The organism is Tenacibaculum sp. UWU-22 (assembly GCF_041021355.1).
GTDB lineage: Bacteria > Bacteroidota > Bacteroidia > Flavobacteriales > Flavobacteriaceae > Polaribacter.
This window is the reverse complement of sequence record NZ_JBFNGP010000005.1, coordinates 1-115,343: the sequence shown is the minus strand read 5'-3', so window position 1 is coordinate 115,343 and position 115,343 is coordinate 1. Positions and strand designations below refer to the sequence as shown.

At 31.9% G+C, this 115,343-nt stretch carries 99 protein-coding genes, 5 tRNA genes, 1 other RNA gene and 1 riboswitch (1 of these 106 running past the window's edge); of the genes, 56 read left to right on the top strand and 49 right to left on the bottom strand.

From position 1 onward, the window contains the following. Nucleotides 1–192, top strand: partial view of a transposase gene (locus AB2B44_RS09280; RefSeq protein WP_369049401.1) — the 3' portion only. Its footprint begins 33 nt before the window's first position; the window shows 192 of its 225 coding nt (coding positions 34–225); its start codon lies beyond the left edge, outside the window; the stop codon is at nt 190–192. 117 nt (nt 193–309) lie between these two features. Here the strand turns inward: AB2B44_RS09280 and fucU are convergent, their stop codons facing one another. Genes fucU through rhaD form a run of 4 tightly spaced genes read right to left on the bottom strand, consistent with a single transcriptional unit; the run spans nt 310 to nt 4,718 of the window. Next, complete coding sequence (gene fucU / locus AB2B44_RS09275; RefSeq protein ID WP_369049296.1) at nt 310–744, bottom strand: L-fucose mutarotase; 435 nt, start codon at nt 742–744, stop codon at nt 310–312. Continuing rightward, entirely contained in the window at nt 738–2,078 is a 1,341-nt protein-coding gene (locus AB2B44_RS09270; RefSeq protein WP_369049295.1) for an FGGY family carbohydrate kinase, read from the bottom strand. The genes fucU and AB2B44_RS09270 overlap by 7 nt, the downstream gene beginning before the upstream one ends. 26 nt (nt 2,079–2,104) lie before the next feature. Continuing rightward, the gene (locus tag AB2B44_RS09265) at nt 2,105–3,892 is read right to left on the bottom strand and encodes an L-fucose isomerase (RefSeq protein ID WP_369049294.1); all 1,788 of its coding nucleotides are present in this window, start codon (nt 3,890–3,892) and stop codon (nt 2,105–2,107) included. A 22-nt stretch (nt 3,893–3,914) separates the two neighbouring features. Then, nucleotides 3,915–4,718, bottom strand: coding sequence for a rhamnulose-1-phosphate aldolase (gene rhaD / locus AB2B44_RS09260; protein ID WP_369049293.1), 804 nt, complete (start codon nt 4,716–4,718; stop codon nt 3,915–3,917). Nucleotides 4,719–4,817: 99 nt separating this feature from the next. Between rhaD and AB2B44_RS09255 the strand changes: the two genes are divergently transcribed. The 5 genes from AB2B44_RS09255 (at nt 4,818) to AB2B44_RS09235 (ending at nt 10,857) form a co-directional block, all read left to right on the top strand. Continuing rightward, nucleotides 4,818–5,717 carry a helix-turn-helix domain-containing protein gene (locus tag AB2B44_RS09255; RefSeq protein ID WP_369049292.1) on the top strand — a complete coding sequence of 300 codons (900 nt, stop codon included), beginning with the start codon at nt 4,818–4,820 and terminating at the stop codon, nt 5,715–5,717. 226 nt (nt 5,718–5,943) lie between these two features. After that, the gene (aldA, locus tag AB2B44_RS09250; RefSeq protein WP_369049291.1) at nt 5,944–7,383 is read left to right on the top strand and encodes an aldehyde dehydrogenase; all 1,440 of its coding nucleotides are present in this window, start codon (nt 5,944–5,946) and stop codon (nt 7,381–7,383) included. A 129-nt stretch (nt 7,384–7,512) separates the two neighbouring features. Further along, nucleotides 7,513–8,814 (top strand): L-fucose:H+ symporter permease, encoded by a 1,302-nt coding sequence (gene fucP, locus AB2B44_RS09245; RefSeq protein ID WP_369049290.1) that lies wholly within the window; start codon nt 7,513–7,515, stop codon nt 8,812–8,814. A gap of 185 nt (nt 8,815–8,999) precedes the next feature. After that, nucleotides 9,000–10,166: an alpha-hydroxy-acid oxidizing protein gene (locus AB2B44_RS09240; protein ID WP_369049289.1), complete on the top strand. Its 1,167-nt coding sequence runs from the start codon at nt 9,000–9,002 to the stop codon at nt 10,164–10,166. A 346-nt stretch (nt 10,167–10,512) separates the two neighbouring features. Then, nucleotides 10,513–10,857, top strand: a complete 345-nt coding sequence (locus AB2B44_RS09235; RefSeq protein WP_369049400.1) for a transposase — start codon at nt 10,513–10,515, stop codon at nt 10,855–10,857. 79 nt (nt 10,858–10,936) lie between these two features. Here the strand turns inward: AB2B44_RS09235 and AB2B44_RS09230 are convergent. The 4 genes from AB2B44_RS09230 to AB2B44_RS09215 all read right to left on the bottom strand — a co-directional run bounded on the left by AB2B44_RS09230 (nt 10,937) and on the right by AB2B44_RS09215 (nt 13,389). Continuing rightward, a tRNA-Arg gene (locus AB2B44_RS09230) sits at nt 10,937–11,010 on the bottom strand. Between the two features lie 35 nt (nt 11,011–11,045). Beyond that, a tRNA-Pro gene (locus AB2B44_RS09225) sits at nt 11,046–11,120 on the bottom strand. A gap of 13 nt (nt 11,121–11,133) precedes the next feature. Further along, a tRNA-Ser gene (locus tag AB2B44_RS09220) sits at nt 11,134–11,215 on the bottom strand. A 107-nt stretch (nt 11,216–11,322) separates the two neighbouring features. Continuing rightward, nucleotides 11,323–13,389: an HD family phosphohydrolase gene (locus AB2B44_RS09215; protein ID WP_369049288.1), complete on the bottom strand. Its 2,067-nt coding sequence runs from the start codon at nt 13,387–13,389 to the stop codon at nt 11,323–11,325. A 178-nt stretch (nt 13,390–13,567) separates the two neighbouring features. On the opposite strand from AB2B44_RS09215, the gene AB2B44_RS09210 reads away from it, so the two are divergent. Both AB2B44_RS09210 and AB2B44_RS09205 read left to right on the top strand, forming a co-directional pair. Further along, a complete protein-coding gene (locus tag AB2B44_RS09210; RefSeq protein ID WP_369049287.1) occupies nt 13,568–14,743 on the top strand; it encodes an acetyl-CoA C-acyltransferase in 1,176 nt (391 codons plus the stop codon). Nucleotides 14,744–14,765: 22 nt separating this feature from the next. Then, nucleotides 14,766–15,536 carry an NlpC/P60 family protein gene (locus AB2B44_RS09205; RefSeq protein ID WP_369049286.1) on the top strand — a complete coding sequence of 257 codons (771 nt, stop codon included), beginning with the start codon at nt 14,766–14,768 and terminating at the stop codon, nt 15,534–15,536. Between the two features lie 101 nt (nt 15,537–15,637). Here AB2B44_RS09205 and AB2B44_RS09200 read toward each other — a convergent pair whose 3' ends face one another. Next, complete coding sequence (locus AB2B44_RS09200; protein WP_369049285.1) at nt 15,638–18,193, bottom strand: ATP-dependent Clp protease ATP-binding subunit; 2,556 nt, start codon at nt 18,191–18,193, stop codon at nt 15,638–15,640. Nucleotides 18,194–18,537: 344 nt separating this feature from the next. Between AB2B44_RS09200 and gyrA the strand changes: the two genes are divergently transcribed. Then, a complete protein-coding gene (gyrA, locus tag AB2B44_RS09195) occupies nt 18,538–21,048 on the top strand; it encodes a DNA gyrase subunit A (protein ID WP_369049284.1) in 2,511 nt (836 codons plus the stop codon). Nucleotides 21,049–21,078: 30 nt separating this feature from the next. Continuing rightward, on the top strand, nt 21,079–22,314 hold the full coding sequence (locus AB2B44_RS09190; protein WP_369049283.1) for a tetratricopeptide repeat protein: 1,236 nt from the start codon (nt 21,079–21,081) through the stop codon (nt 22,312–22,314). A 134-nt stretch (nt 22,315–22,448) separates the two neighbouring features. On the opposite strand, the gene AB2B44_RS09185 is transcribed toward AB2B44_RS09190, so the two are convergent. Beyond that, entirely contained in the window at nt 22,449–23,288 is an 840-nt protein-coding gene (locus AB2B44_RS09185) for a thioredoxin family protein (RefSeq protein ID WP_369049282.1), read from the bottom strand. Nucleotides 23,289–23,507: 219 nt separating this feature from the next. Here AB2B44_RS09185 and AB2B44_RS09180 point away from each other — a divergent pair, with 219 nt between their 5' ends. Together AB2B44_RS09180 and AB2B44_RS09175 are read left to right on the top strand one after the other, a co-directional pair. Next, nucleotides 23,508–25,136 (top strand): acyl-CoA carboxylase subunit beta, encoded by a 1,629-nt coding sequence (locus tag AB2B44_RS09180; RefSeq protein WP_369049281.1) that lies wholly within the window; start codon nt 23,508–23,510, stop codon nt 25,134–25,136. A gap of 40 nt (nt 25,137–25,176) precedes the next feature. Then, the gene (locus AB2B44_RS09175) at nt 25,177–25,893 is read left to right on the top strand and encodes a YebC/PmpR family DNA-binding transcriptional regulator (RefSeq protein WP_369049280.1); all 717 of its coding nucleotides are present in this window, start codon (nt 25,177–25,179) and stop codon (nt 25,891–25,893) included. 66 nt (nt 25,894–25,959) lie between these two features. Here AB2B44_RS09175 and AB2B44_RS09170 read toward each other — a convergent pair whose 3' ends face one another. From AB2B44_RS09170 to AB2B44_RS09155, 4 genes are all read right to left on the bottom strand, one after another. After that, a complete protein-coding gene (locus AB2B44_RS09170; protein WP_369049279.1) occupies nt 25,960–26,322 on the bottom strand; it encodes a methylglyoxal synthase in 363 nt (120 codons plus the stop codon). Nucleotides 26,323–26,578: 256 nt separating this feature from the next. Then, complete coding sequence (gene gap, locus AB2B44_RS09165) at nt 26,579–27,577, bottom strand: type I glyceraldehyde-3-phosphate dehydrogenase (protein ID WP_369049399.1); 999 nt, start codon at nt 27,575–27,577, stop codon at nt 26,579–26,581. A gap of 19 nt (nt 27,578–27,596) precedes the next feature. Further along, on the bottom strand, nt 27,597–28,580 hold the full coding sequence (gene pfkA, locus AB2B44_RS09160) for a 6-phosphofructokinase (protein WP_369049278.1): 984 nt from the start codon (nt 28,578–28,580) through the stop codon (nt 27,597–27,599). Nucleotides 28,581–28,822: 242 nt separating this feature from the next. Then, on the bottom strand, nt 28,823–33,235 hold the full coding sequence (locus tag AB2B44_RS09155; RefSeq protein WP_369049277.1) for a translocation/assembly module TamB domain-containing protein: 4,413 nt from the start codon (nt 33,233–33,235) through the stop codon (nt 28,823–28,825). Between the two features lie 182 nt (nt 33,236–33,417). On the opposite strand from AB2B44_RS09155, the gene tsaD reads away from it, so the two are divergent. The 4 genes from tsaD to AB2B44_RS09135 all read left to right on the top strand — a co-directional run bounded on the left by tsaD (nt 33,418) and on the right by AB2B44_RS09135 (nt 36,817). Continuing rightward, entirely contained in the window at nt 33,418–34,443 is a 1,026-nt protein-coding gene (tsaD, locus tag AB2B44_RS09150; protein ID WP_369049276.1) for a tRNA (adenosine(37)-N6)-threonylcarbamoyltransferase complex transferase subunit TsaD, read from the top strand. Between the two features lie 766 nt (nt 34,444–35,209). Continuing rightward, complete coding sequence (locus tag AB2B44_RS09145; RefSeq protein ID WP_369049275.1) at nt 35,210–36,070, top strand: SPFH domain-containing protein; 861 nt, start codon at nt 35,210–35,212, stop codon at nt 36,068–36,070. Between the two features lie 40 nt (nt 36,071–36,110). Further along, a complete protein-coding gene (locus tag AB2B44_RS09140) occupies nt 36,111–36,605 on the top strand; it encodes a hypothetical protein (protein ID WP_369049274.1) in 495 nt (164 codons plus the stop codon). Between the two features lie 47 nt (nt 36,606–36,652). Beyond that, the gene (locus AB2B44_RS09135) at nt 36,653–36,817 is read left to right on the top strand and encodes an Arc family DNA-binding protein (RefSeq protein ID WP_369049273.1); all 165 of its coding nucleotides are present in this window, start codon (nt 36,653–36,655) and stop codon (nt 36,815–36,817) included. 39 nt (nt 36,818–36,856) lie between these two features. Here AB2B44_RS09135 and AB2B44_RS09130 read toward each other — a convergent pair whose 3' ends face one another. From AB2B44_RS09130 to AB2B44_RS09110, 5 genes are all read right to left on the bottom strand, one after another. After that, the gene (locus AB2B44_RS09130; RefSeq protein ID WP_369049272.1) at nt 36,857–37,042 is read right to left on the bottom strand and encodes a Lacal_2735 family protein; all 186 of its coding nucleotides are present in this window, start codon (nt 37,040–37,042) and stop codon (nt 36,857–36,859) included. 128 nt (nt 37,043–37,170) lie between these two features. After that, a complete protein-coding gene (locus AB2B44_RS09125) occupies nt 37,171–37,878 on the bottom strand; it encodes a DUF4197 domain-containing protein (RefSeq protein ID WP_369049271.1) in 708 nt (235 codons plus the stop codon). A 42-nt stretch (nt 37,879–37,920) separates the two neighbouring features. Continuing rightward, on the bottom strand, nt 37,921–38,094 hold the full coding sequence (locus AB2B44_RS09120; protein ID WP_369049398.1) for a DUF5522 domain-containing protein: 174 nt from the start codon (nt 38,092–38,094) through the stop codon (nt 37,921–37,923). 200 nt (nt 38,095–38,294) lie between these two features. Then, nucleotides 38,295–38,828 carry a DUF4136 domain-containing protein gene (locus tag AB2B44_RS09115; RefSeq protein ID WP_369049270.1) on the bottom strand — a complete coding sequence of 178 codons (534 nt, stop codon included), beginning with the start codon at nt 38,826–38,828 and terminating at the stop codon, nt 38,295–38,297. A gap of 19 nt (nt 38,829–38,847) precedes the next feature. Further along, nucleotides 38,848–40,842, bottom strand: a complete 1,995-nt coding sequence (locus AB2B44_RS09110) for a urocanate hydratase (protein WP_369049269.1) — start codon at nt 40,840–40,842, stop codon at nt 38,848–38,850. Nucleotides 40,843–41,462: 620 nt separating this feature from the next. Here AB2B44_RS09110 and AB2B44_RS09105 point away from each other — a divergent pair. Together AB2B44_RS09105 and AB2B44_RS09100 are read left to right on the top strand one after the other, a co-directional pair. Beyond that, the gene (locus tag AB2B44_RS09105; protein WP_369049268.1) at nt 41,463–44,960 is read left to right on the top strand and encodes a methylmalonyl-CoA mutase family protein; all 3,498 of its coding nucleotides are present in this window, start codon (nt 41,463–41,465) and stop codon (nt 44,958–44,960) included. A gap of 32 nt (nt 44,961–44,992) precedes the next feature. Continuing rightward, nucleotides 44,993–45,520 carry a hypothetical protein gene (locus AB2B44_RS09100; RefSeq protein ID WP_369049267.1) on the top strand — a complete coding sequence of 176 codons (528 nt, stop codon included), beginning with the start codon at nt 44,993–44,995 and terminating at the stop codon, nt 45,518–45,520. A 71-nt stretch (nt 45,521–45,591) separates the two neighbouring features. On the opposite strand, the gene AB2B44_RS09095 is transcribed toward AB2B44_RS09100, so the two are convergent. From AB2B44_RS09095 to AB2B44_RS09050, 10 genes are all read right to left on the bottom strand, one after another. Continuing rightward, complete coding sequence (locus AB2B44_RS09095; protein ID WP_369049266.1) at nt 45,592–46,623, bottom strand: transporter; 1,032 nt, start codon at nt 46,621–46,623, stop codon at nt 45,592–45,594. 60 nt (nt 46,624–46,683) lie between these two features. Further along, the gene (locus AB2B44_RS09090) at nt 46,684–47,058 is read right to left on the bottom strand and encodes a hypothetical protein (protein ID WP_369049265.1); all 375 of its coding nucleotides are present in this window, start codon (nt 47,056–47,058) and stop codon (nt 46,684–46,686) included. A 97-nt stretch (nt 47,059–47,155) separates the two neighbouring features. After that, a complete protein-coding gene (gene trpA, locus AB2B44_RS09085; protein WP_369049264.1) occupies nt 47,156–47,920 on the bottom strand; it encodes a tryptophan synthase subunit alpha in 765 nt (254 codons plus the stop codon). Nucleotides 47,921–47,949: 29 nt separating this feature from the next. Then, on the bottom strand, nt 47,950–49,128 hold the full coding sequence (trpB, locus tag AB2B44_RS09080; protein WP_369049263.1) for a tryptophan synthase subunit beta: 1,179 nt from the start codon (nt 49,126–49,128) through the stop codon (nt 47,950–47,952). A 4-nt stretch (nt 49,129–49,132) separates the two neighbouring features. Next, nucleotides 49,133–49,777 carry a phosphoribosylanthranilate isomerase gene (locus AB2B44_RS09075; protein ID WP_369049262.1) on the bottom strand — a complete coding sequence of 215 codons (645 nt, stop codon included), beginning with the start codon at nt 49,775–49,777 and terminating at the stop codon, nt 49,133–49,135. Between the two features lie 90 nt (nt 49,778–49,867). After that, on the bottom strand, nt 49,868–50,656 hold the full coding sequence (trpC, locus tag AB2B44_RS09070) for an indole-3-glycerol phosphate synthase TrpC (protein WP_369049261.1): 789 nt from the start codon (nt 50,654–50,656) through the stop codon (nt 49,868–49,870). A gap of 13 nt (nt 50,657–50,669) precedes the next feature. Then, on the bottom strand, nt 50,670–51,659 hold the full coding sequence (gene trpD, locus AB2B44_RS09065; RefSeq protein ID WP_369049260.1) for an anthranilate phosphoribosyltransferase: 990 nt from the start codon (nt 51,657–51,659) through the stop codon (nt 50,670–50,672). Nucleotides 51,660–51,725: 66 nt separating this feature from the next. Continuing rightward, the gene (locus tag AB2B44_RS09060; protein ID WP_369049259.1) at nt 51,726–52,307 is read right to left on the bottom strand and encodes an aminodeoxychorismate/anthranilate synthase component II; all 582 of its coding nucleotides are present in this window, start codon (nt 52,305–52,307) and stop codon (nt 51,726–51,728) included. Between the two features lie 82 nt (nt 52,308–52,389). Beyond that, nucleotides 52,390–53,781 (bottom strand): anthranilate synthase component I family protein, encoded by a 1,392-nt coding sequence (locus AB2B44_RS09055; RefSeq protein ID WP_369049258.1) that lies wholly within the window; start codon nt 53,779–53,781, stop codon nt 52,390–52,392. A gap of 238 nt (nt 53,782–54,019) precedes the next feature. Beyond that, complete coding sequence (locus AB2B44_RS09050; RefSeq protein ID WP_369049257.1) at nt 54,020–54,532, bottom strand: hypothetical protein; 513 nt, start codon at nt 54,530–54,532, stop codon at nt 54,020–54,022. Between the two features lie 357 nt (nt 54,533–54,889). On the opposite strand from AB2B44_RS09050, the gene asnB reads away from it, so the two are divergent. Beyond that, nucleotides 54,890–56,554 (top strand): asparagine synthase B, encoded by a 1,665-nt coding sequence (asnB, locus tag AB2B44_RS09045; protein WP_369049256.1) that lies wholly within the window; start codon nt 54,890–54,892, stop codon nt 56,552–56,554. A gap of 343 nt (nt 56,555–56,897) precedes the next feature. After that, complete coding sequence (gyrB, locus tag AB2B44_RS09040; protein WP_369049255.1) at nt 56,898–58,835, top strand: DNA topoisomerase (ATP-hydrolyzing) subunit B; 1,938 nt, start codon at nt 56,898–56,900, stop codon at nt 58,833–58,835. A 113-nt stretch (nt 58,836–58,948) separates the two neighbouring features. Here the strand turns inward: gyrB and sucC are convergent, their stop codons facing one another. Then, entirely contained in the window at nt 58,949–60,145 is a 1,197-nt protein-coding gene (sucC, locus tag AB2B44_RS09035; protein ID WP_369049254.1) for an ADP-forming succinate--CoA ligase subunit beta, read from the bottom strand. A 152-nt stretch (nt 60,146–60,297) separates the two neighbouring features. Between sucC and AB2B44_RS09030 the strand changes: the two genes are divergently transcribed. The 3 genes from AB2B44_RS09030 to AB2B44_RS09020 all read left to right on the top strand — a co-directional run bounded on the left by AB2B44_RS09030 (nt 60,298) and on the right by AB2B44_RS09020 (nt 64,296). Continuing rightward, nucleotides 60,298–62,781 (top strand): DUF5916 domain-containing protein, encoded by a 2,484-nt coding sequence (locus AB2B44_RS09030; protein WP_369049253.1) that lies wholly within the window; start codon nt 60,298–60,300, stop codon nt 62,779–62,781. A gap of 68 nt (nt 62,782–62,849) precedes the next feature. Then, on the top strand, nt 62,850–63,512 hold the full coding sequence (locus AB2B44_RS09025; protein WP_369049252.1) for an ABC transporter ATP-binding protein: 663 nt from the start codon (nt 62,850–62,852) through the stop codon (nt 63,510–63,512). 19 nt (nt 63,513–63,531) lie between these two features. Continuing rightward, nucleotides 63,532–64,296, top strand: coding sequence for a TIGR02757 family protein (locus AB2B44_RS09020; RefSeq protein WP_369049397.1), 765 nt, complete (start codon nt 63,532–63,534; stop codon nt 64,294–64,296). 52 nt (nt 64,297–64,348) lie between these two features. Here AB2B44_RS09020 and rimO read toward each other — a convergent pair whose 3' ends face one another. Then, nucleotides 64,349–65,659: a 30S ribosomal protein S12 methylthiotransferase RimO gene (rimO, locus tag AB2B44_RS09015; protein ID WP_369049251.1), complete on the bottom strand. Its 1,311-nt coding sequence runs from the start codon at nt 65,657–65,659 to the stop codon at nt 64,349–64,351. 277 nt (nt 65,660–65,936) lie between these two features. Here rimO and AB2B44_RS09010 point away from each other — a divergent pair, with 277 nt between their 5' ends. Further along, nucleotides 65,937–67,025, top strand: coding sequence for a M42 family metallopeptidase (locus tag AB2B44_RS09010; protein ID WP_369049250.1), 1,089 nt, complete (start codon nt 65,937–65,939; stop codon nt 67,023–67,025). 33 nt (nt 67,026–67,058) lie between these two features. Here the strand turns inward: AB2B44_RS09010 and AB2B44_RS09005 are convergent, their stop codons facing one another. Further along, entirely contained in the window at nt 67,059–67,433 is a 375-nt protein-coding gene (locus AB2B44_RS09005; RefSeq protein WP_369049249.1) for a DUF6768 family protein, read from the bottom strand. A gap of 114 nt (nt 67,434–67,547) precedes the next feature. On the opposite strand from AB2B44_RS09005, the gene rlmD reads away from it, so the two are divergent. The 8 genes from rlmD to AB2B44_RS08965 all read left to right on the top strand — a co-directional run bounded on the left by rlmD (nt 67,548) and on the right by AB2B44_RS08965 (nt 74,350). Continuing rightward, entirely contained in the window at nt 67,548–69,023 is a 1,476-nt protein-coding gene (gene rlmD, locus AB2B44_RS09000; protein WP_369049248.1) for a 23S rRNA (uracil(1939)-C(5))-methyltransferase RlmD, read from the top strand. A gap of 78 nt (nt 69,024–69,101) precedes the next feature. Next, a complete protein-coding gene (locus AB2B44_RS08995; RefSeq protein ID WP_369049247.1) occupies nt 69,102–69,581 on the top strand; it encodes a DUF6452 family protein in 480 nt (159 codons plus the stop codon). Beyond that, a complete protein-coding gene (locus AB2B44_RS08990; protein ID WP_369049246.1) occupies nt 69,547–70,257 on the top strand; it encodes a DUF6048 family protein in 711 nt (236 codons plus the stop codon). The genes AB2B44_RS08995 and AB2B44_RS08990 overlap by 35 nt, the downstream gene beginning before the upstream one ends. Before the next feature lie 68 nt (nt 70,258–70,325). Beyond that, nucleotides 70,326–71,273, top strand: coding sequence for an isopenicillin N synthase family dioxygenase (locus AB2B44_RS08985; protein WP_369049245.1), 948 nt, complete (start codon nt 70,326–70,328; stop codon nt 71,271–71,273). Between the two features lie 2 nt (nt 71,274–71,275). Beyond that, nucleotides 71,276–71,599, top strand: a complete 324-nt coding sequence (locus AB2B44_RS08980) for a translation initiation factor (protein WP_369049244.1) — start codon at nt 71,276–71,278, stop codon at nt 71,597–71,599. Between the two features lie 72 nt (nt 71,600–71,671). Then, on the top strand, nt 71,672–72,619 hold the full coding sequence (locus AB2B44_RS08975; RefSeq protein WP_369049243.1) for a DUF1835 domain-containing protein: 948 nt from the start codon (nt 71,672–71,674) through the stop codon (nt 72,617–72,619). Further along, nucleotides 72,620–73,489, top strand: coding sequence for a nucleoside phosphorylase (locus AB2B44_RS08970; protein WP_369049242.1), 870 nt, complete (start codon nt 72,620–72,622; stop codon nt 73,487–73,489). It begins immediately after the preceding gene. Beyond that, nucleotides 73,490–74,350, top strand: coding sequence for a substrate-binding domain-containing protein (locus AB2B44_RS08965; RefSeq protein WP_369049241.1), 861 nt, complete (start codon nt 73,490–73,492; stop codon nt 74,348–74,350). 268 nt (nt 74,351–74,618) lie between these two features. Here AB2B44_RS08965 and AB2B44_RS08960 read toward each other — a convergent pair whose 3' ends face one another. Beyond that, nucleotides 74,619–75,284, bottom strand: coding sequence for a uracil-DNA glycosylase (locus tag AB2B44_RS08960; RefSeq protein ID WP_369049240.1), 666 nt, complete (start codon nt 75,282–75,284; stop codon nt 74,619–74,621). Nucleotides 75,285–75,321: 37 nt separating this feature from the next. On the opposite strand from AB2B44_RS08960, the gene AB2B44_RS08955 reads away from it, so the two are divergent. Further along, nucleotides 75,322–77,529 carry a DNA mismatch repair protein MutS gene (locus tag AB2B44_RS08955; protein WP_369049239.1) on the top strand — a complete coding sequence of 736 codons (2,208 nt, stop codon included), beginning with the start codon at nt 75,322–75,324 and terminating at the stop codon, nt 77,527–77,529. A 4-nt stretch (nt 77,530–77,533) separates the two neighbouring features. Here the strand turns inward: AB2B44_RS08955 and AB2B44_RS08950 are convergent, their stop codons facing one another. Next, the gene (locus AB2B44_RS08950) at nt 77,534–77,758 is read right to left on the bottom strand and encodes a hypothetical protein (protein ID WP_369049238.1); all 225 of its coding nucleotides are present in this window, start codon (nt 77,756–77,758) and stop codon (nt 77,534–77,536) included. Beyond that, entirely contained in the window at nt 77,745–79,124 is a 1,380-nt protein-coding gene (locus tag AB2B44_RS08945) for an MATE family efflux transporter (protein ID WP_369049396.1), read from the bottom strand. The genes AB2B44_RS08950 and AB2B44_RS08945 overlap by 14 nt, the downstream gene beginning before the upstream one ends. 108 nt (nt 79,125–79,232) lie before the next feature. Between AB2B44_RS08945 and tpx the strand changes: the two genes are divergently transcribed. The 6 genes from tpx (at nt 79,233) to ribB (ending at nt 86,026) form a co-directional block, all read left to right on the top strand. Further along, entirely contained in the window at nt 79,233–79,730 is a 498-nt protein-coding gene (gene tpx / locus AB2B44_RS08940; protein WP_369049237.1) for a thiol peroxidase, read from the top strand. Nucleotides 79,731–79,733: 3 nt separating this feature from the next. Beyond that, the gene (locus AB2B44_RS08935; RefSeq protein ID WP_369049236.1) at nt 79,734–80,105 is read left to right on the top strand and encodes a diacylglycerol kinase family protein; all 372 of its coding nucleotides are present in this window, start codon (nt 79,734–79,736) and stop codon (nt 80,103–80,105) included. Between the two features lie 110 nt (nt 80,106–80,215). Then, nucleotides 80,216–82,639 (top strand): DNA translocase FtsK 4TM domain-containing protein, encoded by a 2,424-nt coding sequence (locus AB2B44_RS08930; protein WP_369049235.1) that lies wholly within the window; start codon nt 80,216–80,218, stop codon nt 82,637–82,639. A 38-nt stretch (nt 82,640–82,677) separates the two neighbouring features. After that, on the top strand, nt 82,678–83,331 hold the full coding sequence (locus tag AB2B44_RS08925; protein ID WP_369049234.1) for an outer membrane lipoprotein carrier protein LolA: 654 nt from the start codon (nt 82,678–82,680) through the stop codon (nt 83,329–83,331). 65 nt (nt 83,332–83,396) lie between these two features. After that, nucleotides 83,397–84,881: an LptF/LptG family permease gene (locus tag AB2B44_RS08920; protein WP_369049233.1), complete on the top strand. Its 1,485-nt coding sequence runs from the start codon at nt 83,397–83,399 to the stop codon at nt 84,879–84,881. Between the two features lie 2 nt (nt 84,882–84,883). Continuing rightward, nucleotides 84,884–86,026 carry a 3,4-dihydroxy-2-butanone-4-phosphate synthase gene (gene ribB / locus AB2B44_RS08915; RefSeq protein ID WP_369049232.1) on the top strand — a complete coding sequence of 381 codons (1,143 nt, stop codon included), beginning with the start codon at nt 84,884–84,886 and terminating at the stop codon, nt 86,024–86,026. 7 nt (nt 86,027–86,033) lie between these two features. On the opposite strand, the gene pepE is transcribed toward ribB, so the two are convergent. Continuing rightward, nucleotides 86,034–86,744 (bottom strand): dipeptidase PepE, encoded by a 711-nt coding sequence (gene pepE, locus AB2B44_RS08910; RefSeq protein WP_369049231.1) that lies wholly within the window; start codon nt 86,742–86,744, stop codon nt 86,034–86,036. A 49-nt stretch (nt 86,745–86,793) separates the two neighbouring features. Continuing rightward, nucleotides 86,794–87,183, bottom strand: a complete 390-nt coding sequence (locus AB2B44_RS08905; protein ID WP_369049230.1) for a VOC family protein — start codon at nt 87,181–87,183, stop codon at nt 86,794–86,796. Nucleotides 87,184–87,480: 297 nt separating this feature from the next. Here AB2B44_RS08905 and AB2B44_RS08900 point away from each other — a divergent pair, with 297 nt between their 5' ends. From AB2B44_RS08900 to guaB, 4 genes are all read left to right on the top strand, one after another. After that, nucleotides 87,481–88,278 (top strand): hypothetical protein, encoded by a 798-nt coding sequence (locus AB2B44_RS08900; protein WP_369049229.1) that lies wholly within the window; start codon nt 87,481–87,483, stop codon nt 88,276–88,278. Nucleotides 88,279–88,308: 30 nt separating this feature from the next. After that, nucleotides 88,309–88,809, top strand: coding sequence for a DUF6702 family protein (locus AB2B44_RS08895; protein WP_369049228.1), 501 nt, complete (start codon nt 88,309–88,311; stop codon nt 88,807–88,809). A gap of 76 nt (nt 88,810–88,885) precedes the next feature. Next, nucleotides 88,886–91,123, top strand: coding sequence for a M1 family metallopeptidase (locus tag AB2B44_RS08890; RefSeq protein ID WP_369049227.1), 2,238 nt, complete (start codon nt 88,886–88,888; stop codon nt 91,121–91,123). A gap of 145 nt (nt 91,124–91,268) precedes the next feature. Continuing rightward, nucleotides 91,269–92,741: an IMP dehydrogenase gene (gene guaB / locus AB2B44_RS08885; RefSeq protein WP_369049226.1), complete on the top strand. Its 1,473-nt coding sequence runs from the start codon at nt 91,269–91,271 to the stop codon at nt 92,739–92,741. Between the two features lie 73 nt (nt 92,742–92,814). Here guaB and AB2B44_RS08880 read toward each other — a convergent pair whose 3' ends face one another. Together AB2B44_RS08880 and AB2B44_RS08875 are read right to left on the bottom strand one after the other, a co-directional pair. After that, entirely contained in the window at nt 92,815–93,903 is a 1,089-nt protein-coding gene (locus tag AB2B44_RS08880) for an isochorismate synthase (RefSeq protein ID WP_369049225.1), read from the bottom strand. A 60-nt stretch (nt 93,904–93,963) separates the two neighbouring features. Further along, nucleotides 93,964–94,380, bottom strand: coding sequence for a PaaI family thioesterase (locus tag AB2B44_RS08875; RefSeq protein ID WP_369049224.1), 417 nt, complete (start codon nt 94,378–94,380; stop codon nt 93,964–93,966). A 72-nt stretch (nt 94,381–94,452) separates the two neighbouring features. On the opposite strand from AB2B44_RS08875, the gene AB2B44_RS08870 reads away from it, so the two are divergent. Then, nucleotides 94,453–94,950, top strand: coding sequence for a hypothetical protein (locus AB2B44_RS08870; protein ID WP_369049223.1), 498 nt, complete (start codon nt 94,453–94,455; stop codon nt 94,948–94,950). 17 nt (nt 94,951–94,967) lie between these two features. On the opposite strand, the gene rnpB is transcribed toward AB2B44_RS08870, so the two are convergent. From rnpB to AB2B44_RS08835, 7 genes are all read right to left on the bottom strand, one after another. Beyond that, an RNA gene (gene rnpB / locus AB2B44_RS08865) (RNase P RNA component class A) lies at nt 94,968–95,276 on the bottom strand. A 190-nt stretch (nt 95,277–95,466) separates the two neighbouring features. Beyond that, entirely contained in the window at nt 95,467–96,594 is a 1,128-nt protein-coding gene (gene dnaJ / locus AB2B44_RS08860) for a molecular chaperone DnaJ (protein ID WP_369049222.1), read from the bottom strand. Nucleotides 96,595–96,676: 82 nt separating this feature from the next. Beyond that, entirely contained in the window at nt 96,677–97,261 is a 585-nt protein-coding gene (locus AB2B44_RS08855; protein WP_369049221.1) for a nucleotide exchange factor GrpE, read from the bottom strand. Between the two features lie 81 nt (nt 97,262–97,342). Then, nucleotides 97,343–98,005, bottom strand: a complete 663-nt coding sequence (locus tag AB2B44_RS08850) for an HAD family hydrolase (RefSeq protein ID WP_369049220.1) — start codon at nt 98,003–98,005, stop codon at nt 97,343–97,345. Continuing rightward, nucleotides 97,998–99,308: a UDP-N-acetylglucosamine 1-carboxyvinyltransferase gene (murA, locus tag AB2B44_RS08845; protein ID WP_369049219.1), complete on the bottom strand. Its 1,311-nt coding sequence runs from the start codon at nt 99,306–99,308 to the stop codon at nt 97,998–98,000. The genes AB2B44_RS08850 and murA overlap by 8 nt, the downstream gene beginning before the upstream one ends. Next, nucleotides 99,309–99,941, bottom strand: a complete 633-nt coding sequence (locus tag AB2B44_RS08840) for a DUF4290 domain-containing protein (RefSeq protein WP_369049218.1) — start codon at nt 99,939–99,941, stop codon at nt 99,309–99,311. 104 nt (nt 99,942–100,045) lie between these two features. Continuing rightward, entirely contained in the window at nt 100,046–102,370 is a 2,325-nt protein-coding gene (locus tag AB2B44_RS08835) for an ATP-dependent helicase (protein ID WP_369049217.1), read from the bottom strand. 217 nt (nt 102,371–102,587) lie between these two features. Here AB2B44_RS08835 and AB2B44_RS08830 point away from each other — a divergent pair, with 217 nt between their 5' ends. Genes AB2B44_RS08830 through AB2B44_RS08820 form a run of 3 tightly spaced genes read left to right on the top strand, consistent with a single transcriptional unit; the run spans nt 102,588 to nt 104,426 of the window. Next, entirely contained in the window at nt 102,588–103,193 is a 606-nt protein-coding gene (locus AB2B44_RS08830) for a SatD family protein (RefSeq protein ID WP_369049216.1), read from the top strand. Between the two features lie 3 nt (nt 103,194–103,196). Further along, nucleotides 103,197–103,907 (top strand): DUF3307 domain-containing protein, encoded by a 711-nt coding sequence (locus AB2B44_RS08825; RefSeq protein WP_369049215.1) that lies wholly within the window; start codon nt 103,197–103,199, stop codon nt 103,905–103,907. 3 nt (nt 103,908–103,910) lie between these two features. Beyond that, nucleotides 103,911–104,426: a hypothetical protein gene (locus AB2B44_RS08820; RefSeq protein WP_369049214.1), complete on the top strand. Its 516-nt coding sequence runs from the start codon at nt 103,911–103,913 to the stop codon at nt 104,424–104,426. A 59-nt stretch (nt 104,427–104,485) separates the two neighbouring features. Here AB2B44_RS08820 and AB2B44_RS08815 read toward each other — a convergent pair whose 3' ends face one another. After that, nucleotides 104,486–106,387, bottom strand: a complete 1,902-nt coding sequence (locus AB2B44_RS08815) for a TonB-dependent receptor plug domain-containing protein (protein ID WP_369049213.1) — start codon at nt 106,385–106,387, stop codon at nt 104,486–104,488. 71 nt (nt 106,388–106,458) lie between these two features. Continuing rightward, nucleotides 106,459–106,657, bottom strand: a riboswitch (cobalamin riboswitch). A 39-nt stretch (nt 106,658–106,696) separates the two neighbouring features. Here AB2B44_RS08815 and AB2B44_RS08810 point away from each other — a divergent pair. Then, nucleotides 106,697–107,833 (top strand): ABC transporter substrate-binding protein, encoded by a 1,137-nt coding sequence (locus tag AB2B44_RS08810; RefSeq protein ID WP_369049212.1) that lies wholly within the window; start codon nt 106,697–106,699, stop codon nt 107,831–107,833. 39 nt (nt 107,834–107,872) lie between these two features. Here the strand turns inward: AB2B44_RS08810 and AB2B44_RS08805 are convergent, their stop codons facing one another. Beyond that, the gene (locus tag AB2B44_RS08805; RefSeq protein WP_369049211.1) at nt 107,873–108,718 is read right to left on the bottom strand and encodes a peptidylprolyl isomerase; all 846 of its coding nucleotides are present in this window, start codon (nt 108,716–108,718) and stop codon (nt 107,873–107,875) included. 104 nt (nt 108,719–108,822) lie between these two features. Here AB2B44_RS08805 and AB2B44_RS08800 point away from each other — a divergent pair, with 104 nt between their 5' ends. After that, nucleotides 108,823–109,200 carry an RNA-binding S4 domain-containing protein gene (locus AB2B44_RS08800; protein ID WP_369049210.1) on the top strand — a complete coding sequence of 126 codons (378 nt, stop codon included), beginning with the start codon at nt 108,823–108,825 and terminating at the stop codon, nt 109,198–109,200. Nucleotides 109,201–109,206: 6 nt separating this feature from the next. After that, nucleotides 109,207–109,716: a phosphoribosyltransferase domain-containing protein gene (locus AB2B44_RS08795; protein ID WP_369049209.1), complete on the top strand. Its 510-nt coding sequence runs from the start codon at nt 109,207–109,209 to the stop codon at nt 109,714–109,716. Here AB2B44_RS08795 and AB2B44_RS08790 read toward each other — a convergent pair. After that, nucleotides 109,708–110,226: a shikimate kinase gene (locus AB2B44_RS08790; RefSeq protein WP_369049208.1), complete on the bottom strand. Its 519-nt coding sequence runs from the start codon at nt 110,224–110,226 to the stop codon at nt 109,708–109,710. The genes AB2B44_RS08795 and AB2B44_RS08790 overlap by 9 nt on opposite strands. 158 nt (nt 110,227–110,384) lie before the next feature. On the opposite strand from AB2B44_RS08790, the gene AB2B44_RS08785 reads away from it, so the two are divergent. The 6 genes from AB2B44_RS08785 to AB2B44_RS08760 all read left to right on the top strand — a co-directional run. Next, nucleotides 110,385–110,457, top strand: a tRNA-Lys gene (locus AB2B44_RS08785). A gap of 147 nt (nt 110,458–110,604) precedes the next feature. Next, nucleotides 110,605–110,688 (top strand) — tRNA-Leu (locus tag AB2B44_RS08780). A 146-nt stretch (nt 110,689–110,834) separates the two neighbouring features. Next, complete coding sequence (locus tag AB2B44_RS08775) at nt 110,835–111,650, top strand: carboxypeptidase-like regulatory domain-containing protein (RefSeq protein WP_369049207.1); 816 nt, start codon at nt 110,835–110,837, stop codon at nt 111,648–111,650. Nucleotides 111,651–111,726: 76 nt separating this feature from the next. Next, nucleotides 111,727–112,620: an ABC transporter ATP-binding protein gene (locus AB2B44_RS08770; RefSeq protein ID WP_369049206.1), complete on the top strand. Its 894-nt coding sequence runs from the start codon at nt 111,727–111,729 to the stop codon at nt 112,618–112,620. Nucleotides 112,621–112,631: 11 nt separating this feature from the next. Next, nucleotides 112,632–113,477, top strand: coding sequence for an ABC transporter permease (locus tag AB2B44_RS08765; protein ID WP_369049205.1), 846 nt, complete (start codon nt 112,632–112,634; stop codon nt 113,475–113,477). A gap of 134 nt (nt 113,478–113,611) precedes the next feature. Further along, nucleotides 113,612–115,343 (top strand): IgGFc-binding protein (locus tag AB2B44_RS08760; RefSeq protein ID WP_369049204.1); only part of this gene is annotated, 1,732 nt, incomplete at its 3' end.

Sequence of the window (115,343 nt, the reverse complement as noted above, 5' to 3'; positions counted from 1 at the left end):
CATTTAAGAAAAAGAGTTATAATTAAAACTATTTTTGACCAACTTAAAAATATTTGTCAAGTAGAACACTCTAGACATAGAAGTCCAACCAATTACCTTAATAATATATTTTCTGCTTTGATTGCTTACAACTTTAAGGGTAAAAACCATCCCTTAAAAATAAATTTATCGATACTAATCAGCTATACTTAACTCTATAATTATATCGAACTCATGTTTATTAATAATCTATTCATTGTTAAGCCGCAGGCTTTGCCCATTAAAAAATGATTGTCTTTGCTTTATAATCTCCAGAAATGTATATTAGCCTCATTCTATTGGTGTTACTCCTTTTTTCAATAAAATATTTCCATATTTAGCTGTCTCTCCAGTTACTACAACCGCATAAGCCCTTTTGGAACGTTCATAAAAAGCAAATCGATCTATACGCTGAATTGAATTTACTTTTGGATTAGTTTCCTGAATATTTTTTAAATAATTGTCCTCAACCTTTGGGTCAAGAACATCTCCTTCTACTGCTGCCATCATCACTAAAGGGTCTTTAACATATTGATCTAAAACAAATAATGGCAATACACCAGATAAAAGCTTACTGATTTTAACACCATCTAACCGTATTACATTTGCATTTAACGATTTTGCCGGATAGTGTGCATCCGAAAAAATGATTTCATCGCCATGCCCCATTTCTGCTAAAATTTTTAGCAATTCAGGACTAATTAAGGGTGAGATTCCTTTTAACATATCATTCTATTTTTATCTGTAAGTAAATATCCTTTCATTAACATGGCAGCCCCCAAAGCACTTGCATGTTTGCCTTTTGGAAACTTAATTTCTTGTTTGGGCATCATCAAAGTAAGGAATTCAATAAAAATTTCGTTTCTATTAAACCCTCCAGACACAAAAACTTCTTTGAGCTTATTGTCTTTATCCAAAATTCTTTGAATACCTTGACAAACACGATAGGCTATCTCATAAATTAATTGATAATAAGCTTCTTGGTATGTGTCATAACAATTCAGTTGATCTAAATCTCCAATGAAGTCTTCGGCAATTTCATTAGGAAAAAACACTTTTTTAGAATCATTAAAAATTTCCAAGCACAATTCGTTATTAAGTGTCAACTCTAAATAGTGGTTTTCACTTACTTTAAAATACTTGCTTAAGGCTATTGCATTTATTTCATGTACCCGCCCCAAAAACTGCATAGATGACTTTATCTGCCTTTTATCAGGTGTCATAAAGCAAAGACAATTATTCTTTAATTGCTGAGACGTTAAGGTTTCTTTACTGAAAGGATTCATACAAATAATCCATGTACCAGTAGAAAGCAATATAAATTCCCTATATAAACTGTCATAACTTTCTAAAAGCGGAATAATAGATGAAGAACTATCGTGCAAACCCATTCCTACTGCAATTTCCTGTCCATTAATTTTTGATATGCTAGCTTGTTTGCCAGGTTTCGGTTCTGGCAAACATATATCTTCCTTCTGTAACCACTCGTGATATACCATCTTATCGAAATCCCAGGTTGCCGTATGTGCTCCAACAGAAGTAAAATCGGCAGAAACCTCATTTGAAAACAGGTAACTTAAATACTGGGGGTAATGCAAAATAGCATCCACTTTATTCCAAAAATGAGGCTTATTGTTTTTTAACCAATACATTTGCAGCCCCGCATTTAGCATACCATACGCTGGTGATGCTGTTTTTCTAGAGAACTCTTCCACACTTCCATTTGCTTGATAAAATGGATTAAAATCAAAATCCAACGGTTTTAAGTAGTTATACAGTGGCGTGATTCGATTACCATCTTTATCTAGATAAACTAAAGTTGCCCCATGTGTAGAAAAATTTATGGCCTTAATATTGAACTCCTTCTGGGACTGAATGGTCTTAATTTCGTTTTTTATCCATTGTTCTATGGCATCAATATCATCACATGGAAAACCATCATCATCCATTACTTCTTGAAACCTTATAGTGTTTGAATGGACTACATCAAAGTTTTTATCAAACAAAAACAATTTTTTATTTGTTTTTCCAATATCAAAAACAGCAATAACGTTTATCATTTTAAAAGATTTATAATAGGAGCCCTCTAATTTTTAAATCCGTATAGCGGTCCATAATTTTTACAAGCCTGGTAATCTGCAGATTCTAAATTTTCTCCAAATGCAGACCAAGCACTTGGGCGAAACACCTGTTCATCTGCTATATTGTGCATATTTACCGGAATCCTTAACATGGCTGCTAACGAAATTAAATCGGCTCCGATATGCCCATAGGAAATCGCCCCATGATTAGCACCCCACTTGGCCATAACTGTATAGACATCCCTAAAGAATCCTTCGCCAGTCAATCTCGGCACGAACCAAGTTGTTGGCCAGGTTGGATTGGTTCTTTCGTCTAAAACAGTATGAATTTCCTCTGGAAGTTCAACGCTCCATCCCTCAACAATTTGCAACACTGGCCCTATACCTTTAACCAAGTTTAACCTACACATGGTCATAGGCATTTGCCCCTTAGTTTTAAATTGTGAAGAAAATCCGCCACCTCTGAAGTATTCACTAATAGCAGCTGGCCATTTTGTATGGTTCAAACATTTTTGTACTTCATCATTTGTTATTTCCCAATAGGGTTTCAAAGCAGGATTACCATCTTTATTAGATTGCTGTCCTGTGGCATCTAGGGTTGTAGATCCTGAATTAATAAGATGAATAATGCCTTGTTCTGCAATGCCTGTTAATTTTTTACCAGTAACACGCTCTACTGACTCTGGACTCCAATAGGTTCTTACATCAGAAAACAATTGTGCTGTGTTTGTCAATAAATGACCAAACAACATGGATACCGCATTTAAACAATCATTTTCCGTAGCAAACACAAAGGCTTGTCGAATACCATTCCAATCAAACGATGAGTTTAAAATAGACTCAGTAAAATCGGCATTGGGTTGGTAATCGGTCCATTGACGTTGCCCTTGAAAACCACCCATAATAGCATTCCGTCCTTTGGCTTCTTCTCCAAAACCTAATGTCTTTAGCTTAGGATTACCCACCATTAAATCACGGCATATCAAGGTCATTTTAATAACTTTCTTCCACTCTTCAGCTTTAACTTCAGCAGATTTTTGAGCTTCAGGGCTGTTGTAATCTTTACCTTCTTTACAGTTTTCCTTAGTCCAATTCAATGCTTTTTCGTACTCTTCTTTATCGTATATCCCTTCATCAATTCTTCTCAATATCTCAATCGACTCTACAAACTCAGCACGAACCCCTAAATATTCCTGTAAAAAATTGACATCAACCATGGAACCTGCTATTCCCATTGAGCTATACCCAAGAGATAAATAGGATTTTCCATTCATTTGTGCTACGGCTAAAGCAGCTTTTGTAAAACGTAATAGCTTTTCTTCAACATCCTTAGGAATACTAGTATCTCCAGCATCCTGTACCTCTTTACCATAAATTCCAAAGGCTGGCAATCCTTTTTGTGAGTATCCTGCTAAAGCAGCCGCTAAATACACTGCTCCTGGTCTTTCCGTACCGTTGAACCCCCACACCGCTTTCGGTATTAACGGGTTGGTATCCATAACTTCTGTGCCATAGCACCAACACGGGGTTACCGTTAAAGACACTTCTACACCTTCTTTTTTAAATTTATCGGAACAGGCAGCAGCATCTGCCACGCCACCAATGGTAGTGTCTGCAATAACACACTCTACCTTTTCTCCGCTAGGAAAACGTAAGCTGGTCTCAATTAATTCAGCCGCAGCTTTTGCCATTGCCATACACTGATCTTCCAAAGATTCCCTTACCCCAGCTTCGCGCCCATCTATTACTGGTCTTATGCCCACTTTTGGAAGGCTTCCTATTAATCTATTCATGGTATATATTTTTTTACGGTTATTATATAAATTGCTCTAATTCTTTTAACTGTTCATTGGAAAGTCCTGCTGGCTTAAATCCAGCAGCCCAACACATTTGCAACAGCTTTGCGCCTTTATTGGCTACATCTAAATAATCCCATGCTTTTTCCACATCCTCTCCCGTTGCCGTAGCACCATGCTTCTCCCATAAGGACACGTTTCGGGTTTTAAAAGCTTCAATAGTAACTTTAGCGAGTGCTGCAGTGCTAGATAGCGCATAGGGTGTGCAATGGATCCCCTTGGGCACAAAGACCCTCACCTCTGGACACATCATCCATATTTGTCTATTTAATTCTTCTTCGTCATCAAACAAAGGATGGTGACTCATTACAATCAATTCTAAAGGATGCGTGTGTAATACTGCCAAATGGGTGGGATTATTTTGAGTATTGAATAAATGAATGCTTGAATGGGAAATTAATTCACAGGTAGGTCCAAATCCTTCCCGTTTACCTCCCCAAATAATGGTATATCCTGTTGCCTCCTCATTGATATATAAAATACACGAAGCCTCTTCAATAGCATCAACCAAACTTCTTAAATAACATCCTGTTCCCGTGATATATAAAATATACCCTCCAACACCTTTAGGAAAATTAAAAGACACGAACGTATTATCCTTTGTTCTTTGCTTTATGTCTTCTACATTAAAGAATGATGTTAAGTTCATGGAAATATTTCCTGCATTTCGTTCTGCCCATTCCCTTTGCCATAAATACCCAGCTACTTTGGATATCTTATACAATTCTTTTTGTACTTCTATTGGAAGTTTTATGTCGTTCATCGTGTTTATAATATTTTTTGTAAATGTAGAAATCACTACAGCCACAACAGATGTTTAAAATCTGTATATTTGTGTATAATTTAAACATCAAGTAAGAAAATGAAATTTATAAAGCAAGTTGAGTTAGGAGACCCATCCACAAACAAACAAAGTTTTATCGATGTAAAATTAAAATTGCTTTGTTGCAGGTATTGGTATTTAGACTTATGGGATTGCCACGATATGGTTTTTCCGTTTTGGAGAATCTATTGGAACAAAAACAATGGCGGACAACTTACCCTTCAGGACAAAGTTTTCGAAATGGATTCTAATCATATTTACATAATATCCCCCTTTACTTCATTTTCCTCTCGCTTTACAAAAAACCACAAGTATGATTCGGGAATTCATGTTATGGGTAAAAATTTAACCGAAATGCACAATGAAGCCTTTTACGAATCAAGATCATTAATCCATTTTTTTACGCATTTTAAACTGGGAACCCCTTTTGACAATGTGTTTCCTGGAATTTTTAAAATAGAATTATCAGATTACCTAAGAGAACGCTTAACCTATTTAACAAATAGGCTAAAACTTGAAAACCATGACTTCAAAATCACGTTTAACCTAAAACTACAATCGTTTATTCAAGAATTACTCTCTAATATTGGTCCCGAATTATGGAAAACCATTAACATAGATGAACGCGTACTAAAAGCCCATCGCTATATAGAAGCCAATATTGAAAAAAAGTTAAGCAACCCTGAACTAGCATCCATTGCAAATATGGCTCCAAATTCCTTTGCAAGACTATTTAAGGAAGAAATGAGCATTACCTTGCACAACTTTATTCAAAACAGAAAAATAGCCAAAGCCTGTGAACTTTTTGAACATCATCACGAAACCATTGAAAATGTGTCTTTTAAATTAGGGTTTTCAGACCGTTATCATTTTTCGAGAGCGTTTAAATCTGTAACAGGGGTTACCCCTGCAACTTACAAAGCAGGCAAATACACATAAACCTCTAATTAACAATACATTTAACTTCAACTTAATTATAAGCACCTTTTATAAAATTTTATAAATTATAATCAAAGCAAACACATGTTTAAATTATACACAAAGTAGATTATAATGGATAAATACAAATATTGATCTGGTCTATAAATTTGTGTTCAGACCAAATATTAGTTGCTACAGCCAAAACTAATGTAAGATTGAAACATAATTTTAAACAAGACTAAGTATGAAAGAGTTCCAACAATTTATTAATGGAAGATTTGTAAAATCTTCGTCTTCTGAAATGACAGAAGTATTAAATCCATGTACCGAGGAGGTACTGTCTCTAATACCTAAAGGCTCTGTAGAAGATGCCAATAACGCTCTGGAAGCCGCACAAACAGCTCAATTTGCATGGAAATCCCTTACTGCTATAGAAAGAGCTCGTTATTTACATAAAATGGCAAACGTTATCCGTGAAAACAGGGTGTTTTTAGCAGAAACCTTGGCCAAAGAACAGGCTAAGGTTATAGGGTTAGCCCAAGTCGAAATAGATGTAACCGCCGATTATTTTGACTATAATGCTGGGTGGGCCAGACGTATAGAAGGGGAAATCATTCAGAGCGACCGAAAAAAAGAACATATATTTTTACATAAAGCACCTATAGGAGTTGCAGTAGGTATTTGCCCTTGGAACTTCCCATTCTTTGTGGCAGCTCGTAAAATCGCCCCCTCTTTGATAACCGGGAACACCTGTATTATAAAACCAAGTTGTATCGCTCCTAATACCATTATGGAATTCGCGAAATTAATTGAAAACATAGGTTTAGCACCTGGTGTTTTAAATTTTGTTTGTGGTAAAGGTAGTATTATTGGCAACGCTTTAACCAAAAGCCCAATAACTGGTATCGTAAGTTTAACTGGTAGTGTATTGGCTGGACAAAAAATTATGGAAGCCGCTGCAGAAAACATAACCAAAGTGTCCTTAGAACTTGGAGGTAAAGCTCCTGCCATTGTATGCGCCGATGCTAATATAGATTTAGCCGTGAATGCAGTTGTCTCATCCCGAGTAATCTTTAGTGGACAAGTCTGTAATTGCGCTGAACGGGTTTACGTAGAAGATTCAATACATGATGAATTCATGGATAAGGTTGCCAAGAAAATGGCAGAAGTAAAAGTGGAAGATGCCTTCTCCAATAATAATCCAGACATGAGCAGCATGGTATCCAAAGATCAGTTAGATAAAGTTTCAGAAATGGTTGAATATGCCAAAAAAGAAGGTGCCGAAGTCGTTCTAGGCGGTAGCAGATCAACCAATTTTGACAGAGGTTATTTTTATCAACCCACTTTATTGACTAACGTGACCCAAGACATGCAAATCATTAAAGAAGAAGTTTTTGGTCCCGTTTTACCTGTCATGAAGTTTGGGACTTTGGATGAAGCCATAGCACTGGCCAATGACTGCGAATACGGATTAACCTCTTCTATTTTTTCTGAAAACTTCAACAAGGTTATGCATGCTTGCGATCAATTAGAGTTTGGCGAAACTTATGTCAATAGAGAACATTTTGAAGCCATACAAGGATTTCATGCTGGATGGAAAAAATCAGGATTAGGTGGAGCCGATGGTAAACATGGTATGGAGGAGTATTTACAAACCAAAGTTATATACGCACAATACAGATAATATCTATAAATTTTGAGTTAGTTTATTTAGTTAAAAAGCGTGTTCTTTAATTACATATAATCTTTTAATTACTGACACACTTATTATTTAACTAAATAATGATTATTACCTCACTTCAAAAAGAAACAAATGAACAAATCAGCAAAAATCCCAGTAGTTTCAAAAACTGTTTTAACCCCATTTATTTTAATCACCTCGTTGTTTGCTTTATGGGGTTTTGCCAACGATATAACCAATCCTATGGTGGCTGCTTTTGGAACAGTTATGGAAATATCCACAGCAAAAGCAGCACTGGTTCAGTTTGCTTTTTATGGCGGTTATGCCACCATGGCAATACCCGCAGCGCTTTTTGTTAGAAAATACAGCTATAAAAAAGGAATCCTACTCGGGTTGGGGCTTTATGCTGTTGGCGCTTTGTTATTTTATCCTGCTGCTAAATACGAGGTATTTGAATTCTTTTTGATATCACTTTACATATTAACCTTTGGATTGGCTTTTTTAGAAACAACAGCAAACCCATACGTATTATCTATGGGAGACGAGCGTACTGCCACCCGTAGATTAAATTTAGCACAAGCCTTTAACCCCATTGGGTCTTTGTGCGGTATGTTTGTAGCTTCAAAATTTATTTTGACCAAATTAGAATCTGACAAAAGAAATGAAATGGGTGAATTAATTTTTAACACTCTAAGTGATGACCAAAAAGCCATTATAAGAACCCACGATTTAGCCATCATTAGAGACCCTTATGTTATTTTAGGTTTTGTAGTCATCTTTATGTTTATCATTATAAGTATTTCAAAAATGCCCAAACAGGATAAATCGGCAAAACAAGGTTCTGCTTTAGAATCTTTTAAAAGGCTTATAAAAAATGGGAAATATCGCGAAGGTGTTCTGGCTCAGTTATTTTATGTTGCTGCCCAAATTATGTGCTGGACCTTTATCATCCAATATGCGGATAACTTAGGAATCTCGAAAGCCACAGCACAGAATTACAACATTGCGGCTATGTCTGTTTTTTTATCCAGTAGATTCATAAGCACCTATTTAATGAAGTACGTAAATTCTAAAAAACTTTTGACTGTTTTTGCACTTTGTGCCATGATAACTACATTAGGGGTAATTTTCATTGAGGGTCTATTAGGTCTTTATTTACTTGTAGCAACGTCTGCCTTCATGTCCTTAATGTTCCCTACCATATACGGCATTGCACTTCACGGATTAAACGAAGAAGATTTCACGCTTGGAGCCGCTGGATTGGTAATGGCTATTGTAGGTGGCGCATTGATGCCTATTTTACAAGGGGCAATAATAGACATGAAAACCATAGGATCATTTGCAGCGGTTAACATATCATTCATACTCCCCTTTTTATGCTTTTTTATTATTGCCTTTTATGGCTATAGAACCCTAAAAGTACATGATGAATAATTTTCAAAACAGAAATTATAGAAATAAATGGAAAACAGTTTGAAGAATGGGGGTTTAAGCCGAAAGAAAAGGGCTTTTCCTGCAATGGCAAAAGTTAACTATTAAGCTTAACAAGGAAAAAATGAAACCTATAAATGAAGCCGCTGAAATGGCATATCATAAATTAATTTTAAACAACTTCAAAGATGACCAATAACAAGAAGCAAATCTCATTCGATACAAGATACCCCTCAATAGAAGATTTGCGTCAAAAGGCTAAAAAGAGAATTCCAAAATTTGCTTTTGAATATTTGGATGGAGGCTGTAATGAAGATGTTAATCTAAATAAGAACACAGCCGAACTACGGGAGGTCGAATTATTGCCACAATATTTAAGCAAACATACAGCTTCGAGCATGAAAACCAAATTGTTTGGACATACTTATGATGCGCCTTTTGGAATAGCTCCAGTAGGATTACAAGGTCTTATGTGGCCCAATGCTCCTGAGATTTTAGCCAAAGCTGCCTTTGAACACAACATTCCTTTCATACTTAGTACAGTGAGCACTAGCAGCATTGAACGAATCTCTGAAATTACCGAAGGTCAAGCCTGGTTTCAATTATACCATCCAACAGAAAACAGCTTAAGGAACGATATTTTAAAAAGATGCGATGAATCAGGTTATGGCACCTTAGTTATTCTATGCGATGTCCCTACTTTTGGTTTCAGACCAAGAGACATTAGAAACGGTTTAGCAATGCCCCCTAAAATGAGCATTCAAAATATCTTACAGGTGTTGGGCAAACCCGCATGGGCACTTAACACTTTAAAATACGGACAGCCCAATTTTGAAACATTAAGGCCTTATATACCTAAAGGACTGGATTTAAAGCAACTTGGTAAATTTATGGATCAAACTTTTTCAGGCAGGTTAAATGAAGAAAAAATAAAACCCATACGGGATATGTGGAAGGGCAAACTCGTTCTGAAAGGCGTAGCCAATGAAATGGATGCTGAAAAAGCTATTAGGCTAGGGTTAGAGGGCATTATAGTATCCAATCATGGTGGTCGTCAATTAGATGCTGGTGAATCTTCTATAAAACCTTTAAGTCGTATAGCTAATAAATATGGAAAAGACATTAAAGTTATGATGGATAGTGGTTTACGTTCTGGTCCAGACGTCGCTCGATCTTTAGCAAGCGGTGCAGAGTTTACATTTCTAGGTCGTTCCTTTATGTATGGGGTATCCGCCCTTGGAAAAAAAGGAGGAGACCATACTATTTCCATATTAAAGCAACAATTACAACAGGTTATGGAACAAGTTTGTTGTGAAAATGTTTCTGACTTTAAAAATCACCTAATAAAAAAATAAGATTCTCAACATTGAATTATTCCATACAAATATAAATAGTTTAAGACAAAAATACATTTAAACCAATACTTTACTTAAATATCGATTTGATTTCATCATGTATTTTCACAAAATTCTTTTCTAGATCTTGAGGAGTTAAAACAACTTAATCGGGTAATCCTCTTTGTATTTTAGGGCGTGCAAATTGTACTTTTCTATTCTTGCCATCGGCAAATACCACAAATTTACCCTGTTTCAGCCTGAAAAAAATCTCTGCCCTACGTTTGGGTACTTCACGTTCTTCCTTGGTTACACGAGCTTTCCATGAAAGCCCCGATATCTTCTATATAAGACAAGAAATGATTGGATACAAAAACAACAGCAAAGAGCAGCAATTTTATTTAAAAATTATCCTGATATAAAAAAAGCATATCAAATCTGTCAAAAACTTAGAAATCTTTTTAACAACAAAGAAATCTCGAAAGAAATAGCTTATACCAAACTTGCACATTGGTTTAAAGAAGTAGAAGAATCAGGATTTAAAGCCTTTACTATTGTAGCCAACTCAATCGCTCTAAATTATCAATCTATACTCAATTATTTTGATAATCGAAGTACAAACGCATCAGCAGAATCTTTCAACGCCAAGATAAAAGCTTTTAGAGCACAATTTAGAGGTGTAAGAAATGTAGAGTTTCCTTGTATAGATTAACTCAAATTTTTGCCTAACAACAACTTTTAGAAATGATACAAAAAACCCTTGAAAATCAAAAGATTTACAAGGGTTTATGTGATCGCGACAGGATTCGAACCTGTGACCGTCTGCTTAGAAGGCAGATGCTCTATCCAGCTGAGCTACGCGACCTTTAAAAATAAAACTGAACAAATGTTCAGTTTTTGTCGGGGTGGCAGGATTCGAACCTGCGACCTCCTGCTCCCAAAGCAGGCGCGATGACCGGGCTACGCTACACCCCGAGTGCAATTTTTGCGGAGAGACAGGGACTCGAACCCTGGCGACGAAAACGTCGACAGATTAGCAATCTGCTGCATTACCACTCTGCCACCTCTCCATTATTTCTATCCTTTAAAAGAATAGAATAAAAATTGCGAGTGCAAATGTAAGATTCAAAAAACATATTCACAACATTTTTTTACTCTTTTTACAAAAAAAAGATACTTATTCTGGGTACTCAACTCTTAGGTGATAAATATTCATTAATTTCTTTTTTATCACTTTTTTTACCGTTTCTATTTCTCTAAAAGTAATATTTGAATTTATAAATTGATTTTCAGCTTTTTGCTTTTCAACAATTTTATCTATTAACTCATTAATAGATTGTGCCGTAGGAGTTTTTAAACTTTTTGAAGCAGCTTCTGAAGCATCACAAATCATTAATATTGCCGTTTCTTTAGAAAAAGGTATAGGCCCTTTATAAGAAAAATCTTTGATATCTACTTTTTCTTCAGCATGCAACTGTTCTTCTTTCTTATAAAAATAATAAACAGGAGTGGTTCCATGATGCGTGCGAATAAAATCGATAAGTCTATCTGGCAAACGGTATTGTTTAGCTATTTCAATTCCATCAATAACATGATTCATAATAATTTGAGCACTATCTCTAGGGTCTAAATCGTTATGAGGATTTACCCCTGTAGATTGATTTTCGGTAAAATACATAGGATTTTTCATCTTACCAATATCGTGATACAATGCTCCTGTACGCACCAACATAGAGTTGGCTCCTATTTCGTTTGCTGCCGCATCAGCTAAATTAGCAACTTGCATTGAATGTTGAAATGTTCCTGGTGCAATTTCATTTAACTCTCTTAATAATTTGGTATTTGTATTGGAAAGCTCTAATAGGGTGACATCTGACACTAAACCAAATATTTTTTCGTAAAAATAAATAAAGAAAACGGCTAAAAATGACAAGAGCCCATTTGCAGCAAATAATAAAAAATAGTTCCAATTTAAATGACTAGCATTACCTTCTTTTATAATAGAAAAGGCAAAATACGTAAGCATATATATTAACGTAATTTGCCCAATCGAAATAAACAAATTGGCTCTTTTATACAGCTCTGAAACGGTTAAAATAGTAACTATCCCCGCAATAATATGTAAGTAAATAAACTCAAAACTATTGGGTACAATAAACCCTAATAACAGCACAGTTAACACATGGGTAAACAACCCTAAACGAGCATCGAAAAAAGCTTTTATAACAATAGGTAAAATACTTAAAGGTACAATATACAAATACTCTGAATTATACTTAATTACAAGAGTTTGCGCCAGTATCATTAAAAATATATTAAAAAATATAAACGTTACCTTGTTGTTATTATTAAATATTTCTAAACGATATTTTTGTAAAAATAACAAGAGCATTAACAGAGCTAATGAAACTAAAATGGTATAACCAAAAACAATCCAATTATAATTAGATTCGGTCCATATTTTAGATTCTGATTCTCGTTTTAACGAATTTAAAACCATTAATTTTTTACCTTCAACAATATCGCCTTTTAAAATTATTAATTCACCACTTGAAACCTTTCCTTTAGTATACGAAATTTCACTAAGCGCTTCATTTAAAGCTTTTTGTGTATATTCTTGATCATAAGTTATATTCGGCTTAATAATTTCTGAAAGCGTATTTAACAGTAAATTCTCGCCATACGAAGTTGACAATTTTTTTAAATTACTGGTAATAAGGCCAAACACCTCTTTAGAAGTTAGTAATTGTTTATAGGGTATTTCTTCTACTTGTGTATTTTTTCTAAGCTCAATAATATCACTTTCGTCTGTAATTTGACCCTGACTAGCTGCTTCTATAAAACCTTTTTCATAAACTCTACTTATAATTAAATTTCCTGTTTTAATTAGTGTATCAATTTCTTTTTTTGATAACGAATCATTCGGTTTTAAAAATTCCATTCTGGTTTTAAAATTGTTTTCAACCATTTTTGGAATCTCTAAATCAAATTTAAAATACTTTTTAGTGTTTTTAATTATTATCTTTTTTTCTGCATCAATTTCTTTTTCTGCCTTTTCAATAGCAAAATCAAATGGAGCATATAAATTGTCGTACTGCCATAGTTTACCATTACTAAAATCGTATTTAAACTGTCCTCCTTTCGGAAAAAGATACACAATAGCAATCACAGCAATTAAAAACAACAATGCCTTGTAAATAATCGCATTATTTTTATATAACTTATTAATATACTCTTTCTTCACTCGTTATCTATTTTATTTTTTAAAAGAATACTATAATCTACTCTCACACTATGTAAAGAGTTAACTTACATAATTAAGTTGTAAAGATAAAATTTCTTAATTGATTTATCCTTTATTTTATTACTCACTATAAAATAGTTACTTTTGTTTAGTTATTATTTTTAACAAAAACAGTAATATGAAAGAAGTAGTTATTGTATCTGTTGCACGTACTCCTATCGGAAGCTTTCTAGGAAGCTTATCTACAATACCCGCCCCAAAACTAGGGGCTACAGCTATAAAAGGCGCTTTAGATAAAATCAATTTAGACCCTAAGCTAATTGAAGAAGTTTTTATGGGTAATGTGGTTTCGGCGGGTTTAGGGCAAGCACCAGCAAGGCAAGCAGCTATTTTTTCTGGAATACCCAATACAGTACCCTGTACAACAGTAAATAAAGTATGTGCCTCTGGTATGAAAGCTATTATGTTAGCTGCACAAACAATTAGCCTAGGAGATGCTGAAATTGTAGTAGCTGGCGGCATGGAAAATATGAGCATGATACCCCATTACCAACACGCAAGAAAAGGAACTAAATTTGGTCCTATAAAAATGGAAGACGGCATGCAAAAAGACGGTTTAGTTGATGCATACGACCAAGTTGCTATGGGGGTATGTGCCGACGAATGTGCTAGCGAGTATAATTTTACGCGAGAAGACCAAGATGCTTTTGCCATAGAAAGCTACAACCGTTCTGCCAAAGCTTGGAGTGAAGGTAAGTTTACAGAAGAAATTGTGCCTGTTGAAATTCCGCAAAGAAGAGGCGAACCCATCCTTTTTACGGAAGACGAAGAATACAAAAATGTAAAAATAGAAAAAATACCTGCCTTACAACCTGTTTTTACAAAAAACGGAACTGTTACTGCTGCAAACGCATCAACTATTAATGATGGTGCTGCTGCATTAGTTTTAATGTCTGCAGAAAAGGCTGCCGAATTAAAACTTACTCCTCTAGCAAAAATTAGAAGTTATGCCGATGCTGCCCATGAACCAAAATGGTTTACAACGGCGCCTGCAAAAGCATTACCTAAAGCTCTTTCAAAAGCTGGAATTACAATTGAAGATGTTGATTATTTCGAATTAAATGAAGCTTTTTCAGTAGTAGGTTTAGTAAATATGAAAATTTTAGGATTGCCAAATAATAAAGTAAACGTAAATGGAGGAGCCGTTTCTTTAGGACATCCATTAGGCGTTTCAGGCGCACGAATTATAATAACACTAATCTCTATTTTAAAACAAAAAAACGCTAAAATTGGGGCTGCCGGAATATGTAATGGCGGTGGAGGTGCTAGTGCCATGATAATAGAAAAAGTATAATTTTTTATAAAAAACAAACCCTTTGTTATACGGTATTTGTAATTTAAGCATTGTTCCTCTTCGGTTAACAACTACAGACAGTTCAGAAATGGTAAGTCAAGTACTATTTGGCGAACATTTTAAAATTTTAGAAGAAGAAAAAAATTGGAGTAAAATTTCTTTACACTTAGATAATCAAGAAGGCTATATTGATAATAAACAATACCTAAAAATTACAGAAAGTGAATACTTAAAATTATCAGAAACACCCCCCTGCTTTTCGGGTGAATTAATCAATTTTATAACTCATACCAACCAACAATTAACTACCATACCTATTGGTAGCACATTACCTTTTTATAACGGAAAACAATTTCACATAAACAATACAGCCTATACATACGAAGGCAAAATATTTTCGAAAAAGCTACCCAAAACTAAACTCATCAATATTGCTTTTTCTTTTTTAAATACCCCTTTTTTATTGGGGGGAAAAACACCTTTTGGAATTGACAATTCTGGATTTACCCAATTGGTATATCAATTATGTGGGTATCGCCTACATAGAAAAACCGAAGCTCAAGCCACTCAAGGTGAAGTATTGAGTTTTATTGAAGAAAGTGAACCTGGTGATTTAGCTTTTTTTGACAATGAAGAAGGTGTTATTACCCATGTAGGTATGATTATGAATGATTATAACATTATTCATGCATACGGAAAAGTGCGGATTGACACTTTAGACCATAGTGGCATTTATAATGTTGACACCCAAAAACACACACATAAATTGAGAGTTATTAAACGTATTGTATAAAAACGTATCTGTTCTTACCCTCTATATTACCTGATAAAAAAATGAGATTCAAAAATAATATTCTGAATCTCACTTTTTAAACTTAAATTTATTGTTAACCTTTATTTATCAACCTCTGTTTGAGTTTCTTTACTCTTTTGGTCTTTAACTATTTTAATAGAAAGATTATTGTTTTTTTCATCTAAGTCCATAAAAATAGTATCTCCTTCATCTAATTTAGCATTTACAATTTCTTCAGCTAAAGCATCTTCTATATATTTTTGAATAGCTCTTTTTAAAGGTCGTGCTCCGTACTTTTTATCAAAGCCTTTATCAGCAATATAATCTTTTGCTTTTTCGCTTAAATTTAAAACATAACCTAAATCGCCAATGCGTTTCAATAATTTATTTAACTCAATATCAATAATTTTATGAATATCTTCTCTTTCTAATGAGTTAAATACAATTACATCATCTATTCGATTTAAAAACTCTGGGGCAAACGATTTTTTCAAGGCATTTTCTATAATACCTTTAGCATATTCATCTGCTTGATCTTTTTTAGCCGCAGTTCCAAATCCAACACCAGCACCAAAATCTTTTAATTTACGAGCACCGATATTAGAAGTCATAATAATAATTGTATTTCTAAAATCTATTTTTCTTCCTAAACTATCGGTAATATATCCATCATCTAAAACTTGCAACAGCATATTAAACACATCTGGATGTGCTTTTTCTATCTCATCTAGTAATACTACCGAATAAGGTTTACGGCGTACTTTTTCGGTTAATTGCCCTCCTTCTTCATATCCTACATATCCTGGAGGCGCACCTATTAAACGAGAAATGGCAAATTTTTCCATATACTCACTCATGTCAACTCTAATTAAAGAATCTTCAGAGTCAAATAATTCACGAGCTAATACTTTTGCTAACTGTGTTTTTCCTACACCTGTAGAACCTAAAAAGATAAATGAACCTATCGGTTTATTAGGATCTTTTAACCCTACTCTATTACGCTGAATGGCTTTAACCACTTTAGCTACAGCTTCATCTTGTCCTATTACCTTACCTTTAATTAGTTTAGGTAAATCTGCTAAACGAGTACTTTCTGCTTCAGCAACACGATTTACAGGAATACCTGTCATCATCGAAACAACTTCGGCAACATTATCTTCTGTAACTGTTTCTCTATGTAATTTAGAGTCTTCTTCCCATTGATTTTCTGCCGATTCTAACGCTGATTCTATGTTTTTTTCGTCGTCTCGTAATTTAGCTGCCTCTTCATACTTTTGACCGCTAACAGCTTTGGTTTTTCGAACGCGAATTTCTTCTAATTTCGCTTCTAACTCCAATACTTGTTTAGGCACCACTATATTGGTTATGTGTATACGAGAGCCTGCTTCATCCATAGCATCGATAGCTTTATCTGGTAAAAATCGATCTGTCATATAACGATTGGTTAATTTTACACAAGCCTCTATAGCTTCATCGGTAAAGTTTACATGATGATGCGCTTCATATTTAGGTTTAATATTGTGTAAAATTTGTATGGTTTCTTCTACTGATGTTGGGTCTACAATTACCTTTTGAAAACGACGTTCTAATGCGCCATCTTTTTCTATATTGGTTCTGTATTCATCAAGGGTAGTTGCACCAATACATTGAATTTCGCCTCGTGCTAATGCAGGTTTTAGCATATTAGATGCATCTAATGAACCTGTAGCACCTCCTGCCCCAACAATGGTATGTATTTCATCTATAAATAAAATAATATCATCGTTTTTTTCTAGTTCGTTCATCAGCGCTTTCATACGTTCTTCAAACTGTCCTCTGTATTTTGTCCCTGCTACTAAACTTGCTAAATCTAGTGACACAATACGTTTATCGAATAAAATACGAGACACCTTTCTATCTACAATACGTAAAGCTAACCCTTCAGCAATAGCAGATTTACCTACACCAGGCTCTCCAATTAGCATTGGGTTATTTTTCTTTCTTCTACTTAAAATTTGAGATACTCGCTCTATTTCTTTTAATCGTCCAACCACAGGATCTAGCTTTCCGTTTTCAGCAAGTTCTGTTAAATCACGTCCAAAATTATCAAGAACTGGTGTTTTAGAATTTTTAGCCTGTTTTCCTTTTTTGGATTCAAAAGGGGTTGCTTTTTCTTCAGCGAACTCATCATCTGATGGAGTTTCTGCTACTGGGTTAATTGGTAAATCGATATCGTTTGTATGTATTTGTTTATATAATGATTTTGCATCTTCATAATATACCCCATATTTTTGTAATAATTTTGTTGTAGGGTCATTTTCGTTGCGTAAAATACACAATAATAAATGTGCCGTATCTACCGAATTACTTTGGTATAATTTGGCTTCTAAAAAAGTGGTTTTTATCGCTTTCTCTGCTTGTCTAGTTAAATGTAAACTCTTTTTTTCGTTTTCTTGTTTAATTGATGGTGCTGACGGATTTAGTTTTTCTAAACGGTTACGCACCAAATCTAAATCTACATCAAAACTAGTCAAAATATCAATTGCTTTTCCTTCTCCTTTCCTTATAAGTCCCAATAGTAAATGTTCTGTGCCAATATAATCATGCCCTAAACGTAAAGCTTCCTCTTTACTAAAGGTAATTACATCGCGTACTCTTGGTGAAAAATTATCGTCCATAATATATATTTCTTTCTTGTTGGTAAATTTAGTAGAAAATTTTTACTTCTACCCACAAATAAAAAGCAAAAAAAATGCCAATTCTAAAAAACTGTCATTTCGGCTTAAAACAAGAGATGAATTTAGACTATAAAAAACAAAAAACAACTGTTAAAAACTCTATTAAATTGTTAATAACTCCACTGTTTTAAAGCGCTAAAACCTTTGTGTATGCTATCGATTTATAGTATCTTGCCTTGTTTTAAAATCACCTTTGTTTTTAGGTGGTTTTAATCGAATTTTATACCATATAAAATTCTCTTTTTATTTAAAAAAAACTGTAATTAATTAACAACAAAAAATATATGACAGACGGTGAAAAATTAATTCCGATTAATATTGAAGAGCAAATGAAATCTGCGTACATCGATTATTCGATGTCGGTAATTGTGTCAAGAGCATTACCTGATGTTAGAGATGGTTTAAAACCTGTACATCGTAGAGTTTTATTTGGCATGCACGAGTTAGGTATTAAATCAACAGGGTCTTATAAAAAATCAGCTAGAGTTGTTGGAGAGGTTTTGGGTAAGTATCATCCACATGGTGACACCTCTGTGTATGACTCTATGGTGCGTATGGCGCAAGATTGGAGTGTTCGTTATATGATGGTAGATGGGCAAGGAAACTTTGGTTCGGTAGATGGAGACAGCCCTGCTGCAATGCGATATACCGAGGTAAGAATGCAAAAAATATCAGAAGAAATGTTATCTGATATTGAAAAAGAAACCGTAGACCACAAATTAAATTTTGACGACACCCTACAAGAACCTACTGTTTTACCAACCCGTATTCCAAACCTACTTGTAAATGGAGCTTCTGGTATTGCTGTTGGAATGGCCACCAATATGGCACCTCATAACCTAACGGAAGTAATTAACGGAACTATCGCTTATATTGATAATCGGGACATTGAGATTGACGAATTAATGCAACACATAAAAGCTCCCGATTTTCCTACTGGAGGAATTATTTATGGATACGACGGAGTTCGAGATGCTTTTAAAACAGGTCGAGGACGAATTGTAATGCGTGCCAAAGCTTCAATCGAAGAAGTTAAAGGTCGTGAATGTATTGTTGTTACAGAAATACCTTATCAAGTTAACAAAGCAGAAATGATTAAAAAAACTGCTGATTTAGTTAACGATAAAAAATTAGAAGGTATTGCTAGTATTCGAGACGAGTCCGACAGAAAAGGAATGCGTGTTGTATATGTGTTAAAAAGAGACGCTATACCTAATATTGTTTTAAACAAATTATACAAATACACTCCGCTACAAACATCGTTTAGTGTTAACAATATTGCTTTAGTAAATGGTCGCCCAGAGCAATTAAACTTAAAACAACTTATTCATTATTTTGTTGAGCACCGCCATGAAGTAGTTGTTAGAAGAACTCAATTCGAATTAAAAAAAGCTGAAGCACGTGCCCATATTTTAGAAGGCCTAATTATTGCCTCAGATAATATTGATGAAGTTATTGCCCTAATTCGAGGCTCTAAAAATGCCGATGAAGCACGCGAAAAATTAATTGCTCGTTTTAAGCTTACCGAAATACAAGCCAAAGCAATTGTAGAAATGCGTTTACGCCAACTAACAGGCTTAGAGCAAGATAAACTACGCGCAGAGTATGACGAAATAATGAATACTATTGCCGATTTAAAAGATATTTTAGGTGATGAGTCTAGACGTTACGAAATTATAAAAGAAGAATTAATTAGCGTTAAAGATAAATATGGTGATGAGCGTCGTTCAACAATAGAATATGCTGGTGGAGATATGCGTATTGAAGATATGATACCAAACTCTAAAGTAGTGGTTACCATATCTAATGCAGGTTATTTAAAACGAACCAATCTTGATGAATACAAAGTTCAAAATAGAGGTGGGCGTGGACAAAAAGGAGCGACTACTCGAAATGAAGACTTTTTAGAACATTTATTTGTAGGGACAAACCATCAATATATGATGTTTTTTACCCAAAAAGGAAAAGTTTTTTGGATGCGTGTTTACGAAGTTCCTGAAGGCGGTAAAAACACAAAAGGTAGAGCTATTCAAAACCTAATTAATATAGAACAAGACGATAAAGTAAAAGCATTTTTAGTAACCGAAGATTTAAAAGACGAAGACTACATAAATAGCCATTATGTTATTATGGCTACAAAAAAAGGGCAAGTTAAAAAAACTTCTTTAGAGCAATACTCTCGTCCAAGAGCAAATGGTATTAATGCCATTACCATTAAAGATGGAGACGAATTATTAGAAGCTAAATTAACCACTGGCGATAGCCAAGTTATGTTAGCCTTAAAATCAGGTAAAGCTATTCGATTCGAAGAAGCCAAAACTAGACCTATGGGTAGAACCGCCTCTGGAGTTCGTGGTATTACCTTACAAGACGATAACGATGAGGTTATTGGTATGGTAGCCGTTAATGATATGGAAAGTAACATCTTGGTTGTATCAGAAAAAGGATACGGAAAACGTTCTAATTTAGAAGACTACAGAATTACCAATAGAGGTGGTAAAGGAGTTAAAACGTTGAATATTTCAGAAAAAACTGGTAATTTGGTCGCCATTAAAAATGTTGACGATTCAAATGACCTGATGATTATCAATAAATCAGGTATTGTTATTCGTATGGAGGTAGAAGATCTACGTGTTATGGGACGTGCCACTCAAGGAGTAAAACTTATAAATATAAAAGATAACGATAGTATTGCCGCTGTAGCAAAAGTAGTGCGAGAAAATGAAGATGAAGATGATGAAGATAATTTTGAAAATGGCACAGAAATTGACAGCAATAATAATGAACAAGAATAACGAAGATTATTAAATATAATACAACTTAAAATGAAAAAACAAATTTTAATACTTACATTGGTATTTATGTCGTTTGCAGCTATTGCACAAAAAAAAGAGTTAAAAGCTGCTGAAAAAGCCATTAAACAAAAAAATATTGCAGGAGCCATAGCAGCTATTACTAGTGCCGAAAGCTTAGTAAAAGATATGGATAGCGACTCAAAAGCAAAGTTTTATTTTTTAAAAGGACAAGCTTATGCTGCAAAAAAAGACTATAAAACGGCTGCCGAAGCCTTTGAAAATTTAAAGAAGGTTGAAAAAAAGTCAAAATATACCAAACAAGCTCAACCAATAGCTAATGGTATGCTTAAAGAAGTGTCTGACAAAGCATTAAAATTATATAACGAGCAAAAAGATTATAGCAATGCCGCCAAAAAATTTTATTTAGCTTATCTACTAAGTCCTAAAGATACTGTGTATGCTTTTAACGCCGCTCTTTCTGCAACTCAAGGGAAAGATTACGACAATGCTTTAAAATACTACAATGAACTTAAAAAAATAGGATATACTGGTATTACCACAGAATACCTAGCTACTAATAAAGAAACAGGAAAAGTAGAAAATATAGGTTCAAAAACAAGTAGAGACTTAATGGTAAAAAGTGGTAAATATATTAAGCCAGAGACAAAAAAGAGCGAGTCTAAAAAAGGTACAATTGTAAAAAATATTGCCTTAATATTAAAAGAACAAGGAAAAAACGAAGAAGCAGTTGCTGCTGTTAAAGAGGCACGTAAAGAAGACCCTAATGATATGGGCTTATTATTAACTGAAGCCGACTTGTATATTCAGTTAAAGCAAATGGATAAGTTTAAAGAATTAATGCAAGAAGGAATCGAGAAAAGCCCTAATAACCCTACACTATATTTTAACCTAGGTGTAATTAATTATAATCAAGGTAATACTGATGATGCTGAAAAATATTATAAAAAAGCTATCGAATTAAAACCAGATTATGCTGATGCATACGAAAATTTAGGAATAGCAATACTAAATAAAGAAAAAGCTATTGTTGATGAAATGAATCAAAACTTAACTAACGCCAGTAAATATGATGAGTTAGAAAAACAACAAAAAAGTGTTTATAAAGAAGCTTTACCTTACTTAGAAAAAGCAGACAACTTAAAAAGAAATGCTGAAACTGTTAGAGTTTTATCTAATATTTATAGCAGTTTAGAAATGGAAAGTAAAGCAAAAGAATATAGAGACATCTATAATTCTATGAAATAAATAGAAATTATTAATTTTCTATTTTGACTAAAAAAAAGAGGCTGTCTGAAAAGGCAGTCTTTTTTATAGTATTAATTTAAATAGATTACCACTTATAAGTTTTGCTTTTTACTACTACTTCTCTTTATTTTTATTCAAATTTTTCTAGACTTTAAAAAAAAAGATTGATACCCCTCCATCTGCTCTAATTTTTTATACCATAATTTTGCATTTTCTCTATCTTGTATTTTACTATATGCGATATAGTTTAAAAAATTATACAGCGTTTTATTAGAGTCTTCGATTTTATTTTCATCAAACTTCTTATTTAGTTTTTTCAAAGCATCAGTATAATCACCTTGCAATATCGCAATATAAACATCTGTTAAAAGATCAATTCGTTGTTTGTTTTTTTTACTATCACCCTCTTTCTTATATAATTTATACGTTTTTTTTAAGTAGTCTTTACCAAGTCTTAAAAAGTCTTTTTTTACCTCATCTTTTACATAAATAGAATAATCCAAATATTTTTCAGCCAACTGTAATGCATTATCTCCTGTCTTATTTTTGTAATAACTTAATAATTCATCTTGCATTAATTTAGTTACATACGAATACTTTTTAAGAATTTCTATTACTTGAATTTCATTCATATAACTCATTCTTTGAAACAAAACTTCACCATTAGAATCGATAATAAAAACATACGGAATGCTTTTTACATTATATTTTAAAGCCAACGAATGATTAATATCTATATCTAATTTTAAAGGAATAAAATTATTTAATACGGTTTGTACTTCGGGTTTACTCCAAGTATTAGCATCCATTGCCTTACAAGGTCCGCACCATGTAGCCCAAAAATCAACTACAATCAATTTATTTGTTGCAATTGCAAGTTTTTGAGCATCTTCAAAAGAAGTAAGCCAATGAGTAGCTTTAATTTTTTGCGGTAAAAACACAATAAGTAATATAGCTATTAATAGTTTTTTCATAGCTTTAAGTAATTTAGAATAGTTATAAAGTTGTTATAAAGATATAAAATCATTTTGTTTATTACAACCCAACAAACTTCTCAAACTCTTTTAAAGAGCCCATACCTTACAATAAAGGCAACATTTTTCTACTAGAAAAGATAAAAGAATTAGCTTGTAAACTGTTATTTCTATTTCTTTTGATTTTCTTATTTTAGCACACAAAAACAATCGTGTTTTATGAACATCGACTTCAACAAAAATGAAGATTATAATAAGCTACTCGTATCCGACTTACGTCAACGATTTGCCAAGGTAAAATTAGGTGGCGGGCAACAACGGATTGACAAACATCATGCAAAAGGAAAAATGACTGCACGTGAGCGCATTGACTATTTATTAGACCCTAACACCGAGTCTATTGAAATAGCTGCCTTTGCTGGAGATCAAATGTACAAAGAACATGGAGGTTGCCCTTCTGGTGGTGTGGTAGTAAAAATTGGTTATGTAAAAGAAAAACAATGTGTAATTGTTGCTAACGATGCTACTGTAAAAGCTGGTGCTTGGTTTCCTATTACTGGGAAAAAAAATTTACGCGCTCAAGAAATAGCTATAGAAAATCGCTTACCAATTATTTATTTAGTAGATTCTGCTGGAGTTTACCTACCCATGCAAGATGAAATTTTTCCTGACAAAGAACATTTTGGTCGTATTTTTAGAAATAATGCTCTAATGAGTGGTATGGGAATTACCCAAATTGCTGCCGTTATGGGTAGCTGTGTTGCCGGAGGTGCTTATTTACCTATTATGAGTGACGAAGCAATTATTGTAGATAAAACTGCAAGTATTTTTTTAGCAGGTAGTTATCTTGTAAAAGCAGCTATTGGTGAAACTATTGATAACGAAACACTAGGTGGTGCTACCACTCATAGTGAAATTTCAGGAGTAACAGACTATAAAGCCAAAGATGATAAAGACGCTTTAAACATTATTAAAAACATCGTTGATAAAATAGGTGCTTTTGAAAAGGCTGGATTCGACAAAAAACAAGCTAGCTTACCAAAAGAAAACCCTGAAGAAATTTTTGGTATCCTTCCGAAAGAAAGAAATGCTCAATATGATATGTTAGAAATTATCAAACGACTTGTAGATAATTCTGAATTTCAACAATATAAAGAAGGATATGGAAAAACCATTTTAACAGGATATGCTCGTATAAATGGTTGGGCTGTTGGCATCGTAGCAAACCAACGAAAATTGGTGAAAAATAAACAAGGCGAAATGCAATTTGGTGGCGTAATTTATAATGACTCTGCTGATAAAGCCACTCGGTTTATAGCAAACTGCAACCAAAAAAAAATTCCGTTAGTTTTTTTACAAGATGTTACTGGATTTATGGTCGGCAGCAAATCTGAACATAATGGTATTATAAAAGACGGAGCAAAAATGGTTAATGCTGTAAGCAATTCTGTTGTGCCTAAATTTACCATTATCATTGGTAATTCGTACGGGGCGGGTAATTATGCTATGTGCGGCAAAGCCTATGACCCTCGATTAATTGTAGCATGGCCTAGTGCCGAATTAGCCGTTATGAGTGGTCGTTCTGCCGCAAAAGTTTTATTACAAATAGAAACCGCTTCTCTTAAAAAGAAGGGCGAAGAAATTACTCCTGAAAAAGAAACTGAGTTGTTTAATAAAATTAAACAGCGTTACGACAATCAAATTTCGCCCTATTATGCTGCTGCAAGAATATGGACAGACGCAATAATTAATCCGTTAGATACCCGAAAATGGATTTCTATGGGCATTGAAGCTGCCAATCACGCCCCTATTAAAAAATCATTTAACATGGGCGTTTTACAAGTTTAAAAACAAAAAACATTTATACAATAAAAATTAAATATTTAAAATGGGAAGAGCATTTGAATTTAGAAAGGCAAGAAAAATGAAACGTTGGTCTGCTATGGCTAAAGCCTTTACACGAATTGGTAAAGACATAGTAATGGCAGTAAAAGAAGGAGGACCAAACCCTGAAACAAACTCGCGTTTACGAGTTGTTATTCAAAATGCAAAAGCTGCCAATATGCCGAAAGACAATATTGAGCGTGCGATAAAAAAAGCATCAGAAAAAGATACCGAAAATTTTAAAGAGGTAGTATTTGAGGGGTATGCCCCTCATGGTATTGCTGTTGTTGTAGAAACAGCGACTAACAATAATAACCGAACCGTAGCTAATGTTAGAGCCGCTTTTAACAAGTGCGATGGTAATTTAGGCACTTCAGGGTCTGTTGTTTTTATGTTTGACCATGTTTGTAACTTTAGAATTAACGAAGATACTTTAGGTATGGACTTGGAAGAATTTGAACTAGAAATGATTGAATTTGAAGTTGAAGAAGTTTTTAAAGATGAGGATGGTATTTTAATTTATGCTCCTTTTGATCAATATGGCGCTATTCAAAAATATTTAGAAGACCATAATATTGAAATTTTATCTTCAGAATTTGAACGAATTCCTACCACAACTACTTCACTTACAGACGATCAAAAAGAAGATGTTGATAAACTTTTAGAGCGTTTAGAAGAAGATGATGATGTACAAAATGTATATCATAGTATGGAAGAATAAATAACATTTAACTAAGCACCAAAAAAAATATCGAGGGTTAAAATTAACCCTCGATATTTTTTTTGGTTAAATTGATTGTATTAATAATTCGGCAGTAGCTAAGTTAGTCGCCAATGGAATATTATGAACATCACACAATCTTAACAACATAGTAATATCGGGTTCGTGCGGATGCTTTTCATGCGGGTCTCTAAAAAACAACACCATATTACATTTACCCTCAGCAACTCTTGCCGCTATTTGTGCATCTCCACCTAATGGGCCTGATAAATATTTAGTAACTTCAAAACCTGCTTTTTCGGCATTTGTTCCGGTAGTTCCAGTAGCTATTAATTTTATGTTTTTTTGATGTAAAACAGTTTTATGTTCATTTAAAAATTGAACCATTTCTGCTTTTTTTCCATCATGTGCTATAATTGCTATTTCCATATGGTTTTATATTGTGAAATTTGTGAAAATTTTATCTCGGTAAAAAGTATTTGAGTAATTCTAACATTTTAATTTAACTAACTCATACTGCTACTACAAAATATGTGTATTACTCGTTTTTATATTTTATAAATACAAATATAAAACGAATAAGAACAAAAAAACTGATAGATTTTTAACGTCTATCAGCTTTTAATTTTGTTATGGTTTATATCTTCTCTTGTTTTTATGGCAAAAACCATTACAAGTATTCAATTTACAATGAAGCAGCATGCTCTATTAAATCAACAATTTTAGTAGCATAACCAAATTCGTTATCGTACCAAGAAACTACTTTAAAAAAGTTACTATTTAATTCTAAACAAGCATCAGCATCTACAATAGAAGTTCTTGAATCTGACACAAAATCTTGCGAAACTACTTTTTCTTCTGTATATCCTAAAACTCCGTTTAACTCACCTTCAGAAGCAGCTTTTAATTTTGCTAATATTTCTTTTAACGAAGTCGCTTTTTCTGTTCTAAAGGTTAAATCTACTAATGATACATCTGCTACAGGAACTCTAACTGCCATTCCTGTTAATTTACCTTCTAAAGACGGAATTACTTTGGTTACTGCTTTTGCTGCACCAGTAGAGGCAGGAATTAAATTGTTTAATGCCGATCTTCCTCTTCTTCTGTCTTTATTAGGGCTATCTACAATTCCTTGCCCAGAAGTTGCGGCGTGTACTGTTGTCATTAAACCTTCTACTATACCAAAGTTTTCATTAATTACTTTAGAAATAGGTGCTAAACAGTTTGTTGTACAAGAAGCATTTGAAACACAAGTATCTGTAGCTTCCATTGTTGTATGGTTTACCCCCATTACAAACATTTTTGCATCAGGTGAAGGTGCTGAAATAAATACTTTTTTTGCTCCTCCTTTAATATGTAAACTTGCTTTTTCTTTTGATGTAAAAAATCCAGTAGACTCAATAATATACTCTGCATCAACTTCATCCCACTTTAAATTTTCAGGATTTCTTTCGGCAGTTACTCTAATGGTTTTTCCGTTAACTACTAAACTATTTCCTTGAACTTTTACATCGCCTTGAAAACGTCCGTGCACTGAATCGTGCTCTAGTAAATAGGCTAAATAATCTACATCTAAAAGGTCGTTAATTGCTACCACTTCTACATTATCTCTAGTAATGGCTTGTCTAAAAGCAATTCTACCTATTCTTCCAAATCCGTTAATTCCTATTTTAATCATAATTATGTTTTAAATTTATTTATTATTAAATGGTCATTATATCAGAAACGCGTAATAATTCTTTGTCTATGGTATGTTGACCTTTTATTGCTTTTTCTAAACTGGTTGTTTGTACTTCGTTATTTTGTAAGCCAACCATTAAATTTGTTTGCCCATCAATTAGTAATTCTACTGCTTTTACCCCTAGCCTACTAGCTAACACTCTGTCAAAACAACTTGGCGATCCTCCTCTTTGCATGTGCCCTAAAACAGATACTCTTGCTTCGTAATTTGGTAAGTTTTCTTCTACATAGTCTGCTAATTCAAAAACATTTTTACCTGTTTTATCTCCTTCAGAAACCACTACAATACTTGATGATTTTCCTGCTCGTCTACTCTTTTTTAATGATTCTAACAAACGGTCTAACCCTAAGTCTTCTTCTGGTATCAATATTTCTTCAGCCCCTGCTCCTACACCAGCATTTAATGCTATAAAGCCAGCGTCACGCCCCATTACTTCAACAAAAAAAAGTCTATTATGTGATGATGCGGTATCTCTAATTTTATCGATAGCCTCTACCGCCGTGTTTAATGCAGTATCGTAACCTATAGTGTGAGTTGTACCATAGATATCATTATCAATAGTACCTGGAATTCCTATAATAGGAAAATTATATTCTTGGTTAAATACTACACCTCCTGTAAACGAGCCATCTCCACCAATAACAACAAGCGCATCAATTTCATTTTCTTTTAAATTTTCGTAGGCTTTTTTACGACCTTCTTCTGTTCTAAAAGCTGTAGAGCGAGCTGTTTTTAGTATAGTACCGCCTTTGTGTATAATATTGTTAACGCTTCTTGCTGTTAAGTTAATAAAATCTGCCTCAACTAACCCTTGGTATCCTCTATAAATACCAACACACTCAGTGCTATAATATGCACAAGTTCTAACTACAGACCGAATGGCAGCATTCATTCCTGGGGCATCTCCTCCAGAGGTCATTACTGCTATTTTTTTAATTTTTCCCATAATATTATGTGTCCAAAATTACCTAAATTTACGTAATAAATCGACAAAAAATTACGAAATCGATTTCGACTTTAGCTAGTATTTTAGGCTATCTATTTCTTTAAAAAATGCCCTATTTTTAACAAGATATGCTTCTCTTTATTCTTGAAAAAACAAAGCAATACATTCACCACAAAGTAACTGCTTTTTTTTTATAATTATTAACATCAATTAATAAATTATCAATGCAAAAAACATAAAATTTAATTGTTTTTGTTTTTGTAGTTAATTAATTTTTTATGAGGCGTTAAAATAGTATCTTTTATTTTACTTTTTACAGTGTCTTTCTTTTTATTTTTTACACCTATTTTTCGTATTAAATCTGACAACTTATTAAAGTTTACCTGATAAGACAACCCTAAACCTTGTGTATAACCCTCCTCTTCTAAAGGGGAATATTGTATTTCATTTTGACGATTAAAAACAACGGCTCTAAAATTACCTTGCGGATTTAATAATACCTCTATTTTTAAATCGCCAGCAACACTTGTTTGGGTATTACCTCCAACAGGTATACCTACTTTACCATTAATAATTACTCGATTACTTAATTGGGTAGAAAGTGAAACATCAACCTGATTATCTATTAAATAATCAAGATTACTTTTATCGCCTTGAGTATATCCTAACCCTAGTTGAATTTTACCATCACCGCTATTTAAAACATCGGTAAGCACATTGGCTATTAAATCAGATGCCGTACCTGCTAAACCAGAAGAAGCATTGCTTCCTAAATTTTCTTCGTTAAAAAAACTACCTGTTAATAACAATGAAAAAAACTGACGCATCTTTCTATTAGGATCATTATCGTTTAATACAAATTCTAATTCTGACGAAACTGTTGAATCGGCATTAGGAATACTAATATCAAACTCTTGTTTAGAGTTAAATAACCCTCCTGTAATTTTTGTATATAAATCTACTGGTATTTTTCGACTTGTTTGAATATTTTCGAGCAGTTTTGCAGGGTTTGCTTTTGTTCTATATACTGCCGTAATATTAAGTTCGGCATCAAACGGGTTTCCATTCCAAGAAATAGTACCTCCTTTTTCTACCGTAAAAGGTTTATTTATAATTCCGCCATATTTAAAATTATAAACCCCTTTGTCTACTTCAAAATCGCCATACATGTTAAATTTGCCTCGGGTGTTAATTTCTATTTGTAAATTTCCAGTTCCTTGCCCTTTTAACTCACTTCCTGATGCTTTATCGATAACCACTTGTGCAGTGGCATCTTTAGTAACATCTAAATTAATATTTAAATCTAGTCCTTTAATTTTTTCTATGTTTACACTTTTTATGCTATCTCGTTTTTCTGAATTAAAATGAATAAGCCTGTAATTATCAATTGTTTTTATATCGCTTAACGGAATAACAAATACTGTATTTGGATTGGTTTTACCAGCCACATCAATAGTTAAATTACTGGTTAACCCTTGTATGGTTGCCCCACCGTTTAAAAAAGCTGTTCCATAATATTGTACTTCTTCTTGCTCTTTAGTGTCTAGCACCAGTAAGTTATCTGTATTAATGGCTAGATTTAAAAACCATTGCGTAAAATTTTGATGGGTAATACTTCCTTTTAAGGTTCCTTGCGTATTATATTTTGTATCTTGAAGAATTGCATTTTTTATAATAAATGATTGATCTTTAAGGGTTACATCTGGATTATTTTTTAAATCAAAATCAATATTTAAATACGGAAAACTTAACCCTGCGTCTTCAAAATGTAACATTCCTTCGAAATCAGGATTTATCAAAAGCCCCTTTGCCGAAAAATCGCCTGTTACTCGCCCTCTTAGGTTCGATAACACATCTTCTCCTAACGGACTAAAAGCTTCTATTTCATAGTTATTAAAAGAACCCAATACATCTAGCGTAGGGCTTTCTTGTGCAAAATCAACATTACCGGTTACAGCAATATTTTTAGTATTATCTTTTTCTAGTAAGAGGTTTACTTTATAATTTTTATACGAATTATTACCCTCTGCTTCAAGTGTAAAATCTCCTTGTGATTGATTGTTTATATAAAAATTATTAATTGTGAGCTTCGCATTGGGATTATAGCTACCTGTTTTTTGAGAAAAATCTACTACTCCATTTAAATTACCCTCTAAATTTAGATTATCTATAGGGGGTAAAAAACTTTTTAAATTTACATTCGTAAAATTGGCCTGTAGATCTTTGTAAGCAGATCCATTTATATTGCCTTTAAAAATTATTTTTTGCTTTTCGTCAACGGTAGCTAATGTAAAGGGATTAAAGATAAATTCGTTTTGTTTTAAATCGAACGTTATTTTATTTTGATTATCTTGTTTTGGATTAATTATCCAGTTAAAACCTTGATAATTAAATGTTGATTTTTGAATACCTATTACTGATTTTTGATTGTTATTAATGGTATAGAAAAAATCAAGGTTAAAGCTTTGTTTATTTTCTATTCCACCTTCAAAAACAGATTTAAAATACAACGTGTCATTAACCGTTCTGTTCAACAGATTTAATTTATTTAAATCGTAGTATTTTGTATGTATTCTTTTAGCTGTTAAGTGTGTATTATATAACGGGTTCTTATTATCCATCCGTAAAACAACCGTATCTAATAAATTGTCGTATGCATTAATTTTAGGCGAAGAAAATGTAAGTCGTAACGAATTGTCGTCAGACTTAATTTTCCCTTTTATTTTTGTGTCGCTACCTATAGAAATTTTTGAAAAAAATACATCAACAATTTGATTATAAATCGTAAAATTAAAGTCTATAAATTGATTAGGTCGCACCAAATAGGGTTGATAGTTTGTATATACACTCCCCAATGCATTTTGAGACATTTTAAACAATTCTTTAAAGGTAAATTTTCCTTTTAACTCTCCTTCTATTATATCTTTAGAATCTACCGTTATCGTTTTAACACTATCTTTAATTGTAGAAATTACATTAAAATTTTTAAAAATGTATGCTTGTTTTTGATTGGTGTAATTTATATCGTTAAAAATGGCCTTACCAACCATATCATCAAAGGTGTTTCCTTTGGCATCAACTATAATTTTACCCTTAAACACAGCTATACTGTCTCTAGTAAATAAATTTGTTTTTTTTAAATCTATTTTAGCTATATCTGCTTTAAAATCAAATTTGCTTATTTCGGATGATAAATCTGCTAACCCCTCAAAATTCATTTTTAGATTTTCATCTTTAGCATTAATTATACCATCAAATTTTTTATTTTGAAACTGCCCATTTACCTCTAAATTTTTATAATTATACCCTTTAAATTCTAATTCAGAAATATTACCTACTACAGAAGTATTAATATTATCTATTTTAAATCCGCTTCCTTGCACATCGGCTTTTAACGATGCTTTACCTAGTATAGAATCGTTTGCAAAAATTCCGAAATCAAATTTTTTAAATTCAACTTTTCCGTCATACTTAGCATTATCTATATTATCTATATTAGTAAGGTGTAAATCAGAATTAATACTTCCTATTTTAGAGCTTACACTTACTGTAGCTTTCATTTGTACTGGGGTAACTTTTACGAGTCCTGAAAGAGTAAAATTGCCCAATTTTTTAAAATCAGTTGGCAAGGTTTTTCCTAATAAATTAGGTAGTAAATTTTTTAACTGAAAATAATTTGCTGTTACCTTATCTAATTTACCATTATAAACAAACCCTCTTTGGTTATTAAGTGCGTTTAAAAAATGCATATCGCCAATTACACGCATACCATTTTTAGATTGCAAATTAATATTATTGGCGCTAAAATTATTTAACGTTCCGTCGACATCACCTTTAAAAAATAACAAATCATTACCTTTTAACTCTCTATATAATTTATTTAAATCTGTTAATGAAAGTTTACTCGATTTAAAATGAGCCTTAATTTTTACTTTATCTGAAAAATCTCTAAAATCTTCTCGATTATAGGTAAACTTAATGTCTGCCTTAAGATTTGAAGTGTTATTGGTTTTTAAAGTTGTATTAGCAAAAAGCATTTGCTTTTTTGTATAAGTAAAATCGGTTGTTAAATTGGTGATTTTTAACCCTCTATTATCAATAAAATATAAACCTCTAATATCAGCCGAAATATTAGGGCCGTTTAAATAAAAGTTTTGAATAAGACCTCCTGCATTAGCTGCTGAAAATTGAATCGGATATTGCTTATTTTCATCTAGCAATTCGAAATTTAAGTTGTTGACATAGATGTTTTTTGTTTTTAAAACAAAAGGAGTTACACTATCTCTAGGTTTTTCATCTTCAAAACTTTCTATAAAAAGCGTTAAGTTATCTTGCTTTTCTCCTTTATAGGTTTTCATCTTAAAATAAACACCATTTAAAGTTACATCTGCTAGATTTACTTTATTATCTAAAATGCGCTTAAAATTAAGTATTGAGGTATTTAAATGGTTAACAAAAATAAGCGTGTCTTTATGATGATCACGAATTTCCACATCTTTTAACTGTACACTCCCTAAAAACGATAGGTTAATCTTATCCACCTTAAGGTCAACACCATAATCTTTACTTAACCTAGATGTGGCAACTTCTGCTAATTTTGTTTGTACAACAGGTAGTGATGATACTAAAAATAATAATAAAAAAAGTAAGAGCACAAAATACCCTAACCATTTTATTACTATTTTTATTCTTTTTTTAATGATTTTTAGCGCTTTAAAAGGTTATACAAATGTAAAGAGCAATTATCAAAAATATTGCATTTAATCACAAAGAAAATTCAATTTTAACGAATATATAGCGTATAATGAATATTTTTGTTTTTTAAAATGATGAAAGCTTGAAAAACTCGATATACATATTAGGCATCGAAAGTTCTTGTGATGATACAAGTGCTTCTGTAATTTGTAATAAAAAGGTATTAAGCAATGTTGTTGCTAACCAAGAAGTACATTCAAAATATGGAGGGGTTGTTCCTGAATTAGCATCAAGAGCGCATCAACAAAACATTGTACCTGTTGTTCAACAAGCCCTAATTGAAGCAAAAATTAATAAAAATCAATTAAATGCTATTGCTTTTACTAAAGGCCCTGGTTTAATGGGGTCTTTATTAGTAGGCACCTCTTTTGCCAAATCATTAGCCTTAGGCTTAAATATTCCATTAATAGCTGTAAACCACATGCAAGCGCATATTTTAGCCCATTTTATAAAAGAAGAAAACACCAACACACCTCCTTTTCCATTTATTTGTTTAACCATTAGTGGTGGGCATACACAAATTGTAAGAATAAATGATTATTTTGATATGGAAATTTTAGGCGAAACTATAGACGATGCTGTTGGAGAGGCTTTTGATAAATCAGCAAAAATTTTAGGACTTCCCTACCCTGGAGGACCATTAATTGACAAATACGCACAACTAGGCAATCAAAAGGCTTTTTCTTTTTCGAAACCCAAAGTAGGCGATTTAGATTTTAGTTTTAGTGGATTAAAAACAGCTATTTTATACTTTATTCAAAAAAAGGAAAAAGAAAACCCAAATTTTATTAAAGAAAATTTATATGACATTTGTGCTTCAATACAGTATACAATTGTAGAAATTTTAATAGACAAACTTAAAAATGCTGTAAAAAAAACAGGAATAACTCATGTAGCTATAGCAGGCGGCGTTTCTGCAAATTCAGAAATTAGAAAAAGATTGTTATACGCTCAAAAACATTGGGGATGGACAACCTATATTCCTAAATTTGAATATACTACAGATAATGCAGCTATGATTGCTATTAGTGGATATTTTAAATATATAAATGATTTACATGCAGACGTTTCTGTAACCGCACAGGCACGTTTAAAAGTAAATGAATAAAAAACAACAACTTAGGGTGGTTACATAAAAAAAGTAAACCCAAAAAAATTCCAATTAAGAAATATTTATGGGTTCACCATACAAAGGGCTATCTTCAAATATTTTTCTTTCTTACCGTCTTAAAACAACGTATAGTTTTTTCTTCTTAGTAATAATACAACTCTATTTAAATGTAAACAGCTATATCTTATAAATAATAACGAAACTTTTTATATAAAATTGTGTTACTTTTTCAATATTTTTTAAAATATTATTAGTTCAATAATTTGACCTATTTTTTTATCGTTTTAAGTTAACATTATACTTTTAAAAAAGCATTTAGACCATTTTTTAATCAGCCTAAAATAAGTCATCAGCAATTTACAACGCAAAGTTACAAATAACCTAATTCTGTAAAAAACAACACCGTAAAGATTAACATCGTTTTAACAAAAAATATCGTTTAACAATTTCACTAAATATAAGCTTTATTTTTTCTAATTATTTACATGGACAGGTAAATAATTTTCATTTTAATCCCTATATATTAAACCTTTTATATAACCACTATACTCAATAACATCCTTTATCTATTTTCTAACCTTTTTATATAGTGGTTATATAAATTGAAGAACTAAAAGCTCCAATATTTTTAATGTAAAAAATTGATCTTGAATAAAATGATAAATATATTATAACATGATTTTTCAAAAAAGTTAGCACATGTATAAAATTATATTATATCTTTGTGATATCATTTTAATATCAATTTAAATAAAAACAAATCATGAAAGAAGAAAAAATTATAAAACCTAAAAATGGATATGTTATGTTTTTTATTGTTCTTATCCTTTTTGTCACAGGTATTTCCTTAACTTTAAAAAGTGGAACCCCTTTTTATATTGGGCTAAGTGTTATTGCTTTTATTTTATCGTTAGGGTTTATTTTGGTAAATCCAAATTCATCAAAAATTCTATTGTTTTTTGGAAAATACGTAGGCACCGTAAAACAAAATGGACTGCATTGGGCAAATCCATTATACAGAAAAAAAACTATTTCGCTACGAGCCAGTAATTTTGACAGCGAACGCTTAAAAGTAAATGATAAACTAGGTAACCCCGTAATGATTTCAACTATCTTAGTATGGCGGGTTACAGAGACTTATAAGGCTGCTTTTGATGTTGACAATTACGAAAACTTTGTTCGTGTACAAACTGATGCTGCTGTTCGAAAATTAGCAAGCATGTACCCTTACGACAATTTTGCAGATGAAGGACATGAAGAAGATATTACCTTGCGTTCAAGTGTAAATGAAGTTAGTGAAACATTAGAAAAAGAATTAGAAGAACGTTTAGCTATTGCTGGTATTGAAGTGCTAGAAGCCCGTATTGGATATTTAGCATATGCTCAAGAAATTGCAAGTGCAATGTTAAAACGCCAACAAGCAACTGCTATTGTAGCTGCCCGTCATAAAATTGTACAAGGTGCTGTAGACATGGTAGATATGGCTTTAGAAGAATTAAACAAAAAAGAAATTGTAGATTTAGATGAAGAACGTAAAGCTGCTATGGTTAGTAATTTATTAGTGATTTTATGTGGAGATAAAGAAGCTTCACCTGTTGTAAACACAGGAACTTTAAATCATTAAAAATAGTATCACAAGGTTTTGGGTTAACAAAACATGAAAAATGAAAGTTTTTAAAGAAGAACAACGATTTACACAAACTTGGTTAATTATTTTAATAATAATTAGTACAATAGCTCCTTTAATTATTATTATAAAAAATTACCTTAACCATAAAATAGATGTATTAACCTCTTTAACGGTAGTAGGTATCATAATTTTTGCAACCTGCTTTATTTTCTTTTTTAAATTGAAAACTAGAATTGATGAATATGGAATACACTATCAATTTTTTCCCTTTCACTTAAAATTTAGAACAAAAAAATGGCACCAAATTAATAAAGCATATATTAGAAAATACGATGCTATTACTGAATATGGCGGCTGGGGCTTAAAAAGTAGTTGGCCTTGGAATAAAAAGAAAGGAACCGCCATCAACATAAGTGGGGATATTGGTATTCAATTAGAGTTAAAAAACGGCAAAAAACTATTAATTGGCACACAAAAAGAAAATAATGCTAGACAGGTTTTAAAAACCTACCAATGTAAAATACAATAAAAAATATTTATTTTACACAACTAAAAGTTTTAGTTATAACTAACAGTATGGCAAAAAAGAAAGCATTTGCACTACGCATCAACGAAGAAATGCTCAAAGCAATTGAAAAATGGGCTGCTGACGAATTTCGTTCTACCAATGGACAAATCGAATGGATACTTATGCAATCACTTAAAAACGCTAAAAGAGAAATAAATAAAAAAGAGAAATAAATTTTGAAGACGCTACCCTCTAAAAAAACATTTTAAAACTTAAATATACTCACGATCTAAATACCTAAGCCGATTCAGTTTTTCTAACACTTTCATCGCCTTAAACGCCGAACGATCACTTTTACATTCATCTATATGTTTATAATTATCAGCTCTTTCTACTAGTTCACTATATCTCTCTTCAAGGTGTTTCATATACCTTCGTAATTGAGTAATCCTAGACATTTTTTGTTCGTTTTAAAAAAGGATTCTAAATATACACAAATATTTAGATACTATAAAATTTTTTGGAAAGTAAGATTTGAATTTAAACTTTTTTTAACAAACAAAAAAAACTTTAGTTATAGTTATCCTTATCTATTGTCTTGTAATGCAAAAACTTGACGTAATAAGGCTGTATTTCGCAACCCTACTTTTTCACGTATCCCTTTTTCTTCAACAGCTATCATTGTAAAAACTCCTTTTAAGGCTTCTGTAGTTACATAATCGGTTAAATCTGGGTTTACTTTTTGTACAAATGGAATACTGTTATATTGGGTAATTAAATTTTCCCAAATCTTATCAGCGCCTACTTTAGCAAACGAATTTTTAATTACAGGATTAAACTCTTTATATAATGCTGAAGATGTTTTTTGTTTTAAAAACAAGGTAGCCGCATCATCAGCTCCTAATAAAATATTTTTAGCATCGGTAAAGGTAATTTGTTTAACCGCATTTACAAAAATAGGAGTCGCTGTTTTTACAGCATCTTCGGCAGTTCTATTTATTGCTTTTAACCCTTGATCGGCTAAATTACCTAAACCTATACTGCGTAAACCTTTATCTACGGCTTGTAGTTGTTGGGGTAGCAAAATTTTTACTAAATCATTTTTATAAAACCCATCAGTTGCCGTAAGTTTACTTACCTGATTTTCAATTCCATTATCTAAAGCTTGACGTAACCCTTCTCCTATTTGTTGTTGTGTTAATACCCCTCCTTGTGGTAACTGATTAACTACATTTTGCAGTTCTGCGCATCCTAAAAATTGTAATGCTAATACTAAAATTATAATTTTTTTCATTTTTATAAATTTTGTGTTGTAAACACTATTAAACTTTATCGCTTATTTTTTTAAACGGTCTGTATTTTTGTCATATCCATAAGGGCAATGTTTACAACCACTTTTACAACAATATCCTCTTCGTAAATGATAGGCTTCTTTAAAAACCCGATACCCTTGTTCGTTAATATAGTATTCATTAGGCAAAGGCTTTAATATTTTATTTCTCAAACAAATTATTTTAGTAATTATTAAAATCTTAAAAAAACCAGTAGCCATAAATTTACGCACGTACCTAATTTATAAAAATAACTACTTTAATTTTTTATGTACTTATTATTAAGATTTCATCACGCAAATATCATTAAAAAAAAGACATATTAAATCAGTTTTATATATTTCTGATTTAATATGTCTTTTTTAGCAAACTAAATTACTTACTTTTTAGTGCTTTCTGGAGGGTATTTTGCCATTATTTGTTCTACAAACTCTTTAATAAGGGCTTCTTTTTGCTCAACACTTCCGCCCGAACTTAATGCTCCAGTACCAATACCTTGCCATACTAATTCTTTTTTATTAGCGTCTAATAAATCAATAAACAAAGTACCTTCAGTATACTGTGAAACAGTTATTGGGTTTACACCATAATACCAAGGATAATAAAATCCGCCATAAAAATTATCATCGACATTAACACGCTCGCGCGACTTAGCATACAAATTTACCAATACATCTGGCGACGAAGATTTTGTCATTCCCTTAGCTAATAACTCTGCTTCAATAGCTCGCATAATACGTTTTTTGTCTAAATCAGAAATTGCTGATTTATCAATTCCTTTTTTATAAAAAGCAAAAGTTTTATACTGGTTAAAATCTGTTTTCGAATCGTAATCTGTAGCCACTTGTATAGAGCTACATGAGCTCATTAATAAAACTACAACGGGTAAAAAAAGCAATTTAATTATTTTCATGATGTTAGTGTTTTAATTTTTATATTCTATCTAATAATGCCTCATCTACTATATTAGGCAATGTTATTTGTAATTTTTTTTCGGTTTTCATAGCGCGCTTAATTGTAAAAACAGCCTCTTTATTTCGCGCCCAACTACGTCTTGCAATTCCGTTATTTACATCCCAAAAAAGCATTGATTTTAAACGCTTTAAAGCATCTTTAGTTCCATCAAGAAACATGCCAAATCCACCATTAATAACCTCTCCCCATCCTACACCTCCTCCATTATGAATAGAAACCCAAGTAGCTCCTCTAAAGCTATCGCCAATTACGTTTTGTATTGCCATATCGGCGGTAAAGCGAGAACCATCGTAAATATTAGACGTTTCACGATATGGAGAATCGGTTCCTGAAACATCATGATGATCGCGCCCCAAAACTACAGGACCTATTTTGCCCTTTTTTATAGCCTTGTTAAAAGCTTTAGCTATTTTTATACGTCCTTCTGCATCAGCGTATAAAATACGTGCTTGAGAACCTACAACCAATTTATTTTCTTGCGCCCCCTTAATCCATTGTATATTATCTGCCATTTGCTGTTGAATTTCATCAGGAGACTTTTTCATAATTTTCTCTAATACTTTACAAGCAATTGCATCTGTTTTAGCTAAATCTTTTGGGTTTGATGAAACACACACCCAGCGAAAAGGTCCAAAACCATAATCAAAACACATCGGCCCCATAATATCTTGCACATAACTAGGGTATTTAAACTCGCGTTCTAAAGTAGTATTGGGGTTCATTACATCAGCCCCTGCCCTACTTGCTTCTAACAAAAAGGCATTACCGTAATCGAAAAAATAAGTTCCCTTTTTAGTGTGTTTATTAATAGATTTTGCATGACGTCGCAAAGTTTCTTGTACTTTTTCTTTAAATAATTCTGGATTATTTGCCATCATGTCGTTAGCTTCTTCAAACGACATACCAACGGGATAGTACCCCCCTGCCCAGGGATTATGCAACGAGGTTTGGTCTGAGCCTAAATCAATAAAAATATTTTCTTTATCAAATTTCTCCCACACATCTACCACATTTCCTAAATAAGCTAATGATACAACTTCTTGATTTTCTTTCGCTTTTCTAACACGATTTACTAATTCATCTAAATCGGTAATTTTTTCATCAATCCATCCTTGATCTAAACGAAGTTGTGTTATTTTTGGGTTTACCTCTGCACAAACTGTAATACAACCTGCAATGTTTCCTGCTTTAGGTTGCGCACCACTCATACCGCCTAATCCAGCAGTTACAAATAAACTTCCTTTTGGCGACTTTTGTATTTTTCTAAATGCGTTTAACACTGTAATGGTTGTTCCATGAACAATACCTTGTGGACCAATATACATATAACTCCCTGCAGTCATTTGCCCATACTGAGTAACGCCTAAAGCATTAAATTTTTCCCAATCATCTGGCTTTGAATAATTCGGAATCATCATTCCGTTAGTAACAACAACTCTTGGAGCATCTTTATGCGAGGGAAATAACCCCATCGGATGCCCTGAATACATTACCAAAGTTTGTTTATTCGTCATTTTTGACAAATACTGCATGGTTAGTAAATATTGTGCCCAATTTTGAAAAACAGCACCATTGCCACCATAAGTTATTAACTCATGAGGATGTTGTGCTACGGCATAATCTAAATTGTTTTGAATCATTACCATAATAGATTTTGCTTGCTCTGATTTTCCTGGATATTCATTAATAGAACGAGCGTACATTTTATAGTCTGGACGAAATCGGTACATATAAATACGTCCGTATTTTTCTAATTCATCAGCAAATTCAGGAAGTAATGTTGCGTGGTGTTTTTTATCAAAATAACGTAGTGCGTTACGTAAGGCTAACTTTTTTTCTTGATGGGTTAAAATTTCTTTACGTTTAGGGGCGTGATTTATAGAAACATCGTACTCTTTATTTGGAGGTAATATCGCTGGAATCCCTTGTATTATTTGTTCTTTAAAAGTCATTTTATATACGGTTAAGATTTTAATCAATTTTAAAAACTTGTACTACTTTCAAGTAGTATTTGCATAAAAAAATGAAAAACTATGGGTAACGAATATCTGCTCTATGATACTGAGCCTCAATTTTCTTTTTGTATTTTAACGTTAAAAAACTCATTTTATTTGACATTTACACAAAGATATTTATTTTGGTAAAATAATTGCATAGCTAATTATATGATAATTATTGTTTTTAAATATATTGTTCCTAATGGATTTACAGGAATAACCCTGTATCCTTTTATTTTTTTAAAACAAAAAAAATTAACTAAAAACAAAACGTTATTAAATCATGAAAAAATTCATTTAAAACAACAACTCGAATTACTTATTATTTTCTTCTATCTTTTTTATGTACTAGAATGGTTATTTAAATTTATTAGATACAAAAATAGCTACATAGCTTATAAAAATATAAGTTTTGAAAAAGAAGCATATATAAACGAAGCTAATCTTTACTATCTTAAAAAAAGAAAACTTTGGGCATTTACCAGTTATTTATAGGTATTTTTAACTCTTTATATTTACCTGCTCTTTGTTAAGATTTATTAAATTGCAATCCTAAAAAAACAGATTACTCATCAATGGAACAAATAGCTCCCTATAAACCCAAACATAAAATACGAATTGTAACTGCAGCTTCTTTATTTGACGGACACGATGCCGCCATTAACATTATGCGTCGAATTATTCAATCTACTGGGGTTGAAGTTATTCATTTAGGGCACGACAGAAGTGTTGAAGAGGTTGTAAACTGTGCTATACAAGAAGATGCCAATGCTATTGCTATGACTTCTTATCAAGGTGGACACAATGAATATTTTACCTACATGTACGATTTATTAAAAGAAAAAGGAGCTGAACATATTAAAATATTTGGTGGTGGTGGTGGTGTAATTCTTCCTGAAGAAATTAAACAACTTATGCATTACGGTATCACCCGTATTTATTCGCCCGATGATGGTCGTGAACTAGGCTTACAGGGTATGATTAACGATTTAGTAAAAACCTCAGACAGCCTTTCAAAAGAAGGCAGAATTTGTAATGAAGATGGTACTTGGTTGTTGAATTTAGGACAAAAAAAAGTTTTAGAAAACTTAAAAAACAAAAATGTTAACACTATAGCAAGGTTAATTTCTTTAGCTGAAAACAACCATAGTGATTTTGAAAAAATATTTAATGAAAAGTGGAATTCTTCGTTCTCTAAAAAGCCAAATGAAGTCTCTACTCCAGTTTTAGGAATTACAGGCACAGGTGGAGCAGGAAAATCGAGTTTAGTAGACGAATTGGTACGCCGTTTTTTAATTGATTTTCCTAAAAAAACAATCGGGTTATTATCTGTTGACCCATCTAAAAGAAAAACGGGCGGAGCCTTGTTAGGCGACCGAATTCGTATGAATGCCATTAACAACGATCGTGTATATATGCGCTCGTTAGCAACTCGTCAATCAAATTTAGCTTTATCAAAACATGTAAATGAAGCTATCGAAGTTTTAAAGGCGGCTGAATTTGATTTAATTATTTTAGAAACCTCAGGTATCGGACAATCTGATACAGAAATTACAGAACACTCAGACATGTCGTTATATGTAATGACGCCTGAATTTGGTGCTGCTACACAATTAGAAAAAATTGACATGTTAGATTTTGCTGATTTGGTAGCTATTAATAAGTTTGATAAACGCGGAGCTTTAGATGCACTACGCGACGTAAAAAAACAATACCTGCGAAACCATAATTTATGGGATACACCAATAGATGACGTACCTGTTTTTGGCACTATTGCCTCTCAATTTAACGACCCTGGAATGAACTCATTATACAAAGCTATTATGGGTAAATTGGTTGAAAAAACAGGCGCTCATTTACAATCTAATTTTGAGGTTACTAAAGAAATGTCTGAAAAAATATTTGTAATTCCTCCTAACAGAACCCGCTATTTATCAGAAATTTCAGAAAACAACCGAACCTACGATAAAAAGGTAAACGAACAGGTAAAAGTCGCTCAAAAATTATATGGTGTTTATCAAACCATTTTATCTATAATTAGTAAAGAAACAACACAATCGTTTCTTACCAAAAACGGAATTGACCAAGATAAAATTTTACAACAAGTTGAAAATAACGAACAACCTTTCGTAAAATTATTATTTGCTCAGTTTGATAAAATAAAACTAAACCTAGACCCTTATAATTGGGAAATTATTTTAACCTGGCAAGAAAAAGTAAAAAAATACAAAAACCCTACTTATTCATTTAAAGTACGGGATAAAGAAATTAAAATAGAAACGTATACCGAATCGCTTTCGCACACAAAAATTCCAAAAGTAGCATTACCAAAATACCAAGCTTGGGGTGATTTATTACGTTGGAATTTACAAGAAAATGTTCCTGGAGAGTTTCCATATACCTCTGGTTTATACCCATTTAAACGCACTGGAGAAGACCCTACTCGTATGTTTGCTGGCGAAGGAGGTCCAGAACGTACCAACCGCCGTTTTCATTATGTAAGTTTAGGCATGCCTGCAAAGCGTCTTTCAACCGCTTTTGATTCGGTTACCCTATACGGACACGACCCTGGATATAGACCCGACATTTATGGTAAAATTGGAAATGCTGGGGTTTCTATTTGTTGTTTAGACGATGCTAAAAAATTATACTCTGGTTTTGATTTAAGCCATCCTATGACTTCGGTTTCGATGACCATTAACGGACCTGCGCCAATGTTACTAGGCTTTTTTATGAATGCCGCTATAGATCAAAATTGTGAAAAATATATTAAAGAGCATAAATTAGAAAAAAAGGTTGACCTAAAACTTAAAGAGTTATATGATGACAAAGGGTTAGAACGCCCTAAATATAATGGCAACCTACCCGAAGGTAATAACGGATTAGGATTACTTTTGTTGGGTATTACAGGAGATCAAATTTTACCTGCCAATACCTATGCCGAAATTAAAGCCAACACCTTAAATCAGGTGCGTGGCACGGTTCAGGCAGACATTTTAAAAGAAGATCAAGCTCAAAACACCTGTATTTTTTCTACCGAATTCGCATTGCGGTTAATGGGTGATGTTCAAGAATATTTTATTGACAAAAACATACGAAATTTTTATTCAGTTTCTATATCTGGATACCATATTGCAGAAGCAGGAGCAAACCCAATTACACAATTAGCTTTAACCTTAGCTAACGGATTTACCTATGTAGAATACTATTTATCAAGAGGAATGGATATTAATAAGTTTGGACCAAACTTATCATTCTTTTTCTCTAATGGTATTGACCCTGAATATGCTGTTATTGGTCGTGTAGCTCGTAAAATATGGGCAAAAGCTTTAAAATATAAATACGGGGCAAATTCGAGAGCACAAATGTTAAAATATCATATTCAAACTTCTGGACGTTCACTACACGCTCAAGAAATTGACTTTAACGATATTCGTACAACATTACAAGCTTTATATGCCATTTACGACAACTGTAACTCATTACACACCAATGCATATGACGAAGCTATTACTACACCAACAGAAGAATCTGTACGTAGAGCAATGGCTATTCAGTTAATTATTAATAAAGAGTTAGGGCTGGCTAAAAACGAAAACCCAATTCAAGGTGCTTTTATTATTGAAGAACTAACCGATTTAGTAGAAGAAGCTGTATTAGCTGAATTTGACAGAATTACAGAACGTGGCGGGGTTTTAGGAGCCATGGAAACCATGTACCAACGCTCTAAAATTCAAGAAGAAAGTTTATACTACGAAACCTTAAAACATACAGGTAAATACCCTATTATTGGGGTAAATACTTTTTTAAGCTCTAAAGGATCGCCAACAGTAACCCCACAAGAAGTTATACGTGCAACAGAAGCCGAAAAACAATTTCAAATTAAAACCAAAGAAAACCTAAATAAAGCAAATAAAGAAAACGTGGTTCAAGAACTTGCTGAAATTCAAAAAGCTGCGATACATAATAAAAATATTTTTGAAAAATTAATGGAGGCTACCAAAATTTGTTCGTTAGGGCAAATTACCACTTCTTTATTTGAAGTAGGTGGTCAATATCGAAGAAACATGTAACACCAATATTTATAAATAAAAAATTAAACAATATGGAAATTTTAGGAATTGGCTCAAGAATTAATCACCCTGAATTTGGTTTTGGCGTGGTTACTAATGTAGATAACAAACATTATTGGGTCACTTTTCAAGAAAAAGGGTTAGAAACAATAGAAATAAATAGCGATTTTGATGTTATTGAAGCTGTTAAAGACGAACTAGATGTAGTAAGTTTTTACGATGTAGAAAAAACACTTCGAAGCATTTTAAAACGATATAGTGATGTGTCTGAAGTTGTTTATATTGCCGATAAATGGAAAGGAGGTAAATTAATTTTAGAACCTAGCGATACCAATTTAGCTTCTAAAGAAATACCTATTGATACTTTTTTTCATAAAATTGTTATGGTGCGTGACAGAATTAGAGTAATGGAACAAAAAATAAATGCTAGCACAACATTAGACGATCAAGACAAAATTGATTTACAACAATATATAACCCGTATTTACGGTAGCTTAACAACTTTTAACGTGTTGTTTAAACTAAAAGAACAACATTTTATAGGGGCTAAAACGAAATAAACAAAAAATTCCTAATGTATCAGATACATTAGGAATTTTTTTTAAACCTAAACGTTTAAATAAAACGCTATTTATTTATGATGTTTATGCCCTATTGCATATTGAATTCCAAACATCGTAGCGAAACTATTTTTCATTTGAATTCCGTTTACTTTTTGGTAAACAGGAAGTTTTACTTCTAATGCAAATCGCAAATTTTTTAAACTTCCTTTAGGTAAATAAATATTTGTTCCTAAACCAACATCTACTTGGCTTCTACCTGAGTTTTCTGTATTATACAAAGGCATCATTTTTGGGTTCATTTCTGCATCATTTCCTTTTGTTTTCTCTATATTAAAATAGCTTAAACTAGTAGAAAAACTAAAAAAGTCAGAAACTTTTAAAGCGCCCCAACCAACTACATTTAGCTGATTGCCTAATGTATAATTTCTAGCGTTTTCACCTATTCTAAATATATATTTAGGTTGTAATCCCCAAGAAAAGGTTTCTGATTTACCAAGATATGTAACCCCTAACATTGGATCCCAAGTTCCACTACCCAACTGCATTGGATAGCCTAACAAAGCATTATTTTTCATAGGGGTATTATCGCGGTTATCAATACTTCCTGTAGGTATAGAAACACCTATATTACCTTGCAAAGATTGCTTATTTTTACTATAAATACGTATCGACCCTGATAATGATACATCTCCAAAACCTTTTGATTCAGTTGAAAAATTAGTGTCTTGCCCCATCATTCTCATGGTTAAATCCATATGGTTTGTTAGGTAATTTGCCATAACCATAAGGGTTACTTTATTAGAAACTCCATACATAACACTAAACATATGCATATTCATTTCCATTTTTTGTGGAGCTGTCATATAATTTTGATAAATTTCTTCATTAGAAACTTTAGTGTCGCCATTTAAATTACCTTTCATCCACATCGGCATATTTCGATACGAAAACATTAATCCTCCTTTTTTATGATTATGGTCTCCCATTACACTTATAGGGGCATGTGCATCAGGTCTAGCTGTTTTTATTTGGTGTTGTGCTATTAAGGTGTTAACGCTAAGCAATAGAACACCTGTAATGAGCAAAATTGATTTATTCATTATTTGTATTTTGTTTATTAATTGAAATTATTTTTTTAGAATTTTAAATTATGTTTTCAATTAAATTTTAGGCGGTGGTGTAGGCGGAGAAACGGTTAAGCCTTCTGAAAAAAAGTTATAAAAAAAGAAAAGCTTTTTAAAAAAGTAATTAAGATTGTTAAAGTTAAATTTTAATTCACTTTGTAATATTGTAGGTATTTTTTCCCATTCTACTCGAGGTATTTTTTTATTGTTTTTTTCTGTTTCTTGTACTTTTTTAAGCTCTTTGTTTAAATAACATTTACCATTACAATGTAATTCTGGCTTATCTTTATTAACACATAAAACTTGTGAAATATATTGGTAGTTTAGGCAATAGTCTATAAACGGCAATATGGGTCTTATTTCTAACGAACAAAAAATAAGTAAAAGCCCAATTGCTATTTTTGTTTTCATATACTCAGTAATAAACATTTAAATAAAAATACTTTCTGTTTAAATTTTACTGGAAATTACCCAAGTGCAAAAGTACATATTACTCTTTTTTTATTCGCTAAATAATTATTGAAATAAAGTCAGAAATTCCTGCTACTCCATTTTTTTCTATTTCTTTAATAAATGCTGAACCTATAATAGCGCCATTCATATAATTACAAGCGGTAGCAAATGTTTTTTTATCAGAAATACCAAAACCTACAATTAGTTTACTTTGTAAATTCATGGCTTTAATTCTTGTAAAATATGCTATTTGTTCTTTAGAAATTTCACCTTTTGCCCCTGTAATAGATGCTGATGCAACCACATAAATAAAAGCTTCTGTTAACGCATCTATTTTTCGAATACGCTCTTCAGAAGTATGCGGAGTAATTAAAAACACGTTGGTTATTCCGTAGCTCTTAAACAACTCATGATAGTGATTTTCGTATTCAACCATAGGTAAATCAGGAATAATAACAGTGTCAATTCCACAATCTCTTACCTTTTTGCAAAAGGCATCTTTACCATATTTTATCATTTGGTTTACATAGCCCATTAACACCAAAGGTGTTTTATTTGTGTTTTTTATAGAAGTTAATTGTTCAAAAACCACATCGAGATTCATCCCGTTTTCTAAAGCTAACTGACTACTGTATTGAATAGTAGGTCCATCAGCTAGTGGGTCAGAATAAGGTAAGCCTACTTCAATAAAATCAACTCCGCTATTGCTTAACTCAGTAATTATTTTTGTGGTATCTGTTAGTTTTGGAAAACCTGCCGTAAAAAAAATAGATAGTAAATTATTTTCTTTTTGGTTAAATATATTTTGAATTGAATTCATTTTTAATGGGTTTAATCAATAGCTGTAGGTTAATAACTCAAGTGTTTAGTATAGGTTTCTAAATCTTTATCGCCTCTACCTGATAAGTTTACAACCACTACCTGTTCTTTTTGTAACGATAGTTTTGGCAATACGGCTAAAGCATGTGCGCTTTCTAGAGCAGGAATAATTCCTTCCATTCTCGTTAATTCATATGCTGCCGCTAAGGCTTCTTTATCTGTAGCATTCATAAATTTTGCACGTTTTGTTTCGTGTAAGTATGCGTGTAAAGGCCCTACCCCAGGATAATCTAACCCTGCTGAAATAGAATAAGGTTCTATAATTTGCCCGTATTCATCTTGCATTAAAATGGTTTTACTACCGTGAATTACGCCTACTTCACCCAATTGCGAAGTAGCGGCACTTTCACCAGAATGTACACCTAAACCGGCTGCTTCTACAGCAATTAATTCTACATCTTTATCATTTAAATAATGATAAAAAGCTCCTGCAGCATTACTACCTCCGCCTACACAAGCGATAATAGTATCTGGATTTTCTTTACCTGTTTGTTCTTTGAGTTGTACTTTCATTTCTTCTGAAATTACTGCTTGTAAACGCGCCACCATATCTGGATATGGATGCGGGCCAACCACCGAGCCAATTAAGTAATACGTATCGGGGTGTTGTATCCAATAACGAATTGCTTCATTAGTTGCATCTTTTAAGGTTTTACTTCCGCTAACAGCTGGTATTACTTTAGCTCCTAACATTTTCATACGAGCTACATTAGGGGCTTGTCTTTTAATATCAGTTTCACCCATAAAAACAATACATTCTAAATTCATCAAAGCACACACCGTTGCTGTTGCCACCCCATGTTGACCTGCTCCTGTTTCTGCAATAATTTTAGTTTTATTAAGTTGTTTGGCTATTAAAATTTGCCCTATTGTATTGTTTATTTTATGTGCCCCTGTATGATTTAAATCTTCTCGTTTTAAATAAATGGTTGCTCCGTATTTTGCCGATAATCGTTTGGCTAAATACAACGGACTTGGACGACCTACATAGTTTTTTAATAAATCTTTATAGGCTGTTTGAAACTCTTTAGAATTAATTATCTGTAAGTAATTATCTTCTAATTCTTTTACATTAGGATAAAGCAACTCTGGAATAAATGCACCCCCAAATTGCCCATAATAGCCATTATTATCTGGTTCAAATTTCATATCATTAGCTTTTAGCTGTAAGTTCTTGGCTATATGCCTTAAACTCTTTTAATTTATCTATTAATTTTACACCTGGTTTTGCCTCAAACTTGCTATTTACATCAATAGCATAGCAATATTTAGATGCTGGTTTTTTAAAAAACAGGTCTAATTCGTCTATTTGTTCTAATCCAATTCCACCACTTAAAAAATACGGTTTTGTTGAATTGTATTTTTCTAAAACTTGCCAGTTAAAGGTTATACCATTACCTCCTCGTCGTTCTCCTTTGGTATCAAACAAAAAGTAATCAACTTCATTTTCAAAAGGTTTTAAAGTGTCTAAATTAAATTCATCTTTGATTTCAAACACTTTAATAATTTCAATCGCTTTTTGGTTTTTGTCTTCAAATTGGTGTAATGCTTCTTTTAATTGTTTAATATACGTTACGCTTTCACCCCCATGCAACTGTACTAAATCGAATTGGTACTCTTGAATTAACGAAACTACAATTTCTATATACTCATTAACAAAAACACCTACTTTTTTAGTTTGTTTTGAAAGTTCAGGTATAATTCCTTCAAAATTTCTTGGCGATTTTTCATAAAAAATAAACCCTAAATAATCAGGTTGTAGCTCTGCTACTTTTTGAATATTTTCTACGAATTTCATACCGCACACTTTTAACTTCATCGTTTCTTAGTATTACTAAATAGGTTAAGTTATTTCGTTATTGTTTTTATGCAAAAATAATGCTTTTACTTACCTTATTTGCTCAATAAATTCTTGACAAGCTTCTCCTGGATCTTCGGTTTTCATAAAATTTTCTCCAATTAAAAAACCTTGAAAGCCATATTCTTTTAATCCCATAATAATTCTTGGGTCTGAAATACCGCTTTCAGAAACTTTTACTGCATTTGACGGAATTTGATTTGCCAAGGCAAGTGAATTTTCTAAATCTACTTTAAATGTTTTTAAATTTCGATTATTAATACCTATAATTTTACCGTCTAAATCTGAAATTTTATCTAAATCTTCTTGAGTATGTATTTCATACAACACTTCTAAGCCTAAATCAGTTGCTAACTGTCCATAATTTTTCAATTCTTTTGGTGTTAAACAGGTTGCTATTAACAAAATAGCATCGGCACCAATGGCTTTGGCTTCAACTATTTGAAATCCGTCAACCACAAAATCTTTTCTTAAAATAGGTTTAATTTGGTTAACACTACGCGCCTCCATCAAATCTGCCATAGTACCTCCAAAAAATGAGGTGTCAGTTAAAACTGATTGTGCAGCCACATTAGCCGTTAAATATCCGTTAGTAACTTCGGTAACCGTTGCTTTATCATTAATAATTCCTTTCGATGGTGATTGACGTTTAAATTCGGCAATAATTCCTGTTGAATAAGGATCAATTAATGATTGTTTTAACGAAATTGGTTGTCTTTTAAAACTGGGGCTTTCTACTAATTTTTTAACTGAAACTTCAGCTTTTATCTTAGTTATTTCTTTCTTTTTAAAGGCTATTATTTTATCTAAAATAGTCATTTTAATATTACTTTTAATTGGCTACTAACCTATCTAAACATTGTTTTGCTTTTAAGCCTAATAAAGAGTCTTTTGCTTGCTCAAAAGCAGTTTCAAAACTCTTCTGATTATCAATAGTTTTCAATGCAAAGGCTGCATTAGTTAATACTACATTATTTTGTGCTTTAGTTCCTTTTCCATTAATAATAGACTTAAATATTTTAGCTGCATCGGCAACCGAATTTCCTCCATAAATAGCTTTTTGATCTAATCTATCCATTCCTAAATCTTCTGGAATTATTAAATTTTCTGTATTTTTTGTATAAAACTTAAACCCGCTTGTTAATGAAATTTCATCATACCCATCAAGTGCATGTACAATTCCGTAATTACTGTTTTCATTTTGTAAAATATAATTGTACAATCGAGCAACTTCAATATTAAAGGTACCTAATAATTGATTTTGAGGCGAACTTGGATTTACCAACGGTCCTAATATATTAAAAAAGGTTTTTAACTTTAATGCTTTTCTTGTTGGACCAACTGCTTTCATTGCTGGATGAAATTTTGGCGAATGTAAAAAGCAAATATTCGCTTTTTCTAAATGACGCTTTAAAGTATCTTGGTTATTAGTAAACTCATAACCAAAACTCTCTAACATGTCTGAAGAGCCTGATTGTGAAGACACAGAATAATTACCATGTTTAGCTACTTTTTGCCCCGTACCAGCAACTACAAAAGAGGTTAACGTTGATATGTTAAATGTGTTTTTTCCATCACCGCCAGTACCTACAATATCAATCGTATTAAAATCTGATAAATCTACTTTTATAGCTAGTTCTTTTAAAGCTTCTCTAAAACCTGAAAGTTCATTAACAGTAATAGGACGTATCATAAAAACAGTCATAAAAGAAGCTAATTGCGCATCGTTATATTTTTCTTGTGCAATGTTTATTAATACTTCTTTTGCTTGTTGTTTGGTTAGTCGTTTTTGTTCGAATAAAATATTTAATATTTGTTTCATCTTATCATTTTGATTAGATTGAGTGTAGTAAATTTAAAAATCGTTTAGTTGTAATCGAAATAGCTTCTATTTGTTCTTTACGCCTTCTATAAAATTTCGAATCATTTTTTTGCCTTCAGGGGTAAGAATACTTTCTGGATGAAATTGCACCGCTTCAATAAAATGGTTCTTATGGCGTAACGCCATAATACTTTTATCTTCGTCAACGGCGGTTATTTCTAGCTCTTCTGGAAAGTTATTATGAGAAGCAATCCAAGAGTGGTAACGAGCTGCTTCAAACTTTTGAGGTATATTTTTAAAGGTAACCATATTGTTTTTAGTAACTGTCATTTCTGTAGCAACCCCATGAAAAACTTCGTTTAAGTTTTCTAATTCACCACCAAAAACTTCTGTAATGGCTTGCAGCCCTAAGCACACGCCAAAAATCGGAATTTTACCTGCATAGGTTTTAATAACTTCTTTTAAAATACCTGCTTCATCAGGAATTCCAGGGCCTGGTGATAAAATAATAACATCGTATTTTTGAATCGCCGTTACCGTAATTTCATCATTACGATATACATCGGGTAACTTACCTGTAATATCTTCTACGTAGTGTACCAAATTATAGGTAAACGAGTCGTAATTATCGAGTATTAATATTTTCATATTTGTAGTATTCAATATTAAGATTATAAGTATTTAGAAAAAAATAGGTTTTTCAATAGCTACTTATAGATTTATTTTAATTTTATATTTTTTCTGCCAACACTAATGCTTTTTTTAGCGCTGCTAACTTGTTATTTACTTCTTGTAATTCGTTTTCTTCGTTTGAATGAATTACAATTCCTGCACCTGCTTGATAATACAATACGTTGTTTTTACTCACAAACGAACGAATGGCAATGGCTAAGTTTACCGAACCATCTAACCCAATAATACCTACCGCTCCGCCGTAAAAACCACGAGTTTGATTTTCGTAAGTATCAATCAATTCCATCGCTTTATATTTTGGTGCGCCACTTAAAGTCCCCGCAGGAAAAGTAGCCCCAACAATTTTTATTGGATTTCCTTTAATTTCGCCTTGTACAGTAGAAACTAAATGTATTACATGACTAAAATATTGTATTTCTTTAAACACTTCAACAGTAACATTTTTGGCATACTTACTTAAATCATTACGCGCCAAATCGACCAACATAACGTGTTCTGCAGTTTCTTTTTTGTCTTCAGATAATTTTTTCCCTAATTTAATATCATCTGCCACATTACCTGTTCGTCTAAAGGTTCCTGCAATAGGATTTATAATGGCTTTTTTTGCTGTAATTTTAATTTGTGCTTCAGGTGAAGACCCCATTAATTTGAAGCTTCCATAATCAAAATAAAATAAATAGGGTGACGGATTTATAGACCGTAACGCCCGATATACATTAAACTCATCTCCCTTAAATTTTTGCTGAAACTGACGTGATAACACCAACTGAAAAACATCGCCACGCTTACAATGCTCTTTCGCTTTTTTTACATACGCTCTATAGTCATCATCGGTACAATTAGATGTTTCTTGTTCTAACATCTCAAATTTATGCGGACCAAAGGTTTGTGCCTTAATTATAGTTTCTATATCTAAAATACGCGATTGTGTGTTTTCTTCAATATTTTCTATTAGGGTCATTTCATCATTAAAATGATTAATAGCAATAATAAACCGATAAAAACTATAATACATTTCTGGAATTGCCGAAGGCGCATCTGGATTATTAAGTTTTATCGTTTCAAAATACTGAACACTATCATAGGTTGTGTAACCATACAATCCATTAAAAGATTTTATACTTTTATCACAATCTAGTTGTATTGAATTACTAAATGCATCAAATAATTCGTAAAAATTTTTATCGATGTTTTGCTTACTCGTTTCATGCCCCTTATGATATACCGAAAATAAATTTTTATTAACCTTTACAGAAAGTACTGGTTCAATACATATAAAAGAAAAACTTTCTTCTTTACTGTGATAATCAGAACTTTCTAACAATAGGGTATTATAATATTTATCGCGTAACCGTAAGTACAAGCCTACTGGGGTAACCGTGTCAGAAATTTGAGTTTTACTAATCGTTTTAAAATGTATTTTTTTCACACAAATAAATTTTAATGCTTAACTTTAATAATTTTTATATAAAAAAAGGCTTATCTTATGAGATAAGCCTTTTTTATTATTATGCATAACAGAATGGTCTCACTAACATTAGTTAAGAGTTTTCCACCACCAGTTATATTGTTTTTTAATCATTGAGCTAGCAAATGTAAAAAGAGATTTTTTATTGCGCAAAATTTTAGTTCATTTATTTTTTACTCTTCTTATTATAATTAAGTAATTATTTAAATATAAGTAGTAAAATCAATGTTATTATTGATAAAAAAACACTCCATGCAACTATTTTTTTATTCTGAATTAAATTATCACGTAATGAAATTTCTTCAACATTAACCTTATAATCTTTAAACCTAATTCTAAATGAGTAAAATAAGATTAAATAAAAAAGTAAAAAAGAAATTATAAGGAGCATGTAATTAAAATGATACTTATAATTAGTTATTATTTCAATAAAATTAACAGCTAATAAAAAAGTTATAAAATAAACTACCGATATTTTTCCTGAAATATACCTTAACTTCAAATCGTTTTTACTTCCATTTTTTTCTTTTGAAAAAACAATTAACAATAACGATACAGCTACCAAAAAAGTTAACACCCTATTATCTAATTTAAAAAGACTAAAAAAAGTATTGATTAAGTAAAAGCTTAAGGATAACAGCAACGTAGTAAAACCTATAATTTTAATTTTATACCCATATGAGGGTATCACATTTAAATTAACCTTTTCCATAATATTAATTATTTTAGATTATTATTAGCAGTTGTCGATAAAAAATACAGTAGTAAACAATAAACCATGGGTAACAAAGAATATTCAGTCGCAATTTTTTATCCTTTAGTTATATCTTTACACTACTTACGATATAAATTTACAAATAAACTTTTTATTGCGCGAATTTTTAGTTCATTTATTTTTGTAGCTATTAAAAAATGAATAGTATTGTATGCTATAAACATGAAACAAGTTTCATTTTATACAAAAAAACACAAAAAACATTAAATATGAAATTAAAAATGTAATTAATGTTTATAAAAAACAACTTAATTACGTTTTTTGCATCATAAATAAAACAAAACACAAAAGAATATGTGCGGAATAGTATGTGCGTTCGATTTAAAAGAACCAGCTGAAAAATTAAGACCTCAATTATTAGAGATGTCAAAAAAAATTAGACATCGCGGTCCAGATTGGAGTGGTATTTATAGCGATGATAAGGTAATCATGACGCATGAGCGTTTAGCTATTGTTGACCCAGCTTCTGGCCAGCAACCCTTATTTAGTGAAGATAAAAAATTAATATTAGCCGCTAATGGCGAAATATACAACCATAGAGATTTACGCAAACAATTTGACGGAAAATATAATTTTCAAACCGCTTCAGATTGTGAAGTAATTTTAGCATTATACAAAGAAAAAGGAGTTGATTTTATTGATGAAATGAATGGAATTTTTGGTTTTGCGCTATACGACGTTGATAAAGATGAATACTTTATTGCTCGTGACCATATGGGTATTATTCCGTTATATATAGGTTGGGATCAAAACGGAACCTTTTATGTTGCTTCAGAATTAAAGGCATTAGAAGGTATTTGTTCAAAAATTGAATTATTCCCTCCAGGGCACTACTTATCTAGTAAAGATGGAGAGTTTGTAAAATGGTACACCAGAGATTGGATGGAGTACGAAGCCGTAAAAGAAAACCAAACAAGTATTAATCAAGTAAAAGAAGCTTTAGAAGCTGCAGTACACAGACAATTAATGTCTGACGTACCTTACGGAGTATTACTTTCAGGCGGACTAGACTCTTCGGTTACTTCTGCTATTGCCAAAAAATATTCACAAAAAAGAATTGAATCTGACGATAAATCAGAAGCGTGGTATCCACAATTACACTCGTTTTCTGTAGGATTAGAAGGCTCACCCGATTTGGCTGCTGCACAAAAAGTTGCCGATTATATTGGTACCATTCATCACGAAATAAAATTTACCATTCAAGAAGGGTTAGATGCTATTAAAGATGTTATCTACAATATCGAAACCTATGACATCACAACTATTCGTTCTTCTACCCCTATGTATTTAATGGCGCGTGTAATTAAATCGATGGGTATAAAAATGGTATTATCAGGTGAAGGAGCCGATGAAATTTTTGGAGGGTATTTATACTTTCATAAAGCCCCTAATGCACAAGAATTTCACGAAGAAACAGTACGTAAACTCGACAAACTACATATGTACGATTGCTTACGCGCTAATAAAAGCTTAATGGCTTGGGGAATTGAAGGTCGTGTACCTTTTTTAGATAAAGAATTTATGGATGTGGCAATGCGTATTAACCCTAAAGATAAAATGATTAACGGCGAACGTATGGAAAAATGGGTAGTTAGAAAAGCTTTTGAAAGTTACTTACCTGAAAGTGTGGCTTGGCGACAAAAAGAACAATTTTCTGACGGAGTGGGTTATAGCTGGATTGATACACTAAAAGAAATTGTAAATAAAGAAGTTACCGATGAGCAATTAGCTAATGCTAAATTTAGATTTCCAATTCAAACCCCGCAAAACAAAGAAGAGTTCTACTATCGTTCAATTTTTGAAGAGCATTTTCCTAGTGATGCCGCTGCACTTAGCGTTCCGCAAGAAGCAAGTGTTGCCTGTAGTACAGCAACTGCTTTAGAATGGGATGAGGCGTTTAAAAACATGAACGAACCTTCTGGTCGCGCTATTGCTAATGTACATGACGATGCTTATTAATTAACAAGTTATTTAAAATTCAATTAACAGTAGTCTAATTTTAAGTATAATTTGAGTTTTTTTAAGCCAAAAAAGCTTTAAAATAAATTTAAAACCTCGTTTTTACGAGGTTTTTTGTTTTTTACACCCAACCCATGCTTATTTTTTTAATTGAAATTAAAAATAAAGGCTTTTTTAGTCGATTTAAGACACTTTTGGCTTTTTAACAAATGTTGATAATAAAATACCTAAATCGCTAAAAAACTTTTAAAATCGCTTAAAATTTCGTAAATTTGTGTGAGTTCAAAATCGCTCAAGTAGCGATTTTTTTTATGATAACGATTTTAAATTAATTCACTTTATAATGAGCGAAGAAAAAAAACACAATTACTCTGCCGATAGTATTCAGGCCTTAGAAGGAATGGAACACGTACGTATGCGTCCGTCAATGTATATTGGCGATGTCGGTGTACGTGGGTTACACCATTTAGTATACGAAGTTGTAGACAACTCTATTGACGAAGCTTTAGCAGGACATTGTGATAGAATTGAAGTAACTATAAATGAAGACAACTCGATTACTACAAAAGATAACGGACGTGGTATTCCTGTTGGTATTCACAAAAAAGAAGGCGTTTCTGCTTTAGAAGTAGTAATGACTAAAATTGGTGCAGGAGGTAAATTTGATAAAGATTCGTACAAAGTTTCTGGAGGTTTACACGGTGTGGGGGTAAGTTGTGTTAATGCACTTTCAGACCACTTAAAAGCAACCGTTTACAGAGAAGGAAAAATATGGCAACAAGAATATGAACGCGGTAAAACCTTATACCCTGTAAAAACCGTTGGCGAAACTGACAAAACAGGTACCGAAGTAACTTTTTTACCTGATAAATCTATCTTTCAACAAACTACTGAATACAATTACGATACTTTAGCCTCTCGTATGCGCGAGTTAGCGTACTTAAATAAAGGAATTACCATTGTTTTAAATGATAAAAGACGTACCGATGATGAAGGCAATATCATAAGCGAAACTTTTTATAGTGAAGAAGGGTTACCTGAGTTTGTAAGATATCTTGATAGCACTCGTACACCAATTATTAGTCATGTAATTTCTATGGAGGGTGAAAAGAGTGACATTCCTGTTGAAGTAGCAATGATATATAATGATTCATATGCTGAAAATTTACATTCATATGTAAATAATATTAACACCCATGAGGGAGGTACTCATTTATCTGGATTTCGTCGTGGATTAACCTCTACCTTAAAAAAATATGCAGACGATTCTGGATTATTAAAAAATGTAAAATTTGAAATTTCAGGTGATGATTTTCGCGAAGGGTTAACAGCTATTGTATCGGTAAAAGTTGCTGAACCTCAATTTGAAGGGCAAACCAAAACCAAACTAGGTAACCGAGAAGTAACCTCTGCGGTATCTCAAGCCGTATCAGAAATGCTTACCGATTACTTAGAAGAAAATCCAAACGATGCAAAAACCATTGTTCAAAAAGTAATTTTAGCAGCACAAGCACGTCATGCAGCCCGTAAAGCACGCGAAATGGTGCAACGTAAAACAGTTATGAGCATTGGTGGCTTACCTGGTAAACTATCTGATTGTTCAGAAACAGACCCTGCTGCTTGTGAAATATTTCTTGTCGAAGGAGACTCGGCAGGTGGAACTGCAAAACAAGGACGCGATCGTAATTTTCAAGCTATTCTTCCTTTAAGAGGAAAAATATTAAACGTTGAAAAAGCGATGCAACACAAAGTTTTTGAAAACGAAGAAATTAAAAATATGTTTACAGCCCTTGGGGTAACTATTGGTACAGAAGAAGACCCTAGAGCTTTAAACCTATCAAAACTTCGTTATCATAAAGTGGTTATTATGTGTGATGCCGACGTTGATGGTTCACATATTGCTACACTTATTTTAACCTTTTTCTTTAGATACATGAAAGAAATGGTAGAGCAAGGTTATATTTATATTGCCACACCACCTTTATATTTGGTGAAAAAAGGACAAAAACGCGAATATGCTTGGGATGACAACCAACGTGATTTAATTGCCCAAAACATGGGAGGCGGCGTAACCATACAACGATATAAAGGTTTAGGAGAAATGAATGCTGAACAATTGTGGGACACTACCATGAACCCTGAATTTAGAACCTTACGCCAAGTAAGCATTGATAGCTTAACCGAAGCTGATAGAGTATTTTCTATGTTAATGGGAGACGATGTTCCGCCTCGTAGAGAATTTATAGAGCGTAATGCAAAATATGCTAATATTGATGCATAATAACGCCTTTTTTACAACACTTATAAAACTTGTTTAACCAAACAATTTTAGAACTAGCGCAAAAAAAACCTGTATTTTAAAAAATACAGGTTTTTTTACGTTTTTATTTTTTTTTAAGCAGTTAGTACTTCTTGTACTTTGTCGGCTGCTTCTTGAAATTCTGTAGCTGATATAATTTTCATTCCGCTATTATCTATCAATTCTTTTGCTTCTTTAGCGTTTGTACCTTGTAATCGAGCAATAATAGGCACTGTAATTTTATCACCCATATTTTTATAGGCATCTACAATACCTTGCGCTACACGGTCGCAACGAACAATTCCACCAAAAATATTTACTAAAATAGCTTTAACATTACGATCTTTTAAAATAATTCCGAAAGCAGTTTCAACACGTTGCGCATCTGCAGTACCTCCTACATCTAAAAAATTAGCAGGCTCACCACCCGCTTGCTTAATTAAATCCATCGTAGCCATAGCTAAACCTGCTCCATTTACCATACAACCTACATTACCATCTAAATCAACATAATTTAACCCTGCTGCTTTTGCTTCAACCTCTATCGGGTTTTCTTCACGTATATCTCGTAATTGCGCATAATCTTTATGGCGAAATAAAGCATTATCATCTAAGGTAACTTTAGCATCTACTGCCAAAATTTTATTGTCTGATGTTTTTAAAACAGGATTTATTTCAAACATAGAAGAGTCTGACTTAGTATAAGCCATATATAAAGCCATAACAAACTTAGTCATATCTTTAAAAGCAGCCCCTGACAATCCTAGATTAAATGCTATTTTACGAGCTTGAAAAGGCAATAAACCAACTGTTGGGTCAATTTCTTCAGTAAAAATTAAATGAGGTGTTTTTTCAGCAACCGTTTCAATATCCATACCTCCTTCGGTAGAATACATAATCATATTTTTACCTGTAGCTCTGTTTAATAACACAGACATATAATACTCTTCTGGTTCAGAATCGCCTGGGTAATAAACGTCTTCAGCAATTAATACCTGATTTACTTTTTTTCCTTGCGGTGGGGTTTGAGGGGTTTTTAACATCATTCCGATAATATCATCTGAAATGCTTTCTACTTCTTGTAAGTTTTTTGCTAACTTAACTCCTCCACCTTTTCCACGACCACCAGCATGTATTTGCGCTTTAACAACATACCATTTTGTACCTGTTTCTGCAGTTAATTGTTTTGCTGCATCTACAGCTTCTTTATGGTTTCCTGCTATAATTCCGCGTTGAATACGTACGCCAAAACTACTTAAAATTTCTTTTCCTTGATATTCATGTAAGTTCATTCGATGTGGATTTAAAAAGTGTCACAAAAATACAAATTCAAATAATAAAAAAAATTTTTTAATAAAAAATATACACTCATTGTAACAATTTGTATTTTTAGAAGTCTTTAATATTACGTAAAACGACCTAACTAAAATTTAAAAAACTGATAATGTGTTTATTAAAAACTAGCAACTTATATATACCACCACAAAATAAAAATTTAACAACAACACTTCTTTTTTTACTCTTTGTTTCTATACATAGTTTTGGTCAAATTAATGTTAATCGAAAAAAAATAGATGCTATTCGTATACAAAAAGCACCTAAAATTGATGGCGTTTTAGACGATGTTGCGTGGAAAAATATTCCTGAGGCTAAAAATTTTGTAATGTTACGCCCAGATAATGGAAAGCCAGAGCCCAAAGACCATAAAACGACCGTTAAATTTGTGTACGATGATAATGCCATATATATAAGTGCTATAATGTACGACCCAAACCCAACAAAAATTCCAGCAGAATTTACCACTAGAGATAATATTGGAAATACCGATTTTTTTATAGTTACTATAAACCCTAACGATGATGGTCAAAATCCTTTTGAATTTATAGTTACAGCCTCTGGTGTACAAGCCGACGCAAAAGTTTCTAATAGCGATGAAGATTATAACTGGAGTGCTGTTTGGGAGAGTGCTATTAAAATTACCGATAAAGGCTGGGTGGCAGAGCTAAAAATACCCTATAGTGCATTACGATTTGCGAATTTACCCATACAATCATGGGGTGTTAATTTTGGTAGAAGAATAGAAAATTTAAATGCCCAATTTACTTGGAATTATATTGATAATAAACAAGGTATTTGGACGCAATACGATGGTTTAGTTGAAAATTTAAAAAATATAACCCCTCCTACTCGACTAGCCTTTTACCCTTATGCTTCTGGTACTCTTACCTTTAACGATGGTAAAACATTAGCCGACTGGAGTGTTGGTATGGATTTAAAATATGGGATTACCGAAAATTTTACACTCGATGCCACATTAATTCCAGATTTTGGACAAACTGCTTTTGACAATGTTACCTTAAACCTAGGCCCATTTGAACAACAGTTTTCAGAACAACGTCAGTTTTTCACCGAAGGAACCGAATTGTTTTCAAAAGGAAGATTATTTTATTCTCGTAGAATTGGAGGTAGCCCCATTGACCAATTCGATGTCAAAAGTCAATTAACCAATAACGAAATAATAATTAATAATCCAGAAAAAGTAGATATGATTAATGCTATTAAAGTTTCTGGACGCTTAAAAAACGGATTAGGCATCGGAGTTTTTAACGCCATAACAAAAGAAACGCATGCTACAGTATTAGATACACTAACCAATACCACAAGAGAACTAACAACCAACCCCTTTTCAAACTACAATATTATGGTAGTTGACCAACAATTTAATCAAAATTCAGCCATCACTTTAATTAACACCAATGTTATTCGTGATGGGCGTTTTAGAGATGCAAATGTTACTGGATTATTATGGCATGTCGAAAATAAATCTAGTAGTTACAACATTGATGGCTCTTTTAAAACAAGTTCTATTTCAGATGATAGTAATAACCCTAACACAGGGTATGCCTTTGACACCAGTATTGGTAAACATTCTGGCAAATGGGTTGGCGAAATAGGATATAATTTTGAAAACAAAGACTATAATCCAAACGATTTAGGAATTTTATTTAGCAATAACGAACAAACTATATACGGACATGTAGGCTATAGAATATTAAAACCAAAAGGTATTTTTAATAATTATAGTATTTCTTTATATTATAATGCTAACTTTTTACATAATCCAAGTACCTACACAGGCTTTGAAAGTGGCTTGTCTGCTTGGGCACAAACAAAAAAACGTTTTGCTTTTGGTTTAAATTTAAATTACGACACGGTTAACAAAGATTTTTTTGAGCCAAGGCAAGGAACAAGAAGTGGCATTTTTTTTGAAAGACCCGAAAAAATAAACGTTAACCATTGGGGCTCTACCGATTATCGAAAAAAATTGGCTGTTGATTACGAATGGGAGGTTAGTTTTTATAAAAAAAATCCAAAGTTTTATTACGGATTCGAAATTTCTCCTCGCTATCGATTTACAAACCAATTTTCTTTAAGCTATAGCTTTGAATATTATAAAACTGAAAACGATTATGGTTGGGTAAGCCAAGACTCACAACCTAATGATATTATTTTTGGGCAACGCGATTGGAGTTCGTATAAAAACTCGCTTTCTGGTAAATATAATTTTAACACCAAAGCCGCTTTATCAATAACCTTCCGTCATAATTGGAGCAAAGTTCCTTATAACAATCAATATTATAAACTAAATACAACTAATGGTAAATTAATTGCAGACACCTATACAGGAAATCACGATGTAAATTTTAATAGCTGGAATTTAGGTTTTAATTACGTGTGGCAATTTGCCCCTGGTAGCCAGTTAATTGCCCTTTATAGAAACTCTATATCAAGTTTTAATAATCGCGCTAATTTAAGTTTTTCAGAAAATTTGACTGATTTGTTTAAAAACCCTAAGAAAGATGTTTTTTCTCTTCGTTTGGTTTATTTTATAGATTACAACCAAATGAAGCATGTTTTTAATAAATAACTTTTACTTTTAGCGCATATTTTTCCAATTTCTTTTTTATACATTGGTCTAATCAAAATTTATACCCTATGATTGTTGCAAAAAACATACATAAATATTTTGGAGATGTTGAGGTTTTAAAAGGCGTAAATCTTCACATAAAAAAAGGAGAAATTGTTGCTATTGTTGGCCCTTCTGGAGCAGGAAAAACAACATTGTTACAAATATTAGGCACCTTAGATAAACCTTTAAAAGAACAAGATTTTGAATTATTTATTGATGGTATTTCTATAAAAAACTTAAACGATAAAAAGGTGTCGTTATTTCGCAACAAACACATTGGGTTTATTTTTCAATTTCACCAATTACTACCCGAATTTACAGCCTTAGAAAACGTATGTATACCTGCCTTTATCGGTGGTAAATCAAAAAGCGAAACAATAACACGAGCCCATGAGTTATTAGATTTTTTAAATCTATCACATCGAAAAAATCACAAACCCAACCAACTTTCTGGCGGCGAACAGCAACGGGTAGCTGTTGCAAGAGCTCTAATTAATAAACCTGCAGTTATATTTGCCGATGAACCTAGCGGAAACTTAGATTCGGCTACTGCTAAAAATTTACACAATTTATTTTTTAAACTTCGCGATGAGTTTGGGCAAACATTTGTATTGGTTACCCATAACCAAGAATTAGCAGAAATGGCTGATAGAACTTTGGTTATTAAAGATGGTATTATAGCTCAATAAGGCTGTATTTTATATGAAAATTAAAAAAAGTGAGCTTAAAGATTTTTTAGACACTAAAGCGTATCAGTACGAAAACAAAAATTTTATATCGTCTGACCCTATTCAAATTCCTTACCGGTTTTCTAAAAAAGAAGATATTGAAATTGCTAGTTTTTTAACCGCTATTATAGCTTGGGGTAATCGAAAAATGATTATTAACAACGCTAATAAAATGATGCATTTGTTAGACAATGCTCCTTATGATTTTATACAAAATCACACTGAAAAAGACTTGACTAATTTTAGCGGAGTTATACATCGAACTTTTAATGCTAATGATTTTATTTTTTTTATTCAATCATTAAAAAACATCTATCAAAATCATAACGGGCTCGAAGAAGCTTTTTTTATAAAAGACCACGCAAACAATTACCAACAAGCTATTAGTGATTTTAAAAAAGTGTTTTTTGAAATTCCGCACCTAAATAGAACTACAAAACACATATCAGACCCTCTTAAAAATTCAGCAGCTAAACGAATTAATATGTTTTTGCGCTGGATGGTTCGAGCCAATACAAAAGGTGTTGATTTTGGTATTTGGAAAAAACACCACCCTGCTAATTTACACTGTCCATTAGATATCCATTCAGGCAATGTTGCTAGAAAATTAGGTCTTTTAACGCGTAAACAAAACGACTGGAAAGCCCTAGTTGAGCTAGACACCACACTAAGAAATTTTGATAAAAACGATCCTGTAAAATACGATTTTTCGCTATTTGGCTTGGGTGTTTTTGAAAAATTTTAAGCGTACTTTACTTTCAGTTTACCAAGCGTTTAAAATTTTATACCGCCACTAATTAAATTGGCTCTGCATATAAATCAAAATCACCTGCATCAAAAATTTTAACATCAATAAACTCCCCTAATTTTATATAATGTTTTGTTGCGTCAACCAATACATCGTTATCTACGTCGGGCGAATCAAACTCCGTGCGACCATAATAATATTCACCATCTTTTCTATCAAACAAACAGGTAAAGGTTTTTCCTATTTTTTCTTGATTTAGTTCCCATGAAATTTGAGACTGAACCTCCATAATTTCATTTACCCTTCTAAACTTTACATCAGCAGGCACATCATCTGTTAAGGCATAGGCACCTGTATTTTCTTCATGCGAATATTCAAACACGCCCAAACGCTCGAAACGCATTTGTTCAACCCAATTTTTAAGTTCTTGAAACTGCGCTTCAGTTTCTCCAGGATATCCCACAATTAAAGTTGTTCGAATAGCCATATTAGGCACTACTTCGCGAAATTTATGTATCAAATCGGTTGTTTTTTGATACGTTGTACCTCGCTTCATCGATTTTAAAATCTCCGAATTTATATGTTGTAATGGAATGTCTAAATAATTACAAACTTTTGGTTCATTTTTCATTACGGTTAATACATCTGTCGGAAAACCTGTTGGAAAAGCGTAATGTAACCGAATCCATTCAATTCCATCAACAGTTACTAACTTCTTTAATAAATCTGCTAAAGCTCGTTTTTTATAAATATCTAATCCGTAATAGGTTAAATCTTGAGCAATTAACATAATTTCTTTAATACCTTTTTGCGCTAATTTTTGAGCTTCTAAAACAATATCTTCAATAGGGGTTGATTTGTGTTTACCTCGCATTAACGGAATTGCGCAAAACGAACAAGGGCGGTCACAGCCTTCTGCAATTTTTAAATAGGCATAATGTTGAGGGGTTGTGGTTAACCGCTCTCCTATTAATTCGTGTTTATAATCTGCTTCTAAAACTTTTAATAAATTCGGCAAATCGTGAGTGCCAAAATATTGATCTACATTAGTAATCTCTTTTTCTAAATCAGTCTTATAACGTTCACTTAAACATCCTGTAACAAAAACCTTATCTACTTCTCCTGCTTCTTTTTTTTGTGCATAATGCAAAATAGTATCAATAGACTCTTCTTTTGCTTTTCCAATAAACCCACAGGTATTAATAACCACAATATTACCATCATCTTCTATAGCCTCGTGCACAACTTCTTTTCCGTTAGCTTTTAGTTGCCCCATTAAAACTTCACTATCGTAAATGTTTTTTGAACACCCTAACGTAACCACATTTATTTTATTTTTTTTGATAGATTTTGTACGCATTTCTTCTTGTTTTAAGAGTTTGCAAAAGTAATGCTTTATCAATAATTTTTAGATATTTTTATAATTTTCAGCCATTTACTCTTAAAACCTGCTACTTTAAACACCTTACTAAGGTAGTAACAATCTACTTTTTGTTGCTTTTATTTAGAACAACTCTTGTATTAATAGCAATAAATAAGGTATAGATAATTAACAATTTTTAACACACTCTTTTTTATTTTTTTCAAGGTAGTTAAATAATTCGTTTTACTTTTACACCTATAAAGTAATTATAATTATGGCAAAAGCAAAATCAATTTTAAACAAAAAATCACTTGATTTTTTAGAAAAATATTTAAATAATGCAGCCCCAACAGGTTATGAATGGGAAGGACAAAAAATTTGGATGGATTATTTAAAACCTCATGTAGATGAGTTTATAACCGATACGTATGGTACTGCTGTAGGAGTTATAAACCCGAAAGCTAAGTACAAAGTAGTTATTGAAGGACATGCCGATGAAATTTCGTGGTATGTAAATTACATTAGCGATGATGGCTTAATTTATGTAGTTAGAAATGGAGGTAGCGACCATCAAATTGCACCGAGTAAAATTGTAAACATTCATACCAAAAACGGAATTGTTAAAGGGGTTTTTGGTTGGCCTGCAATTCATACCCGAAATACAGCAAAAGAAGAAGCACCAAAACCTGATAATATTTTTATCGATGTAGGCTGTACCAAAAAAGAAGAAGTAGAAAAATTGGGCGTACATGTAGGTTGCGTAATTACCTATCCTGATGAATTTCATATTTTAAATAAAGATAAATTTGTTTGTCGAGCGTTAGATAACCGAATGGGTGGATTTATGATTGCAGAAGTTGCTCGTTTACTTAAAGAAAACAAAAAAGAGCTTCCTTTTGGTTTGTACATTACTAATGCTGTTCAAGAAGAAGTAGGATTAAATGGTGCTCGAATGATTACTGAAACCATACAACCTAATGTGGCAATTGTTACCGATGTAACACACGACACCACTACCCCAATGATTAACACAAAAAAGCAAGGTCTTATTAAAATTGGAAAAGGACCTGTTGTAGCTTATGCCCCTGCAGTACAACAAAAATTACGCGATTTAATTACCAGTACTGCTGAAAAAAATAATATTCCGTTTCAACGCTCTGCCTTATCAAGATATACAGGTACTGATACCGATGCATTTGCCTTTAGTAACGGTGGCGTAGCTTCTGCTTTAATTTCGTTACCGCTTCGTTATATGCATACTACGGTAGAAATGGTACATAAAGAAGATGTAGAAAACGTAATTAAAATGATTTACGAATCGCTCTTACAAATTAAAGCAGGAGAAACATTTTCGTATTTTTAAAATAAATAATGCGTTTTGAGTTTTTATTTGGTGTTATCTTGAAATAGACGAAATAAGTATTTGTAATCGTTTTATTTCTCGAACAGTTGCTTTTTTGTTCATTTCAATCCAAGCATAAAGTTTCAACATTAAAGAAACCATAATACTACAAAAACCCAAAACGCACCATTTTATTAACTCATTAGTGGTATTGGTATTAAAAAATTTAATGCCACAGTACACAAAGAGTATAAAAAATAATATTTGTAGTACACTCATTAACACTAACAACCAACTGTTTTTACCAGAATACAAATTCAATATCATTTTAAAAACGGTTTGCTCTTCTAAATCATCATATAACTTAGCTTCTCGTGCTGTTAAATTTTCTTTGATTAATTTATCTATGGCTTCAAAATTATTTTTCATCTAAATATCATTTAAGTTAAGAATTTTATTTTTGGCATTTTTTTATAATCTTATAAAAATACATAATCTTTATCTTTAACATTAATAGTATTTTTGTAATCTTAAAACAGTAGAATGCCAGCACATAAAAAACGTAACACATTTATAAAAAGAGGACAAATAATTGAATTATTGATAGAAGACTATGCTTTTGGCGGAAAAGGCATTAGTCGTATTGATTCTGATTTAGGAATGTTTGTTGTTTTTGTTCCGAACACTTTACCTGGGCAATTGGTAAAAACCCAAATAGTAAAAGCTCGAAAAAAATATGCCGAAGGAAAATTAATTGAAGTTATTGAAACTTCAAAAAATGAAATAGCCTCACCGTATCAACAAATACCAGGGGCGCCTTATATAAAATTACCTATAAAAAAACAACACGAATACAAATACACTAGTACAATCGATTTATTTAAAAAAATAGCTCATATTGATACTATTGAAAACTATTTTGACGAGTTTATAACTTCTCCAAGCACATTTCATTATCGTAATAAAATGGAATACAGCTTTTCTGCAATTGGTTACGATTCTACAAATAAAACCGACATAGACGAGTTTACACTAGGTTTTAAACGACGAGGAACGTGGTGGATAGGTGAAAACCTAAATAAAGACAGCGGTTTATTTGATGCCGAATTCGAAAACAACTTACATAAAATACGAACCTATTGTAGCCAAACTGGCTTACCACCATGGCATGCCCCAAAACGCAAAGGCTTTTTTAGGTATTTGGTAGTTCGAAAATCGTATAAAACAAACAAATTATTACTTAACCTAGTAACAACTTCTGATGAATTAGCCAAGTTTGATTTACAAAATTTTGCTGAATATTTAGTTGAGCTGTTTGGTGATAGAGTTGCTGGTTTTTTACACACCATAAATGATGAAATTGGAGATCGAACCATCTCAACTACAGGAAATATAAAATTAATTTACGGTAGCGATAAAATTGTAGAACAATTGTTAGGCTTAAACTTTGAAATTAGTATGAAAAGTTTTTTTCAAACCAATCCTAAGTCAGCCGAAAAATTATATAACAAAGTAGCAAGCTATGCTCTTGAAAATAAAGAAGCCATAGATAATACCGTAGTAATGGATTTATTTTGTGGTACAGGAACCATTGGGCAAATAATTGCTTCTAAAAGTAACAATACAAAAATTATTGGCGTTGACATTGTAGCCTCTGCTATAGAAGACGCCAAAGAAAATGCTAAGCGAAATAATATTGACGGATTAAAATTTTATGCAGAAGATGTTGGTAAATTTTTAACCAAACACCCTCAATATCAAAACAATATACGCACTTTAATTTTAGACCCTGCGCGCGCTGGAATTGCACCTAAGACACTTAAAAAAATTATACAATTAAATGCTGAAAGAATAATTTATGTTTCATGTAACCCCGCAACCCAAGCAAGGGATACTGAAGAACTGATTAAACACAACTATCAATTAAAAAAAATTAGTTTAGTTGATCAATTTCCACATACCGCACATATAGAAACTATAATACTTTTTGAAAAACCTGTATTAAAATATAGTAATTAAATACAGTGCTTTTCTCGCTTTTTACATATTTGCTTACTTTAAATAAATGTTTACTTTTGAATTAGAAATTCGTTAATTATGAAAAAACTGGTTTATGGCTTATTGCTACTAGTTTGTTTTAACTGGGGGTGCGATATCGACGATATTTGCACAGAACCTATTACCCCAAAGTTAATTCTCCGTTTTTACGATGCTACAGACACGAGTGTAGTAAAAAAGGCAGAACGCCTTTCGGTAATTGCAGCAAGTAAAACAGATAGTTTATTTACAAGCCAATCTACCGACAGTATTGCGCTACCATTAAACACCAATACCACTCAAACGGTATACAAACTAAAAACCAATACTGTAAGTGGCAATATAGCCGATAATAAAATAAACACCTTAACCATTACTTACCAAACCAAAGATATTTATGTATCACGATCGTGCGGTTATAAAACTATTTTTAATAATGTAACTATAACTTCAGATAATGGTTGGTTTACTTCTTTTACACCTAACACTTTAACAACAATTAATAATGAAACAGCTGCCCATGTTAAAGTATATCACTAGCATTTTACTTTTTTTACTTTCTGTAAATAGTTTTTCACAAACAAAACAAACAGAAGAAAAAAAAGACACCATTATCTATAAAACAGGTTACGGTTTTAGATTGGGTATTGATATTAGTAAACCTATAAAAGCAATTTTTGACAAAAGCTATGGCGGGTTTGAAGCTGTTGGCGATTATCGTATTTCTAAAAATTGGTATTTAGCTACTGAATTAGGGCACGAGCAAGAAACAACCACTGAAGATTACACCAATTCTAAAGTAAAAGGCAATTATATTCGATTAGGAGCCAATTACAACACGTACAAAAATTGGCTCGACATGAATAACGAAATTTATGTTGGCTTTCGTTACGGATTTTCAGTTTTTAATAATACCGTTAATTCTTACACAACCAACACAGGCAATACATATTTTCCAGCAAATAAACATACAAATCCAATTACCACATCAGGGTTAACTGCTCATTGGGTAGAATTACAACTCGGATTAAAAGCTGAAGTTTTTAAAAATTTATTTCTCGGTCTAAGCTTAGCCTATAAAGCAGGTATTAGTATAGATAACCCAGAAAACTTTAAAACACTATATGCTCCAGGTTTTAACCGAGTGTATCAAAACAAGGCTGGTTTTGGTTTTAACTATACTATTTCGTACTTAATTCCGTTTGTTAATAAATAAACAACATCTATTTTAACCTATTTTAGTACCTTTATCACCCTTATTTTTTTATTAAATTAATTTAAATAATGAACCGCATACCAAGTGTAAATTTAGCTGATTTTTTATCAGACGATATAAACAAAAAACAAGCGTTTATTAATCAAATTGGTGAGGCTTACGAAAAAATTGGTTTTGTTGCTTTAAAAGGTCATTTTCTTGATACGAAACTAGTAGAAAAATTATACACTGAGATTAAAAATTTTTTTGATTTACCCCTAGCAATTAAAAAAAAATACGAAATACCTGAAATAGCTGGCCAACGAGGTTATGTGTCTTTTGGTAAAGAAAGTGCAAAAGGAAAAAAAGAAGGCGATTTAAAAGAATTTTGGCATTTTGGTCAATACATAGATACTGACTCAAAATATGCCGAAGAATATCCTGAAAACATTTATGTAACTGAACTACCCGAATTTAACACTATCGGTAAACAAGCTTACAAAATGTTAGAAAAAACAGCAAAATATGTACTTCGTTCATTAGCACTCCACTTAAACTTAGAAGAAACCTATTTTGATAAGTATATTGAAAACGGAAACAGTATTTTACGGCCTATTCATTATCCGCCCATAAAAACAGAACCCAAAGGTGCTGTTAGAGCCGCAGCTCATGGCGATATTAATTTGATTACCTTATTAATGGGGGCTCAAGGCAAAGGTTTACAAGTACAAAACCATGAAGGAGAATGGATTGATGCCGTAGCCCAACCCGACGAACTAATGATTAATGTAGGTGACATGTTATCACGTCACAGTAATGACAAACTAAAATCTACTATACATCGAGTAATAAACCCACCAAAAGAATTATGGGGAACATCGCGATATTCCATTCCGTTTTTTATGCATCCAATATCAGATATGAAATTAGATGTTTTAGAAAACTGTATTGATAAAAATAATCCTAAAAAATTCGACAATATTACAGCGGGTGAATTTTTAGATGAACGATTAAGAGAATTAGGTTTAAAAAAATAAAAATGGATATACAAGATCAACTAAAAAAACTATTTCCAGATCATTCGTTTGAAGAAAAAAAACCAGAAAAAAAACCAGATATTTGGTTGCAAAAAGAACCCATTATTTGCAAATACGAAAAACGAAAAGGAAAACCCATTACTATTATTGAAGGATATAATGGAGCTGACGAAGACTTTAAAAAACTTGCCAAAGAAATTAAAACAACTTTAAGTGTAGGCGGTAGTTTTAAAGATGAAAAAATTATTATTCAAGGCGATTACAGAAATAAAATAATGCAACTATTAAAAGACAAAGGATTTAATGTAAAACGCGTAGGCGGATGATTACAAAAAAATAATTACCTTTGGCAGAATGTACTGTATATTTTAATAACATTTAACAAAATGTCTTTTGTTATGAACACTTCTATTTTACATATCACAAACGGCGACAGCACTACTCAATACTTACAAAAATTAAATTTTAAAGGCGATTTTATTACTTGGCGCGAAATGTTATGCGAAGGCAAAACAACTAGCGATGTAGGTAGTGAATCTTTTTGGAAAAACCGATTTGAGTTTTTAAAAAATTCATACAATGTAAGTAAACAAAAATTTATAAACTACACTTTAAAAGAATATAGAAATCTCTGCAACCAAAAAAAACAAGAAGAAATTGTATTATGGTTCGAGTACGATTTATTTTGTCAAATAAATATGCTAGCGGTAATAAGCTGGTTAAAACATTACAGAGAAGGCTATAAAATATCACTCGTAACTAGCGGAAAAGTAGCTGGTAGCGACCAATTTTTAGGGTTATCTGAGCTTTCAGAAAATCAAATAGAAAACCTTTATAAAAACAGAGTTGTTTTATCACAAGACGATATTGAATATGCCGATTATATTTGGCAATTGTATTGTTCTGACAGCCCTTTAAGATTAGAAACCATACATGGCTTTAATCCAATGTCTCCTTTTACATATTTAGAAGATGCTTTAAAAGCACACTTTTTACGTTTTCCTTCAATCGAAAACGGATTAAATGCTATAGAAAACACCATACTAAAAACGGTAAACGAAAATAAATTTGCTACAAAACAAGAAATGTTACGCTATTTATTAGCAAATCAAAAAAACTACGGTTTCGGTGATATACAGTACATTAAAAAAATAGACGAGCTTAAAAAATTATTTACAGCTTCTTTTAATCCTGTAAAACTAAGTAAAACAGGAAAACAAGTGTTAGACCATCAATTAAATTATTATCCACAAATACGTTCAGAGTCAGCGTATCTTGGAGGAGCTAAAAAATATAGTTTTTTATACCTAAGCGACACTAAAAAACTTTTAAAAATTGCTTCATAAATGGTTATTAAAAAGTCCGAATTAATATTAAACCCGGATAATAGCATTTATCATTTAAATTTAAAACCCGAACACATTGCCTCTGACATTATTTTTGTAGGAGATCAAGATAGAGTTGACCAAATAACCAAACACTTCGAAACTATTGAATTTACTACTCAAAAAAGAGAATTTAAAACAACCACAGGCACCTATAAAAAAAAACGGTTTTCAGTAATTTCAACAGGAATAGGTTCTGATAATATAGATATTGTTCTTAACGAACTAGATGCTTTAGTAAATATCGACTTAAAAACAAGAACAGTAAAAAAAACACACACCCAATTAAATATCGTTAGAATTGGCACTTCTGGCTCTTTACAAACAAATATCCCTATTAATTCTTTTCTAATTAGTACCTATGGCTTAGACCTAAGCGGCATGTTACAAGCTTATAAAATAGATGCTATTACAAATTCAGAAATTGAAGAAAAATTTGTGAAACATACTCTTTGGAGCAATCAAAAAGCTTACCCTATAGCTATTAAAAATTCTAAAAAACTAGAAGACAAATTAAGCTCTACAAAAACATTTAAAGGTATTACAGCTACCGCTGGAGGATTTTATGGCCCTCAAGGTCGTGTATTACGATTACCCGTTCAAGACCCCAATTTAATTGATAAAATAAGTAGCTTTAATTACAATGAAAATAGCATTACTAATCTAGAAATGGAAACCGCTGCCATTTATGGTTTAGCTAAATTATTAAAACATAATGCCTGCTCTATAAATGCTATTATTGCAAATAGAGCTAACGGAACTTTTAGTGAAGCCCCTTATAAAACAATAGAAAAATTAATTATTTACACGCTTAATAAATTAGTTGAATAAATGACAGATATAAAAATTGGTGGAGTGCCTGAGCATTTTAATTACCCTTGGTATATTACCTTAAAAAATAAAGAATATGCGAAAAAGGGAATTAATTTACGTTGGCAAGATTTTCCTGGTGGCACAGGCGATATGTGTAAAGCATTACGTAGTGGCGAAATTGATATGGCTATTATTTTAACCGAAGGAATTATAAAAGATATTATTAACGGAAACCCTTCTAAAATAACACAGCTCTTTGTTAAAAGTCCGCTTATTTGGGGTATTCATGTTAGCAACAATTCACCTTTTAAAAAAATAGCCGATTTACAACACGCTACAGTAGCTATTAGCCGATTTGGTTCAGGCTCTCATTTAATGGCTATTGTAAACGCTCGTAATAATGGTTGGGACACAAATAAATTGAAGTTTAAAGTGGTTGGCAATTTACAAGGCGGTATTGATGCACTAACTAAAGGAGAAGCTGATTATTTTATGTGGGAACATTTTACAACAAAACCTCTAGTAGATAACGGTTTATTTAAACGTTTAGGCGATTGCCCAACACCATGGCCTTGTTTTGTGGTTGCTGTAACAAACAAAGCGCTACAAAAAAATTATACCGAAATAAAAAACATACTAAATATTATAAACAATTGTACCCAAGATTTTAAAAAAATAAACGATATTGATGAAATACTCGCTAACAGATACGATCAAAAAATAGAAGACATCCAAAAATGGTTATCTATTACGCATTGGAGTGATGGTAAACCCATTACTAAAAATTTAATTGGGCGTATTCAAAATAAAATGGTATCACTTGGCGTTATAAATAAAAGAGAAAAATCTAGTGAATTAATTAAAAATATGTACTTTTGATTTATCACAAACCCATAATAATGAAAAATTTAATGTTTATCTGTTGTGTATGTACAACACTACTACTTTGTTCATGTGGCAGCTCAAAACCTTGTGGTTTGGCTTCAAAAACTAAGCAAGTTAAACAACTTTATAAACCTACTACTATAGTGGCAGAGGCTACTATTAAATAGTTAATGCCTTTTAAAATCAATCAAAAAAATCCGCCTTAGAGCGGATTTTTTTTATACTATCTTTCTTCAATAAAAATAAAGAAATAGCACCTCGCTTACCATTGTATGGGCAATTTATTTATACTACTTAAATATGTGTTGGCTTTAGAAAAATGTTTATTACCAAACCAATACCCTCTATTAGCACTTAATGGCGAAGGATGCCCCGTTGTTAAAATATAATGTTTATCCGTATCAATTAACTTACTTTTCTTCTTAGCAAAACCACCCCAAAGCAAAAAAACAACCCGTTCTTTTTTATCCGAAATTTGTTTAATAACAGCATCTGTAAAAGTTTCCCAACCTTTATTTTGATGGCTACCTGCTTTATTAGCCCGTACAGTAAGCGTTGCATTTAACAACAAAACCCCTTGTTTTGCCCAATACGACAAATCACCCGAAACTGGATATGCTTTTTGTATATCGGTTTCCATTTCTTTAAAAATATTTATTAATGATGGTGGATGTTGAATACCATCATGTACCGAAAAACATAAGCCGTTTGCTTGACCAACCCCATGATAAGGATCTTGCCCTATAATTACCACTTTTAACTCGTTGAAAGCACAAAAATCAAACGCTGCAAAAATATCTTTCCCGTTAGGGTAACAAGTATAATTTTTATACTCTAACTTCACAAAATCAGTGAGCGATTTAAAATACGGTTTATTAAACTCTTGTTGTAAAATATTTTTCCAGCTATCAGCTATTTTTACCTGCATTCTTTGTTATTTTTGTGGCGGTATCAAATATACTATTTTGGTTAAAAACATTTCTAAAAAAACACTACAAGATTTAGAGTTTACAACGGTTTTAAAACAAGTTGCAACCTATTGTACCTCTAACTTAGGAAAAGATAAGGTATTAGAAATAAACCCTATATCAAAGACCAAAGAGTTATTTTTTGAACTAGATTTAGTAAACGAATACCTTGCTTCTTTTGAAAATGAAAATCGAATTCCGAATCATAATTTCGATAATATTTCAGAAAGCACTAAACGACTAGCCATTGAAAATAGTTTTTTAGAACCTGATGCTTTTTTAAAAATTGCCACTACTGCTGAAACTATTAATATTTTAAAAAAGTTTTTAAAAAAATTTAGCAACTACTACCCTACTTTATGCATTTTAAGTGAAAAAATTGAATTTACTAATGCAATTACTACCGAAATTAAAAACATAATTACTCTTGACGGTATTATTGCTAACAACGCTTCACCTACTTTAAAACAAATTAGAAAAGACATTCAAGAAATTAAGGGTAAAATTTCTGAAAGCTTTTCAAGAGCTTTAACTAAAAATATATCAGCTGGATATTTAGATGATATTAAAGAAACTGTTGTTGATAACCAACGCGTTTTGGCTGTTTTAGCCATGCATAGACGTAAGGTAAAAGGGAGTTTATTGGGCGCTTCAAAATCAGGCAATATTGTTTACATTGCCCCCCAAGAAACACTTGCTTTTCATCGAAGTTTACAAAATTTAGTATACGAAGAAAAACAAGAGGTTATAAAAATTTTGCGAGCCTTAGCAGATAAAATTAGACCTTTTGTTCCGTTACTAGAATCTTTCATTATTTTTTTGACTCATTTAGATACGATAAGTGCTAAAGCTAAATACGCACGAGATATAAATGCTATACTACCAAAAATAACTAGTGAAAAAAATGTTTTTTTTAAAAATGCCTATCATCCTATTTTATGGCAAAAAAATAATGCCCTACATCTACCCACTATTTCACAAACAATTACACTAAATAAAAAGCAACAAATTATTGTAATTTCGGGTCCAAATGCTGGTGGAAAAAGTATTACTTTAAAAACTATTGGGTTGTTACAAGTTATGTTACAAAGCGGACTATTAATACCCGTTCACGAACGTAGCAGCACTACTTTATTCGATACAATTTCAACCGACATAGGCGATAATCAATCTATTGAAAATCAATTAAGCACTTATAGTTACCGCCTAAAAAACATGCGTTATTTTTTAAAAAAATGTAATGACAATACTTTGTTTTTAATAGATGAATTTGGCACTGGTTCTGACCCTGAATTAGGAGGCGCTTTAGCTGAAATTTTTTTAGAAGAATTTTATCAAAAAAAAAGCTATGGTATTATAACTACTCATTATACCAATTTAAAAGTTTTAGCCGATCAATTAGATAATGTGGTTAATGCAAACATGCAATTTAACGAACATACTTTAGAGCCATTATACAAACTAAATATCGGACAAGCAGGAAGTTCTTTTACCTTTGAGGTAGCACAGAAAAACGGAATTCCGTACAGTTTAATTAATCGGGCGAAAAAACGTGTAGAAAATGAAAAAATTAGGTTAGATAAAACGATTTCTAAACTTCAAAAAGAACGTAATCGATTACAAAAAAGATCAGAAAGTTTAGAAAAACAAAAAAGTGAAGAACAAATACAACTAGAAAATTTAAAAGAAAAAGAACAAAAAATACAGCAAAAACTTAGTGGTTTTCAAGAGTTGTACGATAACAACCAACGGATGCTTACCTTAGGAAGAAAAACAAACGAATTATTGAATAAATATTTTCAAACCAATAATAAAAAAGAATTAACCGCTGATTTTATTAAATGGGCTACTTCCGAAAAAACAAAACACATTAAAAAAAATCCGCCAAAAAAGAAAACAAAAACTGAAAAAAAGAACGAAAAAATTACTGCTGAAAAACAACAAAAAACGATACAAAAAGTTGAAAAAGAAGTTTTAGAAAAAGTAGTAAAAGTACGAGCAGAAAAGAAAAAAGAAGCCGAAAAAATTGCACAACAAAAGGCTAATTATGTTTTTAAAATTGGCGATAACGTTCGGCTAATCGACGGAAATGCTGTAGGAACTATTGATAAAATTGAAAAGAAAAACGCCTTTATCAACTACGGAATATTTACCACAAAAGTTGCTATGAGTAAACTAGAACTAATAAAAGCGGCTAAAAAATAAAAGATTAAACTAAACCTTCTATTTCTGTATCATAAAACGTTTCTGCTTCGGCAATCAGTTGCTCCATTTCATTTGCTAATTCTTGTTCATTTTCTCCTGATAAATCTTCGAACCACTCAATTTCATCATTTTTTAAATTAATTAAAAAACGAGGATACTCGGTATGTAAAACAAAAATATCTTCAGGAAAATTACTGTTATCTGCCAATAAAAATTTAGGTAGTTTCATTATTAATGTATTTTTTAGTTAAATAATTAAATCGGATAAAAAGCATAATCGAGGCCGAAGTAAGCCCTGCTAGTAATCCTAACCAAATACCAAAACTTGCGTAATGCTCTTCTTTTCCATAATAATACGAAATAGGAAAACCAATAACCCAATAAGCAATAAAAGTAATTATCGTTGGTATTTTAACATCTTGCAAACCTCGTAAAGCACCTAACACAATTACTTGTATGCTATCTGATATTTGAAAAATTGCAGCTGCTATTAATAAATTTGCTGCTATTTTTATCACTTCAATATTGTCATTATAATTATTAACATCGCTTAAATCGATATACAAATGAGGCAGTAATTTATGAAAAGCAAAAAATACAGTAGCAAATATTACCCCAAACATACTACCTAATAAAAAAATAGAAAAAGCTATTCTACGTAATTCTTTGTAATGTTGTAATCCTTTTTGATTTCCTACTCGAACCATTGCCGCCACACTTAAGCCAGTAGCCACCATAAAAGTCATAGACGATAAATTTAAGGCTATTTGATTTGCTGCTTGCGGATTTTTACCCAATAACCCACTTAACCATATGGCTGCTGTAAAAATAGCAACTTCAAAAAACATTTGCATAGCACTCGGAAACCCTAAGCTGATAATTTTTTTAATCATTAAAACATCTAAAACAAAAAATTTAATATGCGTAACTATCTTTTTTGAACGTTCTTTTCTTGCTAACAGCCACCATAAATACAAAACCATTATAAATCTTGATGCTAAAGTGCCATAGGCTGCCCCTACTATACCCAACTTAGGAAAACCAAACTTTCCAAAAATTAATAAATAGTTAAACAAAATATTTACAAGATTGGCAATAACAGTAGCATACATAGGATATTTCGTCATTGACAAACCATCACTAAACTGCTTAAAAGCTTGAAAAATAACTAACGGAATTAACGAAAACGCTACTAAGTCTAAATAAGGTATTGCTAATTTTACTACCTCAACAGGTTGTTTCATTAAATAGAGTAAGGGTTTCGAAAAATAAACCCCCAAAAACATAACAACCCCCAAAAAAGTACACAAAAACAAACCATGTTTAAATGTTGACTTTGCTTTTACAAAATCGTTAGACGAATCAGCCTCTGCTATTAATGAGGTTATAGCTGTAGAAAAACCGATACCAATAGACATGGCAATAAACATAAAACTATTACCTAATGAAACAGCTGCTAATTCTGCCGTACCCAACTGCCCCACCATAACGTTATCCATAAAACTAACAAATGTATGCCCCAACATGCCTAACATTACAGGAGCAGCTAGTTGCCAGTTATATTTAAATTCTTTTGTATATTGGGTTAATTTAATCAAATTTAGCACCTAATTTCTAATTTGCGAAGATAGGTATTAAGTTCTATGTTTTTGACTTAAAATATTGTAATAATTTAGTTATTTTTGACCTCTAAAACTATAAAAATGGCAACCATAACCTTAAAAGGAAACACGATACACACAATAGGAGATTTACCTGAAATTGGAAAAAAAGCTCCTGATTTTTCTTTAGTAGACTCTAATTTATCTCGTAAAACTTTAGCTGATTTTTTAGGAAGTAAGCTTGTATTAAATATTTTTCCATCAGTAGACACTAGTACTTGTGCCATGTCTGTACGAAATTTTAATAAAGAAGCAAGTGCATTAAAAAACACAAAAGTTTTATGTATATCGAAAGATTTACCCTTTGCTCAAGCTCGTTTTTGTGGCGCCGAAGGCATTAAAAACGTGATTATGCTGTCCGATTTTGTTACAGGTGCTTTTGGTAAAGACTATGGTTTAGAAATTACAGATGGTCCTTTGGCTGGTTTACATTCGCGTTGTGTTATTATTATTGATGAAAAAGGAAACGTAATATACACTGAACAAGTTGCTGAAACAGCTGACGAACCCAATTATAACAACGCTTTAAATGCTTTGTAAAAAATGAAAAATCCTGAAGATGGATTAATAAAAGATCGCTTAAAAAGTATTGGATTTGCCTTAAAAGGCATATGGCTTTTAATAACCACTGAAACGAGTATTAAAATACAAATCGTTTTTACTTTTGTGGCGATATTAGCAGGGTTTTATTTTAAAATTTCTGCCCTAGAATGGATGATACAAATACTGGTAATAGGGCTGGTTTTAATTGCTGAGGCAGTTAATACCGCAATAGAAAAAGTGGCGGATTTTATTCATCCAGCGTATCATAAAAAAATTGAATTTATTAAAGATGTAGGTGCTGCTGCACCAGGTATAGCTGCTATTATTTCGTTAATTATTGCAGGTATTATATATATTCCTAAAATAGGGTAATACCTTATTTTTAAATAGCCATATTGTATGAATTAAATTTAAACTTTTTGCTCCTTTTATAAAACAAATTATTTCAAATTTTAATTATTGAGTAAAATTTAACAACCCGAATGACAAAAAAAACCGAAACAAAAAATAATAATACTAAAAAATCAATAATTACTCGTTTTCGAGAGTTTTTCAAAGACCGTCAAACACAAACTGTTCTAGGATCGTTTTTAATTTTGTTTGCGCTGTTTTTGTTAGTTGCATTTATTTCTTTTTTCTTCTCTTGGCAAGAAGACCAAAGTGCTTTAACCCAGTTTACAGATCAAACTATTAAAAGTAAAAATTTACTTGGTAAAATAGGAGCTGAATTAAGCCACTTTTTTATTTATGACGGATTTGGTATTGCTGCTTTTATCATTCCTTTTTTATTGTTTTTAACGGGATTACACTGGTTATTACCTTCTAAAATAAACAAACTAATTTCTAAATGGAATTGGAGCTTATTAGCTATGGTATGGCTTTCAACTACTATAGGATTTGTAGATAAAAAACAAGCGCTTTTATCAGGTATTATTGGTTTTGAAGTAAATAATTATTTACAATCGTTTATGGGCAAAACTGGATTAATTATTTTACTTTCTTTTCTTTTTCTAGCCTATTTAGCAATCCGTTTTAAAATTACTCCAGAATTAATCGGCGAAAAAATAAAAGCTATAAAAAGTAAAATTCAACAAAAAAAAGCACAACGAGAAAAAGTTATCAAAGAAAACACTGTCGAATCTGAAGTTGATGAAATAAAAAAAGAAAAATCAGAATTTGAATTATCGGTAGAAAATCTTCAACCTACCATTAACAATTACTCTAACGTAACACCAACACAAATCGACGATCGTGATATTTCTTTAGAAATTGAATCTAATAAAGAGCCTGAATTACCCTCTGCTAAAGAAGCTAATGAAGATGTTGAAATTGCAGTAGAAAAAGTTACCGAAGAAAAGAGTGTTGACGAAAATTTATCTGAAAAATTAGTAAAAGATTTTGGTGAATTTGACCCTACTTTAGAATTAGGAAACTACAAATTTCCAACATTTAATCTTTTAAAACAATACAACGAAACAATATCGATTGACCCTGAAGAATTAGAAGCCAATAAAAACCGTATTGTAGAAACCTTAAAAAACTACAAAATTGGTATCGAAAAAATTAAAGCAACTGTTGGGCCTACAATTACTTTATATGAAATTGTACCCGAAGCAGGAATCCGAATTTCAAAAATTAAAAATTTAGAAGACGATATCGCCTTATCACTATCGGCTTTAGGTATTCGTATAATAGCGCCTATTCCTGGAAAAGGAACTATTGGTATCGAAGTACCTAATAAAAAATCGACGATTGTATCGATGCATTCGGTAATTTCTTCGAAAAAATTTCAAGAATCACCTATGGAGTTACCTGTTGCTTTAGGTAAAACCATTTCTAATGAAACCTATGTTGTTGATCTCGCTAAAATGCCTCACTTATTAATGGCAGGTGCAACTGGTCAAGGAAAATCAGTAGGTTTAAATGCGGTATTAACTTCGTTATTATACAAAAAACACCCTGCCGAAGTAAAGTTTGTTTTGGTAGACCCCAAAAAGGTAGAATTAACCTTATTCAATAAAATTGAACGACATTATTTAGCCAAATTACCCGACTCTGAAGACGCTATTATAACAGATACTACCAAAGTGGTAAACACTTTAAATTCGCTTTGTATAGAAATGGATAGTCGGTACGATTTGCTAAAAACCGCTATGGTTAGAAATATTAAAGAATATAACACTAAATTTAAAGCTCGTAAATTAAACCCCGAAAACGGACATAAATTTTTACCCTATATCGTATTGGTAATTGATGAATTTGCCGATTTAATTATGACGGCGGGTAAAGAAGTAGAAACCCCCATTGCTCGGTTAGCTCAATTAGCACGTGCTATTGGTATTCATTTAATTGTAGCTACACAACGCCCGTCTGTAAATGTTATTACAGGTATTATTAAAGCAAATTTTCCTTCGAGAATTGCTTTTAGAGTTACCTCAAAAATAGATAGTAGAACAATTTTAGATGCGCCAGGAGCTGATCAACTTATTGGTAGAGGAGACATGTTATACTCTGGCGGAAACGATATTACACGTATTCAATGTGCCTTTGTTGACACGCCGGAAGTAGAAAAAATAACCGATTTTATTGGTTCACAAAGAGCTTACCCTAAAGCCTATGAACTACCAGAGTATGTTGGTGAAGAAAATGGCACAAGTATTGATATTGATATAGAAGATCGAGATAAATTATTTAAAGAAGCTGCTGAAATTATTGTTACCGCTCAACAAGGATCAACCTCTTTGTTGCAGCGTAAATTAAAATTAGGATACAACAGAGCGGGCAGGTTAATAGACCAATTAGAAGCCGCAGGCATTGTAGGCCCTTTTGAAGGAAGCAAAGCACGACAAGTATTAATAACCGATTTAGTAGCTTTAGATCAATTACTAGCAAACGAAAAAATATAACAATTAAATATATCCAAAAACGGAAAATAACCTTAAAAATGAAAAAAATAACATTATTATTTTTAACAGTACTTCTAAGCTTTAATATAATGGCTCAAAGCTCGTCTACCCAAGCAAAAAAAATATTAGACGAGGTATCTGCAAAAATGGGAGCGTATAAAAATATGTATATTGGGTTTACCTCTACCCTATCAAACAAAGATGCTGGTGTAACAAACGATCCTCCTATTAGAGGTAACATTACTTTAGAAGGCGAAAAATACAACCTACAATACCTAGGAAACGATTTTATTTTTGATGGCAAAAAATTAGTTGTAATTAATCACGATGAAAAAGAAGTTTCAATTACCGATGGTAACTTAGAAGAAGAAGACGGTTTTATTTACCCATCTAAACTACTAACGTTTTATAAAAATGGTTATAATTTTTCTATGGGAAACTTAGAAAATAGCAACGGAAGAAAAGTACAATTTATTAACTTGATACCGATAGACAGTAATTCAGAAATTGCTAAAGTAGCTTTAGGTGTAGATGCCAAAACAAAACACATCTACAAATTAATTCAGGTAGGTAAAAACAATTCTATTACTACTTTTACCATAACAAAATTTAAAAGTAACCAACCTATATCTGATAATTTATTTACTTTCGATAAAGATAAATACAAAAAACAAGGCTATTTAATTGATTAATTTAAATAGCTATTAATGCTTAAAAAGTTTTGTTAGTACCCTAGTGGTCTATTAACAAAACTTTTGTGCGTATTACAACAAACCTTGCTACCTTTGCCTTTGTGAAAATTTTAGACAAATACATACTAAAATCTTTTTTAGTTCCTTTTTTTGCAACGTTTTTCATCATTCTCTTTGTGCTAGTTATGCAAGCACTTTGGCTAGCTTTTGATGACATTGCTGGAAAAGGAATTGACTTAATTTTTATTTTAAAATTCTTGTGGTTTACCGCTTTAATGGTTATTCCGCAAGCACTTCCAATTGGTATTTTGTTATCTTCGATAATGACACTCGGAAGCTTATCTGAAAATTATGAATTTGCTGCAGCTAAATCGGCAGGTATTTCGTTACGCAGACTCGTACGGTCATTAGTGTTTTTTGCACTATTTAGTAGTGTTTTAAATTTTTTGTTTTTAAACTACGTATACCCATATTCAAATTTAAAGCTAATTAATTTAAGAGTAAACATAAAAAAGAAACTACCCGCAATGGCTTTAATACCAGGTAGTTTTAATAGCGAAATACCTAATTATCAAATTAAATTTGACGAACGATATGGCGAAAACAACAATTTTTTAAAAAACGTATTAATATACGATTTATCAGAAAAAAGAGGAAATAAAAAAATAATAACCGCTAAAAGTGGCGAAATTATTTCAGAAGACGGCAGTCGTTATTTAACTCTTATTTTAAAAGATGGGCATTATTTTGAAAATCATATTCAAAACAACACCCCATATAAAAAGCGTAAACGTATGCCCGCTTCGTATGCCGACTTTGATGAGTATAAAATTAACATCGATGTTTCTGCTCTTTCTGGTGATGACTTAGATGATATTAAGTTTACAAAAAATTATAATATGCTAAGTTTAAAGCAACTCAAAGATACAATACCTATCATGAAAGAAAATTATGATGGATTTGTTAACAATCGTGCTAAAATACTCTATACAAGTTCTCAAGCAAAAGAACTACATGTATACGATACTGTACCTAATTATAAAAAATTAAACTCAAACATTGTTGATAATTTTAAAGCATACGAGCAAGCACTTGTGTTAAACAATGCGGTAACCAAATCGAAACAACTTTTAAATGATATTAAATCAAATAAGGAAAATTTAAAATTTAAACGAAAAATATTAAATCATTACGATATTGAATTTTATAACCGAGTAGCTTTTTCACTATCGTGTTTAATTTTATTTTTCATTGGCGCTCCATTAGGGTCAATTATTAGAAAAGGTGGTATGGGATTACCCATGATTTTAGCCATTGCTATTTACATATTGTATTTCTTTTCTAATACTTTTGGACGTAATTTAGCCGAAGAAAGCTCTCTTACAGCCTTTTTTGGCTCGTGGCTTTCAGCTATTTTAATGGTACCTATAGCTACTTTATTAACAGTTAGAGCCACCCAAGACAAAAGTATATTCGATATAAATTCATTCTTATCTCCAATTACATTATTTATAAAAAAGATATTTTTAAAGACAGAAAAAAACACCTAATTATGGCAACAACTACAAAAAAACACACACAACTAAACACCATAGAAGAAGCAATTGATGACATAAAAAACGGAAAAGTTATCATTGTAGTAGACGATGAAGACCGTGAAAATGAAGGTGATTTTGTTGCTGCTGCCGAAAAAGTAACGCCTGAAATAATTAATTTTATGGCAACTCATGGTCGAGGCTTAATTTGCACTCCGCTTACCGAAAAACGCTGTAAAGAATTAGAGTTAAACATGATGGTGCATAATAATACAGACCCCATGGAAACCGCCTTTACTATATCGGTAGACTTACGAGGCAAAGGGGTTACTACAGGTATTTCTGCTTCTGATAGAGCCATAACTATTCAATCTTTAATTAATAGCGAAACAAAGCCTTTCGATTTAGCTCGTCCAGGGCATATTTTTCCTTTAAAAGCTAAAGAGGGTGGTGTTTTACGAAGAACTGGACACACCGAAGCCGCTATTGATTTTGCCCGTTTAGCAGGCTTACAACCTGCGGGGGTTATTGTTGAAATTATGAATGAAGATGGCACCATGGCACGTCTTCCGCAGTTATTAAAAGTTGCTAAAAAATTTAATTTAAAAATTGTTTCTATTGAAGATTTGGTAGCCTATAGGATGGAAAACGACTCGCTAATCGAGAAAAAAGAGGATTTTACTATTAATACTCGTTTTGGAGAATTTCGTCTACGGGCTTATAAACAAACTACCAACAATCAAATACACTTAGCTTTAACAAAAGGTAGCTGGTCGTCGAACGAACCCATACTAACTCGTATAAATGCTACATTAGTAAACAATGATATTTTAGGAGCCTTAACCGATAATGCCGATAAAAAACTAGAACAAATGTTTAATATGATTAATAAAGAAGAAAAGGGAGCTATTTTATTTATTAATCAACAAGCCCAATCACTAAATATTTTAAACCGATTAGCTGTTTTAAAACAAAATCAAAGCGAAGGCAATTTTAAAGCGCCTAGTATTAATTTAGATACTAAAGATTTTGGTATTGGTGCACAAATTTTACACGACATTAACATTCGTAAAATACGTTTAGTTTCAAACTCAAAACAAACCAAACGAGTTGGCATGATTGGATATGGTTTAGAAATTGTAGATTATGTAAATCATTAGCCGTTAATTATGTTAGTAACGGAGTTATTTCAGTACCTGTTTCTAACTCAACAGCTTGTTTGTTTTTACAAAATAATCTAGCGGTTAATTTACCTTTTAACACAATACTATTTCCGTTAACTTGTAACCAACTACCTTCACGTATGCCCAATACGGGGGTATCGTTAAAAACGTGAAATTCTTTAATTCGAGTTTCTCGCGTTTCTCCCATATGTGTAGAGTTTTTATTTGGATCTAAATAGTGGGCATTAATATTAAACGGAATAAAACTTAAGGTTTTAAAACTTGGCGGATATACAATAGGCATATCATTAGTATTCATCATAGTAACTCCGCAAATATTACTTCCTGCGCTAGTGCCTAAGTATGGTGTACCACTTTCAACCGCTTGCTTTAGCACAGCAACCACATCGTTTTTATACAATTGATTTACTAACTCAAAAGTATTGCCACCTCCTGTAAAAATTGCTGTTGCGTTTTGTATAGCTGTTTTAGGGTCTGTGAACTCATGTATTCCTTTTAGTTTTTTACCAATTTTGGCAAATCCTTTCTGGGCAATTTCGGTATACCCGTCATAGGTTATTCCGCCTGGTCGTGCATACGGAATAAATAAAATCGTTTTTGATTGTGAAAAAAAATCGTTTAATGTAGGTAATAAATAATCTAAATACTCCCCTCCATAAATTGTAGAAGTACTCGCTATTATCAATTTTTTCATTCGTTAGAATTTAAATTAACTTGATTATACTGCCGCAAGGTAATATTTTTTATTCCATTGAGTGTATCCCTATCATATTTCCTTCTGTATCGGTTGCCAATACAATAAAACCATACTCTCCTATTGACATTTTAGGTTTAAAAATTTTTCCTCCAGCAGCCTCAATTCTTGACGCTTCAATACTGCAGTCATCACTCATAAAATATACAATAGTACTGTTATTTCCAGCTTCGAACCCTTCCATTTTTACAAGTGCTCCTGATGCTGCATTTTTAGATTCCATATCGGCAGGAAAAAACAACATTTGCATTTCTTCACCAATATCAGGCATAGGCATTTCGTTCATTTTAAGAGCAAAAACTGTTTCGTAAAACGTTCTTGCTCTTGTTAAATTATCAACATAAATTTCAAACCATACTACAGGATTTTTATTTTCCATATTTTCTTGTTTTTTAAAATGAAACCCATTCAAATTTAATTATTTGATTAAACAATATGCTTATATATGACAAAAAATAATATTTTTTGTTGTTTTTTCTTATTTAACTCAACAAATACCTATCATTTCTATATTAAGAAAACAATCCCTTTAACAAAGACTTTTTTAAGAACTTTCCGTTTGTTTTTTATTAACCTCTAACTTTTTCATACTCTTAATAAATTAACAAAAGTTTACAAGGTTTTTAAAACACTTTTAAGAGCTCCCTTTATTTTCTTTGTAAATAAAATGCAATAGGTGTATAAAAAATTACTTTTTCTCTTTTTAATAACCATTACTTCAATAACCGCCCAAAACCGAAAAATATTGTTTGGAAAGGCTCGTGATTCAATTGGTGTTATTAAAAATGCACATATTATAAATTTACAAACTAACCAAGCCACATTTACCAACAATACAGGTCATTTTAAAATTTTTGCAAAAGTAGGCGACTCACTTAAAATAACCTCTATACAATACCAAACAAAAATTTACACAGTTAATAACCTAAGTTTCAAATTTAATGCGTTAGCTATTCTTTTAAAAAGAAAAGTGTATCAATTAAATGAAGTTGTGGTTAATAGTAACAATTTATCAGGTATTTTAGAAATAGACATGCGTAAAACGCCAAAAGATAAAAAAGCAGAAATTTTAAAAAAACTAATGGATTTTTCGAATATTGATATGGACGCCCCTCTAAAAGATGATTATATAAAAAAGCATGTTAAACCACCTATAGTAAAAACTGACCCAACCACCTTTTTTATAGGAATTAGTTTAAAAATACCAATTCTGATTAAACAATCTAAAAATCAATCAAATTTACGTCGCGAATTAGCTTTTAAAAAATCATTCCCTGAGAAAATTTTAAATGAATTAGGTGAAAATTTCTTTTTTAAAGAACTTCAAATACCTAAAAAACACTATTATCATTTTTTAGACTATTGTAATCAGTTAACCATCGAAAAACTGTATAAACAAGGTAAAATGTTAGAAATCATTAAAATTTTACAACAAGAACAAAAAAGCTTCTTAAAAACCATTAAAAAAGAGTAATTTGGCTCAGTAATTGTTTTTTAATATCCTATGAAAACAAAAAAAAGACTACTACTACTATTTATTATTCCGCTTTTATCGTTTAGCTTCCATAGATATTATGTAAGCTTAACCCAAATTCAATACAGCGAAAAAGACAAGTCGCTTCAAATTATTATGAATGTTTTTATGGATGATATTGAAGTTGCTCTTAATAAAGAGTACAAAATTGATGCCCGTTTAACCGATAAAGATGAAGTAAAAAACATAAACACTTACTTTACAAAATACATTAATGAGCACCTAAAAATAACCGTTAACAATAAACCTGTGTCCTATAATTTTATAGGAAAAGAATATGACGGAAAAATTGTATATTTTTACTTAGAAATAGAAAATATTACCGATGTAAAAACCATCGGTATTGAAAATGATGTATTAACGGCATATTTTCCTCATCAAAAAAATCTAATAAAATCAAACATAAAAGGCGAACACCACAGTTTACTCTTAACGAAAAATAATGATAAAGGTTTGTTAAATTTTAAGTAAACTTATCCTTTATTTATTATTTATTGAGTAATTTCCGCCATATTTTTTTATTCTCATAAATCAAATAACTTTCAAAATGAAAAAAGCGACAACACTTTTGCTTTCACTTCTTTTTATATCTGTAGCTGTTTTTTCTCAAAACACAACCCCTACAGATGAAAAAGAACCAAAACAAGGCCATACCGACCAAAATAAATTTCGCCAAATGAAAGATTTGTTGGCTACTCCTAACGACGAACATACTGCCGCAGGAGCTCCAGGTCATGCTTACACCCAACAAAAAGTAGATTATGTGATGGATATTCGCTTAGACGAAAAAAACAATCGTATCTATGGTGAAGAAACCATAACTTATCACAATAATTCTAAAGATAATTTAGAGTATTTATGGGTACAATTAGACCAAAATATGCGGGCACCCGATTCTAAAACGCCTCTAGCTGAATCTAAAGGTGCTAATGGCTTTGAGCCCGTAGAAAGTTTTATAAAAAATAACCTTAGCAAACCTAAAGACTTTGGTTTTAAAATAGAGTCAGTAAAATATGAAGATGGTAGAGAGTTACCTCACACTATTAATCGCACAATGATGCGTATTAATTTACCAACACCTTTAGCTTCTGGTGATACTTTTAAATTTAGTATTAAATGGAATTATTTAATTAATGATATTAATAAAGATGGAGGAAGATCTGGTTTAGAAACTTTTCCTGATGGTAATAACAACTATACTATTGCACAATTTTACCCTCGTTTAGCCGTATATAACAATGTTGAAGGATGGCAAAACATGCAATTTTGGGGGCGTAGCGAATTTGCTTTAGAATTTGGAGATTTTGATGTAAAATTAACCGTACCAGCAGATCATATTGTAGAGGCTACTGGCGTATTACAAAACCCCAAAGAAGTGTTAACACGCGAACAGCGTAAACGCTGGGAAAAGGCAAAAGAATCTTACAAAGATCCTGTATTTATTGTTACTCAAGCCGAAGCTGAAGCAAACGAAAAAAATCATTCAACTGAAACAAAAACTTGGCATTTTAAAGCTGACCAAGTACGTGACTTTGCCTTTGCTTCTTCTCGAAAATATATTTGGGATGCAATGGCTGTTAAAATTAATAATAGAAGTGTAATGGCTGTTTCGCTATATCCTAAAGAAGGAAATCCGTTATGGGAACAACATTCTACTCGCGTTGTAGCAAATACCTTAGAAGAGTATTCTAAATTAACTTTTGATTATCCTTATAACAAAGCGGTTTCGGTACACTCTGAAAGACAAGGTATGGAGTACCCAATGATTTGCTTTAATTATGGAAGACCAAATCCTGACGGAACTTACGATGAAAGAACCAAAAATGGAATGATTGGCGTAATTACACATGAAGTTGGCCATAACTTTTTTCCAATGATTGTAAACTCTGATGAACGACAATGGACTTGGATGGACGAGGGAGTAAACTCTTTTGTAGAAACTTTAGCTGAGTTAGATTACGACCCTAATTTTAACACGGGTAATTTACCAAAAGATATTGTACCGTATATGGGTGGCGACCAACAATACTTATCACCTATTATGTCGCAAGGAGATTACGTACAACAATTTGGCCCAAATGCATACACTAAACCTGCCGCAGGACTATATATGCTACGCCATACAATTATGGGTCCTAAATTATTTGATTATGCATTTAGAACCTACGCCAAACGTTGGATGTTTAAACACCCTACCCCTGCTGACTTTTTTAGAACCATGGAAGATGCTTCTGGAATAGACTTAGACTGGTTTTGGAGAGGTTGGTTTTACACTACAGATTATACCGATATAGGTATTAAAGACGTAAAACCTTTATACATTACCGCTAAAGCAAATGAAAAAACTGAAGCACTTAAAAAAAGATATCCTGAATACTTTAGTCGCTTAGGCAACTTAGTTTTTATGACCACTAAAAAAGAAGATGCCGACGACACCGAATTAAAAAAATATATTGCTTCACTACCAGCAGACAAGCAAACGACACTAAAATCAATTCCAAAATACATCTATCAAGTAGAATTTGAAAAACCAGGTGGATTAATTATGCCTATTATTGTTGAGTTAACCTATGCTGACGGAACTACAAAACGTGAAACTTTTCCTGCTCAAATATGGCGAAAAAATGAAAACAAGGTATATCGCGTATTTTCATCAGATAAAGAAATAAAAAGTTTTGTGGTTGACCCTGATTTAGAAACTGCAGATGTTAATACTGCAAATAACAGTTGGCCTAGAAAAGTAACTAATAAATTTGAAGAGTTTAAAAAGAAAACAAAAGGATAATTTAAATCGTTCCCCCCTTTTAATTCTAATTTAATAAAACCCATCAAAGTTCTGATATATCAAAGAAAAAGTGGTACATTTGCACGTAATTAATTTTTAGCAAACCTCTTATTCTTTCTTAAAAAAGACGAAATTGATTACAAATATGAATGCCCACAATTCTAAAGTTATAGGCGAAGGACTTACATACGATGACGTATTGTTAATTCCTGCCTTTTCAGAAGTACTCCCTAGAGAAGTATCAATACAAACAAAGTTTACAAAAAACATTAGTATTAATATACCTATTATTTCTGCTGCAATGGATACTGTAACAGAATCTGCTATGGCAATTGCCATGGCTCGAGAAGGAGGTATTGGCGTGCTTCATAAAAACATGACTATTGAGCAACAAGCCCAAGAAGTTAGAAAAGTTAAGCGTGCTGAAAGCGGTATGATTATAGACCCTGTAACCTTACCCCTTACTGCTGTTGTATTAGATGCTAAACAAAGTATGAAAGAACACTCTATTGGTGGTATTCCAATAATTGATGAAAATGGTACTTTAAAAGGCATTGTAACCAACCGCGATTTACGTTTCGAACATAATAATAATCGCCCTATTCAAGAGGTAATGACTAGTAAAAACCTAGTAACTGCCCCTGTAGGTACGTCGTTGAAAGATGCGGAGATAATTCTTCAAAAAAATAAAATAGAAAAGTTATTAATTGTTGACGATAATTATAAACTAAACGGATTAATTACTTTTAGAGATATTACTAAAGTTACCCTAAAACCGATAGCAAATAAAGACAGCTATGGTCGTTTACGGGTAGCTGCCGCTTTAGGGGTTACTGCAGATGCAATTGAACGTGCAGAAGCTTTAGTAAATGCTGGTGTAGATGCCGTTATTATTGATACCGCACACGGGCATACAAAAGGCGTAGTAAACGTTTTAAAAAATGTAAAACAAAAATTTCCAAAATTAGAAGTTGTTGTAGGTAATATTGCTACTGCCGAGGCAGCAACTTACTTAGTAAATGCTGGTGCCGATGCTGTAAAAGTTGGTATTGGACCTGGCTCTATTTGTACCACTCGTGTAGTTGCAGGAGTTGGTTTTCCTCAATTTTCAGCTGTTTTAGAAGTTGCTGCTGCTCTTAAAGGAAGTGGTGTGCCAGTAATTGCTGATGGAGGAATTCGTTATACAGGCGACATACCTAAAGCCATAGCCGCAGGTGCCGATACTGTAATGCTAGGCTCTTTATTAGCTGGAACAAAAGAATCTCCAGGAGAAACCATTATTTACGAAGGAAGAAAATTTAAATCGTATCGTGGAATGGGCTCTGTTGAAGCAATGAAACAAGGCTCTAAAGATCGTTATTTTCAAGATGTTGAAGAAGACATTAAAAAATTAGTTCCAGAAGGTATTGTTGGGCGTGTTCCTTACAAAGGCGAGTTAGTAGAAAGCATACACCAATTTATAGGTGGTTTACGTGCGGGTATGGGATATTGTGGCGCTAAAGATGTTAGCACTTTACAAGAAACAGGTAAATTTGTAAGAATTACCGCAAGCGGAATTAACGAAAGTCATCCACACGACGTTGCAATTACCAAAGAAGCTCCTAATTATAGCCGTTAGTTAAATATACATTTAACCTGTTCTTTTTTGTATAGCAAATAAAACTAGGCATAAAGAGCCTCAACCACATTTTTTATAAAACTCGTTTTAGGGTTTGAGTTTTAGCAACGGTTTCGAGCCATTCTTTTTCAGGATTGCTTTCTTTTGTAATACCTCCACCTACATAAATAAAAGCTTTTGCCTCTTTAATTTGCATACAACGGAGATTTACAAAAAGAGTTGAATACGTTTCGTTGATTGCCCCCAGCGGCTTTTCAAAATTTAATTCACCTAAAAAACCAGTATAAAAACTACGGTTATAATTTTCATTTTGTAATATAAACTGCTTTGTTACCTCTTTAGGCAAACCACATATTGCAGGGGTGGGATGTAATGTTTTTATAAGTAATTCGTTTTTATTTTCGTTCGTTATAAAACCATTTGTTTTAAACGCTGCATTAATTTTTGTTTGTAAATGCAACAAATTACCTGCTTTAGCAGTAGTAGTTTTTGAAATATTTAAATTTGAAGTAATTTTGTGTAAATTATCAATAATATAATCGGTTACAAATTGCTGTTCTTTAATTTCTTTAGATTGCCATTTTACATTTGTGGTGCCTTTGAATGCTTGGGTACCCGCAAGCGACATCGTTTCAAACCTATCTCCATCTATACTTAATAATGTTTCTGGAGTAGCGCCTAACCAAAGCCCCACTTTTGGATGATACCAAACATACACCATCGCATTTAAATTATTAGCTAACAACTTTTTATATACTTTTGTCAAATCAAAATCAGACAAAGCAACAACTTCTTCTCTAGATAAAACTATTTTTTTAAACTCATTTTGGTTAATGGCACTAATTGCTTTTTCTACTAATTTTATATGATTTTTTTTTGCCGATGAAGTATCCGGCATAACATGCATTTCAGATTCAAAATGAATAGGCTCAAGTACTAACTTTTCTTTAAAAAAATTAGACTGTTCAATAGGTATTAAAACCGCTGAATTTTCATTATTAAAAGGGGCGAAAACAAAACCACGCTCTTTATAATTACTCGTATAATAAAGCGTTGTGTTTTTTTGAAAAAAAGCCGATAAAAAATTATTTTGCGGTTTCTTATAAACTACAAATGGTAATTTATTTTGAAATGATGTGGTTATTTTTTCTAAAATACTCAAGCTAACAAATTACTTTAAACGTTACTCTAGCTATGTGCGCTAAAAGCTTAATAGTGAGGGTTAATTTTTATTTAATATTATGTTGGTAATTTTACATAGCGATATTAGGTTATTTTCTTCATCTACTATACGAATTTCCCATAAATGAGTAGTTTTACCTTTATGTATCTGTTTAGCTGTAGCAAATACAGTACCTTCTCGCTTACTTTTTACATGATTAATACTTAGCTCAATGCCCTTAACAATTTTAGTATCATCATTTAAAAAATATGCCGACGCCATACTACCAACTGTTTCAGCTAATGCTGCAGAAGCCCCGCCATGTAATAATCCGTAAGGCTGATGCACTCGAGAATTAACTGGCATTTTGGCAGTTATAAAATCACATCCAATATCAACAAACTCAATATCAAGCGTTTGCATTAGAGTGTTTTTATTATAACTATTTAACTTTTCTAAAATTTTTGAAGATTGCATCAATTCAAATTTTTGAAGAGTAAATGTACATATATTTATTGTATTTTTGTGTTAGATAAGTTTAGAACCAAAATGTATAAAATACGCGTAATTTTAGATACAAAGGAAGATGTAATTCGTACTTTGGCAATTGATGAAAAAGCTACGTTAGAAACCTTACATTATACCATAGCAAAAAGTTTTGGCTTTAATGGGCTAGAAATGAGTTCGTTTTATAAATCTGACGACGATTGGAATCAGGGTGAAGAAATACCCCTATTTAATATGTCTGAAGACAATGACGGTGTTTCTATGGCTACTGAAATTTTAAAAAATACCTTACCCGAAAAAAATGGTAAATTAATTTATGTATACGATTTTCTACTGCTATGGACCTTTTATGTAGAGGTTGTAGACATTAATAGCGAACAACTTGCTGGTTCAAAAATTCTTTTATCTATTGGTCAAATACCAAATAAAGCTCCTGAAAAAGAGTTTAAAGCTGACGATGATTGGGATAACGATTCTGATTTAGATGAAGATTTTAATGACTTTGATGACTTTGACGACTTTGATTTTTATCAAAACTAACTTACCCTAACAAATAAAAAAAAGCAGACCTAATAAGCCGAATTCTGTTTTTCTAATAATAGAAATCTTATCATTTATCTAGCACTAAAATTACTTTTAGCGTCTATCTGCCTACCCCTTGAAATCGGGCGAGTAACCCTTAAACTTCAATATACGTGGCATTGCACCGCATAGAGTTTACCTGGTTTCACTACAGCCAAACTGTACTTGCTTTCTGTTGCACTTGTCCTCAACTTACGTTGGACGGATGTTATCCGCTATGCTACTCTGTGGTGTTCGGACTTTCCTACTCAAACTAAATTTGAGTCGATAAGATAGGTCTGCATTTTATTTTTTAAGAACTTTATTTATTTTAAAAAAAAACCACTCAAAAAGATGAGTGGAAAATTGCTATGAAAAAGAAAAAGTGTCTGAAATATCTTTCAGACTTCGCAAAATTAATACACTTTTTTACTTATACAAACTTTTTGATAAAAAATATATAAAGTGTTTTTTTATATTGCGGTGTAACTTAATTTAAGAAAACATATCTTTTACTTTTTCAAAAAAAGATTTATCTGATTGTTTTGGATCGGGTATAAAATTTTCATCCTTTTCCATTTTTTCAAAAAACTGTTTTTGTTCTTTCGACAAATGTTGTGGGGTCCACACATTTATATGGATTAAAAAATCACCTGTTCCATAACGTTCTATACTAGGTAATCCTTTTCCTTTTAATCTTAAAATTTTACCTGATTGGGTACCCGCATCAATTTTAATCTTTACTTTTCCTGTTACTGTTTCAATCTCTTTAGAAGTACCTAAAACAGCTTCAGAAAAATTGATATATAAATCGTAATGGATATTACTTCCTTCACGCTTTAGCGTTTTATGAGGTATTTCTTCAATTAAAACTAATAAATCTCCTGGAATAGAATGTTTACCTGGAGCTTCATTTCCTTTTCCGCCCACTTTTAACTGTACGCCTTCTGTAACCCCTTGAGGCACATTAATTGAAACCGTTTCTTCTTTAACGATCATACCTTGTGGATCGGCATTAGCTGGTTTTTTATCAATTATCTCGCCCGCTCCATGACAGGTAGAACAAGTTGTTGCGGTTTGCATTCTACCTAAAATGGTATTGGTAACCCGCATTTGTTGCCCAGAGCCTTGACAGGTAGAACAAGTTTTATACGTTACACCCTCGGCTTGTACTTTTCTACGAACCTTAACTTTTTTTTCTGTTCCTTGAGCAATCTCTGATAACGTAAGCTTAACTCTAATGCGTAAATTACTTCCTTTTACTCTTGCTCTTCGTTGGGTTCCGCCACCAAAACCGCCACCGAAAGCGCCACCAAAGGCACCGCCAAAAATATCTCCAAATTGACTAAAGATGTCTTCCATGTTCATTCCGCCACCACCAAAGCCTCCTTGCCCGCCTTCAAATGCGGCATGACCAAATTGGTCATAACGTGCTTTTTTATCTTGATCGCTTAAAACTTCATAGGCTTCAGCTGCTTTTTTAAACTGCTCTTCAGCAGCATTATCTCCTGGATTTTTATCAGGATGATATTTAATAGCCATCTTTCGATATGCTTTTTTAATTTCTGCAGGCGTAGCCGATTTTGATACCCCTAATATTTCGTAATAATCTTGTTTTGCCATATTTTATTGCTATTTCTGTAATGTAACAGAATTTAGTATTAAAATTTATCAATATTCTCGTTGAAACGAAAATACTTACTGTTTATGATTGTGCTACCACTACTTTTGGATGGCGTATAATTTTGTCACCCAGTTTATATCCTTTTTCTACACAATCAATAATTTTTCCTTTTAAATCATCTGACGGAGCAGGAACTTGTGTAATGGCTTGATGCGTTTCTGCATCAAAATCATCTCCTTTATTTACCTCTATAGCTGTTAGCCCTTTTTGTTCTAAGGTTTTTACTAACTTTTGATAAATTAAAAACACACCCTTACGCAATTCTTCTGCTTCTTTATCTTCTTCAATATGTGTTAACGCTCGTTCAAAATCGTCTAAAACTGGCAGAATAGCTGTCATTAATTCTTGGCTTGCTGTTTTAAATAATTCTATACGCTCTTTAGTAGTGCGTTTTTTATAGTTTTCAAACTCAGCAAATAACCGTAAATACTTATCTTTTTCAATCTGTAATAGCTCTTCTACAGTTGGTGTTTTTTCTTCTGTTTTATTTTCTTTTTTAGCTGTAGCTTCTTCACTTTCTACATTATCTTCAACAACATCATCTAGCTCAACGTTTTCAGCTTTGCCTTTTAACTCGTCTTCTTTTGTATACTTGTCGTTACTCATAGTAAAATATTTCTATTATTTTATATTGCTTTAGCAAGAATGTTGCCAATACAAATAAAGTGTCAACTTGACACGTTTTTTTTATATAATTTGTTTTAGTTCTTGGTAAGAATTTATAAGATAATTTGCATTGGTAAGCGATTGATTTTTTACTATCGGATTTTTGTAACCAACCGCAAAAATACCCGCATCATTTGCCGCTTTAATACCATTGTCTGAATCTTCAATAACCATACAACATTCTCTAGGTATCTCAGCTAACATTGCTGCTTTTTCAAATATTTCGGGATGCGGTTTTGATGCTTTTAAATCGGCTCCACTAATTTTTGCCTTAAAATAGTTATTTAAATTAAATCGATTAAACACACGATCTATGTTTTCCATAACTGAAGAAGAGGCTACCACTAGGGTTAATCCTTTTTTATAAAAATATTTAATAATATCTTCTACACCATCTATTAATTGTAAATTAGGGTCGTTTTCGAAATAATTTACATAAATTTTTCGCTTTATTTTAGATAGGTTTTCAGGGGTTTCATCTAAATTAAAATGCTGAATTAGTTTTTTAAAAGAATCTATGGTAGAGGTTCCTGTTAATGATGCATACAGGGTTTCATCAACTTTTATTTGCAGAGCATCAAAAACCTCAAAATATGCTTTTTTATGTAGGGGTTCAGAGTCTATAATTACCCCATCCATATCAAAAATAACACATTGTACGTTTGTAAAATCGAAATTATTCAATACGTTCTATTTTAGCTCCGATAGATCTTAAACGTGTTTCTATATCTTCGTATCCTCTATCGATTTGTTCAATGTTATTAATAATACTCGTTCCTTTAGCAGAAAGAGCTGCAATTAATAACGAAATACCTGCTCTAATATCTGGCGAAGTCATTTTAGTAGCTTTTAACTGACTTTGAAAATTGTGTCCAATTACAGTAGCTCTATGTGGATCGCACAAAATTACTTTTGCGCCCATATCAATCAATTTATCAACAAAAAACAAACGACTTTCAAACATTTTTTGATGAATAAGCACCGTACCTTTTGCTTGAGTAGCTATTACCAAAATAATACTGAGTAAATCAGGTGTAAACCCAGGCCAAGGTGCATCGGCAACTGTTAAAATAGAGCCATCAATATAATTTTGAATTTCATAATTTTCTTGAGCTGGAATATAAATATCGTCATTTCTTTTTTCTAACCGAATACCCAGTTTACGAAATACATTTGGTATTTGCCCTAGGTTTTCCCAGCTTACATTTTTAATGGTTAATTCAGAGCGGGTCATGGCAGCAACACCTATCCAACTACCAATTTCAATCATATCTGGTAATATTGTATGCTCACAACCTTTAAGAACCTCAACCCCCTCTATCGTTAATAAGTTAGACCCTACTCCTGAAATTTTTGCACCCATAGAATTCAACATTTTCGAAAGCTGTTGAATATAGGGTTCGCAAGCGGCATTATATATTGTAGTTGTTCCTTGAGCTAAAACCGAAGCCATTATAATATTGGCTGTTCCTGTAACCGAAGCTTCGTCTAACAACATACTTGTTGCTGTTAGCCCTTTTTCAGCTTCTACTCCGTAAAAATGTTCTTCTTTATTATATCTAAATTTTGCACCTAAACGAATAAAGCCTTCAAAGTGAGTGTCTAAACGGCGGCGACCTATTTTATCTCCTCCAGGGCGTGGTATGTAACCTTTACCAAAACGAGCTAACAAAGGTCCCACAATCATAATAGAACCTCTTAGCGAACTACCATCTCTTTTAAAATCTTCTGATTCTAAATATTTTAAATTAATATTATTTGCTTGAAAGCTATATGAGTTTTTAGATAATTTTTCTATTAAAACCCCCAATTCACCCAAAATAAAAATAAGTTTATTTACATCTATAATGTTGGGTATATTGTGTATTATTACTTTTTCTGAAGTTAATAATACCGCACAAAGTATTTGCAACGCCTCATTTTTTGCTCCTTGAGGGGTTATGGTTCCTGCTAACTTATGTCCTCCTTCAATTTTAAATGATGCCATTTATCGCTTACGATTTTTATGATTCTTTTTATTATTTTTTTGTTTTTGACCTTGGTTATTACGCTTACGAATCAAATTTTTACCATCGGTTAGTTCTTCTTCGCTTTCTCTTAAATCGATTTTACCACCTGAGAGTTCGTATAAATGATTAAAAATTATAGCATCTTCTACCGTGTCTTTATTCCAGTTTAAATAACATTTTTTCATATGATTGGCTATTACAAAAATTAAAGCCTCTCTTTTATCATCTTCTTCCCAACTTAAGGCTACATCAATCATTGTTTCAATATTATTACCATAATAACGGTATCTTGAAGCTGATTTTGGATATGGTAATGCCTCTGGTTTTTCTAGTAATTCTGCTTTAGAAGGAACTTCGTAAGGAGGGTCTACTTCTAATTTAAAATTAGACATTATAAATAATTGATCCCATAATTTATGCTTAAAATCGGGTACATCACGTAAATGAGGTTGTAGGTTTCCCATCACATCAATAATTGCCTTTGCCATAGTATTGCGTTCTTCTTTATCAGATAAAGACACACAATAATCTACCAATTTTTGAATATGTCTACCATATTCAGGAATAATTAGTAGGGGTCTTTCAGAATTGTATTCTAAATCAAATGTCATTTTTAGAGTGTTTTTTTGAAAGTATTTTTTATACTCTTATAGTTATGCAAACTATATGTATTGCAGTTTTTAAAGCCCGCAAAGTACGTATTTATTTTTAGTAATTATCCAATAACTTTTAGTTTTGCATATTGCAATATTAATTTTTTCTTACCTGCAGTTGCAAACTGAATTTCTGCTTTTTTATTTGGTCCTTTTCCTTCTATACTTAAAACTTCGCCTTTTCCGAATCGATTATGTTCAACAATATTGCCTACTGTTAAATTGGTATCAAATAAATTTGTTTTTGGGGTTACCTCAGTAACTTTTTTAAACTTTGCTTTTAGCGGAATGTTTTGTACATCCTTTTTTTTATAAAATTCTCGTCGTTTTTTTTCAATCGGTTTTTGAAATCTTATTTTCTTTGGTGCATCTTCAAATAAACTAGCATCTAAAAATTTACTGGCACTTGATTGTGGCAATTTAGAGGTAAGATATTCTAAGTATTGATCGTCTATTTCTTCTAAAAACCTACTAGGTTCTGCATCGGTTAATTTTCCCCATCGATAACGTGTTTGGGCATACGATAAATAAGCGGCTTTTTCGGCACGGGTTAAAGCTACATAAAACAGGCGCCGTTCTTCTTCTAATTCGGTACGGGTATTCATACTCATTGCCGAAGGAAATAAATTTTCTTCTAACCCAACAATATACACATACGGAAACTCAAGCCCTTTAGACAAATGAATCGTCATTAACGAAACTCTAGGCTGTTCATCTTTTTTATCAGCATCAAAATCGGTAGCTAAAGCCACATCTTCTAAAAAAGTGGTTAGCGACGCTTCTTCACCAGCTTCTATTTTATCGGTAATAAAGTCTTTAATACCGTTTAATAGTTCTTGTACATTTTCAACCTTACTAATTCCTTCTGGAGTTCCGTCTTTTTGAAGATCTTTAATTAACTGTGTTTGTTTTACTACCAAATCAGCCACTTCAAATGCGTTTTTAGTTTGCGTTTCAATTTGAAAACGCTGTATCATATTCGCAAAATTTTGCAATTTGGTTTTTGTACCTGAATTAATACCAATATCAACCTTATCAATATTTTTAATAATTTGAAATATTGATTTTTGATACTGGTTTGCTGCAATAGTTAACTTATCAATAGTAGTGCCACCAATACCTCGAGCAGGATAATTAATAATTCTTTTTAGCGCTTCTTCGTCGTTTGGGTTAATTAATATTCTTAAATACGACAATACGTCTTTAATTTCTTTACGCTGATAAAACGATATTCCTCCGTAAATTTTATACTTAATATCTTTTTTTCGCAATGCGTCTTCAATAGCTCTAGATTGCGCATTGGTTCTGTACAATACGGCGAATTCACTATTTTGCAGCTGTAAATTCATTTTATTTTCAAAAATAGACTGCGCCACGAAACGCCCTTCCTCTCCATCTGAAATAGTACGCATCACTTTTATGGGCTCTCCTGTGACATTTGAGGTCCAAACTTCTTTATCTAATTTTGTTTTATTTTTTTCAATAAGCGAATTAGCAGCATTAACAATATTTTTTGTAGAACGATAGTTTTGTTCTAGTTTAAAGGTTTTTACCGCTGGATAATCTTTTTGAAAATTTAAAATATTTTGAATATTAGCTCCTCTAAAACTATAAATACTTTGCGAGTCATCACCAACAACACATATATTTTGAAATCGGTCTGCTAGTGCTCTAACAATAATATATTGCGAGTGATTGGTGTCTTGATACTCATCAACCATAATATAACGAAAACGATCTTGGTATTTTGCTAAAACATCTGGAAAACGAGCCAATAATTCATTGGTTCGCAGTAATAAATCGTCAAAATCCATAGCTCCTGATTTAAAACATCTATCAACGTACGTTTTATACACCTCACCCATCTTTGGTCTACTTGCCATTAAATCAGCTTCTCGTAAATCAGAATTATTAAAATAGGCTTTAACCGTTATTAAACTATTTTTAAAAGATGATATTCTACCTAAAACTTGTTTAGGTTTGTATCGATCTTTATCTAAATTCATTTCTTTAATAATTGTTGTTAACAGCCTAACCGAATCTTGTGTATCATAAATTGTAAAATTTGAAGGATAACCTAAACGGTCAGCTTCAGCACGTAAAATTCTAGCAAAAACCGAATGAAAAGTACCCATCCATAAATTTTTAGCTTCGCTATTACCTACCACTTTACTAATTCGCTCTTTCATTTCACGAGCCGCCTTATTAGTAAAAGTTAATGATAAAATATTAAATGGATCTACCCCTTGTTGCATTAAATATGCTATGCGATATGTTAATACACGTGTTTTCCCAGAGCCTGCCCCTGCAATAATAATTACAGGTCCGTCTTTTTGTAAAACAGCGGCTCTTTGAGGTTCGTTAAGTTGTTGTAAATAAGTATCCAAAAAAGTTTTTTTGAAGAAATTTAAAAGTGGAAAATTAACTATTCTTTTAAAACTATTAAAACCTGAATTTTAATAGTTATTCACAATATTTCTAATTATCACTAAAACATAACCTATAAAAGTTATAAACAAAAATATAACCCTATAAGATTATAAATAAAAATATAACTATTTAAAGTTATATTTAGTATATTTGCGATAAAACCATATTAATTTTATGACAAGCATTGTAACAGGCGATATTATAAACTCTAGAAATATTTCTGTAGAAAAATGGCTACCTATTTTAAAGAATATTTTAAATAAAATTGGAAATTCACCAGCTTCTTGGGAAATATACAGAGGTGATAGCTTTCAAGTAGAAGTTTCTATTTTAAACGCTTTAAAAACCTGTTTGTTGATAAAAGCAAGCCTTAAAACGATTGCTGCTTTAGATGTAAGAATGGCTATTGGAATTGGTGAAAAAACATTTGAAAACCAACACATTACCGAATCAAACGGTAAAGCACATATAAACTCTGGCTATGCCTTTGACAACCTGTTGAAAAAACAATCGCTTGCTATAAAATCGCCTTGGAAAGAATTTGATGAAGAGTTAAATATTAGCCTTGCTTTAGGTTTATTAACCATGGATAATTGGAGTGTAAATTCGGCAGAATTTGTAAAAATTTCGTTAGAAAACCCAACAATGACTCAAAGAGAAATTAGTAAATTGCTAGGTATTTCTCAAGCAGGAATTAGTAAACGTAAAAAACGAGCGGGTTTAGATGAAATTTTAAGACTTGAAAAACGATATCAAAAACTTATCAATCAAAAACCATAAAAAATGATTCTTTTTTTAAAGCTATTAATCGCACATATGTTAGGCGACTTTGTTTTTCAACCAACCAATTGGGTTATTAGTAAAGAAAAAAAGAAAATAAAATCTAAAAAATTATATTGGCACATAGGGGTTCATGCAATTTTAACCGCACTTGTTTTACAATTTAACCCAAGCTATTTACTAGGTTTTTTTTTAATTATAAGCACTCATTTTATAATAGATGTTAGCAAAACATATGTTCAAACTAAAAAAAACAAACGCCACTTATTTTTTTTAGATCAATTATTACATATAGCCATATTAATACTGGTAACATACTTATACGCCCCTTTTACTATCGATTTTAATCGTTTTTTATCAGAAAAAAATATATTATTAATAGCTTCACTACTTTTTGTATCTTACATTTCATCTGTACTTATTAAAGTAATTATAGCACAATGGAATCCTGAAAAAAACACAGAAAAAGACCAATCGCTCAGCAAAGCAGGTAGGTATATTGGTATTTTAGAGCGACTTCTTATTTTTACCTTTATACTGATAAATAAGTGGGAAGGTATTGGTTTTTTACTAGCTGCAAAATCAATTTTTAGATTTGGCGACTTATCGTCTGCTAAAGACCGAAAACTCACCGAGTATATTTTAATTGGAACGCTTTTAAGTTTTAGCCTTGCTATATCGATAGGATTATTATATTCGTACCTCACAAATTAAATTATGGAAAATAAAATTATTGAAGCATTAAGTTACACATTGCCCGCAGTAGTAACAGGGTTTGTTGCTTATTATTTTTTTAGCGGATTTATTACTTACTCAAACAACGAAAAAAAAATAGCATTATTAACCGAAAAAAAGAAAGAATCGCTACCCCTAAAATTACAGGCTTACGAACGATTACTTTTATTTTTAGAGCGTATTAATCCATCTAAATTAGTATTACGCGTAAAACCCATAAATCAAGACACTACAGCTTATGCAAATTTATTAATTGCAACGATAGAGCAAGAATTTGAACATAATAGCGTACAACAACTTTATATTTCTAACGCTTGTTGGAAAACAATTTTAACTGCCAAAAATTTAGTAATTACCAAAATAAAAACGATGGCAAAACAAACCCAAAATGCAAACCTTTTACAAGAAAATTTATTAATAGAACAAGCCTCACAAACAGAAAGTGCCACTAATGTTGCTATTAATTTTATAAAACAAGAAGTAAAAGAATTGTTATAATTACTAAATTTTTGACGGTTAAAATATAAATGTATTAAAAGAGCTAACTTGCTTTTTACTTACAATTTAATTTTTAATCCTAAGTTATAATTTCTACCTCTAGTTGTATAATCGGCAGCTTCTTGATAATTTTCATTAAAAATATTAGTTAAACATGCAAAAAGCGTAACCTTGTTGTGTATTATTTTTTGGTTGATAAAAAAATCGAACAAATTATACGAAGGCAAATCAACATTACCATAATCTTTAGTAGCATCGACATATTTATAACTTAACGAGGTAAAAGTAGATGGTGAAATTTTATAATTTAATTTAATCCCTAATTTATTTTTGGGTATTTTTAGCATTAAACTTTCATCTCTATCAACATACGTGTAATTAACTATAATTTGTAATTTTTTAAACGGATTATAATTAATTTCGGTTTCAAAACCCTTAGCATTAAACGTTCCTAACTCATTTATGGTTTTATACGTTTGAGAATCGTAGCCAATTTTATCGGTTTCTTCTCTATAAAAATAAGTACCATTAAAAGTTAATTTATGGGTAAGGTTAACTTCAAAACCCGTTTCTACAGTTGCATCTTTTTCGGGTTGCAACTCTTCAATAGTTGGTGATTTTGTAAATATATCTGATAATGTTGGGGTTACAAAAGCAGTACTGTATGAAGCAAAAAGTTTTATATCCGTTACTTTATTAATATGAAAATTATATGATGGATTTACATTGTAAACAAAATTATTACCATATTCGCTATGAATGTTTAAGCGCATACCCGCATTAAAATTAAGCCCATACGACGTATTATAGTTTACCGAAACATAGGGATCGTAAAAATGTTGTTTACCACTTCCTTCTTCAATAACCCTATACGAAGTTTTTTGTGACATATCTTGGTATTGACCAGCTAAACCTGCTAAAACAGATACGTTGCTAATTATGTAATTATTAGCATACACATCAAACCCTGAAGCCTTTCCTTCAAAGTTATCTAACGAAGGGGTTTCTACACGCTTAATATTCGTTATAAACGTTTTTATGTTAAGTTCTCCTTTATTGTATTTATAGTTAAATGTTGCTCCTACTCTTTTTTGTTTACTTTTTAAATTCTTGTCTTTATCCGCAGGAATACTTGCCCAGGTCACTGGGTCGTAATCAAAACCATCAAAATCAGTAGAAAATTTATCAAACGAACCAAAAATTCCAACATTGGCTTTAGAACTAATATCATATCCTAGTTTTAGTAGGGCATTTTGTCGATAAAAAACATCTTCTTTAAATTCAACATTAGGATCTCTACTTTCGACAGATGATAAGCCTCCCGAATTGTTTGCGTTTACTGCTAGTAAATAACTAACCTTTTTTATTGTACCGTTAAAATTAAAATTAGCGGCAAGCTCATTAAGCGAATAGTTTTGATGTTCACTAGACGAATTAGAGCCTGCAGTAGCTGTATAAGTACCTGCAAATTCTTTTTTAGCTTCTTTTTTTAGTATAATATTAATAACCCCTGTAGCAGCTCCTGTACCGTACAAAGTAGAAGATGCCCCTTTTAAAATTTCAATACTTTCTATTTGATTAATATCTATTTGACGTAAATCAAAATCGCCACTAACCGATGATGGATCGTTTACATTTATCCCATCAATTAAAATAGCTACTTGCTTGTTTCTTCCCCCTCTAATGTAATACCCTAAATTTTGACCTTTCGTACCATAACTTCCGTTAATTTGTATTCCAGGCACATCATTTAACACATTTAAAAGGGTTTTTCCTTGCTCATTACTTAGCATTTCAGAAGTAATCTTGTAAACAATTTTACCTACATTTTTTTTGTTTACAGGAAATTTTGTAGCAGTAACCACAACTTCGTCTAACTGTTTTTCTTTTTCTTGTGCTTTGATTTTATTAACCATAGTAGTGCACAGCAATATTCCTACAATTAGAAATCGTTTTTTCATTTTATACGTTTTTTTTAATTTGTGTTAAATCAGGACAAAGTATAACCATACCAAAACTTTTATCCCGAAAGTTTCTTTTTTTTGATATTGGCAGGTCTCCTGACTTGCGTCTTGTAACACACCTTCCCATTTATTACTAAACAGTGGTTAAAGTAGCTGTTACAAGCTTACTAGCTTACAGTTGCGGGAACAGTGTTGGATTTTCACCAACTTCCCTTTTAATTTATTATCAATGACATTGATAACAAAACCAAAATCGGGGCAAAAGTAGTTTAAAATTTGTAATCTTGTAACCAAATTAATAAAAGAATGAAAAACATTTTTTATCCTCTTTTTTTAGTCTGTTTTTTGTCAGTGTTTTCGTGTAAACAAGTAGCTAAAAAACAAATTAATAAACCTAGTGGGTCTACTATAAAATATGCTAAAGGCTTTGATATTGTACAAACTGCAAAAGAGAAAAAAATAATTATAAAAAGTCCGTACCCAAATGCAAATAAGCCATTTGAATACACCATTGAAAATAAAAACAACAATATTACAAAGCATAGTTCTTCTCGTGTTATTTATGTTCCTATAAAAAAAATGGTGGTAACTTCTACTACTCATATCCCCATGATTGAATTATTAAACGAAGAAAAAACGTTAATCGGTTTTCCGCACACACAATACGTTTCTTCTGAAAAAACAAGAGCTTTAATTGAGGCTCATAAAATTACCGATATAGGTAAAGAAGCCTCTCTTAATACCGAAATTTTATTAAGCTTAAACCCTGAGTTAGTTGTTGCTTTTTCGATGAGTAAAACCAATAAAGCGCTTGCATTAATAACAAAACAGAATATTCCTGTAATTTTAAATGGCGATTGGTTAGAAGAAACACCCCTTGGTAGAGCTGAATGGATTAAGTTTTTCGGAATACTCTACAATAAAGAAAAAATGGCTGACAGTATTTTTAATATTATTGAAAAAAACTATATCGAGGCTAAAAAAATAGCTAAAAATGCAATTACCACCCCAACCATTTTATCAGGTGCTATTATGAATAAAGATATATGGAATTTACCTGCCGGAAATAGTTTTATTGCTCATTTTTTTAAAGACGCTAACACAAATTACTTATGGCAAAACAATAAAGGAAGAGGTAGTTTATCGTTGAGTTTTGAAAGTGTTTTAGATAAAGGAAAAGCTGCTGATTTTTGGATTTCTCCAGGATATTTTTCAACTAAAAACCAATTAATTAACAGTAACAAAATATACCAAGAATTTAAAGCTTTCAAAACCGATAATATATATACCCCCAATTTAAAAAAGGGTAAAACAGCTGGTATTATCTATTTTGAACTTGCCCCTACTCGACCCGATTTGGTACTAAAAGATATCATTAAAATTACTCACCCAGAGCTTTTACCTAACTATAAATTTACCTTTTTTGAAAAAATGAAATTCTAATTAGATTAAAAAGGTGAATATATCGTATTTTTAATCTCTTTATTTTAACGGATTTAAATAATCAGCTAAAGTAGGGTTATTGGGATCACTAAAATCATTTCTTGGATTACCATCACCGTTAGCATCTTCGTTTTTAGTAAGTTGCCCATCGTTATCATCATCAGCATCAAGAAAATTAAGTGCACCATCTTGATCTGTATCATCATTAAGTGGGTTTCCATCGCCATTCGGGTCTTCATTTATAGACGGAATACCATCATTATCATGATCGGTATTGGGTATAATATCCCATAAGTTAATATAATATACTAAACATGAGTTTGCAGGAACAGAAAGCCCTGTAGTATTTGCATAACCTAATCCTGAAGGAATAAATAAAATTCCTTTTCCACCACCCGTATAATTAATAGGTTCGCCATCTGTTGATACATTTTCACCTCCTTTAAAATTGGTGAAACCATATAACCTGCCTTTTACATAACTCTGAACTTGACCAAACCATGTGCCTGATTTTATAGTTCTAACATCTTCAAGTTTAGCTGTGGTTTCTATATACTTTAAGTCGTAGGTAGCAAAAATTGAATCCATTATGGTAGGAAAACCTTTTTCTTTAGGGTCATCGCCTACTCTATTTACATACACATATAATTTATAATCAATATCATTTTCGGTAATATCCATTGTTTTTAACTTGGTATCTTTATATAAAGAGGTTTGCCCGTTATCAATTGTTTTTATCGAATCGATAGCGGTGTCAAAATAATGCGATTGTAAAAATTTTACAATCGAATCATTATCAATAACTGCTTGTGCAGCGCTATCAAAAGTTTCTTCTGTTGTTTTTTTATTACAAGCATAAAGCACTACCGATAGTATTGCCAGCAAAAAAAGGTTTTTAAATGATACCATTTTACGTTAAATTTTTCGGTGCGCAAGTTACCATTTTTATACCTTTGTAAAAAACCTAAAGTTAAAATTTAACTTTTTATATGCGAATAGATAAATACTTGTGGTGTATTCGATTTTTTAAAACGCGAAGCTTAGCTACCGAAGCATGTAAAAAAGGTCATATAAAAATAGCCAACACACGCTTAAAACCTTCTAAAGAGGTTTATGGGGATGAACTTCTTTTAATTCGGAAAAATCAAATCGATTATACAATTAAAATAATAGCGATACCCCCTAACAGAATTGGTGCAAAATTAGTAGATTTATACAGAAAAGATTTAACCCCTAAAGAAGCTTTTGAAAAAACAGAATTATTAAAGTACACCAAAGATTATTATAGAAAAAAAGGTGTTGGAAGACCTACAAAAAAAGACCGAAGAGATATCGAAGATTACAATCAAACACTAGAAGAAGATTAATAAATTATGATAACGACAACCCATAATAACATTATTTTAAACCATACGCAAATTGAACAAAAAATGCGTAGAATTGCTTACCAAATATACGAAAGCAACAGTAACGAAAAAGAAATTATTTTAGCTGGCATTGACCATAATGGTTATCTTTTTGCAGAACAATTGTCAAAAATTATTGCTAAAATATCACCTTTAAAAATACAATTATGTAACGTTATTATTGATAAAAAAAATCCGTTAAACCCCGTTAAAACATCTCTTTCTGCTCAAGAGTATAAAAACAAATCGCTTATTTTAGTTGATGATGTATTAAATTCTGGCACTACCTTAATTTATGGGGTTAAACACTTTTTAGAAGTACCTTTAAAACGATTTAAAACGGCTGTTTTAGTAAACCGAAATCATAAAAAATACCCTATAAAAGCCGATTTTAAAGGAATTTCATTATCTACTTCTCTACACGATCAAGTAGTCATAGAATTTACTAAAAATAAAGCCGTTGCTTATTTAATGTAGTTGCACTTTAAGTTCGGTTACTATTTCAGTTATACTTTTGTTGTCAATCGGTAATATACTACTTGCTTGATTGTAATATTTATTACGCTCAAATAAATGTTTAGCAACATACTCTTGTAGTTTTTCATCAGACAACTCCGCTACTAAAGGTCGTTTAGAACGTTGATTTTTAAGCCTTTCAACCAATGTATGTACATTGGCTTTTAAATATATAGAGTACGTGTTTTCACTATTATTAATCACTTGCATATTGCTTGCGTAACAAGGGGTTCCGCCCCCAAGGGCGATTACTATATTATTGGTAGCAGCCAACAGTTCTTTTAAATAAAAATGCTCTTGATAACGAAAATAAATCTCTCCTTTAGTTTTAAAAATATCCGTAATTGTCATTTCTTCTTTTTCTTCGATATACACATCTAAATCTATAAAAGACATATCCATTTCTTGTGCTAAATATCTACCTATTGTTGATTTACCACTTGCCATATACCCTATTAAAACAACTTTCATATAATATATTTTTTAATTAATTAACTGGCTACTAACACTCTGTAAATAGCATTTAAGGTTAATTATAAAACTTGTGCAAATATCAACAAAAAAATTACAAAAAATATTGTAGAAATAGAACTTAGCATCGTATATTTGCACTCGATTTTAGAAAAACAGACCGGGTAGCTCAGTTGGTAGAGCATCTCCCTTTTAAGGAGAGGGTCCTGGGTTCGAGCCCCAGCCCGGTCACAAAAAGGTTGTATAAAAATAGAAACAACGTCATTCTAATTTTTCTTAGAATTATATCTATCAAAACTTTTCGATTGATAAAAAAAACAGGAATAAAATTAAATTGGCAATAAACTATATTTTTTTACAACCTTTTTTAATTTCTAAGCGCACGTGGCGGAACTGGTAGACGCGCTGCCTTGAGGGGGCAGTATTCGTAAGAATGTGGAAGTTCGAATCTTCTCGTGCGCACAATTTTTTATAACGTTATAATTAACTTTTACAAAAAAATCTAATTTTTAACCACACTTTTCTTTTGTGGAATAATTATTGCTTTTATTTTATCAATTTTACAAATAATTAACAAGTTTACTTACTTTTATCACTATTATTGCGCTATGCAAAAACAATTAATATTATTAGGTTTTCTATTTTTATTTTCTGTTGTTGGTTTTTCACAGAATACAACCCAAAGTAAGTTAAAAGGGCAGGTAGTAAATGCTGCAGACCAAAAAGCTTTAATTGATGCCAACATATTAAATTTAAATACTGTACAAGGTATAGCAACCTCTAAGAAAGGTTTTTTTGAGCTTCCTGCGAAAGAAAATGATACAATTATAGTGTCATATGTAGGGTTCGAATCTATAAAAATAAAAATTACCAATGATTTATTAAAAGGTAATGAATTGGTTATTGAACTAAACGAAAAACCTGAAAAAATTAAAGAGGTAGTTATTAACTCAACAAAACTAATTGGGGTATTAGAAATTGATGTTAAACAAGTACCTAAAGATAAATTTACCCGAATACATATTAACGGATTACCTCAAACTTATGAAATAGGACGTCCTACAAAAATTTCTTCTCCTATCAGTAAAATATTTCAGCCTATAGACGCCATCTATAATCTATTTGGCAAAAAACCTAAGCAATTAAAAAAACTTAAAAAGCTTAAAAGTGAAGATAACTTACGTAAAATGCTAGGCGATAAGTTTGATCGCGAAATTATGATGGAATATTTAGAAATGGATAATCAACAGCTAACCAAATTATTATCAGACTGTAATTACTCTGAATATTTTATAAAAAAAGCAAGCGACTTACAAATGATTGAAGCTATATTAGATTGTTACGAACAATACAAAGCTGTTAAAAAAGGTAAGATTGAACGAAATCGAGTGCCTGAAAAAGCGCTAAATAGTGATGGAAATTAAATTTTGAGTCCGGGCTTTTTGTAACAAATTAGTTATCTTAGTCGTCTAACAATCAAATCGACTAAATCTTTTCTTTTTGGAAACAATTTTATCTCTTAAAAATATTGATAAAAAATTTGGGAGTGTTCACGCAGTTAACCAACTATCTTTTGATATAAAAAAAGGAAATGTCTATGGCATTTTAGGTCCTAATGGAAGTGGTAAATCAACAACACTTGGTATTATTTTAAATGTAGTAAATAAAACCAGTGGCGAATTTTCTTGGTTTAATGGAAACTTATCTGTTCACGAAGCACTAAAAAAAGTAGGTGCTATTATAGAACGCCCTAATTTTTACCCCTATATGACGGCAGTTCAAAATTTACAGCTAATCTGTAAAATTAAAGGTATTTCGTATGAAGCCGTTGAAGAAAAACTAAAAATTGTAAATCTTTACGAACGAAGAAACAGCAAGTTTAAAACCTACTCGCTTGGTATGAAACAGCGTTTAGCTATTGCCTCAGCCTTGTTAAATAACCCCGAAGTATTAATTTTAGACGAACCTACCAATGGATTAGACCCACAAGGCATACATGAAATTCGTGAAATTATTAAAAAAATTGCACAGGGTAACACCACTATTTTATTAGCCTCTCATTTACTAGATGAAGTTGAAAAAGTTTGTAGCCATGTAATTGTTATTAGAAATGGAAAAAAATTATATGATGGATTAGTAGACCGTATAACCACCTCTAATGGCTTTTTTGAATTACAAGCCGATGATAATGAAAAATTGATTGGTGTACTAAAAAATCACCCTGCGGTAGTTAACATTACAAAAAACAATGATTTTATCATTGCTAATTTAAATACCGATTTAGCAGCTACAGAAATAAACAAATATCTGTTTAAAAATGATATAGCTGTATCACATTTGGTAAAACGAAAACCTAGTTTAGAACAGCAATTTTTAGACTTAACAAGCAACTAAACCATAAAAAAATGCTACGACTATTAAGTATCGAATTTCACAAACTCAAATACAACAGAGCTAGTAAAGTTTTATCTATTTTTTACTTTGGGCTTCTTACTTCTATAGCTTTAATTACAGCGATAAGATTTGATATTGGCCCTATAAAATTTCACTTAGCTGAACAAGGAATTTTTAACTTCCCTTTTATTTGGCATTTTAACACCTATATTGCTTCTGGATTTAAGTTTTTTTTACTGCTGGTAATTGTATCAATGATGGCAAACGAATACAGTTACAAAACACTAAAACAAAACCTAATTGATGGGCTAAGTAAAAAAGAATTTATTTTATCTAAATTTTATATGGTAGTAGTTTTTGCCTTAATTTCTACTGTATTTGTATTTCTTATTTCGCTTATTTTAGGGCTTATTTACTCAGATTATAACGAGTTTCCGATAATAACCTCAAATCTAGAATACTTAATAGCCTTTTTTGTAAAACTAGTAGGTTTTTTTTCTTTCGGATTATTTTTAGGTATTTTAATAAAACGATCTGCCTTTGCTGTAGGCGCTATGATAATATGGTTTTTTGCAGAAAATATGTTTAAAGGCTATTTGTTTTGGATGTTTAAAAACAACAGCAATCCCTCAGAAAAAGTTGCTAATGTTATGCAATTTTTGCCGTTAGAAGCTATGTCAAACCTAATTAAAGAACCTTTTAGTCGTTTAAGTGCTGTAAAAATAGTAGCCAATCAAATGGGCGAAAAAATAGTAAAAGATTTTTCTGTTCATTTTACAGATATATTAATTGTTTTAATTTGGACATTTGTATTTATTTACCTTTCATATACCCTGCTAAAAAAAAGAGATTTGTAATCTTTACCTCGTTTCATAGCTGTTATAACTAACAAAAAAACAAATACTTAGTTTTCTAAACAAGTCGTATTTCGAGTGGTATTTTTTTTTATATTTACTGCGCAACGTAATTGCATGTCTTATTCGCTTATCTTATGGGTATAAATAAACTTAAATTACCTTTAGTATTCGTTGTTTTTTTATATTTAGGCGGATATAAAAACACTTTCGCTCAACTGAGTAAAAAACACTTCATCCCTCCTTTAACCTATGCCGAAGCAGGAAATGCAAGTCCAAATGATCAATATTTTTATATTTCTACCCCCAGTGAGAAAAAAGTAGCCTATACTATAAAACCAGTTGGCTTACCTGCTACCAGTTATATAACTGGTTTTGTTTCTAAAGCTTCCCCTCAAAAAATTTATATTGGAGATAGTAATTCGCAACTTTTTGTCGATTCTAATCAAACCAGCACCGTTACCACCAATAAAGGCTACATTATCGAAGCTTATGATGCTATTTATGTTTCGGTAAGATTAATAGCTGGTAATGGCTCTCAAGCAGGAGCTTTAGTTAGTAAAGGCGCTGCAGCCCTCGGAACCTCTTTTAGAGCTGGAATGTTTACAAACGAAAACCCTGTACGAAACAATTACTTAAACTTTATTTCTGTTATGGCTGCAGAAGATAATACCACAGTTACCTTTTCTAATCTTCCTAATGGGCTTGTTATAAAAAATTATACAGGTACTACCCCCATAACTGGAATTGTACTAGATGAAGGCGAAAGTTATATTGTTGCTACTAATGCTTCAGATGCAAGTATAAACAGAGACGGTTTAATTGGAACACTTGTACAGTCTGACAAACCCATTGTGGTTAATTGTGGCTCTGCTAATGGTAGTTTTCATAATGGTAACGGAAGAGATTACGGTATAGACCAAATTGTTGGAGAAGATAAAATTGGAACCGAATATATTTTAGTTAAGGGAGGTGGACTAGATGGTTGGGAAAATGTTTTAGTCGTTGCAAACCAAAATAATACCAGTATTTACGTTAATGGTAATGCTGCTCCAATAGCAACTATAAATGCTGGAGAATACTATTTAATTGAAGGTAATTATTACAATAGTAATGGAAACATGTATATTGAAACCTCTAACCCTACCTTTGTTTATCAAGGTGTTGGTGCTAGTAATTCTGAAGCAAATCAAGGATTGTTTTTTGTACCACCCATAAGCTGTAAAAACAGAGGGAATGTAGATAATATTCCAGAAATAGAAACCATTGGAGGTACCGTTTTTACAGGTGGGGTTACCTTTGTTGCTAACCAAGATGCTAATATTACTGTAACTACTACATCTGGCAACCCTGTTAATCTTTTGGGTCCATACACTGTTACAGGAAACACTGGTTATGTAACCTACAAAGCCGCTAATTTAACAGGCAACATCACTGTTTCTAGTACTGGCGAACTATATTGTGCTTACTTTAATATTAATAATGTAGCTACCTCTGGTAGTTTTTACTCTGGTTTTGCAACTGCCCCTGAAGTTAATTTTGCTCCTTCAAGCGAAAACTTAGGATCGTGTATCCCTAACATAACATTAGATGCAACACGTTCTAATATGTTTGATACTTTAGAATGGTTTTTTGACGACCAAAACGGAAGTGGTTTTGTTTCTGTTGGAACAGGAACTAGCTATAAACCAACTTCTCCAGGTAAATATAAAGTGGTAGGTTCTTTAACATGCGGGGGTAAGACCTATACATACGACTCTGATGAGTTTTTTGTTAGTCGATGCCCTGATGATTATGATAACGATTCTATCATAGACAACCTCGATGTAGATATCGACAATGATGGAATTTTAAATTGTGACGAATCAC

Excerpts from the sequence above, each read along its gene's own strand:
- fucU (WP_369049296.1), bottom strand. The coding sequence starts at position 744 with ATGTTAAAAGGAATCTCACCCTTAATTAGTCCTGAATTGCTAAAAATT.
- AB2B44_RS09270 (WP_369049295.1), bottom strand. The coding sequence starts at position 2,078 with ATGATAAACGTTATTGCTGTTTTTGATATTGGAAAAACAAATAAAAAA.
- AB2B44_RS09265 (WP_369049294.1), bottom strand. The coding sequence starts at position 3,892 with ATGAATAGATTAATAGGAAGCCTTCCAAAAGTGGGCATAAGACCAGTA.
- rhaD (WP_369049293.1), bottom strand. The coding sequence starts at position 4,718 with ATGAACGACATAAAACTTCCAATAGAAGTACAAAAAGAATTGTATAAG.
- AB2B44_RS09255 (WP_369049292.1), top strand. The coding sequence starts at position 4,818 with ATGAAATTTATAAAGCAAGTTGAGTTAGGAGACCCATCCACAAACAAA.
- aldA (WP_369049291.1), top strand. The coding sequence starts at position 5,944 with ATGAAAGAGTTCCAACAATTTATTAATGGAAGATTTGTAAAATCTTCG.
- fucP (WP_369049290.1), top strand. The coding sequence starts at position 7,513 with ATGAACAAATCAGCAAAAATCCCAGTAGTTTCAAAAACTGTTTTAACC.
- AB2B44_RS09240 (WP_369049289.1), top strand. The coding sequence starts at position 9,000 with ATGACCAATAACAAGAAGCAAATCTCATTCGATACAAGATACCCCTCA.
- AB2B44_RS09210 (WP_369049287.1), top strand. The coding sequence starts at position 13,568 with ATGAAAGAAGTAGTTATTGTATCTGTTGCACGTACTCCTATCGGAAGC.
- AB2B44_RS09200 (WP_369049285.1), bottom strand. The coding sequence starts at position 18,193 with ATGGACGATAATTTTTCACCAAGAGTACGCGATGTAATTACCTTTAGT.
- gyrA (WP_369049284.1), top strand. The coding sequence starts at position 18,538 with ATGACAGACGGTGAAAAATTAATTCCGATTAATATTGAAGAGCAAATG.
- AB2B44_RS09190 (WP_369049283.1), top strand. The coding sequence starts at position 21,079 with ATGAAAAAACAAATTTTAATACTTACATTGGTATTTATGTCGTTTGCA.
- AB2B44_RS09185 (WP_369049282.1), bottom strand. The coding sequence starts at position 23,288 with ATGAAAAAACTATTAATAGCTATATTACTTATTGTGTTTTTACCGCAA.
- AB2B44_RS09180 (WP_369049281.1), top strand. The coding sequence starts at position 23,508 with ATGAACATCGACTTCAACAAAAATGAAGATTATAATAAGCTACTCGTA.
- AB2B44_RS09175 (WP_369049280.1), top strand. The coding sequence starts at position 25,177 with ATGGGAAGAGCATTTGAATTTAGAAAGGCAAGAAAAATGAAACGTTGG.
- AB2B44_RS09170 (WP_369049279.1), bottom strand. The coding sequence starts at position 26,322 with ATGGAAATAGCAATTATAGCACATGATGGAAAAAAAGCAGAAATGGTT.
- pfkA (WP_369049278.1), bottom strand. The coding sequence starts at position 28,580 with ATGGGAAAAATTAAAAAAATAGCAGTAATGACCTCTGGAGGAGATGCC.
- AB2B44_RS09145 (WP_369049275.1), top strand. The coding sequence starts at position 35,210 with ATGAAAGAAGAAAAAATTATAAAACCTAAAAATGGATATGTTATGTTT.
- AB2B44_RS09140 (WP_369049274.1), top strand. The coding sequence starts at position 36,111 with ATGAAAGTTTTTAAAGAAGAACAACGATTTACACAAACTTGGTTAATT.
- AB2B44_RS09135 (WP_369049273.1), top strand. The coding sequence starts at position 36,653 with ATGGCAAAAAAGAAAGCATTTGCACTACGCATCAACGAAGAAATGCTC.
- AB2B44_RS09130 (WP_369049272.1), bottom strand. The coding sequence starts at position 37,042 with ATGTCTAGGATTACTCAATTACGAAGGTATATGAAACACCTTGAAGAG.
- AB2B44_RS09125 (WP_369049271.1), bottom strand. The coding sequence starts at position 37,878 with ATGAAAAAAATTATAATTTTAGTATTAGCATTACAATTTTTAGGATGC.
- AB2B44_RS09115 (WP_369049270.1), bottom strand. The coding sequence starts at position 38,828 with ATGAAAATAATTAAATTGCTTTTTTTACCCGTTGTAGTTTTATTAATG.
- AB2B44_RS09110 (WP_369049269.1), bottom strand. The coding sequence starts at position 40,842 with ATGACTTTTAAAGAACAAATAATACAAGGGATTCCAGCGATATTACCT.
- AB2B44_RS09105 (WP_369049268.1), top strand. The coding sequence starts at position 41,463 with ATGGAACAAATAGCTCCCTATAAACCCAAACATAAAATACGAATTGTA.
- AB2B44_RS09100 (WP_369049267.1), top strand. The coding sequence starts at position 44,993 with ATGGAAATTTTAGGAATTGGCTCAAGAATTAATCACCCTGAATTTGGT.
- AB2B44_RS09095 (WP_369049266.1), bottom strand. The coding sequence starts at position 46,623 with ATGAATAAATCAATTTTGCTCATTACAGGTGTTCTATTGCTTAGCGTT.
- AB2B44_RS09090 (WP_369049265.1), bottom strand. The coding sequence starts at position 47,058 with ATGAAAACAAAAATAGCAATTGGGCTTTTACTTATTTTTTGTTCGTTA.
- trpA (WP_369049264.1), bottom strand. The coding sequence starts at position 47,920 with ATGAATTCAATTCAAAATATATTTAACCAAAAAGAAAATAATTTACTA.
- trpB (WP_369049263.1), bottom strand. The coding sequence starts at position 49,128 with ATGAAATTTGAACCAGATAATAATGGCTATTATGGGCAATTTGGGGGT.
- AB2B44_RS09075 (WP_369049262.1), bottom strand. The coding sequence starts at position 49,777 with ATGAAATTCGTAGAAAATATTCAAAAAGTAGCAGAGCTACAACCTGAT.
- trpC (WP_369049261.1), bottom strand. The coding sequence starts at position 50,656 with ATGACTATTTTAGATAAAATAATAGCCTTTAAAAAGAAAGAAATAACT.
- trpD (WP_369049260.1), bottom strand. The coding sequence starts at position 51,659 with ATGAAACAAATATTAAATATTTTATTCGAACAAAAACGACTAACCAAA.
- AB2B44_RS09060 (WP_369049259.1), bottom strand. The coding sequence starts at position 52,307 with ATGAAAATATTAATACTCGATAATTACGACTCGTTTACCTATAATTTG.
- AB2B44_RS09050 (WP_369049257.1), bottom strand. The coding sequence starts at position 54,532 with ATGGAAAAGGTTAATTTAAATGTGATACCCTCATATGGGTATAAAATT.
- asnB (WP_369049256.1), top strand. The coding sequence starts at position 54,890 with ATGTGCGGAATAGTATGTGCGTTCGATTTAAAAGAACCAGCTGAAAAA.
- gyrB (WP_369049255.1), top strand. The coding sequence starts at position 56,898 with ATGAGCGAAGAAAAAAAACACAATTACTCTGCCGATAGTATTCAGGCC.
- sucC (WP_369049254.1), bottom strand. The coding sequence starts at position 60,145 with ATGAACTTACATGAATATCAAGGAAAAGAAATTTTAAGTAGTTTTGGC.
- AB2B44_RS09030 (WP_369049253.1), top strand. The coding sequence starts at position 60,298 with ATGTGTTTATTAAAAACTAGCAACTTATATATACCACCACAAAATAAA.
- AB2B44_RS09025 (WP_369049252.1), top strand. The coding sequence starts at position 62,850 with ATGATTGTTGCAAAAAACATACATAAATATTTTGGAGATGTTGAGGTT.
- rimO (WP_369049251.1), bottom strand. The coding sequence starts at position 65,659 with ATGCGTACAAAATCTATCAAAAAAAATAAAATAAATGTGGTTACGTTA.
- AB2B44_RS09010 (WP_369049250.1), top strand. The coding sequence starts at position 65,937 with ATGGCAAAAGCAAAATCAATTTTAAACAAAAAATCACTTGATTTTTTA.
- AB2B44_RS09005 (WP_369049249.1), bottom strand. The coding sequence starts at position 67,433 with ATGAAAAATAATTTTGAAGCCATAGATAAATTAATCAAAGAAAATTTA.
- rlmD (WP_369049248.1), top strand. The coding sequence starts at position 67,548 with ATGCCAGCACATAAAAAACGTAACACATTTATAAAAAGAGGACAAATA.
- AB2B44_RS08995 (WP_369049247.1), top strand. The coding sequence starts at position 69,102 with ATGAAAAAACTGGTTTATGGCTTATTGCTACTAGTTTGTTTTAACTGG.
- AB2B44_RS08990 (WP_369049246.1), top strand. The coding sequence starts at position 69,547 with ATGAAACAGCTGCCCATGTTAAAGTATATCACTAGCATTTTACTTTTT.
- AB2B44_RS08985 (WP_369049245.1), top strand. The coding sequence starts at position 70,326 with ATGAACCGCATACCAAGTGTAAATTTAGCTGATTTTTTATCAGACGAT.
- AB2B44_RS08980 (WP_369049244.1), top strand. The coding sequence starts at position 71,276 with ATGGATATACAAGATCAACTAAAAAAACTATTTCCAGATCATTCGTTT.
- AB2B44_RS08975 (WP_369049243.1), top strand. The coding sequence starts at position 71,672 with ATGAACACTTCTATTTTACATATCACAAACGGCGACAGCACTACTCAA.
- AB2B44_RS08970 (WP_369049242.1), top strand. The coding sequence starts at position 72,620 with ATGGTTATTAAAAAGTCCGAATTAATATTAAACCCGGATAATAGCATT.
- AB2B44_RS08965 (WP_369049241.1), top strand. The coding sequence starts at position 73,490 with ATGACAGATATAAAAATTGGTGGAGTGCCTGAGCATTTTAATTACCCT.
- AB2B44_RS08960 (WP_369049240.1), bottom strand. The coding sequence starts at position 75,284 with ATGCAGGTAAAAATAGCTGATAGCTGGAAAAATATTTTACAACAAGAG.
- AB2B44_RS08950 (WP_369049238.1), bottom strand. The coding sequence starts at position 77,758 with ATGAAACTACCTAAATTTTTATTGGCAGATAACAGTAATTTTCCTGAA.
- tpx (WP_369049237.1), top strand. The coding sequence starts at position 79,233 with ATGGCAACCATAACCTTAAAAGGAAACACGATACACACAATAGGAGAT.
- AB2B44_RS08935 (WP_369049236.1), top strand. The coding sequence starts at position 79,734 with ATGAAAAATCCTGAAGATGGATTAATAAAAGATCGCTTAAAAAGTATT.
- AB2B44_RS08930 (WP_369049235.1), top strand. The coding sequence starts at position 80,216 with ATGACAAAAAAAACCGAAACAAAAAATAATAATACTAAAAAATCAATA.
- AB2B44_RS08925 (WP_369049234.1), top strand. The coding sequence starts at position 82,678 with ATGAAAAAAATAACATTATTATTTTTAACAGTACTTCTAAGCTTTAAT.
- ribB (WP_369049232.1), top strand. The coding sequence starts at position 84,884 with ATGGCAACAACTACAAAAAAACACACACAACTAAACACCATAGAAGAA.
- pepE (WP_369049231.1), bottom strand. The coding sequence starts at position 86,744 with ATGAAAAAATTGATAATAGCGAGTACTTCTACAATTTATGGAGGGGAG.
- AB2B44_RS08905 (WP_369049230.1), bottom strand. The coding sequence starts at position 87,183 with ATGGAAAATAAAAATCCTGTAGTATGGTTTGAAATTTATGTTGATAAT.
- AB2B44_RS08895 (WP_369049228.1), top strand. The coding sequence starts at position 88,309 with ATGAAAACAAAAAAAAGACTACTACTACTATTTATTATTCCGCTTTTA.
- AB2B44_RS08890 (WP_369049227.1), top strand. The coding sequence starts at position 88,886 with ATGAAAAAAGCGACAACACTTTTGCTTTCACTTCTTTTTATATCTGTA.
- guaB (WP_369049226.1), top strand. The coding sequence starts at position 91,269 with ATGAATGCCCACAATTCTAAAGTTATAGGCGAAGGACTTACATACGAT.
- AB2B44_RS08875 (WP_369049224.1), bottom strand. The coding sequence starts at position 94,380 with ATGCAATCTTCAAAAATTTTAGAAAAGTTAAATAGTTATAATAAAAAC.
- AB2B44_RS08870 (WP_369049223.1), top strand. The coding sequence starts at position 94,453 with ATGTATAAAATACGCGTAATTTTAGATACAAAGGAAGATGTAATTCGT.
- dnaJ (WP_369049222.1), bottom strand. The coding sequence starts at position 96,594 with ATGGCAAAACAAGATTATTACGAAATATTAGGGGTATCAAAATCGGCT.
- AB2B44_RS08855 (WP_369049221.1), bottom strand. The coding sequence starts at position 97,261 with ATGAGTAACGACAAGTATACAAAAGAAGACGAGTTAAAAGGCAAAGCT.
- murA (WP_369049219.1), bottom strand. The coding sequence starts at position 99,308 with ATGGCATCATTTAAAATTGAAGGAGGACATAAGTTAGCAGGAACCATA.
- AB2B44_RS08840 (WP_369049218.1), bottom strand. The coding sequence starts at position 99,941 with ATGACATTTGATTTAGAATACAATTCTGAAAGACCCCTACTAATTATT.
- AB2B44_RS08830 (WP_369049216.1), top strand. The coding sequence starts at position 102,588 with ATGACAAGCATTGTAACAGGCGATATTATAAACTCTAGAAATATTTCT.
- AB2B44_RS08825 (WP_369049215.1), top strand. The coding sequence starts at position 103,197 with ATGATTCTTTTTTTAAAGCTATTAATCGCACATATGTTAGGCGACTTT.
- AB2B44_RS08820 (WP_369049214.1), top strand. The coding sequence starts at position 103,911 with ATGGAAAATAAAATTATTGAAGCATTAAGTTACACATTGCCCGCAGTA.
- AB2B44_RS08815 (WP_369049213.1), bottom strand. The coding sequence starts at position 106,387 with ATGAAAAAACGATTTCTAATTGTAGGAATATTGCTGTGCACTACTATG.
- AB2B44_RS08810 (WP_369049212.1), top strand. The coding sequence starts at position 106,697 with ATGAAAAACATTTTTTATCCTCTTTTTTTAGTCTGTTTTTTGTCAGTG.
- AB2B44_RS08800 (WP_369049210.1), top strand. The coding sequence starts at position 108,823 with ATGCGAATAGATAAATACTTGTGGTGTATTCGATTTTTTAAAACGCGA.
- AB2B44_RS08795 (WP_369049209.1), top strand. The coding sequence starts at position 109,207 with ATGATAACGACAACCCATAATAACATTATTTTAAACCATACGCAAATT.
- AB2B44_RS08790 (WP_369049208.1), bottom strand. The coding sequence starts at position 110,226 with ATGAAAGTTGTTTTAATAGGGTATATGGCAAGTGGTAAATCAACAATA.
- AB2B44_RS08775 (WP_369049207.1), top strand. The coding sequence starts at position 110,835 with ATGCAAAAACAATTAATATTATTAGGTTTTCTATTTTTATTTTCTGTT.
- AB2B44_RS08765 (WP_369049205.1), top strand. The coding sequence starts at position 112,632 with ATGCTACGACTATTAAGTATCGAATTTCACAAACTCAAATACAACAGA.